At 61.8% G+C, this 114,675-nt stretch carries 104 protein-coding genes, 1 tRNA gene and 3 rRNA genes (2 of these 108 running past the window's edge); 51 read left to right on the top strand and 57 right to left on the bottom strand.

The genetic code is table 11. The features are described from left to right. Positions 1–239, top strand: partial view of a DMT family transporter gene (locus E5E96_RS08665; protein WP_171281948.1) — the 3' portion only. It extends 676 nt beyond the left edge of the window; 239 of the gene's 915 nt are visible here — the last part of the coding sequence; its start codon lies beyond the left edge, outside the window; it ends in the stop codon at positions 237–239. Between the two features lie 35 nt (positions 240–274). Here E5E96_RS08665 and envZ read toward each other — a convergent pair whose 3' ends face one another. Next, on the bottom strand, positions 275–1,585 hold the full coding sequence (gene envZ / locus E5E96_RS08660; RefSeq protein WP_017410611.1) for a two-component system sensor histidine kinase EnvZ: 1,311 nt from the start codon (positions 1,583–1,585) through the stop codon (positions 275–277). Further along, positions 1,582–2,301: a two-component system response regulator OmpR gene (gene ompR, locus E5E96_RS08655; protein ID WP_005307934.1), complete on the bottom strand. Its 720-nt coding sequence runs from the start codon at positions 2,299–2,301 to the stop codon at positions 1,582–1,584. Before ompR ends, envZ begins: the two co-directional genes overlap by 4 nt. Positions 2,302–2,537: 236 nt before the next feature. Between ompR and greB the strand changes: the two genes are divergently transcribed. Then, complete coding sequence (gene greB / locus E5E96_RS08650) at positions 2,538–3,011, top strand: transcription elongation factor GreB (RefSeq protein WP_011704309.1); 474 nt, start codon at positions 2,538–2,540, stop codon at positions 3,009–3,011. A 268-nt stretch (positions 3,012–3,279) separates the two neighbouring features. After that, positions 3,280–5,586 carry a Tex family protein gene (locus E5E96_RS08645; protein WP_171281947.1) on the top strand — a complete coding sequence of 769 codons (2,307 nt, stop codon included), beginning with the start codon at positions 3,280–3,282 and terminating at the stop codon, positions 5,584–5,586. Between the two features lie 55 nt (positions 5,587–5,641). On the opposite strand, the gene E5E96_RS08640 is transcribed toward E5E96_RS08645, so the two are convergent. From E5E96_RS08640 to bioH, 4 genes are all read right to left on the bottom strand, one after another. Beyond that, positions 5,642–5,920 (bottom strand): hypothetical protein, encoded by a 279-nt coding sequence (locus E5E96_RS08640; protein ID WP_011704307.1) that lies wholly within the window; start codon positions 5,918–5,920, stop codon positions 5,642–5,644. A gap of 94 nt (positions 5,921–6,014) precedes the next feature. Then, complete coding sequence (locus E5E96_RS08635; RefSeq protein WP_171281946.1) at positions 6,015–6,812, bottom strand: putative metalloprotease CJM1_0395 family protein; 798 nt, start codon at positions 6,810–6,812, stop codon at positions 6,015–6,017. 1 nt (position 6,813) lies between these two features. Next, complete coding sequence (locus E5E96_RS08630) at positions 6,814–7,047, bottom strand: flagellar basal body rod C-terminal domain-containing protein (RefSeq protein ID WP_011704305.1); 234 nt, start codon at positions 7,045–7,047, stop codon at positions 6,814–6,816. Between the two features lie 71 nt (positions 7,048–7,118). Beyond that, positions 7,119–7,883, bottom strand: a complete 765-nt coding sequence (gene bioH, locus E5E96_RS08625) for a pimeloyl-ACP methyl ester esterase BioH (protein WP_171281945.1) — start codon at positions 7,881–7,883, stop codon at positions 7,119–7,121. A 36-nt stretch (positions 7,884–7,919) separates the two neighbouring features. Here bioH and E5E96_RS08620 point away from each other — a divergent pair, with 36 nt between their 5' ends. Beyond that, entirely contained in the window at positions 7,920–8,648 is a 729-nt protein-coding gene (locus E5E96_RS08620) for a ComF family protein (protein WP_171281944.1), read from the top strand. An 80-nt stretch (positions 8,649–8,728) separates the two neighbouring features. After that, positions 8,729–9,307, top strand: a complete 579-nt coding sequence (gene nfuA / locus E5E96_RS08615) for a Fe-S biogenesis protein NfuA (RefSeq protein ID WP_011704302.1) — start codon at positions 8,729–8,731, stop codon at positions 9,305–9,307. A gap of 83 nt (positions 9,308–9,390) precedes the next feature. On the opposite strand, the gene gpsA is transcribed toward nfuA, so the two are convergent. Genes gpsA through E5E96_RS08600 form a run of 3 tightly spaced genes read right to left on the bottom strand, consistent with a single transcriptional unit; the run spans position 9,391 to position 11,347 of the window. Continuing rightward, positions 9,391–10,395 (bottom strand): NAD(P)H-dependent glycerol-3-phosphate dehydrogenase, encoded by a 1,005-nt coding sequence (gene gpsA / locus E5E96_RS08610; protein WP_039215255.1) that lies wholly within the window; start codon positions 10,393–10,395, stop codon positions 9,391–9,393. 2 nt (positions 10,396–10,397) lie between these two features. Next, positions 10,398–10,868 carry a protein-export chaperone SecB gene (gene secB, locus E5E96_RS08605; protein ID WP_011704300.1) on the bottom strand — a complete coding sequence of 157 codons (471 nt, stop codon included), beginning with the start codon at positions 10,866–10,868 and terminating at the stop codon, positions 10,398–10,400. 47 nt (positions 10,869–10,915) lie between these two features. After that, positions 10,916–11,347 carry a rhodanese-like domain-containing protein gene (locus tag E5E96_RS08600; RefSeq protein WP_005307875.1) on the bottom strand — a complete coding sequence of 144 codons (432 nt, stop codon included), beginning with the start codon at positions 11,345–11,347 and terminating at the stop codon, positions 10,916–10,918. Between the two features lie 324 nt (positions 11,348–11,671). Here E5E96_RS08600 and gpmM point away from each other — a divergent pair, with 324 nt between their 5' ends. Next, positions 11,672–13,201: a 2,3-bisphosphoglycerate-independent phosphoglycerate mutase gene (gene gpmM, locus E5E96_RS08595; RefSeq protein ID WP_171281943.1), complete on the top strand. Its 1,530-nt coding sequence runs from the start codon at positions 11,672–11,674 to the stop codon at positions 13,199–13,201. A gap of 9 nt (positions 13,202–13,210) precedes the next feature. Next, a complete protein-coding gene (gene envC, locus E5E96_RS08590) occupies positions 13,211–14,560 on the top strand; it encodes a murein hydrolase activator EnvC (protein ID WP_171281942.1) in 1,350 nt (449 codons plus the stop codon). A gap of 102 nt (positions 14,561–14,662) precedes the next feature. Here the strand turns inward: envC and E5E96_RS08585 are convergent, their stop codons facing one another. Then, complete coding sequence (locus tag E5E96_RS08585) at positions 14,663–15,313, bottom strand: Qnr family pentapeptide repeat protein (protein WP_171281941.1); 651 nt, start codon at positions 15,311–15,313, stop codon at positions 14,663–14,665. A gap of 90 nt (positions 15,314–15,403) precedes the next feature. Here E5E96_RS08585 and E5E96_RS08580 point away from each other — a divergent pair, with 90 nt between their 5' ends. Further along, the gene (locus tag E5E96_RS08580) at positions 15,404–16,411 is read left to right on the top strand and encodes a substrate-binding domain-containing protein (RefSeq protein WP_171283215.1); all 1,008 of its coding nucleotides are present in this window, start codon (positions 15,404–15,406) and stop codon (positions 16,409–16,411) included. Positions 16,412–16,508: 97 nt separating this feature from the next. Here E5E96_RS08580 and E5E96_RS08575 read toward each other — a convergent pair whose 3' ends face one another. The 3 genes from E5E96_RS08575 to E5E96_RS08565 are packed head-to-tail and all read right to left on the bottom strand — an operon-like array spanning position 16,509 to position 19,473. Then, entirely contained in the window at positions 16,509–17,150 is a 642-nt protein-coding gene (locus E5E96_RS08575; RefSeq protein WP_171281940.1) for a bifunctional 4-hydroxy-2-oxoglutarate aldolase/2-dehydro-3-deoxy-phosphogluconate aldolase, read from the bottom strand. Between the two features lie 20 nt (positions 17,151–17,170). Continuing rightward, entirely contained in the window at positions 17,171–18,967 is a 1,797-nt protein-coding gene (edd, locus tag E5E96_RS08570; protein ID WP_171281939.1) for a phosphogluconate dehydratase, read from the bottom strand. Further along, positions 18,964–19,473 carry a gluconokinase gene (locus E5E96_RS08565; RefSeq protein WP_005307862.1) on the bottom strand — a complete coding sequence of 170 codons (510 nt, stop codon included), beginning with the start codon at positions 19,471–19,473 and terminating at the stop codon, positions 18,964–18,966. The genes edd and E5E96_RS08565 overlap by 4 nt, the downstream gene beginning before the upstream one ends. Before the next feature lie 245 nt (positions 19,474–19,718). Here E5E96_RS08565 and gntU point away from each other — a divergent pair, with 245 nt between their 5' ends. From gntU to E5E96_RS08545, 4 genes are all read left to right on the top strand, one after another. Next, positions 19,719–21,059: a gluconate transporter gene (gene gntU, locus E5E96_RS08560; protein WP_017410600.1), complete on the top strand. Its 1,341-nt coding sequence runs from the start codon at positions 19,719–19,721 to the stop codon at positions 21,057–21,059. A 146-nt stretch (positions 21,060–21,205) separates the two neighbouring features. Beyond that, positions 21,206–22,555 (top strand): CDP-diacylglycerol--serine O-phosphatidyltransferase, encoded by a 1,350-nt coding sequence (gene pssA / locus E5E96_RS08555; RefSeq protein WP_171281938.1) that lies wholly within the window; start codon positions 21,206–21,208, stop codon positions 22,553–22,555. A gap of 178 nt (positions 22,556–22,733) precedes the next feature. Beyond that, complete coding sequence (gene recG, locus E5E96_RS08550) at positions 22,734–24,803, top strand: ATP-dependent DNA helicase RecG (RefSeq protein ID WP_171281937.1); 2,070 nt, start codon at positions 22,734–22,736, stop codon at positions 24,801–24,803. Between the two features lie 30 nt (positions 24,804–24,833). Then, entirely contained in the window at positions 24,834–26,900 is a 2,067-nt protein-coding gene (locus E5E96_RS08545; RefSeq protein ID WP_171281936.1) for an AsmA-like C-terminal region-containing protein, read from the top strand. A 62-nt stretch (positions 26,901–26,962) separates the two neighbouring features. On the opposite strand, the gene E5E96_RS08540 is transcribed toward E5E96_RS08545, so the two are convergent. Continuing rightward, on the bottom strand, positions 26,963–27,871 hold the full coding sequence (locus tag E5E96_RS08540) for a bifunctional GNAT family N-acetyltransferase/hotdog fold thioesterase (protein WP_171281935.1): 909 nt from the start codon (positions 27,869–27,871) through the stop codon (positions 26,963–26,965). A gap of 51 nt (positions 27,872–27,922) precedes the next feature. Between E5E96_RS08540 and E5E96_RS08535 the strand changes: the two genes are divergently transcribed. Then, positions 27,923–28,600: a spermidine synthase gene (locus E5E96_RS08535; RefSeq protein WP_171281934.1), complete on the top strand. Its 678-nt coding sequence runs from the start codon at positions 27,923–27,925 to the stop codon at positions 28,598–28,600. On the opposite strand, the gene dtd is transcribed toward E5E96_RS08535, so the two are convergent. The 3 genes from dtd to typA form a co-directional block, all read right to left on the bottom strand. Beyond that, positions 28,589–29,026 carry a D-aminoacyl-tRNA deacylase gene (dtd, locus tag E5E96_RS08530; RefSeq protein ID WP_171281933.1) on the bottom strand — a complete coding sequence of 146 codons (438 nt, stop codon included), beginning with the start codon at positions 29,024–29,026 and terminating at the stop codon, positions 28,589–28,591. The two genes, E5E96_RS08535 and dtd, sit on opposite strands and share 12 nt — an antisense overlap. Before the next feature lie 80 nt (positions 29,027–29,106). Further along, complete coding sequence (locus tag E5E96_RS08525; RefSeq protein ID WP_011704286.1) at positions 29,107–29,979, bottom strand: virulence factor BrkB family protein; 873 nt, start codon at positions 29,977–29,979, stop codon at positions 29,107–29,109. 173 nt (positions 29,980–30,152) lie between these two features. Continuing rightward, the gene (typA, locus tag E5E96_RS08520; protein ID WP_011704285.1) at positions 30,153–31,964 is read right to left on the bottom strand and encodes a translational GTPase TypA; all 1,812 of its coding nucleotides are present in this window, start codon (positions 31,962–31,964) and stop codon (positions 30,153–30,155) included. A gap of 351 nt (positions 31,965–32,315) precedes the next feature. Between typA and glnA the strand changes: the two genes are divergently transcribed. The 5 genes from glnA to add all read left to right on the top strand — a co-directional run bounded on the left by glnA (position 32,316) and on the right by add (position 38,105). Then, on the top strand, positions 32,316–33,725 hold the full coding sequence (glnA, locus tag E5E96_RS08515) for a glutamate--ammonia ligase (protein WP_011704284.1): 1,410 nt from the start codon (positions 32,316–32,318) through the stop codon (positions 33,723–33,725). Between the two features lie 91 nt (positions 33,726–33,816). Beyond that, entirely contained in the window at positions 33,817–34,398 is a 582-nt protein-coding gene (locus E5E96_RS08510) for a DUF4124 domain-containing protein (RefSeq protein WP_171281932.1), read from the top strand. Positions 34,399–34,478: 80 nt separating this feature from the next. Next, positions 34,479–35,534: a nitrogen regulation protein NR(II) gene (glnL, locus tag E5E96_RS08505; RefSeq protein WP_011704282.1), complete on the top strand. Its 1,056-nt coding sequence runs from the start codon at positions 34,479–34,481 to the stop codon at positions 35,532–35,534. A gap of 9 nt (positions 35,535–35,543) precedes the next feature. Continuing rightward, positions 35,544–36,962, top strand: coding sequence for a nitrogen regulation protein NR(I) (gene glnG / locus E5E96_RS08500; protein WP_010635441.1), 1,419 nt, complete (start codon positions 35,544–35,546; stop codon positions 36,960–36,962). Between the two features lie 141 nt (positions 36,963–37,103). Continuing rightward, complete coding sequence (add, locus tag E5E96_RS08495) at positions 37,104–38,105, top strand: adenosine deaminase (RefSeq protein ID WP_171281931.1); 1,002 nt, start codon at positions 37,104–37,106, stop codon at positions 38,103–38,105. Between the two features lie 67 nt (positions 38,106–38,172). Here the strand turns inward: add and hemN are convergent, their stop codons facing one another. The 4 genes from hemN to E5E96_RS08475 form a co-directional block, all read right to left on the bottom strand. After that, on the bottom strand, positions 38,173–39,546 hold the full coding sequence (gene hemN / locus E5E96_RS08490; protein WP_171281930.1) for an oxygen-independent coproporphyrinogen III oxidase: 1,374 nt from the start codon (positions 39,544–39,546) through the stop codon (positions 38,173–38,175). 27 nt (positions 39,547–39,573) lie between these two features. Next, on the bottom strand, positions 39,574–40,014 hold the full coding sequence (locus E5E96_RS08485) for a DUF2489 domain-containing protein (protein ID WP_171283214.1): 441 nt from the start codon (positions 40,012–40,014) through the stop codon (positions 39,574–39,576). A gap of 11 nt (positions 40,015–40,025) precedes the next feature. Then, positions 40,026–40,604, bottom strand: coding sequence for a Der GTPase-activating protein YihI (yihI, locus tag E5E96_RS08480; protein ID WP_171281929.1), 579 nt, complete (start codon positions 40,602–40,604; stop codon positions 40,026–40,028). Between the two features lie 827 nt (positions 40,605–41,431). After that, a complete protein-coding gene (locus E5E96_RS08475; RefSeq protein ID WP_016349084.1) occupies positions 41,432–42,049 on the bottom strand; it encodes a cytochrome c in 618 nt (205 codons plus the stop codon). Between the two features lie 142 nt (positions 42,050–42,191). On the opposite strand from E5E96_RS08475, the gene yihA reads away from it, so the two are divergent. Next, entirely contained in the window at positions 42,192–42,842 is a 651-nt protein-coding gene (yihA, locus tag E5E96_RS08470) for a ribosome biogenesis GTP-binding protein YihA/YsxC (protein WP_017410586.1), read from the top strand. Between the two features lie 792 nt (positions 42,843–43,634). Here the strand turns inward: yihA and E5E96_RS08465 are convergent. The 9 genes from E5E96_RS08465 to E5E96_RS08425 form a co-directional block, all read right to left on the bottom strand. Beyond that, entirely contained in the window at positions 43,635–43,895 is a 261-nt protein-coding gene (locus E5E96_RS08465) for a DUF1488 domain-containing protein (RefSeq protein ID WP_017410585.1), read from the bottom strand. Further along, positions 43,892–44,713: a shikimate dehydrogenase gene (aroE, locus tag E5E96_RS08460; RefSeq protein ID WP_171281928.1), complete on the bottom strand. Its 822-nt coding sequence runs from the start codon at positions 44,711–44,713 to the stop codon at positions 43,892–43,894. The genes E5E96_RS08465 and aroE overlap by 4 nt, the downstream gene beginning before the upstream one ends. A 103-nt stretch (positions 44,714–44,816) precedes the next feature. After that, on the bottom strand, positions 44,817–45,725 hold the full coding sequence (gene hemF, locus E5E96_RS08455) for an oxygen-dependent coproporphyrinogen oxidase (RefSeq protein ID WP_171281927.1): 909 nt from the start codon (positions 45,723–45,725) through the stop codon (positions 44,817–44,819). 94 nt (positions 45,726–45,819) lie between these two features. Further along, on the bottom strand, positions 45,820–46,380 hold the full coding sequence (locus tag E5E96_RS08450) for a Sua5/YciO/YrdC/YwlC family protein (protein WP_011704272.1): 561 nt from the start codon (positions 46,378–46,380) through the stop codon (positions 45,820–45,822). Between the two features lie 134 nt (positions 46,381–46,514). Continuing rightward, positions 46,515–47,018 (bottom strand): 5-(carboxyamino)imidazole ribonucleotide mutase, encoded by a 504-nt coding sequence (gene purE, locus E5E96_RS08445; protein WP_011704271.1) that lies wholly within the window; start codon positions 47,016–47,018, stop codon positions 46,515–46,517. A 74-nt stretch (positions 47,019–47,092) separates the two neighbouring features. After that, positions 47,093–47,650, bottom strand: a complete 558-nt coding sequence (locus E5E96_RS08440) for a type I DNA topoisomerase (RefSeq protein WP_017410581.1) — start codon at positions 47,648–47,650, stop codon at positions 47,093–47,095. Positions 47,651–47,705: 55 nt separating this feature from the next. Beyond that, positions 47,706–48,179, bottom strand: a complete 474-nt coding sequence (locus E5E96_RS08435; RefSeq protein WP_011704269.1) for a DUF494 family protein — start codon at positions 48,177–48,179, stop codon at positions 47,706–47,708. Next, a complete protein-coding gene (gene dprA, locus E5E96_RS08430; RefSeq protein WP_171281926.1) occupies positions 48,172–49,287 on the bottom strand; it encodes a DNA-processing protein DprA in 1,116 nt (371 codons plus the stop codon). The genes E5E96_RS08435 and dprA overlap by 8 nt, the downstream gene beginning before the upstream one ends. A 1-nt stretch (position 49,288) precedes the next feature. Further along, positions 49,289–50,377, bottom strand: coding sequence for a LysM peptidoglycan-binding domain-containing protein (locus E5E96_RS08425; protein ID WP_103828399.1), 1,089 nt, complete (start codon positions 50,375–50,377; stop codon positions 49,289–49,291). A gap of 108 nt (positions 50,378–50,485) precedes the next feature. Here E5E96_RS08425 and def point away from each other — a divergent pair, with 108 nt between their 5' ends. The 5 genes from def (at position 50,486) to E5E96_RS08400 (ending at position 56,367) form a co-directional block, all read left to right on the top strand. Further along, entirely contained in the window at positions 50,486–50,998 is a 513-nt protein-coding gene (def, locus tag E5E96_RS08420) for a peptide deformylase (RefSeq protein ID WP_011704266.1), read from the top strand. Between the two features lie 12 nt (positions 50,999–51,010). Beyond that, positions 51,011–51,955, top strand: a complete 945-nt coding sequence (fmt, locus tag E5E96_RS08415) for a methionyl-tRNA formyltransferase (protein WP_171281925.1) — start codon at positions 51,011–51,013, stop codon at positions 51,953–51,955. 56 nt (positions 51,956–52,011) lie between these two features. After that, complete coding sequence (rsmB, locus tag E5E96_RS08410) at positions 52,012–53,304, top strand: 16S rRNA (cytosine(967)-C(5))-methyltransferase RsmB (RefSeq protein WP_017410576.1); 1,293 nt, start codon at positions 52,012–52,014, stop codon at positions 53,302–53,304. Between the two features lie 147 nt (positions 53,305–53,451). Next, the gene (gene trkA, locus E5E96_RS08405) at positions 53,452–54,828 is read left to right on the top strand and encodes a Trk system potassium transporter TrkA (protein ID WP_011704263.1); all 1,377 of its coding nucleotides are present in this window, start codon (positions 53,452–53,454) and stop codon (positions 54,826–54,828) included. A 96-nt stretch (positions 54,829–54,924) separates the two neighbouring features. Then, a complete protein-coding gene (locus E5E96_RS08400; protein ID WP_024944658.1) occupies positions 54,925–56,367 on the top strand; it encodes a TrkH family potassium uptake protein in 1,443 nt (480 codons plus the stop codon). Between the two features lie 104 nt (positions 56,368–56,471). Here E5E96_RS08400 and rmuC read toward each other — a convergent pair whose 3' ends face one another. Further along, positions 56,472–57,812: a DNA recombination protein RmuC gene (gene rmuC / locus E5E96_RS08395; RefSeq protein ID WP_050490333.1), complete on the bottom strand. Its 1,341-nt coding sequence runs from the start codon at positions 57,810–57,812 to the stop codon at positions 56,472–56,474. Next, positions 57,809–58,024 carry a hypothetical protein gene (locus E5E96_RS08390; RefSeq protein ID WP_016349071.1) on the bottom strand — a complete coding sequence of 72 codons (216 nt, stop codon included), beginning with the start codon at positions 58,022–58,024 and terminating at the stop codon, positions 57,809–57,811. Before E5E96_RS08390 ends, rmuC begins: the two co-directional genes overlap by 4 nt. Before the next feature lie 138 nt (positions 58,025–58,162). Here E5E96_RS08390 and E5E96_RS08385 point away from each other — a divergent pair, with 138 nt between their 5' ends. After that, positions 58,163–58,675 (top strand): ferredoxin-type protein NapF, encoded by a 513-nt coding sequence (locus tag E5E96_RS08385; RefSeq protein ID WP_011704259.1) that lies wholly within the window; start codon positions 58,163–58,165, stop codon positions 58,673–58,675. 58 nt (positions 58,676–58,733) lie between these two features. On the opposite strand, the gene E5E96_RS08380 is transcribed toward E5E96_RS08385, so the two are convergent. The 6 genes from E5E96_RS08380 to E5E96_RS08355 form a co-directional block, all read right to left on the bottom strand. Further along, complete coding sequence (locus tag E5E96_RS08380; RefSeq protein WP_011704258.1) at positions 58,734–59,186, bottom strand: Rrf2 family transcriptional regulator; 453 nt, start codon at positions 59,184–59,186, stop codon at positions 58,734–58,736. Between the two features lie 299 nt (positions 59,187–59,485). Continuing rightward, entirely contained in the window at positions 59,486–60,325 is an 840-nt protein-coding gene (locus E5E96_RS08375) for a PfkB family carbohydrate kinase (protein WP_171281924.1), read from the bottom strand. Between the two features lie 119 nt (positions 60,326–60,444). Continuing rightward, positions 60,445–61,560: an alanine dehydrogenase gene (ald, locus tag E5E96_RS08370; protein ID WP_017410574.1), complete on the bottom strand. Its 1,116-nt coding sequence runs from the start codon at positions 61,558–61,560 to the stop codon at positions 60,445–60,447. After that, positions 61,557–62,312: a glutamine amidotransferase gene (locus E5E96_RS08365; RefSeq protein ID WP_171281923.1), complete on the bottom strand. Its 756-nt coding sequence runs from the start codon at positions 62,310–62,312 to the stop codon at positions 61,557–61,559. Before E5E96_RS08365 ends, ald begins: the two co-directional genes overlap by 4 nt. Positions 62,313–62,396: 84 nt before the next feature. Then, entirely contained in the window at positions 62,397–63,893 is a 1,497-nt protein-coding gene (locus E5E96_RS08360) for a CoA-acylating methylmalonate-semialdehyde dehydrogenase (RefSeq protein ID WP_171281922.1), read from the bottom strand. Between the two features lie 98 nt (positions 63,894–63,991). Then, positions 63,992–65,323: an aspartate aminotransferase family protein gene (locus E5E96_RS08355; protein WP_171281921.1), complete on the bottom strand. Its 1,332-nt coding sequence runs from the start codon at positions 65,321–65,323 to the stop codon at positions 63,992–63,994. Between the two features lie 185 nt (positions 65,324–65,508). On the opposite strand from E5E96_RS08355, the gene E5E96_RS08350 reads away from it, so the two are divergent. From E5E96_RS08350 to E5E96_RS08325, 6 genes are all read left to right on the top strand, one after another. Next, the gene (locus E5E96_RS08350; protein ID WP_011704252.1) at positions 65,509–66,051 is read left to right on the top strand and encodes a cupin domain-containing protein; all 543 of its coding nucleotides are present in this window, start codon (positions 65,509–65,511) and stop codon (positions 66,049–66,051) included. 261 nt (positions 66,052–66,312) lie between these two features. Next, entirely contained in the window at positions 66,313–67,809 is a 1,497-nt protein-coding gene (locus E5E96_RS08345) for an aldehyde dehydrogenase (RefSeq protein ID WP_171281920.1), read from the top strand. Positions 67,810–67,934: 125 nt separating this feature from the next. Then, complete coding sequence (locus tag E5E96_RS08340; RefSeq protein WP_016349064.1) at positions 67,935–68,108, top strand: hypothetical protein; 174 nt, start codon at positions 67,935–67,937, stop codon at positions 68,106–68,108. 125 nt (positions 68,109–68,233) lie between these two features. Then, positions 68,234–69,136, top strand: a complete 903-nt coding sequence (gene rarD / locus E5E96_RS08335) for an EamA family transporter RarD (RefSeq protein WP_011704249.1) — start codon at positions 68,234–68,236, stop codon at positions 69,134–69,136. 67 nt (positions 69,137–69,203) lie between these two features. Further along, positions 69,204–70,022: an AraC family transcriptional regulator gene (locus E5E96_RS08330; protein WP_024944652.1), complete on the top strand. Its 819-nt coding sequence runs from the start codon at positions 69,204–69,206 to the stop codon at positions 70,020–70,022. Positions 70,023–70,101: 79 nt separating this feature from the next. Beyond that, positions 70,102–70,749 carry a LysE family translocator gene (locus E5E96_RS08325; protein WP_171281919.1) on the top strand — a complete coding sequence of 216 codons (648 nt, stop codon included), beginning with the start codon at positions 70,102–70,104 and terminating at the stop codon, positions 70,747–70,749. A 100-nt stretch (positions 70,750–70,849) separates the two neighbouring features. Here E5E96_RS08325 and mgtA read toward each other — a convergent pair whose 3' ends face one another. After that, on the bottom strand, positions 70,850–73,612 hold the full coding sequence (gene mgtA / locus E5E96_RS08320) for a magnesium-translocating P-type ATPase (RefSeq protein ID WP_171281918.1): 2,763 nt from the start codon (positions 73,610–73,612) through the stop codon (positions 70,850–70,852). A 1,228-nt stretch (positions 73,613–74,840) separates the two neighbouring features. Here mgtA and E5E96_RS08315 point away from each other — a divergent pair. Both E5E96_RS08315 and E5E96_RS08310 read left to right on the top strand, forming a co-directional pair. Then, positions 74,841–76,463, top strand: coding sequence for a methyl-accepting chemotaxis protein (locus E5E96_RS08315; protein ID WP_171281917.1), 1,623 nt, complete (start codon positions 74,841–74,843; stop codon positions 76,461–76,463). A gap of 125 nt (positions 76,464–76,588) precedes the next feature. Further along, positions 76,589–77,698, top strand: a complete 1,110-nt coding sequence (locus tag E5E96_RS08310) for a YeeE/YedE thiosulfate transporter family protein (RefSeq protein WP_171281916.1) — start codon at positions 76,589–76,591, stop codon at positions 77,696–77,698. A gap of 99 nt (positions 77,699–77,797) precedes the next feature. Here the strand turns inward: E5E96_RS08310 and E5E96_RS08305 are convergent, their stop codons facing one another. Beyond that, complete coding sequence (locus E5E96_RS08305; protein WP_060390905.1) at positions 77,798–78,418, bottom strand: LysE family translocator; 621 nt, start codon at positions 78,416–78,418, stop codon at positions 77,798–77,800. Positions 78,419–78,519: 101 nt separating this feature from the next. On the opposite strand from E5E96_RS08305, the gene E5E96_RS08300 reads away from it, so the two are divergent. Then, the gene (locus tag E5E96_RS08300; RefSeq protein ID WP_171281915.1) at positions 78,520–79,404 is read left to right on the top strand and encodes a LysR family transcriptional regulator; all 885 of its coding nucleotides are present in this window, start codon (positions 78,520–78,522) and stop codon (positions 79,402–79,404) included. Positions 79,405–79,413: 9 nt separating this feature from the next. On the opposite strand, the gene E5E96_RS08295 is transcribed toward E5E96_RS08300, so the two are convergent. Further along, a complete protein-coding gene (locus E5E96_RS08295) occupies positions 79,414–80,088 on the bottom strand; it encodes a chromophore lyase CpcT/CpeT (RefSeq protein WP_171281914.1) in 675 nt (224 codons plus the stop codon). 271 nt (positions 80,089–80,359) lie between these two features. Between E5E96_RS08295 and E5E96_RS08290 the strand changes: the two genes are divergently transcribed. The 3 genes from E5E96_RS08290 (at position 80,360) to E5E96_RS08280 (ending at position 82,157) form a co-directional block, all read left to right on the top strand. Next, positions 80,360–81,016 carry a DUF3313 domain-containing protein gene (locus tag E5E96_RS08290; RefSeq protein ID WP_171281913.1) on the top strand — a complete coding sequence of 219 codons (657 nt, stop codon included), beginning with the start codon at positions 80,360–80,362 and terminating at the stop codon, positions 81,014–81,016. Between the two features lie 98 nt (positions 81,017–81,114). After that, positions 81,115–81,627: a cupin domain-containing protein gene (locus tag E5E96_RS08285; protein WP_171281912.1), complete on the top strand. Its 513-nt coding sequence runs from the start codon at positions 81,115–81,117 to the stop codon at positions 81,625–81,627. Positions 81,628–81,707: 80 nt separating this feature from the next. Beyond that, positions 81,708–82,157: an SRPBCC family protein gene (locus tag E5E96_RS08280; protein ID WP_011704236.1), complete on the top strand. Its 450-nt coding sequence runs from the start codon at positions 81,708–81,710 to the stop codon at positions 82,155–82,157. 89 nt (positions 82,158–82,246) lie between these two features. On the opposite strand, the gene E5E96_RS08275 is transcribed toward E5E96_RS08280, so the two are convergent. Beyond that, positions 82,247–82,747: a DUF1993 domain-containing protein gene (locus tag E5E96_RS08275; protein ID WP_171281911.1), complete on the bottom strand. Its 501-nt coding sequence runs from the start codon at positions 82,745–82,747 to the stop codon at positions 82,247–82,249. A 278-nt stretch (positions 82,748–83,025) separates the two neighbouring features. On the opposite strand from E5E96_RS08275, the gene ydfZ reads away from it, so the two are divergent. Next, positions 83,026–83,223: a putative selenium delivery protein YdfZ gene (gene ydfZ, locus E5E96_RS08270; RefSeq protein WP_011704234.1), complete on the top strand. Its 198-nt coding sequence runs from the start codon at positions 83,026–83,028 to the stop codon at positions 83,221–83,223. 104 nt (positions 83,224–83,327) lie between these two features. Here ydfZ and E5E96_RS08265 read toward each other — a convergent pair whose 3' ends face one another. After that, complete coding sequence (locus E5E96_RS08265; protein ID WP_171281910.1) at positions 83,328–83,669, bottom strand: SH3 domain-containing protein; 342 nt, start codon at positions 83,667–83,669, stop codon at positions 83,328–83,330. Between the two features lie 237 nt (positions 83,670–83,906). Between E5E96_RS08265 and E5E96_RS08260 the strand changes: the two genes are divergently transcribed. The 6 genes from E5E96_RS08260 to E5E96_RS08240 all read left to right on the top strand — a co-directional run bounded on the left by E5E96_RS08260 (position 83,907) and on the right by E5E96_RS08240 (position 89,091). Then, positions 83,907–84,692 carry a hypothetical protein gene (locus E5E96_RS08260; RefSeq protein ID WP_171281909.1) on the top strand — a complete coding sequence of 262 codons (786 nt, stop codon included), beginning with the start codon at positions 83,907–83,909 and terminating at the stop codon, positions 84,690–84,692. A 194-nt stretch (positions 84,693–84,886) separates the two neighbouring features. Continuing rightward, positions 84,887–85,261, top strand: a complete 375-nt coding sequence (locus tag E5E96_RS22490; protein ID WP_253264709.1) for a LysR family transcriptional regulator — start codon at positions 84,887–84,889, stop codon at positions 85,259–85,261. Further along, on the top strand, positions 85,258–85,779 hold the full coding sequence (locus E5E96_RS22485) for a substrate binding domain-containing protein (protein ID WP_253264708.1): 522 nt from the start codon (positions 85,258–85,260) through the stop codon (positions 85,777–85,779). Before E5E96_RS22490 ends, E5E96_RS22485 begins: the two co-directional genes overlap by 4 nt. A 186-nt stretch (positions 85,780–85,965) precedes the next feature. Further along, on the top strand, positions 85,966–86,496 hold the full coding sequence (locus E5E96_RS08250) for a transposase (protein ID WP_171281908.1): 531 nt from the start codon (positions 85,966–85,968) through the stop codon (positions 86,494–86,496). A gap of 444 nt (positions 86,497–86,940) precedes the next feature. After that, positions 86,941–88,458 (top strand): dGTPase, encoded by a 1,518-nt coding sequence (gene dgt / locus E5E96_RS08245; protein WP_171281907.1) that lies wholly within the window; start codon positions 86,941–86,943, stop codon positions 88,456–88,458. After that, complete coding sequence (locus tag E5E96_RS08240; RefSeq protein ID WP_171281906.1) at positions 88,459–89,091, top strand: hypothetical protein; 633 nt, start codon at positions 88,459–88,461, stop codon at positions 89,089–89,091. Between the two features lie 130 nt (positions 89,092–89,221). Here E5E96_RS08240 and uvrD read toward each other — a convergent pair whose 3' ends face one another. Continuing rightward, positions 89,222–91,393, bottom strand: a complete 2,172-nt coding sequence (gene uvrD, locus E5E96_RS08235) for a DNA helicase II (RefSeq protein WP_171281905.1) — start codon at positions 91,391–91,393, stop codon at positions 89,222–89,224. Between the two features lie 432 nt (positions 91,394–91,825). On the opposite strand from uvrD, the gene E5E96_RS08230 reads away from it, so the two are divergent. The 4 genes from E5E96_RS08230 to E5E96_RS08215 all read left to right on the top strand — a co-directional run bounded on the left by E5E96_RS08230 (position 91,826) and on the right by E5E96_RS08215 (position 96,654). Then, positions 91,826–92,824, top strand: coding sequence for a BMP family protein (locus E5E96_RS08230; protein ID WP_024944638.1), 999 nt, complete (start codon positions 91,826–91,828; stop codon positions 92,822–92,824). Between the two features lie 83 nt (positions 92,825–92,907). Continuing rightward, positions 92,908–94,488 carry an ABC transporter ATP-binding protein gene (locus tag E5E96_RS08225; protein WP_024944637.1) on the top strand — a complete coding sequence of 527 codons (1,581 nt, stop codon included), beginning with the start codon at positions 92,908–92,910 and terminating at the stop codon, positions 94,486–94,488. Positions 94,489–94,570: 82 nt separating this feature from the next. Then, a complete protein-coding gene (locus tag E5E96_RS08220; RefSeq protein WP_101617528.1) occupies positions 94,571–95,686 on the top strand; it encodes an ABC transporter permease in 1,116 nt (371 codons plus the stop codon). Positions 95,687–95,688: 2 nt separating this feature from the next. Then, on the top strand, positions 95,689–96,654 hold the full coding sequence (locus E5E96_RS08215; protein ID WP_016349044.1) for an ABC transporter permease: 966 nt from the start codon (positions 95,689–95,691) through the stop codon (positions 96,652–96,654). Positions 96,655–96,715: 61 nt separating this feature from the next. On the opposite strand, the gene E5E96_RS08210 is transcribed toward E5E96_RS08215, so the two are convergent. Then, entirely contained in the window at positions 96,716–97,621 is a 906-nt protein-coding gene (locus E5E96_RS08210) for a LysR substrate-binding domain-containing protein (RefSeq protein ID WP_010635489.1), read from the bottom strand. A 119-nt stretch (positions 97,622–97,740) separates the two neighbouring features. Here E5E96_RS08210 and E5E96_RS08205 point away from each other — a divergent pair, with 119 nt between their 5' ends. Next, positions 97,741–98,868 carry an S-(hydroxymethyl)glutathione dehydrogenase/class III alcohol dehydrogenase gene (locus tag E5E96_RS08205; protein WP_005307638.1) on the top strand — a complete coding sequence of 376 codons (1,128 nt, stop codon included), beginning with the start codon at positions 97,741–97,743 and terminating at the stop codon, positions 98,866–98,868. Positions 98,869–98,917: 49 nt separating this feature from the next. Further along, positions 98,918–99,754: an S-formylglutathione hydrolase gene (gene fghA / locus E5E96_RS08200; protein WP_044798865.1), complete on the top strand. Its 837-nt coding sequence runs from the start codon at positions 98,918–98,920 to the stop codon at positions 99,752–99,754. Positions 99,755–99,807: 53 nt separating this feature from the next. Here the strand turns inward: fghA and E5E96_RS08195 are convergent, their stop codons facing one another. Next, entirely contained in the window at positions 99,808–100,530 is a 723-nt protein-coding gene (locus E5E96_RS08195; protein WP_011704223.1) for a head GIN domain-containing protein, read from the bottom strand. A gap of 364 nt (positions 100,531–100,894) precedes the next feature. On the opposite strand from E5E96_RS08195, the gene ovoA reads away from it, so the two are divergent. After that, positions 100,895–103,045 (top strand): 5-histidylcysteine sulfoxide synthase, encoded by a 2,151-nt coding sequence (gene ovoA, locus E5E96_RS08190; protein WP_171281904.1) that lies wholly within the window; start codon positions 100,895–100,897, stop codon positions 103,043–103,045. A 57-nt stretch (positions 103,046–103,102) separates the two neighbouring features. Here the strand turns inward: ovoA and E5E96_RS08185 are convergent, their stop codons facing one another. From E5E96_RS08185 to E5E96_RS08135, 11 genes are all read right to left on the bottom strand, one after another. Then, positions 103,103–104,074, bottom strand: coding sequence for a bile acid:sodium symporter family protein (locus tag E5E96_RS08185; RefSeq protein WP_171281903.1), 972 nt, complete (start codon positions 104,072–104,074; stop codon positions 103,103–103,105). Positions 104,075–104,285: 211 nt separating this feature from the next. After that, entirely contained in the window at positions 104,286–105,722 is a 1,437-nt protein-coding gene (locus E5E96_RS08180) for an amino acid permease (RefSeq protein ID WP_168968467.1), read from the bottom strand. A gap of 167 nt (positions 105,723–105,889) precedes the next feature. After that, entirely contained in the window at positions 105,890–106,228 is a 339-nt protein-coding gene (locus tag E5E96_RS08175) for a tRNA-binding protein (RefSeq protein WP_171281902.1), read from the bottom strand. A gap of 76 nt (positions 106,229–106,304) precedes the next feature. Next, the gene (locus E5E96_RS08170; protein ID WP_171281901.1) at positions 106,305–107,750 is read right to left on the bottom strand and encodes an amino acid permease; all 1,446 of its coding nucleotides are present in this window, start codon (positions 107,748–107,750) and stop codon (positions 106,305–106,307) included. Positions 107,751–107,852: 102 nt separating this feature from the next. Further along, positions 107,853–108,308: a beta-galactosidase subunit beta gene (locus E5E96_RS08165; protein ID WP_171281900.1), complete on the bottom strand. Its 456-nt coding sequence runs from the start codon at positions 108,306–108,308 to the stop codon at positions 107,853–107,855. Further along, the gene (ebgA, locus tag E5E96_RS08160) at positions 108,305–111,379 is read right to left on the bottom strand and encodes a beta-galactosidase subunit alpha (protein ID WP_171281899.1); all 3,075 of its coding nucleotides are present in this window, start codon (positions 111,377–111,379) and stop codon (positions 108,305–108,307) included. Before ebgA ends, E5E96_RS08165 begins: the two co-directional genes overlap by 4 nt. Positions 111,380–111,700: 321 nt before the next feature. Further along, positions 111,701–112,666: a transcriptional regulator EbgR gene (gene ebgR, locus E5E96_RS08155; RefSeq protein WP_171281898.1), complete on the bottom strand. Its 966-nt coding sequence runs from the start codon at positions 112,664–112,666 to the stop codon at positions 111,701–111,703. Positions 112,667–112,820: 154 nt separating this feature from the next. Continuing rightward, positions 112,821–112,935: ribosomal RNA gene (gene rrf, locus E5E96_RS08150) — 5S ribosomal RNA — on the bottom strand. Positions 112,936–112,958: 23 nt separating this feature from the next. Continuing rightward, a tRNA-Thr gene (locus E5E96_RS08145) sits at positions 112,959–113,034 on the bottom strand. 106 nt (positions 113,035–113,140) lie between these two features. Beyond that, a 5S ribosomal RNA gene (gene rrf / locus E5E96_RS08140) occupies positions 113,141–113,255 on the bottom strand. 108 nt (positions 113,256–113,363) lie between these two features. Beyond that, positions 113,364–114,675, bottom strand: a 23S ribosomal RNA gene (locus E5E96_RS08135); it runs 1,577 nt beyond the window's last position.

Raw genomic sequence — 114,675 nt, 5'->3', positions numbered from 1 at the left:
AGATGGGCTTCGGCTTCGTGCTCTGGCTGATGGCGCTGCGCCACGCCACCAACACGGCCCCCATCAGCAACCTCATCTTCATCTCGCCGTTTGCCTCACTGGTACTGCTCAACCTGCTGATCGGCGAGACCATCCACCCGGCCACCCCCATCGGGCTGGCGCTCATCGTCGCCGCCCTGCTGATCCAGCAACTGAAATACGGCAGGCGCTACCGCAAGACCAGCGAGCCGCAAGCCTGACATGCAAAGGGCGTATCCACGGATACGCCCTTCGTTCAATCAATCCACTCCAGCGGCTGGTTCTTGGGCAGCCGGATCTCCACCAGCAAGCCCCCCAGCTCGGAGCGCCCCAACCTGATGGTGCCATGATGCTGGGACACTATCTTGGCGACGATGGCCAACCCCAGGCCGCTGCCGCTGCCGGTACGGGCCTCGTTGCCCTGGGTGAAGGGCTTGAGCACCCGGTAGTAATCCTGCTCCGGAATGCCGGGGCCGTCATCCGACAGACGCAACCGCACCCAGTGACCATCATCCTTGAGCTCGGCCTGCAGCCGGCTCGCACCGTAGCGCAGCGAATTGCCCGACAGGTTGTTGAGGATGCGGCGGATGCTGATGGGGTTGCAGGCCACTCGTACCGCCTCGGCCGGCAACTCGAGCTCCACCTCCAGTCCCTGATCGGTCTGCACCAGCAAGCTGTCGTGGATCAGCTGGGTCAGGTCGATCTGCTGGGTATCCAGCCCCTCGTCCGGCCGAATGTAGTCGATGAACTGATCGATGATGCCGTTGGACTCGTCAATGTCCGCGTTGATGCTCTCCTTGAGGTACTCATCGCCAGAGGACATCATCTCGGTCGCCAGCCGGATACGGGTCAGCGGGGTACGCAGATCGTGGGAGACGCCCGCCATCATCAGGTTGCGCTCCTCGATCAGGCCCTTGATGGAGCTCGACATGTGATTGAAGGTGCGAGTCAGCCGACGCACCTCCCGCGAGCCCTGCTCCCCCAACGCATCGGGGAAATTGCCGCGCGCCACCGCCACGGCCCCCGCCTCCAGATCCTCCAGCGGCCGCACCAGCTGGCGGGCAAAGCGCCAGGCGGCGAACAGGGTCACCACCAGCAGCACGCTCATGTAGAGGATCAGCGGCTCGATGTCGTCGTCTTCGATCTCGGTCAGCGGGATGCGCACCCACACCTTGTTGGCCTGGGGCGGCTGGATCCAGATGATGTAGTGATCCTGGATCTCGACCCTGACCTTGGTCTTGCCCCCCAGCTCGCGGCTGATGCTCTCTTCCAGATAGGTGTAGGGCTTGGACTCGTTGAGCCCGTGCTGCTCCGCCTCGGTCTGGGTATAGATGTCGCTGCCGGTCGCCACATAGACCAGCGCCTCGGCGTCTTCACTCAACGCCAGCTGGTTGCTCTCGACCGGGAAGATGAGCTTGACCTGGTTGGCCAGCAGGTGACTGATCTGCTTGACGGTCGGCGCCAGCAGATAGTTGTAGAAGGTGGCATAGGAGACAAACTGATAGACCACCAGCACGGCGGCCAAAAACCAGAGCATGCGGGAGAACATGCTGCTCACTTTCTTCATTCGCCATCACCGTCCGGCACGAACACATAGCCCAGACCCCAGACGGTCTGCAGATAACGGGGCTGCGCCGGGTCCTGCTCCAGCAGGCGACGCAGGCGCGAGACCTGCACGTCGATGCTGCGCTCGGTGGCGGTGTATTCACGACCGCGGGCCAGGTTCATCAGCTTGTCGCGGGAGAGAGGCTCGCGCGGATGGCTCACCAGCACCTTGAGCACGGCGAATTCGCCGCTGGTCAGCGCAACCGGGTCACCATCGCGGCTCAGCTCGCGGGTCGCCAGGTTGAGCTGATAGCTGCCAAAGCTCACTACCTTCTCGGCGGTGGAGGGGGCCCCCGGCAACTCGACGGTGTGCCGGCGCAGCACGGCGCGGATCCGGGCCAGCAGCTCACGGGGGTTGAACGGCTTGGGCAGGTAATCATCAGCACCCATCTCGAGCCCGACGATGCGATCCACCTCATCCCCCTTGGCGGTCAACATCAGCACCGGGATCTGGTTGCCAGCCTCGCGCAGGCGGCGGCAGATGGAGAGGCCATCTTCCCCCGGCAGCATCAAATCCAGCACCATCAGGCTGAAGTTCTCACGGGTCAGCAGGCGGTCGGCCTGTTCACCATTGGCGACGCCCCGAACCACGAACCCCTGTTCGGTCAGGTAGCGCTCCAGCAGGGAACGTAATTTCAAATCATCGTCGACGACCAGAACCTTGTATTGCTGACTCATTGCTTGCCTCTCCTCTCGATATGCTGCCAATACTAGAGCTCGGGCTCGTAACGGCCAAGCCTAAATATGTTACCGGTTATTGCCCATTCAGCCGATTTTGCGCCCCTACATCCCGTACCTCATCACTCAGGCACCCCCTCAGACGCCCCAGTTTTTGCTCGACAGCAAGGCGACAACGGATAAGATCTGCCGAGCCATAAGAGGCTCATCAGCCCCACTGACACAGGTAACGACCGATGAAGACCAAGCTGATCACCCGTGAAGGCTACAACAAGCTCAAACAGGAGCTCGATTTCCTCTGGCGCGAGGAGCGCCCCGAGACCACCCGCAAAGTGGCCTGGGCAGCCAGCCTCGGTGATCGCAGCGAGAATGCCGACTACCAATACAACAAGAAACGGCTGCGGGAGATCGACCGGCGGGTCCGTTACCTGCGCAAGTGCCTCGAGGAGCTGGGGATCGTCGACTACTCCCCCGCCCAGGAGGGCAAGGTCTTTTTCGGTGCCTGGGTCGAGGTGGAAAACGAGGAGGGGGAGACCAAGCGCTTTCGCATCGTCGGCTATGACGAGATCTTCGAGCGCAAGGATTACATCTCCATCGACTCCCCCATGGCCCGCGCCCTGCTCAAGAAAGAGGTGGGGGACGAGGCCATAGTGCGTACGCCAGTCGGTGACGCCTGCTGGTACATCAATGAGATCAGCTATCCCAAATAAGCCAGCGCCGGCTCAGGCTGCCAAATCGGCTGACGAGGCCAGGAGAGACCGAACATGTCCGCCCACCGGGTATGACAAGCGTCGTTTTTGCCGGGGTGGCATCCCGCTGCCCGACCCCATATAGTGCTCACACCCGGCGCCTTGCGGCGCCAACCGGCCCGTGCGGCAGTGGTCCGGCTGGTACCTTGAGTACCGCCAGGACAGACCCCTGCCCGGCGACATCGCCTCGCGCCTGCCCGTTGACCAGGACCCGACCAAGAGACCCTCGATGCAAAGCCACGTAATAGAACATCAGATTGCCGGTGAGCTGAATGCCCGCCCGGAGCAGGTGCAGGCCGCCGTTCGCCTGCTGGACGAAGGTGCCACCGTCCCCTTCATCGCCCGTTACCGCAAAGAGGTGACCGGCGGTCTGGACGATAGCCAGCTGCGTACCCTGGAGAGCCGCCTCGGCTACCTGCGTGAACTGGCAGATCGCCGTCAGGTGATCCTGCGCTCCATCGAAGAGCAGGGCAAACTGACCCCGGAGCTGGCCCGCGAGCTGAACGACGCCGACAGCAAGACCCGGCTGGAAGACCTCTACCTCCCCTACAAACCCAAGCGCCGCACCAAGGGGCAGATGGCCATCGAGGCGGGATTGGAGCCACTGGCCGACCTGCTGCTGAGCGACCCGCTGAAAGATCCCGAGCAGGAGGCGGTTCGCTTCCTCAATGCCGAGCAGGGGATCTCCGACGGCAAGGCCGCCCTCGACGGTGCCCGCTACATCCTGATGGAGCGCTTCGCCGAGCAGGCCGATCTGCTGGAGAAGCTGCGCGACTATCTGTGGCACAACGCCACCCTGCGCGCTCGCGTGGTGACCGGCAAGGAGCAGGAAGGGGCCAAGTTCAAGGACTACTTCGAGCATGACGAACCGCTGCACAAGACCCCCTCCCACCGGGTACTGGCCATGCTGCGCGGTCGCAACGAGGGGATCCTCAACCTGGCACTGGTTGCCGGTGACGATGAGGGCGCCAGCCCCTGCGAAGGGCTCATTGCCCATCACCTCAGACTCAACCTGCAAAACCGCCCGGCCGACAAGTGGCTGCAGGGGGTGGTGAGCTGGACCTGGAAGATCAAGCTCTCCTTGCAGATGGAGACCGAGCTGATCGGCCGCATCCGCGAATCGGCAGAAGACGAGGCGATCAAGGTATTCGCCATGAACCTCAAGGATCTGCTGATGGCGGCGCCGGCTGGCATGCGTTGCACCATGGGGCTGGATCCGGGCATCCGCACCGGGGTCAAGGTGGCGGTGGTCGATGCCACCGGCAAGCTGGTCGATCACACGACCATCTATCCGTTCGAACCCAAGCGCCAGGTTGACCAGAGTCTCAAGACCCTGAGCGAGCTGTGCCAGAAGCACAAGGTCGAACTCATCAGCATCGGCAACGGCACCGCCTCGCGGGAAACCGACCGCCTGGTGAGCGATCTGTTCGAGCGCTACCCGGCCGCCAAGGCGCAGAAAATCGTGGTGAGTGAAGCGGGAGCCTCCGTCTATTCCGCCTCCGAGCTCGCCTCTCAAGAGTTCCCGGATCTCGATGTCTCCATTCGCGGCGCTGTCTCCATCGCCCGCCGGCTGCAGGATCCGCTGGCCGAGCTGGTCAAGATCGATCCCAAGAGCATAGGTGTCGGCCAGTACCAGCACGACGTCGGCCAGAGCCAGCTGGCCCGCCGCCTCGATGCGGTGGTCGAGGATTGCGTGAACGCAGTCGGGGTGGATGTGAATACCGCCTCGGTCGCCCTGCTCAACCGGGTTTCCGGCCTCTCCCAGACCCTGGCCCAGAACATCGTCGCCTACCGGGATGAGAACGGCGCCTTCCAGCACCGCCAGCAGTTGCTGAAAGTGAGTCGGCTCGGGCCCAAGGCATTCGAGCAGTGCGCCGGCTTCCTGCGCATTCGCGGCGGCAGCAATCCGCTGGACGGTTCAGCGGTGCACCCGGAGTCCTATCCCGTGGTGGAGCGGATCCTCGCCAAGCTGGAGCAGACCGTGGACAGCCTGCTCGGCAACAGCAGCCTGCTGCGCACCCTCAAGCCCGCCGACTACACCGATGAGCAGTTCGGGGTGCCCACCGTCACCGACATCATCGGTGAGCTGGACAAGCCGGGCCGCGACCCGCGCCCCGAGTTCAAGACCGCCACCTTCAAGGACGGGGTGGAGAAAATCAGCGATCTGGTGCCCGAGATGGTGCTGGAGGGGGTGGTCACCAACGTCACCAACTTCGGCGCCTTCGTCGACATCGGCGTCCATCAGGACGGGCTGGTGCATATCAGCTCCCTTACAGATCGCTTCGTCAAGGATCCCCGCGAGGTGGTCAAGGCCGGTGACATCGTCCGGGTCAAGGTGCTGGAGGTCGACGTACCGCGCAAACGCATCAGTCTGACCATGCGTCTGGATGAAAAAACCGGCCAGCCGGCACGCAAACCGGCCGAGACGCGCCACACCGGCAATGCCAAGCCGAAGCAGGCACCGCGTCAGAGCCCCCCAGCCGATGGCGCCATGGGCAACGCCTTCGCGGCCGCCCTCTCGAAACTGAAGAAATAAGTCCCCAGAATGCAAAAAGCCCCGCGAGGGGCTTTTTTGTCGCTGTTGTGCCGCCTCATTGGGCCAGCGCAGCCAGAATGGCGTCAGCCTCCCGATGGGCTGCCAGTACCTCCCGCAGCCGGTTGAATGCCTTGCAGGCCTCTTGCGGATACTTGCCATAAGAGACCACTCCGGTATGGCTCCAGCCTGCCGCCAACATCACCTTCTTCTTGAAATGGGTGCCTTCGGTACCGCCCCCGCCGAGCTGCATCAAGAACTGCTCCATCTGGAGGTGCGGCGGCGGTACACGGGAGAAGGTGGCAAAATCTTCCGGTTTGACTTCATCAAAGTGCATGACGACTCCTGTGAGCGTGGATGGGATTACCCCTCAGATTAGTTGCAAATGCCTGCTCGCGAGGGAAAAACCGGGCGGAAATACAGTGGAAACCTCAGACACTCAGGCTCAGGTTCTGCTGGGCCGCAGGCTTGACGGCCTGCTGATAACGCTGGGCGATGACCTGATTGCGCTGCTCCATGTAGCCGTTCAGCACGCCCGTCTTGGCGCTGCCATCGGCAGCCAGGGCGGTATCAGGGTCGGATGAGAGCAGCGCCTTGCGGGCCTGTGCCTCCTTGGCCGCAGCACTTCTGGCTACGCTCAGATCCTGAGAAGAGGGCTCGGCAGGTGCCAGTGCGGCGGCCCGCACCTGTTGCATCTTGGCGATGGTGGCTCTGGGATCGCCGGGGATGGTTCCGATGTCGATGGAGACGCCACCGCCAGTCGCGTAACGCTTGCCATCCGGCCCCATGGCAAACTCATAGGTAGGGCTGCCGGCATACTGACCACCGGTGCTCTGGTGCGCCTGCTCATGAGTACGCACCTCCTGATCCCTGTCGGCCAGCTCCTTGACCTGCAACTCCTGCTTCTGCTGTTGCTCCTGCTGCTTGGGATCCTGCTGTTTGTTGCGCTGGCCGTCCTCACCGGTGGCCTCGACAAAGCGGTTGTCGACCGCCGTCTGCGGGTTGCCGGTCTGGGCACCGTCTCGCGCCTGCTGGGAAGTTTGATTGGGATTGGCCTGGCTGGCTCTGGATTTCTCTTTCTGGGAGCCGACTTCGGACTCGGCGTTGAAAGCCTCGCTCTGACGGCTCTGGGGGATGAGTGCCGCGCGACGATTGTCAGTGCGTGCCGATTCCGTCTGCGGTTGCAGCTGGTTGGGAATGATGGTCGGCAGACTGACATTGATGTTCATGTCACACCCGGATGTCGATCAGGGTTCCCATCATGTCGCTGGCGGTCTGGATCACCTTGGCAGAGGCGCCGGCCTGCACCTCGGCACTCTTGAGGTTCACCAGTTCTTCGGGCAACTGCACCTTGTCACCGCTCGGGGTATTGAGCCTGGCGATCTGGCTGGACGCCTTGTCGGCGATCTGCTCCGCACGCTGAAAGCCTTGCACACCGCTGTTCAATGCTGAATCTATACGCATGACAACTCTCCTCTGACACTGGATTAATTATCCGCCACGCCAGAGGATTAATGAAGCAAATTGGCTATTTTTCAACCTACAAAATATTCAATGATTTCAATGAACTGCTGTGGATGGGAAATAAAGGGCGCGTGTGAGGCCTTTTCCAGCACCACACTCCGGCTGCTTGGGTAACGCTCGTCCAGCAGAGGGATCGATGCCTTGGGCACCAGCGAATCCAGCCGACCGTAGACTCGCAGCCAAGGCAGGCTCAATGGTGTTAGCTCATCGCGCAGATCGACCTCGGCCAGCAAACCGAGTCCGGCCTCCAGCGCGGCCAGCTGTGGAGCGGGCCGCTCCGCCAGCCAGTGGCGCAACTGGCGGATGTCGTCCCTGGCGTGTTCGCTGCCCATGGCCTGGATCGCCAGGAAGCGTTCGATGGTCTGCTTGAAGTCCCCCGCCAACATCTGGTTGAAACCGGTCAGTACCTTGGGGGCAATCCCTGGCCAGTCGCCCTGGGCCATGAAACAGGGGGAGCTGGCCACCGTGATGAGGGAGTGCAGTCGCTCGGGATGGCTCAAGGCCAACTGGCTTGCCACCAGGCCACCGAGGGACCAACCCAGCAAATGGCACTGCTCCGGTAAGATGGCAGCCACCTGTTCAGCCAGCCAAGGCAGACTGTACTCCACCTCACCTACCAATGGAGTGTTGCCAAAGCCGGGCAGATCCACCAGGTGGACGCGATAGCGAGACGCCAGGGCCGGCACAATGCCGTGCCAGACCGCGCCATTCATTCCCCATCCGTGCAACAGCACCAGATCGGGCCCCTGACCAAACCGCTCAACCGACACGCTCATCTAGACTCAGATCCTGTTCACTCTGTTGGGGTCAGCATGTTAAAGCGGTTGCTCGCCAAAGCAAGTCCGATCCTCGGCCGCCACGCCGACTGGCAGGGCAACTGCCTGCTCTGCCAGCAGCCTTGCGATGTAGATCCCTTGCTGTGCAGCTGGTGCCGACAGGCCCTGCAGCAGGCTGAGCACACCTGCCGCTTGTGTGCCGCTCCCTTGCCGACATTGCATGAAGAACGCCTGCCGATCTGCGGCCGCTGCCAGCGCAGGCCGCCGCCATGGGAGCGGCTGCAGGTCATCGGTGACTACCGACCACCCTACCCCATGCTGATCCCCCGGCTGAAGTATTCCGGCCAGATCCTGCTGGCCCCGCTGCTTGCCCGGTTGCTTGCCGATCATCTGGATCTCAGCGAGCCGCCAGAGGCCATCATTCCGGTGCCTCTGCACTGGTGGCGCAAATGGTGGCGCGGCTTCAATCAGGCGGAAGAGATAGCCCTCACTCTCAGCGAGCTGACCGGCATTCCTTGTGACAAGCGCCTGCTGCGCCGGGTCAGGGCAACCCCGCAGCAGACCAGGCTCAGTGCCGGCCAGCGGCGGTGCAATCTGCGCGGCGCCTTCCAGATCAGACCACACGCCTATCAGCACGTGGCGCTGCTCGATGACGTGGTCACCACGGGCGCGACCGCTGGCCATCTCACCCGTTTGCTCCATGAGAGCGGGGTCACAAAGGTGGAAGTGTGGGCCGTCTGTCGCACCCTCAAGCATCTCAAGTAACCATCGGCATGCTACCCAAGCCTTGCCAAGAGAGTTATCATGAATACCCTAGTCGTACACTCAGGTTTATGAGGATAGTGATGATCAGCATTTCCGACACCGCCCAGGCCCATTTCCGTAAACTGCTGGAAAAACAGCCTGATGGCACCAATATCCGGGTGTTTGTGGTCAATCCGGGAACCCAGAATGCCGAGTGCGGCGTATCATATTGCCCACCCGACGCGGTCGATCCGGAAGATCAACACCTGCCCTTCAGCGGCTTCGACTGCCTGGTCGATCCCCTGAGCGCCCCCTTCCTGGTGGATGCCACCATCGATTTCGTCACCGATCAAATGGGCTCCCAGCTCACCCTGAAAGCCCCCAACGCCAAGATGCGCAAAGTGGCCGACGACGCTCCGCTGATCGACCGTATCGAGTACGTGTTGATGTCCGAGGTGAACCCCATGCTGGCCGGTCACGGCGGCAAGGTCACCCTGGTCGAACTGACCGAGGACAAGCTGGCCATCCTGCAGTTCGGCGGCGGTTGCAACGGTTGCTCCATGGTCGACTACACCCTGAAAGAGGGGATCGAGAAGCAGCTGCTGGAGAAATTCCCGGGCGAGCTCAACGGCGTCAAGGATGCCACCGAGCACCAGCGCGGCGATCACTCCTACTACTGATTTTCTGCCCTTGTGGCAAAGACATGCAGCAAAGAAAAGGCCCCGCCAGTTGGCGGGGCCTTTTGCATTCTGCAGCGGGTGGATCACTCGTCCTTCTTGTCTCGCGACAGCAGGGCGATGGCCGCCTCTTTCGGATTCTTGCCTTCGTACAGCACCTTGAAGATCTGCTCGCAGATGGGCATCTCGACGCCACAGCGGGCCGCCAGCAGATGCACCTCCTTGGTGTTGCGATAGCCTTCCACCACCTGACCGATCTCGGTCATGGCGGTGTTCACATCCTTGCCGGCCCCGAGGGCCAGCCCGAAGCGACGGTTGCGCGACTGGTTGTCGGTACAGGTCAGCACCAGATCCCCGAGCCCCGCCATCCCCATGAAGGTCTTGGCGTCGGCACCGAGCGCGGCGCCCAGGCGCTGCATCTCTACCAGGCCCCGGGTGATGAGTGCGGTCCTGGCGTTGGCGCCAAAACCCAACCCGTCGGAGAGACCGGCACCGATGGCGATGACGTTCTTGACCGCCCCACCCAGTTGCAGACCGATGAAGTCCGGATTGGTATAGACCCGGAACGAACGGCCACAGTGCAGCAGCAGGGAGAGATCGTCGGCGAAGTCGTCGTGGGTCGACGCCACCGAGATGGCGGTCGGCAGACCGGCGGCCAGCTCCTTGGCGAAGGTGGGGCCGGAGATGACCGCCAGCGGCATCTCGTCACCCAGCACCTCGCGCGCCACGTCTTGCAGCAGACGGCCGCTGTCCGGCTCCAGCCCCTTGGTGGCCCAGGCGATACGGGTATCCGGGCGCAGGAAGGGTTTGACCTGGGCCAGTACCTGGCCGAACACATGGCTCGGCACCACCAGCAACAGCACGGGGGCAGCTTGTACCGCCTGTTGCAGATCGGCGGTCAGCTGCAGATCGGCAGGAAAAGGGACATCCGGCAGAAAAGCCTTGTTGCAGCGGTCTTGTTCCAGCTCGGCGACATGGGCAGGGTCGTGACCCCACAGCAGGGTCGGATGACCGTTGCGCGCCAGAGAAATGGCAAGGGCGGAGCCATAAGACCCCGCCCCCAAGACCGAGATAGCGATCTGGTCGGCCATTATCAGGCTTCCGCAGTCGCCTGCTGGGCCTGTGCCTGCGCCATGTGCTGGGCAAACAGGGCATCGAAGTTGACCGGTGCCAGGTTCAGCTGCGGGAAGGAACCCTTGCTCACCAGATTGGACACCGCTTCGCGAGCATACGGGAACAGAATGTTCGGGCAGAAGGCAGCCAAGCAGTGAGCCAGTTGCGGCTCCGGCAGGTTGCCGATGGTGAAGATACCGGCTTGCTGAACTTCACACAGGAAGGCCGTTTCGGTTTCCAGCTTGCAGGTCACGGTCAGGGTCAGTACCACTTCATAGACGCTGTCGGCCAGGATGTTGGTCTTGGTGTCCATGTCCAGCTTGACGTCCGGCTGCCACTCTTTCTGGAAGATGTGCGGGGTATTCGGCGCTTCGAAGGAGACGTCCTTGGTGTAGACGCGCTGGATGTGGAATTCCGGTTGTACTTCCTGGTTGTTGATCTCTTCAGCCATTTTGTTTGATTCCTTTTTATGAAAATAGGTGGGCGCAGGCCCTTAAATCAGCGTTTTTTGGTCACCGGCAGATTCTCTGCACGCCACTGGGCCATGCCACCGCTGAGCACATACACCTGCTTGAAGCCGGCTTTGCTCAATTGGCGACCCGCGCCACCAGCGGTCATCCCCGACTCGCACACCACTATGATGGGGGCATCTTTATGCTTTTCAACCGGGCCCAGATTATTGCTCTGGATCTGGCTGAGCGGCAGGTGCTGGGCACCGGCCAGATGGCCCTTGGCAAACTCTTCCTGACTGCGAATATCCACCACGGTGGCGTTTTCACGGTTGATCAGCAGGGTTGCGGTGTGGTTGTTCACCGACTTCACCGGAGAAAAACGAGCACGCACAGTGGTGTAAACCAGGGTGCCTGCCAGGCCGAACCAGGCTGCGGTCAGCAGCGGGTTGCGGGCCGCAAAATCCAAATACTCTTGCATCTTCTACTATCCAGGGACCAAGACAAGTGCCCGAGTATACATGGGGACCCCGCCAAGATCAGCCATCTTGGCGGCAAAGCGGGAGCGGGCTCCCACCAGACGGGGACGGGGGAAAGCGGCGGCATAAAAAGTGGCATTCAGCCCGCTGCGGCGAGGATTCGTCGAGTGGTGCGACAAGCCGGCGACAAAACAGAAACAGCTCGGCAACAGCGTGCGGCCCCGCCGGACGGGGCTTGGCTATCAGGTGACTATTTCGGCAGATGTAGTAATATTACGCTAGTTTCACTTCCCGCAATTCATTCCTATCCGAGAGGACATAGCCTTATGTCAACAGCTAAGAAACCTTTGGTTCTGGTCATCATGGACGGTTGGGGCTACAGCACCAAGCAAGAGCACAATGCCGTCGCTGCTGCCAAGACTCCCAACCTCGACCGTCTCGCCCGTGACTACACCAGCACCCTGATCTCCGGCTCCGGCCTAGACGTGGGTCTGCCGGATGGTCAGATGGGGAACTCCGAAGTGGGCCACGTCAACATCGGCGCCGGTCGCATCGTCTATCAGGAACTGACCCGCATCTCCAAAGACATCCAGGACGGCGACTTCTTCCAGAACGTCGAGCTGGCCAAGGCGGTCGATGCTGCCGTGACCAAGGGCAAGGCCGTACACATCATGGGCCTGATGTCCCCGGGTGGCGTTCACAGCCACGAAGAGCACATCATGGGCATGATCGAAATGGCCGCCAAGCGTGGCGCCGAGCAGATCTACTTCCACGCCTTCTTGGATGGCCGTGACGTGCCGCCGCGCTCCGCCCAGTCCTCCATCGAGCAGTTCGATGCCCTGTTCGCCCGCTTGGGCAAGGGTCGCTTCGCCTCCATGATCGGCCGTTACTACGCCATGGACCGCGACAACCGCTGGGATCGCGTGCAGCAAGCCTATGACCTGATGACCCAGGGCAAGGGCGAGTTCACCGCCGACAGCGCCAGCGAAGCCCTGGCCGCCGCCTACGCCCGCGACGAGAACGACGAATTCGTCAAAGCCACCCGCATCGGTGCCGCCGCCCCCATGCAGGATGGCGATGCGCTGATCTTCATGAACTTCCGTGCCGACCGTGCCCGCGAGATCACCCGCGCCTTCGTCGACAGCGACTTCACCGGCTTCGCCCGCATCGCCACCCCGGCGCTGAACTTCGTGATGCTCACCGAGTACGCGGCCGACATCAAAACCGCCTGTGCCTACCCGCCGACCGCGCTGGTCAACACCCTGGGTGAATGGCTGGCCAAGCAAGGCAAGACCCAGCTGCGCATCTCCGAAACCGAGAAGTACGCCCACGTCACCTTCTTCTTCAACGGCGGCGAAGAGGCCTGCTTCACTGGCGAAGATCGCGAGATCGTCGCCAGCCCGAAAGTGGCCACCTACGACCTGCAGCCGGAGATGAGCTCCGAAGAGCTGACCGACAAGCTGGTCGGCGCCATCAAGAGCGGCAAGTACGACGTCATCATCTGCAACTACCCGAACGGCGACATGGTCGGCCACACCGGTGTGTTCGACGCCGCGGTCAAGGCCTGTGAAGCAGTCGACCACTGCATCGGTCGCGTCACTGACGCGCTGGCCGAAGTGGGTGGCGAGTGCCTGATCACCGCCGACCACGGCAACGCCGAGAAGATGATGGACGAAGAGACCGGTCAGGCCCACACCGCCCACACCAACCTGCCGGTTCCGCTCATCTATTTCGGTCGCAAGGCCGAGGTGGCTGAAGGCGGCAAATTGTCCGATCTGGCCCCCACCATGCTGACCCTGATGGGTCTGCCGGTACCGCCGGAAATGACTGGCAAGCCCCTGATGATTCTGAAATAATCCTTCCCCATGCGGGGATGCGAAGTTATTTCAACCAAAACCAGTCGCGTCGGCCTGTTGGCCGGCGCGCTGTTTTTTTGTCTGTCGTTCGGGCCGGCCACGGCCTGGGCTGCCAACCAGCAGCTCGGAGCCATGCAGTCCCAGATCAAGGAACAGCAGCAGACCATCAAGCTCAGCAAGCAGGAGCTTGCCAAGCTCAACAACCAGCTCAAGGCTGATGAGCAGGCTATCTCGGCCGCCGCCGCCAAGCTCGAACAGACCAAGCAGCAGCTCAGAGAGAACCAGCAGAAACTGGTGGGGCTGCAGCAGGACAAGCTGGATCTGGAACAGCAGGCCAGCCATCAGAAGCAGTTGCTGGCCAAGCAGGCCGAGAGCGCCTTCACCGCCGGCAACCACGATTACCTCAAACTGCTGCTCAATCAGCAGGATCCGGCCAAACTGAGCCGCTCCCTCGACTACTACGACTACCTCAACAAGGCCCGCATCGAAGCCATCGAGGCGCTGCGTGCCACCCGCACCAAGCTGGCCAAAAACCAGCAGGCCACCAAAGAGACCGAAAGCCGGCTGCAAAGCCTGCTGAGCGAACAGCAGCAACATCATCAGAGCCTGCTGGCCAGCCAGCAGAGCCGCGCCAAAGTGCGCAACCAGCTGCAGCAATCGGTACAGGATGACGAGCAGAAGCTGAGCAAACTGGTCAAGGCGGAAAAAACCTTGAAGGCCCGGCTGGAAGAGCTGCGCCGCCAGCGGGAAGAGCAGGAACGCCGCGAACGGGCCGAGCGGGAACGCCTCGCCAAGCTGAAGGCGGAGCAGGAGCGGCAGCGCAAGCTGGCAGAGCAGCGCCGTGCCGAACAACAGCGGCTCGCGGCCCAACAGAACAAGGCAGCCCAGCAACAGCAGCCGACCGAGGAAGTGGCCAGCAACAAACCCGAGCGGGGTTCTGGGATCAGCAGCGCCGGCTATTACAGCGGACTCAAGACCAACGGCAGCCTCCGCTGGCCGGTGCAGGGCCCCATCCTGATTGCCTACGGCTCGCCGCGCACCGCCGAATTGAAGTGGAAAGGCACCCTGATCGGCGCCAGTGAAGGTACCCAGGTCAAAGCGGTGGCACCAGGCCAGGTGGTCTACGCCGACTGGCTCGACGGCTTCGGCATGCTGCTGGTGATCGATCACGGCCGCGGCTACATGAGCCTCTACGGTCACAACCAGTCGCTGCTGCGCCAGGTGGGCCAGAATGTGGAACAGGGTGAACCGGTGGCGCTGGTCGGCGACAGTGGCGGCCAGGACAGACCCGGCCTCTACTTCGAGATCCGCTATCAGGGCGAGGCGATCAACCCCACCAAGTGGCTGGCCAAGCGCTGATCACCACCACACTGCCATCAAAAAAGCCTGCATGATGCAGGCTTTTTTGATGGCAGCAGGCATGACGGCAGATGACGAAAACTTACCTCTTTTCCTGCCGGCTCAGGGGAAGACGATCAGCCCGATCTGCTCCAGCAAGGCCTGCTGCTGATCTTCGTTGATCTGCACCCCGTCCAGATTGACCCGCCGCAGATCCAGCCCCGGCAGATCGCACTGGCGCAGGTCACAACCCTGCAGGTTGAAACTGGCCCAGTCTATTTGGCCAAACTCGGAACCGCTGAGATCGGAGCCCGCCAGCGAGGCGCCGAACAGGTTGGCCCCCTGCCAGCGATTGCCGCTCAATTCGCATTGCTCCAGCAGGCACCCTTCGAAATTGGCGTAACTGAAGTTGTTGCCGGTCAGATGAGCCTCGCAGAAGTAGCTCTTGACGGTGATCTGGTTGGCAAAGCTGGCGCGGGAGAAGTTGATCCCCAGCGCCTGACAGTCGCGCAGCTCCAGCCCCAGACATTGGCTTTGGCTGCAGTCGGCCATGGTGAGATCGCAGCGCAGAAAACTCGCTTCGCGCAGGTCGCAACCCTGCAGCAAACAGCTCTGCTCGCGCTCCCGGTCATAGAAGCTGCAGTCGACGAAGCGGCATTCGGCCAGATCGAGCCAGGAGAAGTTGCAACCGATGAAACGGCAACCCTGGAACTGCTCCCCCTCCAGGTCCTGCTGCTCGAAGCGCACGCCCTCGAAGCACTTGTCCTTGATCATCCCGCGACTCCCCCTGTTGATGGCGTCATATGCTGACTTTGTTAAACAAAAACGGTAATGTTACGTGTAACATTTCTGCCGGATCCCGAGATGAACGACACCCGCAAGCGCCGCCCCACCCTGCAGGACATAGCCGACCTGACCGGGGTCACCAAGATGACCGTCAGCCGCTACCTGCGCGACCCACAGGCCGTGGCCGAAGGCACCCGCGAGCGGATCGCCGCCGCGGTGGAGGAGCTCGGCTACATCCCCAACCGGGCGCCGGACATTCTCTCCAACGCCACCAGCAAGGCGATCGGCATCCTGATCCCCTCCCTCTCCAACCAGGTCTTCTCCGCCGTGGTGCACGGCATCGAGTCGGTGACCCGGCCCGCCGGCTACCAGACCCTGCTGGCCCACTACGGCTACAGCCCGGAGCGGGAAGAGGAGCAGGTCGCCTCCCTGCTCTCCTATCACGTCGATGGCCTGATCCTCTCCGACAGCCAGCACACCGAGCGCACCCGCAAGATGATTGCCACCGCCGGCATCCCGGTGGTGGAGACCATGGATCTGCCGCAGAGCCCCATCGACATGGTGGTCGGCATGGATCACCGGGCAGCCGCCCGGGCCATGGTAACAGAGATGCTGCGCCGGGGCCGACGCAAGCTGGTCTACCTCGGCGCGCGGCTCGACGTGCGCACCCAGCTGCGGATGGAAGGCTACTACCAGGCGATGCAGGATTTCGGCCTGAACGGCCAGCACCTGCTGACCGAGCAATCCTCCAGCTTCACCCTCGGCGGCCAGCTGCTGGAGCAGGCGCTGGTGCGCTATCCCGATCTGGACGGCCTGTTCTGCACCAACGATGACCTGGCGGTGGGCGCCCTGCTGCAGTGTCAGGCCAAGTGGATACCCGTGCCCCAGCAGATCGCCATCGCCGGCAGCAACGCCCTCGACATCGGCCACGCCATGACCCCCAAGCTGGCCAGTATCGTCACGCCCCGCAAGGAGATCGGCCGTGCGGCCGCCACCATGCTGCTGGCCCGCCTCAACGGCCAGCCACTGGCCGACACCCGGCTCGACATGGGCTTCTCCCTCTACGAGGGGGACAGTCTGAGCTGAGGGCCAGATCCCCACCATGCAGCCAAAACAGAGCAGGCCACCCGAGGGTGGCCTGCTTGCTTGGCAAACGGAAGGTCCGGCTCACGCCGGCGTCAAATCAGGATGCGACCAGGGCGACGGCTTCGCGGGAGAGGAGGGTCACCTCTTCCCAGTTACCGTTCTTGACGGCCTCGGCCGGCAGCATCCAGGAGCCGCCGACGGTGGCAACGCACTTGAGCGTCAGATAGTCGGCCACGTTTTTCGGGCCGATACCGCCGGTGGGGCAGAACTTCACCTGGGGGAGCGGCGCGGCGATGGCGGAGAGCGCCTTGGTGCCGCCGTTCGCCTCGGCCGGGAAGAATTTGAGGTGGTCGTAACCCGCTTCCAGCGCCTGCATCACCTCGGACGGGGTGGCTACGCCCGGGATCAGCGGCGCCGTGCTGTTGGCCGCGTGGGCCAGCAGGGCCGGCGTCATCCCTGGGGAGATGACGAAGCGGGCACCGGCGGCCACGGCAGCGTCAAACTGCGCGCAGTTGAGCACGGTACCGGCACCGACCATGGCATCCGGCATCGCCTTGGCGATGAGGGCGATGGCCTCCAGCGCGACCGGGGTGCGCAGGGTAATTTCGAACACCGAGATGCCGCCGTCCAGCAGCGCCTTGGCCATCGGCAGGGCCTGCTCCAGCTCATTGATGACCATCACGGGTACCAGCGGGGAGGCGGCAAACACCTCGGCCGGGGTCACTTTCCAGTTCTGCATAGCTCTTCCTTAGTCAGCTCTTAATCAAAGATGGTGGCGCCACACTCGGCGCTCGATACCGCGCGACGCATCACGCTGAACAGTTCACGGCCCCACCCCTCTTGTTCCGGAGTGAGGTCGATCTCGGCCTGGGTACGGCCACTCAAATCGGTCAGGCAGTCGAGGCTGCCGTTTACCGCGTCAACCCGTAGCAGGTCGCCATCGGCAAGCAGGCCGATGGCCCCGCCGTGCAGCGCTTCCGGAGTGACGTGGATGGCGGCCGGGATCTTGCCGGAGGCACCGGAGAGACGGCCATCGGTGACCAGCGCCACCTTGTAACCCGCTTTTTGCAGGTTGCCGAGCACCGGCATCAGCTTGTGCAGCTCCGGCATGCCGTTGGCAGCCGGGCCATTGTGGCGCACCACGATGACGGCGTCCTGATTGAGATCGCCCGCCTTGTAGGCCGCTTCCACCGCATGCTGGGAGGAGAAGACCCGCGCCGGCGCTTCAATCACCCGATACTCGGGAGCCACGGCGGAGACCTTGACCACGGCGCGGCCCAGATTGCCTGCCAGCAACTTGGTGCCGCCGGTAGCCTGGAACACGCTGCCAGAAGGCGACAGCACGCTCGCATCGCCGCTCTCACCCACCGGCTGCCATACCAGCTGGCCATCCACCAGTGCCGGACGGCTGAGGTAATCCTCCATCTCGCCAAACACCGGAGTGGCGTCCAGGTGGATCAGCCCTTCTTCAGCCAGCCGGCGCATCAGGCCGGGCACGCCACCCGCCTGCTCGAAGGCGTTGACATCGGCCGGGCCGTTCGGGTACATGCGCACCAACAGCGGCACCACGTCGGAGAGATCGCTGATGTCATCCCAGGTCAGGTGCAGGCCGGCGGCGCGGGCTAGCGCCACCATGTGGATGCTGTGGTTGGTGCTGCCGCCGGAGGCGAGCAGGGCCACCAGCCCGTTGACCAGCGAGCGCTCGTCGATCACCGCACTCAGAGGGCGATAGGCCGGGGAACCCGGGATCATGGCGCTGATGCGGCGGGCCGCCTCCTCGGTGAGGGCGCGACGCAGCTCGCTGTGCGGGTGCACGAAGGCGGAGCCAGGCAGCATCAGGCCCATGGCCTCGAATACCAGCTGGTTGGTGTTGGCGGTGCCGTAGAAGGTGCAGGTGCCCGCCGCGTGGTAGGCGCCGCACTCCATCTGCAGCAGGGCGTCACGGCCCACTTCGCCGGCGGCGTACTGCTGGCGCACCTTCACCTTCTCGTCGTTGCTGATACCGCTCGCCATCGGGCCGGCCGGCACGAAGGCGGTGGGCAGGTGGGCGTGGGAGAGCGCCCCCATGATCTGACCCGGGGCTATCTTGTCGCAGATGCCGAGCAGCAGGGTGGCGTCGAAGGTGTTGTGGGAGAGCGACAGCGCGGTCGCCTGGGCGATCAGATCGCGGGAGAACAGGGACATGTCCATCCCCGGCTGCCCCTGGGTCACGCCGTCGCACATGGCGGGCACGCCGCCGGCCACCTGGGCGCTGTGGCCCAGCTCGGCCAGCGCGGCCTTGATGATGTCCGGATAGCCCTGATAGGGCTGATGGGCGCTCAGCATGTCATTGTAGGCGGTGACGATGCCGACGTTGGCGCGGGTCATGTCGAGGATGCGCCCCTTCTCGTCACAGCTGGAGGCGGCCACGGCGTGGGCCAGGTTGCCGCAGGCCAGCGCGGCGCGGGTCTTGCCCTGATCGGCCTGACGCTGGATACGGGCCAGGAAGGCCTGGCGACGGGCGGCACTGCGCTCGCGAATGCGGGCGGTGACGCTGGAAATGACCTGATGGATCATTGGGCTTGCTCCAATGCTGTGACGGCGCGATCAACCACCTGTTCGAAGGTGCCGTCGATATCGATGTGGAATACACCGGCTTCGCCGTCCGGGCGCTCCAGGGTATCGAACTGACTTTGTACCATGCTTTCGCGCATGAAGTGGCCCTTGCGGGCCCGCATCCGCTCGAGGATCAGCGGCTGGCTGCCGTCGAGGAAGAGGAAGCTGACCGACTCGTTGCCTTCACGGATCTGGTCGCGGTACTGCTTCTTGAGGGCCGAGCAGACGATGACGCCCACCTCGTTCTTCTGCTCCAGGCTGTAGGCCGCGTCGCGGATCCGCTCCAGCCAGGGGGCGCGATCCTCGTCGTTGAGCGGGTTGCCGCCAGCCATCTTCTGGATGTTGGCCCTGGGGTGCAGATCATCACCGTCGATGAACTTGGCGCCCAGCACGCTAGCCACCTTGAGGCCCACGCTGGACTTGCCGCTACCACATACACCCATCACGATAATGCTCTTACCCGCCATTGTTTGACCTCTATCTCATTTTTCAAAAAACGTGCTGCCGATGGGTTCTAACTTAGCACGTTACCGGTAACATGTTACCGGTAACAACAAGAATTGTGAAGTCTGCCACAGACTGAGCGCACTCATAGTCACCTGGGCAATCGAGTTTGAGCCCTGGCCATAAATCTAAATAAATCATAAAGATATGGTCTGCCGACGGATCGGCAGGGTGTCGACACTGAACTTGGAACAAGGAATGCACAACAATGTCTGACCTCTCCCTGATCATGACGGCCGCCGGCTCCATCGTGCTGCTGCTCTTTCTGGTGATGAAGGCCCGCCTGCACGCGGTCGTCTCCCTCATCCTGGTCTCCATGGTGGCAGGGCTCGCCGCCGGCATGAACCCGGCCGACATCGCCGCCACCATCCAGAAAGGGATGGGCGGTACCCTAGGTTTCGTCGCCGTGGTGGTGGCACTGGGCGCCATGTTCGGCAAGGTGATGGAAGTCACCGGCGCCCTCGACCGGGTGGCCCACACCCTGCTCGGCAAGTTCGGCGTCAAGCGCGCCAACTGGGCCATGGCGCTGACCGGCTTCGTCTGCGCACTGCCGCTGTTCTTCGACGTGGCCGTGGTACTGCTGATCGGCGTCGCCTTCGCCATCGTCCGTCGTGGCGGCGGCAGCGTGGTTAAGATTGGTATCGCCCTGCTGGCCGGTATCGCCACCTGCCAAGCTTTCCTTATCCCGGCGCCGGGCCCCATCCTGGTGGCATCCCAGCTGGGCGCCGACTTCGGCTACATGATCCTGTTCGGCCTGATCGCCGCCGTTCCGGCCCTGATCCTGGCCGGCCCGCTGTTTGGCGAGCTGATCAGCAAGGTGGTCGACGTGCCGCTGCCGGCCGACGCCCAGAGCAGCGCCCACGACGACGGCCAGAACCTGCCCTCCTTCGGGCTGGCCATGGGCCTCATCGGCCTGCCGCTGCTGCTGATCGGTCTCAAGACCATCGTTGGCCGCTTCGTCGAGGCCGGCACGCCCCTGCACGGCTGGCTGGAGTTCATCGGCCACCCCTTCACCGCCATCATGGTCGCCTGCCTGGCCGCCTTCTACCTGCTGGGGATCCGTCGCGGCATGTCCCGTGACGAGGTGATGAACGTCTGCAACAGTGCCATCCAGCCGGCCGGCGTCATCATCCTGGTGACCGGTGCCGGTGGCGTGTTCAAGCAGATCCTGGTGGATTCCGGCGTGGGTGCCGCCCTTGGCAACATGCTGGCAGACTCCGGCCTGCCCATCGTCGCGCTGGCCTTCATCCTGGCGGCCGCGGTGCGGGTCATTCAGGGTTCCGCCACCGTCGCCATGCTGACTGCCTGCGGTCTGGTGCTGCCGATGCTGGAACCGCTCGGCCTGAACGGCGCCCAGCTGGCGGCGGTCACCATCGCCATCGGCGGCGGGGCCATCGTGCTCTCCCACGTCAATGACTCCGGCTTCTGGCTGGCCAACCGCTACCTCGGTCTCACCGAGAAGCAGACCCTGCAGACCTGGACCGTGATGGAGACCATCATCGGCACCACCGGCGGCGTGATGGCGATGATCATCTACAGCTTCCTCTGATCGCAACCGTGCAGAAAAAGGCCTCCAATGTGAGGCCTTTTTCATCTTTATGACGATTCTTTCTTTGGCTAACAGGGCGAGATTGCTAGAATCGCCTATCCATCGCTCCGAGTGGAACGCTTAACGCAGTGATTTCAGGTTTCTCTATGCATTCATCGGCACATTATCGACAGCTGCTGGCGCGCCTGCCCCAGATCGCCGTCGCCGCAGACCAGTTTGAAGTGCTCAACAGCGCCAAGGACTTCAAGAGCCGGATCCTCTCGCTCATCGCCAGCGCGCGTCAGCGCATCTATCTGGTGGCGCTCTATCTGCAGGATGACGAGGCGGGACGGGAGATCCTCTCCGCCCTCTACGCCGCCAAGCAGCGCAACCCGGCCCTAGACGTCAAGGTGTTCGTCGACTTCCACCGTGCCCAGCGCGGCCTGATCGGCAAGGGCAAGCAAGGCGGCAACCACCTGATGTATCAGGAGATGGCTGCTCGCCACGAGCACCAGATCGCCATCTACGGCGTGCCGGTGAAAGGGCGTGAACTGCTCGGGGTACTGCACCTCAAGGGCTTCATCTTCGATGACACCCTGCTCTACTCCGGTGCCAGCCTCAACGACATCTACCTGCACCAGCAGGATCGCTACCGTTTCGACCGCTATCACCAGATCACCAGCCCGGAGCTGACCCGCAGCATGGTCAACTACGTGGATGACCTGTTCCTGCGCAGCGAGGCGGTGCAACGACTCGATCGCACCGATATCCCCAGCGCCAAGCAGTTGAAGGGGCCGATCCGCCGCTTCAAGCACAATCTGCGCCTCGGCCAGTATCGCTTCGACACCATGCCGGTCAACAGCCAGGAGGTGGCCATCACCCCGATGAGCGGCCTGGGCAAGCGCGGCAATCAGCTCAACAAGATGATCCGTACCCTGGTGCGGGCCACCGAGCGGGAGATCTTCATCTGCACCCCCTACTTCAACCCGCCCAAGGAGTTGAACAAGGATATCGAGGCCCTGCTCAAGCGCGGCTGCAAGGTGACCATCGTGGTGGGCGACAAGACCGCCAACGACTTCTTCATTCCGCCGGAGGAGAAATTCTCCACCATCGGCGGTCTGCCCTATCTGTACGAGACCAACCTGCGCAAGTTCGCCGAGCGCAACCAGCATCACATCGATGCCGGCCGTCTCAACCTGATGCTCTGGTGCTGCGAGCGCAACTCCTACCACCTCAAGGGGATCTTCGTGGATGACGAGTGGGCCCTGCTCACCGGCAACAACCTCAATCCCCGCGCCTGGGCGCTGGATCTGGAGAACGGCCTGCTGGTCTACGATCGCCGTCACCTACTGCGGCCCCAGTTCAACGCCGAGAGCGAGAACATCCTGGCCAACACCAAGCGCATCAGCCACTTCGATCAGATCGAGCAGATCCAGGACTACCCGGATCAGGTGCGCAAGCTGCTGGCCCGGATCCACAGGGTCAAGGCCCACATCCTGCTCAAGCGCATCATCTGACCGGCGCGCATCACACCCTCAGGGATCCTCACAAGGGCCTGCCACACATCGGCAGGCCCTTGTCATTGGGGCCCAGCGCCCCACCAGCCGAGCCCCAACCGTACGACGCGGCTTGCGTCGAGGCAGCAATAAACCCTATCATCTGGACATATTTACAGTGTTTTCGGGCATCTAATTGATGAAATTGGATAAAATCTCCCTCGACAGCCTCAAGGGCGTCGGCAGCAAGATGCAGGAAAAGCTCGAGCGGCTGGGGCTGGCCACGGTGCAGGATCTGCTGTTCCACCTCCCCCTGCGCTACGAGGACCGCACCCAGGTGTGGCCCATCGGCGATCTGCCGCCCGGCCTGCACGGCGCCGTCGAGGGGGAGATCCAGGACACTCAGCTGGTGATGGGGCGTCGCCGCATGCTGGTCTGCCGCATCAGCGACGGCACCGGCACCCTCACCCTGCGCTTCTTCAACTTCACCGCCGCCCAGAAGAACAGCCTGAGCCCGGGCCGGCTGATGCGCTGCTTCGGCGAGGTGCGCCCCGGCAAATACGGGCTGGAGATGGCCCACCCCGAGTACAAGCTGCTCGGCGAGGAGCAGGCCGGCCAGACCGAAGAGGCGCTCACCCCCGTCTACCCGACCACCGAGGGGCTGCGCCAGCTCACCCTGCGCAGCCTCACCGATCAGGCGCTGGCCCAGCTCGACCTCTACGGGGTGGAGGAACTGTTGCCCGCCGGTCTCTACCCCCAGCAGATCGATCTGGCTGCGGCCCTGAAGCTGCTGCACCGTCCGCCCCCCTCGGTGGCGCTGGCCCTGCTCGAAAGCGGCCAGCACCTGGCCCAGCAGCGGCTGGTGCTGGAGGAGCTGCTGGCCCACAACCTCTCGGTCTTGAAGGTGCGGGCCCAGGCACAAACCCAGCTGGCTCGCGCCCTCAAACCGGCACCGGCGCTGGTAGAACAACTGCTCGGCGCCCTGCCGTTCACCCCCACCGGCGCCCAGAACCGGGTGGTGGCGGAGATCGGCCGGGATCTGCAACAGAGCCACCCCATGATGCGACTGGTACAGGGGGACGTGGGCTCCGGCAAGACGCTGGTCGCAGCGCTGGCCGCCCTGCAGGCCATCGGCAACGGTTGTCAGGTGGGCTTGATGGCGCCGACCGAGCTGCTGGCCGAACAGCACGCCATCAACTTCGCCAAGTGGCTGGAACCGCTCGGCATCGGAGTCGGCTGGCTGGCGGGCAAGCAGAAGGGCAAGGCACGAGAAGAAGCGCTGGCCGCCATCGCCGACGGCAGCGTCAAGATGGTGGTGGGTACCCACGCCATCTTCCAGGAGCAGGTGGTGTTCCAACGCCTCGCCCTGGTCATCATCGATGAACAACACAGATTCGGCGTGCATCAGCGGCTCGCCCTGCGGGAAAAAGGGGAGCGGGAAGGGGTGCATCCCCATCAGCTGATCATGACCGCCACCCCCATCCCCCGTACCCTGGCGATGACCGCCTATGCCGACCTCGATACCTCCATCATCGACGAGCTGCCGCCGGGCCGCACCCCCATCACCACGGTGGCGCTGCCGGACAGCCGCCGCCAGGACGTGATCGAACGGGTCAGACTGGCCTGCGAGGAGGGCAAACAGGCCTACTGGGTCTGCACCCTGATCGAGGAGTCGGAGGTACTGGAGTGCCAGGCTGCCGAGGACACCGCCGCCGAGCTGCAGAACCTGCTGCCCGGCCTGCACATCGGGCTGGTGCACGGCCGGATGCGGCCGGTCGAGAAACAGCGGGTGATGGAGGAGTTCAAGGCGGGAATACTGCAACTGCTGGTCGCCACCACCGTCATCGAAGTGGGGGTGGACGTGCCCAACGCCAGCCTGATGATCATCGAAAACCCGGAGCGACTTGGGCTGGCGCAGCTGCACCAGCTGCGCGGCCGGGTCGGGCGTGGCTCGGTGGCCTCCCACTGCGTGCTGCTCTATCATGCCCCCTTGTCCAAGACGGCCCAGAGCCGGCTCGGGGTGCTGCGGGAGACCAACGACGGCTTCCTCATCGCCCAGCGGGATCTGGAGCTGCGCGGCCCGGGCGAGTTGCTCGGCACCCGCCAGACCGGCCTGGCCGATCTCAAGATCGCCGATCTGGTACGCGACCAATCGCTCATCCCGCAGGTGCAGAAGATGGCGCGCTTCCTGATGGACCGCCACCCAAACCATGTCGAACCCTTGATACGGCGCTGGCTCGGCCTGCGGGATCACTACTCCAATGCCTGACCAAGCAACAGAAACAGGAGGAAAGCACTGATGAATTCCTGGCTGCGCGGCCTGCTCTACACCCTTGCCTTCCTGTTGCTCTTTGTCTGGGTCGGGCTCGGCCTGTTCGACGCCGAGCGGGCCAAGGGGCCCATCGCCGGCTGGCTCAGCCAGCAAACCGGCGTGCCTGTCACCATAGGCCGGCTGGTGTTCAACCCGCTCCACCCCTACACCCTGCTGGCAGAGCAGGTGAGTTACGGCAACGCCGTGACCCTCGACAAGATCTATCTCGAGATAGAGAGCATCGACTGGCTGAGCCGGGACGTGCGCATCGCCCATCTCGACCTCATCCGCCCGGCCATCAAGTTGCCGCTGCCCAACCAGCTGCCGAGCCTGCCGGTGCACTCCCTCACCATCGCCGACAGCACCATAGACCGGCTCAGCCTGGAGAGCGACGGGCTGACCCTGCGCGGCCTCAACGCCACCCTGAGCGACTGGCAGCTGCTCAATCCGGTGCGCCCGCCCCAGGCCAACCTGACCCTCAACATCAATGAGCTGGCAACCCCGGCCTGGGCCCTCTCCCGTCTCAACCTGGCCGGCCGGCTGGAGGGGCAGGTGCTGAGCACCGACAAGCTGACCACCAACCTGTTCGACGGTCTGCTCGAAACCGGCATGGTGCTCGACTGGCCTGCCCGCAGCCTGCGGCTGAACAACCTCAAGACCCAGGGCATGCGCATCGAGTGGGGCACCCTTGCCAAAGCCGAATCCCCCCTGCGCCAGGTCAGCCTGGATCTCGGTCAGATCCGGGATCTCAGCTTCAACGACATCGAGCAGGAGCTGGCCCTCAACAACCTCAACGGCCAGCTGACCGCCTTCAACTGGCAGGCCGGCAGCACGCCCAGCGGCTACTTCTCGGGAACCCTCGGCGATCTCGGCCGTGGCCTGTTCCAGCTGGAATCCATCCAGGGCAAGGTCGCCTTCTCGCCCCAGCAGCTGGATGCCGAGTTGCAGGGCAAGGCCTATGAGGGGGAGTTCAATCTGGAACTCTCTCTCGATCCCCTGCAGCAGAAGCTGACCCTCAAAGACATGGCGCTGAGCGGCATGGACATCAGTCTGCCGGAAGGGTGGTGGCAGGATTGGCAGCGCTGGCGCCCGCAGCAGATCGACATCCGCAAGCTGGCCTTCGACAAGCTCAAGGTGCTCTCCTTCGACGATACCCTGCCCCTGTCGCTGACCGGCTGGCAGTTCTATCTGACCGATCTCAGCCTGCGCGGCAACCAGCCGGGACCGCTGCTGGGCCGGGCCCGCCTCGAGAGCGCCTGGTTCGAACTGGTGTGGGACGGCCTCAGTGCCCGCAACGGCGAGCTGGATGGCGAGCTGACGGCCGGCTCCTGGCAGCTCAACAAGCTCACCAGCTCGCTGCCGGATGAGGGCAGCCTCAGCCTGAGCGGCCAGTGGGGACGCGAGCCGGGCCAGACCAGCCGGTTGCAGCTCAAGGGCGAGAAACTGGATCTGGTGCAGTGGGGCAAGATCCTCCACTCCCCCGTCTCCTTCGCCGGCAAGATGGACCTGAGCGCCGATCTGCAGGCGCTGCACGGTGGCACCCCGGGCGCTTGGCGCAGCTCCCTGCAGGGGAACATTGCGCTCGATGCCACCGAGCCGTTCTGGGACAAGGTGAAGATAGATCCGCTGCTGGATCAGTGGTTCAAGCAGGCGGCGGCACCAACCCTCAGCCCGGCCGAGCTCTGGCAGGCGATGCAGGAGGGTGACACCCCCTTCTATCGCATCAAGCTGCAGGGCAAGGTGGCGCAGGGCCAGCTGAAGATCGAACAGGCCGGCGCCTCCACCATCACCCACCTGCTGGGGGTGCAGGGCAGCGTCGATCTGGTCAATGAGCAGTGGCAGCTGGATCTGGGCGTCCTCAACGGCCAGCACTGCGCCGAGCTGCTCGGCCAGTGGCGCGGGCCGCTCGCCGAGCCGACCCTCAGCTGGGGCTTCCAGCAAAAACCGGACGGCTGTGGTTGGGAGACCGGCGTACGCTACCCACCCCAGGGCAACAGCAGCCCGCTCTGGCGACCGGCTCCGAAGGCCCCGGCCGCACAGGCGGCCGACGGCTAGCCGACAGAAAGCAACAAGGCCTCGTGATGAGGCCTTGTTGCTTGATGGGAACCAGCGCGGGACTACTGGCCCGGCCGCTTCACCGGCTGCACCACGTAGTGGCCGAGGAACTCGGCCGCCAGCTTGTCGCCGCTGAACAGCTTGATCTTGAGGCTGAACTTGGCAGATTCGCCGCCCTTGAGCGGCTCGAGCACGGCGGGCATGCCTTCGCGCGCCACCCGCGCCTCCGGCTCCTCCTTGACCGGCCGGTAGTACTTGATGTTGCCCTCCGCCAGCACCGTATCCCCCACCAGCCCCGCCTCCTTGAGCTGCAGCCAGATCAGGCCCCAGCCCGCCAGCACGCACTGGCTGTAGATGCTGCCGGCGAACATGGTGTCATGCACGTTGAGATTGGCCGCCAGATTGGCCTTGAGGTGGAAGGTCTGGCCGTCGTAGTGGGTGATGTGCACCCCCATCTTCTCGCTGATGGGAATGCCGCGTGACCAGCGGGTGGTGAGATCCTGGCACCACTCCGACCGGTACTGGATGGTCTGCAGCGGACTCAGGGACTTGATCATCTGGCGGTGCGGAATGCGGCCGAAGGAGACAGGGCCTTCCCCCACCTCCAGGAAGCCGCACTTGCGGTAGAACTCCACCGCCTCCTGGCGAGCATTCATCACCAGCCGCTTCACCTTCTCGCTGCGGGCCAGCTGTTCGAGATCTTCCACCATGCGGGCACCCAGCCCCTGACCGCGAAATTCGGGGCGCAGCGCCATGAAGCGGATCTGGGCCTCGTCACCGCCGACAAACAGCCGCCCCACCGCGATGGGCGTACCGTCGGGGGCCAGCATCAGCCGGTGAATGGCGACGGTATCGTATTCATCCCGCTCGGAACCGACGGGCAGATTGAAGGGTTTACGCAGTAGTTCCCAGCGTAACTGGTAGTAAGCGTCCAGCTCGGCTGCCGTCTGGGGGGTGACCACCCGGTACATAGTTCCATCCTTGAGTTACACTGGTCGAAAACCATCTTGCCGTGCAAATTCATGGACTTCAATCTGCAAGCGTACCAAGCCGACCACTTATTGCACCTCAGCGCCAAGCCCCAGCGCCGGCTCACCGTGCAGGAAAATGCCCATCATCGCTGGCTGGAGATCGATGGCGTGGTGCAGTCGGCCATGTCCCTGGCCGAACCCGCCACCCTCTGCCTGCCACATCAGCAGGTGATCGCCTGTCTGCTGCCCGAGCAGGCCGGCAGCATCCTCGAGCTGGGGCTGGGGGGCGGCGATCTCACCCGCCATCTGCACCAGCGCTGGCCCAATGCCCGTCACGAGTGCGTCGATCTCGATGAAGAGGTGATCACCCTCTATCAGCAGTTCTTTCAGCCCGACCACCACCCGCAGCGTACGCCAACCCTGCACCAGGCTGATGCCCTCGCCTTTCTGGAGCAGAGCGAGGCGCAGTACGACATCATCCTGCTCGACCTGTTCAGCCAGGACGGCAATCCGCCGCTGCTGTTCCAGGAGCGGATCTATCAGGCGCTGGCCCCCCGCCTGAACGGTGAGCTCATCATCAACCTGCTGCCGCGCACCCGCCTCGAGCTGACTCGGGTGCTGATGCTGCTGGAGCAGTGGGTCGGCCCCACCACCCCCTACCCGGTGCCGGGGCTGCGCAACGTCCTGCTGCACACGGCCCCCCGCTACGAGCTGACGTCAGATCTGTAGCCAGAAGGTGACCGGACCGTCGTTGACCAGCGCCACCTTCATGTCGGCGGCAAAGCGGCCGGTGGCGGTCGGTATGCCGCTGGCGGTTGCCTGCGCCACGAAGTAGTCGTACAGCCGCTCGGCCTCGACCGGATGGGCGCCGCCGGAGAAGCTGGGCCTCATCCCCTTGTTGGTATCCGCCGCCAGGGTGAACTGGGAGACCACCAGCAGGCTGCCGCCGGCCTGGCTTACGTTGAGGTTCATCTTGCCATTCTCATCGGAGAAGATGCGGTAACCGCTCACCTTGTGCAGCAGCTTGTCAGCCTTGGCCTCGTCATCCCCCTGCTCCACCCCGAGCAGCACCAGCAGCCCCTGGCCGATAGCCCCGGTCACCTCGCCCTCTACCGTTACGCTGGCCTCGCTGACCCGCTGAATCAGTGCAATCACATCCCTCTCCTCTCAAAACGAAACGACCGCCCCTATCTGCTGACGGGGGCGGTCGTCGATGCTAACAGCAAGGGGCCGGGTCAGGCCAACTCATCGGCACCCGGTCGCTCATATTCGCCGAGGCAGGCGGTGGTTTCCGCGCCAAGCAAGACCACCAACCAGCTCAGGTAGACCCATACAAACAGGATGGGGATGGTCGCCAGCGCGCCATAGATGGCCTGATAGGAGGGGAAGTTGGTGATGTAGATGGCAAAACCGCGCTTGGCCAGCTCGAACAGGGTGGCCGCCACCAGGGCCCCGATGAAGGCGTGCATCAGCCGCACCTTGCAGTTGGGCACCACGGTATAGACCAGCAGGAAAGTCAGTACCGAGAACAGGAACGGCAGGCCGCGCAGCAACAGATAGCCGATGCCGAACAGGCTCTCGGCCCCGAACAGCCGCAGCGAGAAAATGTAGGAGGAGATGGCGATGCTGGCCCCGATGAGCACCGGGCCCAGGGTCAGGATCATCCAGTACATGGCGAATGCCTGGGCCAGCGGCCGGCTCTGGGTGGAGCGCCAGATGTAGTTGAGGTTCTTGTCGATGGCCGAGATCAACATCAGCGCCACCACGATCAGGGCGCCGATGCCGACTGCCGTGGTGTTGGTGGCGTTGGCCACGAAGCCGTCGATGTACTCCTTGAGCATCTCGCCGGCGGTGGGCACGAAGTTGTGATAGACGAACTGCTCCATCGCCTGCTTCAGGCTCTGGAATACCGGAAAGGCCGACATCATGCCGAATACCACGGCGATCATGGGCACCAGAGAGAGCAGGGTCACATAGGCCAGATAGCCGGCGGTGACCGTCAGCCTGTCCTGCTGGAAACGGCCCCAGACGAACTGGGCAAAGTGGCCGCCATCGTGGCGTAAAAAAGAGAGGGCATGGCCAAGACGGCCGCCGAATTTCTGCTGCATTATCGCTCCCAACGTCTTCATAGTGCAGACATTGTGTCAGATAGCATGGTCATTTGACCACCCATGGGCCAGCCGGGTGCGACTCGCACCGGCACCTGCAGCCGCCTGCCCGCGGCGAGCAGGCATAAAAAAAGAGGCCCGAAGGCCTCTCTCTGTCTGTCGATGAACAGATATCAAGCACGACCGGCGCGCTTGCGATCCATCTCGGTCAGCAGTTTCTTGCGGATACGAATGCTCTTCGGAGTGACTTCAACCAGTTCGTCGTTGTCGATGAACTCCAGAGCCTGTTCCAGCGACATGCGGATCGGCGGAGTCAGCACCTGGGCTTCGTCGGTACCGGAGGCACGCATGTTGGTCAGCTGCTTGCCCTTCAGGCAGTTCACGGTAAGGTCGTTGGAACGGGAGTGAATACCGATCACCTGGCCTTCGTACACTTCGGTCGCGTGACCGATGAACAGACGACCGCGGTCTTGCAGACCGAACAGGGCATAGGTCAGCGCCTTGCCGGTAGCGTTGGAGATCAGCACGCCGTTCTGACGCTCGCCGATGCTGCCACCCTTGTGCGGACCGTAGTGGTCGAAGGTGTGGTACAGCAGACCGGTACCGGAGGTCAGGGTCATGAACTCGGTCTGGAAACCGATCAGGCCACGGCTCGGGATCATGAAGTCCAGGCGAACACGGCCTTTGCCATCCGGGGTCATGTTGGTCATCTCGCCCTTGCGCAGGCCGAGTTGCTCCATCACGGAACCCTGGTGTGCTTCTTCCACGTCCACAGTTACGGTTTCGAACGGTTCTTGCAGAACGCCGTCTACGGTGCGCAGGATAACTTCCGGACGGGATACCGCCAGCTCGTAACCTTCGCGACGCATGTTTTCGATCAGGATGGACAGGTGCAGTTCACCACGGCCGGAGACACGGAACTTGTCCGGATCATCGGTCTCTTCCACGCGCAGGGCCACGTTGTGGACCAGCTCCTGGTTCAGACGCTCCAGGATGTTGCGGGAGGTCACGAACTTGCCCTCTTTGCCGGCGAACGGTGAGGTGTTGACCTGGAAGGTCATGTTCACGGTCGGCTCGTCAACGGAGAGCGGCGGCAGCGCTTCAACGGCGCCGTTGTCACAGATGGTGTCGGAGATCTTCAGCTCGCCCAGACCGGTGATGGCAATGATGTCGCCAGCTTGCGCATCGGCCACTTCGGTACGGGACAGACCCAGATAACCCAGCACCTGACCGACCTTGCCGGTACGGGACTTGCCGTCGGCACCGACGATGGTGACCTGCTGGTTGGTCTTGACGCGACCACGGGTGATGCGGCCGATACCGATGACGCCAACATAGGAGTTGTAGTCCAGCTGGGAGATCTGCATCTGGAAACCACCGTCGGCATCAGCCTTGGGCGCTTCCACGTTGTCGACGATGGCCTGGAACAGGGGTTCCATGTTATCGGACTCAACGTCCTGATCCATGGTGGCCCAACCGTTCAGTGCAGAGGCGTAAACAACTTTGAAGTCCAGTTGTTCGTCGGTGGCACCCAGGTTGTCGAACAGATCGAATACCTGATCCATTACCCAGTCAGGACGAGCACCCGGACGGTCGATCTTGTTGATGACCACGATCGGCTTCAGACCCTGGGCGAATGCCTTCTGGGTCACGAAACGGGTTTGCGGCATCGGGCCGTCAACGGCGTCAACCAGCAGCAGCACGGAGTCAACCATGGACAGTACGCGCTCTACCTCACCACCGAAGTCGGCGTGACCCGGGGTATCAACGATGTTGATGCGGTAGTCGTTCCAGCGGATCGCAGTGTTCTTGGCGAGAATGGTGATGCCACGTTCCCGTTCCAGATCATTGGAGTCCATGATCCGTTCCTGGCCTTCCGTGGAGCGGTCCAGGGTGCCGGACTGCTGCAGCAGCTTATCAACCAGAGTCGTTTTGCCGTGGTCAACGTGCGCAATAATCGCAATATTGCGTAAATTCTCTAACATTCTCGCCTCAATCACCGGGTAAAATTGGGCGCTAATTGTACTCTCGCCTTTGTGATCTGCCTAGCAGAATTGCAGTACATTCGCGCACAACAGGGGATCAGGATCATAGACCTTCCGATCAAAGCCTGCTTAGATGGGGGCTGACCGTATAACGCGCACCATTTTAGTGCACCAAAACGATCCATGGATGCACTACTTTGAGGCGTAACGCGCTGAGATGGCGGATCTCAGGGCTGGCTGATAGCCCCAAATGCCCTGAAATCAAGCTGTCACAAACTTGGCACGATACTGGCTTATGTGAATGTGATGACGCATTCACCCTAAGAGTTTTAACACCGGAGGTTACTTAGCATGTCAGCCCAGAACGTTTTGGCCCTGATCCAGGAACACGAAGTCAAGTTTGTCGACCTGCGCTTTACCGACACCAAGGGTAAAGAGCAGCACGTATCCATCCCTTCCCATCAGGTTGACGAAGATTTCTTCGAAGACGGCAAGATGTTCGATGGTTCCTCCATCGGCGGCTGGAAGGGCATCAACGAGTCAGACATGGTGCTGATGCCGGATGCGGCCTCCGCCAAACTGGATCCGTTCACCGAAGAGACCACCCTGAACATCGTCTGTGACGTGCTGGAACCGGCCACCATGCAGGGCTACGACCGCGATCCGCGCTCCATCGCCAAGCGTGCCGAAGACTTCCTGAAGTCCAGCGGCATCGCCGACACCGTGCTGTTCGGGCCGGAGCCGGAATTCTTCATGTTCGACAACATCACCTTCTCGAACACCATGGGCCACAGCTTCGTGAAGATCGAATCCGAAGAAGCCGCCTGGAACTCCGGTACCGATTACGAGCACGGCAACAAGGGTCACCGTCCTTTCGTCAAGGGTGGCTACTTCCCGGTTGCACCGGTTGACTCCTCCCAGGACATCCGTGCCGCCATGTGTCTGGTGCTGGAAGAGATGGGCCAGGTCGTTGAAGCTCACCACCACGAAGTGGCGACTGCCGGTCAGAACGAGATCGCGACCCGTTTCAACACCCTCACCCTGAAAGCGGATGAAGTGCAGGTGCTGAAGTACGTGATCCACAACGTGGCCCACGCCTACAACAAGACCGTCACCTTCATGCCGAAACCCATGTTCGGTGACAACGGCTCCGGCATGCACTGCCACCAGTCCCTGGCCAAGAACGGCGTCAACCTGTTCGCCGGCGACCTGTACGGCGGTCTGTCCGAGATGGCGCTGCACTACATCGGCGGCATCATCAAGCACGCCAAGGCCATCAACGCCTTCGCCAACCCGACCACCAACTCCTACAAGCGTCTGGTACCGGGTTATGAAGCACCGGTCATGCTGGCCTACTCTGCCCGCAACCGCTCTGCCTCCATCCGTATCCCGGTCGTGCCGAGCCCGAAAGCTCGCCGCATCGAAGTCCGCTTCCCGGATCCGGCTGCCAACCCGTACCTGGCCTTCGCAGCTCAACTGATGGCCGGTCTGGACGGCATCATCAACAAGATCCACCCGGGCGATGCCATGGACAAGAACTTGTATGACCTGCCGCCGGAAGAAGCAGCCGAAGTGCCGACCGTGGCCGGCTCTCTGGACGAAGCCCTGGCCGCGCTGGATGCGGATCGCGAGTTCCTGACCCGCGGCGGCGTATTCAGCGACGACTTCATCAACTCCTACCTGGAGCTGAAGCAGCAGGACGTTGACCGCGTGCGCATGACCCCGCACCCGCTGGAGTTCGAACTGTACTACTCCGTTTAATCCGGAACCCAGCTCAGAACTTGACCAAACCCGCCGACAGGCGGGTTTTTTCTCTGATAGGATTAAGCAAAATCCCGTCAAGGAGAGATGGATGAAAAACACCAACCCAGTATGGATGCTGAGCCTGTTGCTGCTGGCCGCCACCGGCGCCCAGGCTGCCAAGGTATACTCCTGGACCGACAGCCAGGGGGTCGTTCACTACACGGATGCCCCTCCTCCCGGCCAGAAAGCCAAGGAGGTCGATCTGCGCGTCGCCCCCTTCATCGGCAGTTCACCCCGCTCGGTGCAAGTTGACAACTTCAACAGCCTGACCGGCGTCGACGCCAAGAAAGAGAAGGAAGCGGCCAAGCTGGTGATCGAACTGCTCTCCCCGGAACAGGGCAGCACCCTGCGCGACAACACCGGCAACGTGGTGTTTCAGGGTCAGATCAGCCCCCAACCGCCGACCCAGTACGATGTGCGCCTGACCCTGGACGGCAAGGCGGCCCCCATCGTTAAAAACTCGCTCGCCATTCGGGTCGAAAACCTCGATCGCGGTGCCCATGAGGCCCAGCTCGAGCTGCTCGCCAAAGACGGTACGATCCTTGCTAAATCCAAGCCAGTCACCTTCTACCTGCACCGGGCCAGCATCGATCCTGCACCCAAAGTGACCCCCCTCAACAACAAGGGGTGATCCTGTGCCTCGATACGGGTAGACTAAATGCACCACATTGGTGCATTGCTGGTGTATAGCACCGTTTTAGGGAGAAACCTGTGCCAACCCGCCCGGATCAAGCCAAGATACTGCTCGATAACTTGCTGACCGCCGTCATTCTGATGGATGAACGGCTCTGCATCCAGTTCGTCAACCCCGCCGCCGAGCAGCTGCTCTCCCTCAGTCAGCGCCGGCTGATCGGTATCGAACTGCCCCACCTGCTGGAGCATATCTCTCTCGATCTGCAGAGGCTAAAGCAGTGCCTCAGCTCGGGGCAGGGCTTCACCGATAGCGAAGTGACCCTGGTGGTGGAAGGAGAGCCCAGACTGGTGGAGATGAGCGTCAGCCCGCTGGCCGATCATGAGCAACGGCTGATGGTGGTGGAGCTGCGCAAGATCGACCAGCAGAAGAAGATCAGCCAGGAGCTGCAGCAGCATGCCCAACAGCAGGCGGCCAAGGAGCTGGTGCGCGGCCTGGCCCACGAGATCAAGAATCCCCTCGGCGGTCTGCGCGGCGCGGCCCAGCTGCTGCAAAAGGAGCTGCCCGACCCCGCCCTGCGCGAATATACCGGCATCATCATCGAACAGGCCGACCGGCTGCGGGTGCTGGTCGATCGGTTGCTCGGTCCCCAGCGCCCGGGTCGTCACCAGATGCACAACGTCCACTCGGTACTGGAGCAGGTGCGTCGGCTGGTAGAGCTGGAGCTGCCACCGACGGTGCGCATCGAGCGGGATTACGATCCCAGCATCCCGGAGTTCGAGATGGAGCCGGACCAGCTGCAGCAGGCCTTCCTCAATATGGTGCGCAACGCCGCCGAGGCCATCGGCGAGCAGACCGGCCTCATCCGCATCAAGACCCGCACCGCGTTCCAGATCACTATCCACGGCCAGCGCTACCGGCTGGCGGCCGAGATCAAGATCATCGACAACGGCCCCGGCATCCCGGACGCCATCCGCGACACCCTCTTCTATCCGATGATCACCGGCAAGGAGGGGGGCACCGGGCTCGGCCTCTCCATCGCCCAGAACCTGATCGATCAGCACAAGGGGCGGATCGACTGCATCAGCTGGCCCGGCCACACCGAATTCACCATCTTTCTACCGCTTCGCAAATAAGGGAACGTCATGACAGCAAAAGTGTGGATCGTCGATGACGACAGTTCTATCCGCTGGGTGCTGGAGCGCACCCTCGGCAGTGAAGGTTTCGAGTGCGAGAGCTTCGCCGATGGCGAGGCGCTGCTGAGCTCGCTGGAGATGCGCTCACCGGACGTGATCCTCTCCGACATCCGCATGCCCGGCATCGACGGCCTCAGCCTGCTTGAGCAGATCCATCGCCGCCAGGCCGACCTGCCCATCATCATCATGACCGCCCACTCGGATCTCGACAGCGCGGTCAATGCCTACCAGCGCGGTGCCTTCGAATACCTGCCCAAGCCATTCGACATCGACGAGGCGGTCACCCTGGTGCGCCGCGCCGAGAATCACCTCAAGGAGCAACGCACCAAACGCAAGGCACGCCAGCAGGATCCGGCCAGCAGCCCGGAGATCATTGGCGAGGCACCGGCGATGCAGGAGGTGTTCCGGGCCATCGGCCGGCTGTCGCGCTCCAGCATCTCGGTACTGATCAACGGCCAGAGCGGTACCGGCAAGGAGCTGGTCGCCCACGCCCTGCACAAGCACAGCCCGCGCGCCCACAAGAACTTCATCGCCCTCAACATGGCCGCCATCCCGAAAGATCTCATCGAATCGGAACTGTTCGGCCATGAGAAGGGAGCCTTCACCGGCGCCAACAACATTCGCCACGGCCGCTTCGAACAGGCCGACGGCGGCACCCTGTTTCTCGACGAGATCGGCGACATGCCGCTGGATGTGCAGACCCGGCTGCTGCGGGTACTGGCCGACGGCCAGTTCTACCGGGTCGGCGGCCATCAGCCGGTGCAGGTGGATGTGCGGATCATCGCTGCCACCCACCAGAATCTGGAGAAGCGGGTGGCCGACGGCGAATTTCGGGAAGACCTGTTCCACCGCCTCAATGTCATCCGGATCCACATTCCCGCCCTCAAGGAGCGGCGTGAGGACATTCCCCAGCTGGCCCAGCACTTCCTGCTGCGGGCAGCCAAGGAGCTGAACGTGGAGGCCAAGAGCCTGCATCCGGATACCCAAGCCTACATCAGCCGCCTGCCCTGGCCGGGCAACGTGCGCCAGCTGGAGAACGTCTGCCGCTGGCTCACCGTAATGGCCTCGGGCCAGGAGGTGCTGGTGAGCGATCTGCCCACCGAGCTGCTGACCCCCATCACCAGCACCGCCGAACCGGGTCAACCTGCCCTGTCCGGCGGCTGGCAGCAGCAGTTGCAGGATTGGGTCGCCGCCAAGCTGGCGCTGGGGGAGACCGACATCCTGGCCGATGCCCTGCCCCAGTTCGAGCGGATCATGCTGGAAACCGCGCTGGACCATACCCATGGTCACAAACAGGAGGCGGCACGGCTGCTGGGTTGGGGGCGCAACACCCTCACCCGCAAGCTGAAGGAGCTCGACCTCTCCTGAGTCCTTGGGAAAAACGATTCCCATCACGCCTTGGCAAATCACCGACCAATAAGACCCCGTTTGATTTCAAACGGGGTATCTTTTTTGAGATCCCTGCCTAGAATGGCAGGCTTTCACACCCGACTCGAAGAAGGCGCCATCATGATTGACAGATCTCTTCCCCTGACCGACCTGCACCGCCATCTGGACGGCAACATCCGCCCGCAGACCATCCTCGAGCTGGGCCGTCAGCACAACATTCAACTGCCCGCCTTCGAGCTGGAAGCGCTGCGCCCCCATGTGCAGATCGTCGAGAATGAACCGAGCCTGGTCGCCTTCCTCAAGAAGCTGGACTGGGGTGTGGCCGTGCTGGCCGATTACGACGCCTGCCGCCGGGTCGCCTACGAAAACGTGGAAGATCTGCTGCGCGCCGGTATCGACTATGCCGAACTGCGTTTCAGCCCGGCCTACATGGCGATGGCCCACAAGCTGCACCCGCAGGGCGTGGTCGAGGCCATCATCGACGGCGTGGCGGCTGGCAGCCGCGACTTCGGCATCAAGACCAATCTGATCGGCATCATGAGCCGCACCTTCGGCACCGAGCAGTGCCAGCAAGAACTGGATGCCTGCCTGGCCCATCGCGATCGGCTGGTTGCCATCGATCTGGCCGGCGATGAGCTGGGCTTCCCGGGTGAGCTGTTCACCGACCACTTCCGCCGGGTGCGTGATGCGGGCATGCGCGTCACCGTGCACGCCGGTGAAGCCGCCGGCCCCGAGAGCATGTGGCAGGCCATTCGCGAGCTGGGTGCCGAACGTATCGGCCACGGCGTCAAAGCCGTTCAGGATCCGGCCCTGATGGCCTATCTGGCCGAGCACCGCATCGGCATCGAGTCCTGCCTCACCTCCAACGTTCAGACCACCACGGTGGCGAGCCTGACCGAGCACCCGATCCGCCAGTTCCTGGCCGCCGGCGTGCTGGCTTGCCTCAACACTGACGACCCGGCGGTAGAAGGCATCGACCTGCCCCACGAATACGAGGTGGCGGCCCCGGCTGCCGGCATGACGGTGAGTGAGATCCGCGCCGCCCAGCAGAACGGCCTGACCCTGGCCTTCCTGAGCGAGACCGAAAAGGCCGAGCTGAGTACCCGCGCAGCCCAGCGTTGATACAGCCAAGCCCAATAAAAAAACCGCCTCTCGGCGGTTTTTTTATTTTCCAACAGCATCGACCGGCTTAGATCACCCGGGAGAACTGCTGCTGGCGCGCCTTGTTGCGCAGGTAGACATCGAAGCACATGCAGATGTTGCGGATCAGCAGCTGACCGGTGGAGACCACCTCCAGCCCCTCTTCGGTCATCCGCACCAGGCCGTCATCGATGAAGGTCTGCAGCAGTTTGAGATCCTCCGCGAAGTACTCCCTGAACACCAGACCATGGGCCTGCTCGACGGCCGCAAAGTTCAGGCGAAAATCGCAGATGAGGCGCTTGATCACCTCGCGGCGGATCAGGTCGTCCTGATTGAGAGAACACCCCTTCCACTGGGCATGCCCCAGCGTTTCCACCTGACCATAGTAGGCCTTGAGCTCTTTCTGGTTCTGGGAATAGGCATCGCCGATCATGCTTATGGAGGAGACCCCCAGCCCCAGCAGATCGCAATCCCCCTGGGTGGTATAGCCCTGGAAGTTGCGGTGCAGCTTGCCCTCACGCTGGGCCACTGCCAGCTCGTCGTCCGGCTTGGCGAAGTGATCCATGCCGATGAACTGATAACCACGGCCGATCAGGAAGGCGATGGTGTCCTGCAGCATGGCCAGTTTTTCCTGCGGCGCCGGCATATCCGCCTCTTTCAGCTTGTGCTGGGCGGCAAAACGGCTCGGCAGATGGGCATAGTTGAAGATGGAGAGGCGGGCCGGGTCGGTCTTAAGCACCTCTTCCAGGGTGTGATGGAAGCTCTCCCGGTTCTGGTGCGGCAAGCCGTAGATGAGATCCAGGTTGGTGGAACGAAAGCCCAGTTCGCGGGCCCGCTCCAGCATGGCGCGGATGAAGTCGTTGTCCTGCTCGCGGTTGACCGCGACCTGGACCTCCTTGTTGAAGTCCTGCACGCCGAGGCTGATGCGGTTGAAGCCGATCTCCCGCAGTACGTCCAGCATGGAGAGCTCGATCTCGCGCGGATCCACCTCGATGCTGATTTCGCCCTCTTCGGCGAAGTGGAAATGCTCCCGCAACATGGCCATCAGTCGGCGAGTCTGGGGTTCATCCAGATAGGTGGGCGTGCCGCCGCCCCAGTGCAGCTGGGTCACCAGCCGCTGCTTGAACAGCGGGGCCTGCGCCTTGATCTCCTGCTCGAGAAAATCGAGGTACTGATCGGCCTTGTGGCGGTGACGGGTGATCACCTTGTTGCAGCCGCAGTAGTAGCAGAGCTTGTGACAGAAGGGGATATGCACGTAGAGCGACAGGTTGCGCGCCGGATACTGGCTCGCTGCCTGGACGAAGTCCGGATAACCGAAACCCTCGTTGAACTCCAGCGCAGTGGGATAGGAGGTGTAACGCGGACCGCTGTAGTTATACTTCTCGATCAGGGCCTGATCCCACACAATCTGTTCTGCTTGCACGCTTGCTTCCTCTTTTTTGTTATCGGCTCACCGGCTTAACTGAAAATCCTTCAGTCTGGCCACATCCTCAAGGATCTGCGCCTCCAGCTCGGCCTCATAGCCACTGCGTTCGAGATCCATCTTCATGACTTCATTGCGTTTGAGGGCCCGTCTCGCCTCATGAGTCGGCATCTCCTTCACCTTCTCGTAGAGACCGTACAAACCCGGAAATTCGCCGGCAAAGGCGCGACCGCCCTTGATCTGCAACGCATCCAGCAGATTGGTCAGCCGGATGGCGCCCTCGGAGTAGTCACACTGACCATCCCGTACCGCATGGGCAATCATCCTGACACTCTCGAGGATCCGCTCATTGCGGGCCGCGATAGCCTGCTGCTGGCTGTCGTGCTGGCGCTTGAGACGCGCCAGCAGGGTACCGGCATACCAGGCCAGTCCCAACAAAATCAGGCCGCCCAACAAGGCGGCCAGCATCCATCCACTCATCACTTTTTCTTCGGCTCAGGCTTGGGCTCTGGCTGATAGTCGACCTGGGTGAAACGATCCCACAGCTCCTCTTCGGAGGCGGGCTGGCCCGGCTCGTCAAAGTCGGCCTCATCAAAGTCAGCTTCGTCTTCGTCATCATCGGTGTCGATGATGCCAAGCTCGTCCATCAGCTCCTGATAGCGGTCAACCCGCTGATCGACCCAGGCCTGCTCGGTTGCTTCCAGGGTCTCACCGGCATCGAGCCGATCCAGCAGGTCATTCAGGCGATCATCATTCTCGATGGAGGCCAGCTCCTGCTCCGGCGTCATCACCAGCTTCTTCTCTTTGAGCTGCTTGGGCGCGACCGGCTTGCTGCTCTTCTCTTCCACGATCAGGGCAACCGGCTTGCGGGAACCGATGCGCGGATCCTTGGCCTGTTTGCTTCCACTCTTCTTGCCGGCCTGCTCGACCTGCTGGCGGGATCCTGCCTTCAAGCCCTTGCGCTTGGCGGCGCGTTTGCGCTCACGGCCTTCCTGGGCACTGGCATCTGATTCTTTGCGCTTACCGGCAGGTTTGCGATTGGGTTGTTTAGCCGACATGAATGAATGACTCCGACAAATAACTGGATTGAAACCCGTTTCCGGTTCGAAAGGGTCCGGAAGAGGATGCTGACACGGGGGACGATGGATTAGAAACAGAGCGGGATCCCGCACCAATCCGGCCATAAATGGCCTTCGAATACCGCAGGATCGGCATCCTCTGGGCATGTTGCTGGTATTTTGACACAGAATGACCAAGCGGGTTAATGACCCAAAAGAAAAAAGGCAGCCGAAGCTGCCTTGATATGTTTATGCGAGTCCCATCCCTGGCTGCAAATCACCCTGTCCGTGGTGATACTTCTGCGCATCATATCTTGTGTATGGTCATCCTGACCTTAATTGGTCGATCCTGAATGTGCGTGTGCTTGCCTGACCCATGCAGACGACGTCCGGCCATCTTCTGGGGTGGTTGCTTCCCGCAGCCCCGCTCTTCCTGAACGGTCACCATCCTGGTCTTTCAATCCATTGCCTGCCACTCACGTGGCCCTTGGCATCCAGCCTCATCGACATCCTGTCTTCACGACATCCCGGTCGTGAACCGCCGCGTGGGTCATTCCATGCATCCACTGTATCAATTTAATAAAGTCACTCAATCCATCAGGAACGTTTTCAAACGGAGATAAACGACTTATTGTCATTTAACATATTGAAATTAATGAATTACTAAGCATTTTTCTAAAAATGTTTAAGCCCTGGCCAGGCTGATGAATGGGAGATCTCTTACAACAATGCGAGAAAAAATTGGCCAAATGGTGTTAAAGGCCGAAAAGAAACGAGGAGCCGGCGGCTCCTCGTCAATATCAATGAGATAATATCATCCAGCTTGATCAGTGCAGACCTGCCACATATTTGGACAGTACTTCGATATCCTGATCGGTCAGCTTCTTGGCAACGTCCCGCATCATGCTGTTCGGGTCGTTGTCACGGGCAGCGGCCCTAAAAGCCGTGAGCTGGGCCTTGATGTAGGCAGGATGCTGGCCGGACAGGCTCGGATACTTGGCCTGCTCGACGCCCGAGCCGCGCGGACCATGACAGGCAGTACAGGCAGCCAGACCACGGCTCATGTCCCCTCCCATGTACAGCGCCTTGCCTGCAGCGACGGCGTCATCGGGTACCGCGAGCGGCGTCACCTTCTGACTGGAGAAGTAAGCTGCCAGGTCTTCCATATCCTGTTCAGACAGAGGAAGCGCCATCGGCCCCATGATGGGAGCAACCCGGCCAGTTTGACCAGAAGCTGCAGCCTTCAGTTCAACTAACTGCTTTTTGATATATGATGCGTGCTGACCAGCAATCTTGGGGTACATATCGACTAGGCTGTTGCCGTCCGGTCCATGACAAGCCGCGCAAACGGCAGCCTTGGTTTGTCCCGCAGCGGCATCGCCCTTGGCTTGTGCCATCCCCGTTACGCCAACCATCAGAGCAAGAGTAATGACTAGGTTCTTCATGGCGTTCCAACTTCTCGTTATTAGGCTTCCAGATCCCATGCCGCTGAAGGCATGTTAAAATAAACGCGTTTAAGCGACGCCATTTTACACGATTTCACAAAAAAGTAACTCTATAACCCTCTATCTCTATGGGGAATTTACGTTGGATACACAAACTCTGAATTTCAATAAGGTGCATTTTGTGACCAGCGCACCCGACATCCGTCACCTGCCAAATGATGGGGGTGTCGAGATTGCGTTTGCCGGCCGTTCCAACGCCGGTAAGTCATCTGCATTGAATACCTTGACCAAGCACAAGAACCTGGCTCGTACCAGTAAGACGCCGGGACGCACCCAGCTGATCAATCTGTTTGAGCTGGAACCGGGCAAGCGTCTGGTCGACCTGCCGGGCTACGGTTATGCGCAGGTTCCGCTGGAAATGAAGCTCAAGTGGCAAAAGTCGCTGGCGGAATATCTGCAGCGTCGTGAGTCATTGAAAGGTCTGGTGATCCTGATGGACATCCGCCATCCGCTCAAAGATACCGATATGAATATGCTGGAGTGGAGCTCTCACCGTAAACTGCCGGTCATGCTGCTGCTGACCAAGGCCGACAAGCTGAGCCCAGGTCCGCGCAACAATCAGGTCATCAAGGTACGCCAGGCCGTAGCCGAGCTGGGTCCGCAGATCCAGGTGGAAGCCTTCTCCTCCCTGACCCAGATCGGGGTCGAAAAACTGGCACAGACACTGACTGGCTGGTATCTGGCGGGCGCCGATGAAATGGCTGACGGTGAGCAAGCACAGCTCGAGGAGTAAGCTACGTCCTGTATGCACCACAACCAAACCCTGCAATTGGCGGAGCAGCTCCTCCGCTGATTGAAAGGCTTTCAGTCTGCTTGCCATAACCCCCTCTCGCTAGTGACATCGCCCACTCCCTACGATGAGTTCTTGAAACACCATTTTTATCAATGGGATAAATAGTTAATTCTATATAACAATTAACTTTTCATCCCATTGGCAACGTTTTCAAAAATAGATGCTGGCGGGGGCGCTTCCTCACCAAATAAGTACCAAATTGAAATTTTATTACAAAACAGTCAATGGAAAGGATAAAAATGAGGCCGGTTCTGCAAGCGCAGTACCGGCCTTAAACAATCAGTTCAAAAATTGGGAAGAAGCTAAATCTTGAGAACAAAGACGACTGGCTTTCCTCAAGAAGCCCCTTCATTCTAACAAATATTCGCCAACATTAAAGCATTTACTCTAAATGCAACCCATAAAAAAACACCCCGATGATGACTCACCGGGGTCGCTATTCAGCCACATTCAATTACGTGAAATAAAAGGTCTGAAAGATAGAACATCTTACCTCTGTACCCTACGTTGCTAACTGTATAGCAAAGCAGCAGAAAGTGAAAGTAATTTATGTAATTAAGTTTCAAGAAAAATGAATTACATAAATCATGTTACTTTTCATATAGATAAAAAAATCCCCAGTACGAATACCGGGGAGTTATAAAGGTGACTAGCTAGCACTTCCTCAACTATCTAGTTAGTCAGCACAACTTGGAGCAAGTTCCGTCGCTTTGAGAAAAAACTTGAAAAAAATCAGAGATAGATGGCACCATCTTCTGCAAAGTCTTGTTCCTCAATGAGTTTTTCAGCAATTTCCTCGATGTCAAAACGCACGCTTTCGAAGGCTCGCAGGATGTCTTCCTCTCTCGCGAGGGAGAGCCCGGTCATTTTCTCCAGACGCCGGCGACTGATGTAGCAATCCACCAGCGCCCCCATCTGCTGGGCAGGAAAGTGGATCCGCTGTTCATGCGCTTGCCAGTCGGCCAGCTCGGGAAACAAGATGCCTTGGTTCATAAGGTCCCCAGATTTCGTTGCAGTTCTCTCAATACCTGTTTAGTCCCTGGCCGGATTCCGCGCCACACGGTAAAGGCCTCTGCTGCCTGTTCCACCAACATGCCGAGGCCGTCTACAGTCTGGCGAGCCCCTTTCCCCTTGGCCCAGGCGATAAAGGGGGTATCGGTCGCGCCATACATCATGTCGTAGATGGCGATATCGACATGGATCAGCGCCGGAGGGAGCGGCGGCAGCTCCCCCTGCAGGCTGGCGGAGGTGGAGTTGATGATCAGATCGAAATGGCCGCTCAGCTGTTCATAGGTCTGGGCACTGACCGCCCCCAGATCACGAAACTCGGCAGCCAGCTGCTCCGCCCTGGCGTGTGTACGGTTGGCGATAACCAATACCTCGGGTTGCTCGGCCAGCAGCGGTGCCAGCGCACCGCGCGCCGCGCCACCCGCACCCAGCAGCAGGATCCTGCTGCCGGCCAGTGCTACACCATGCGCCTTGAGATCGGCCACCAACCCGGCACCATCGGTGTTGTCACCCAGCAGTACGCCATCATCGGTCAGCTTGATGGTGTTGACTGCCCCCGCCCGCCGGGCCCGAGGGCTCAGTCGATCGACTAGGGCAAATGCCTGCTCCTTGAAGGGGACGGTGACATTGCATCCCTTGCCACCTTGGGCAAAGAAGGCTCTCAGGCTGGTGGCGAACTCTTCGACGGCAGGCTCGGCCAGACCATATTCCAGCTCCTGCTGGGTTTGTCTGGCAAACAGGGTATGAATAAAGGGAGATTTGCTGTGGCGCACCGGGTGGCCAAAAACCAGATAACGATCCATCAAAGAGTTCCTTCAGAGGGCAATCTCCCGATTTAACGGGTTTTCGCACTCAGGAACAAGCCGAATATCGGCCAATAAGAAGGGGCCATCATGGCCCCTCCGGTCACAACCACTCGCGCGGTTTGAGGTAGTCGCTGTAGAGCAATGCCTCCGGGCTGCCCGCTGGCGGCTGCCAGTCATATTCCCAGCGCGCCAGCGGCGGCATCGACATCAGGATCGACTCGGTACGCCCGCCAGTCTGCAAACCGAACAGGGTGCCACGGTCATACACCAGATTGAACTCCACATAGCGGCCACGACGATAGAGCTGGAATTCCCGCTCCCGTTCGCCATAAGCCAGCGCCTTGCGGCGCTCGACAATCGGCAGGTAGGCATCGAGATAGCCCTTGCCAACCGCCTGCATAAAGGCGAAACAGTCGGCAAACGGCCAGCGATTCAGATCGTCGAAGAAGAGGCCGCCGACACCGCGTGTCTCGTCCCGGTGCTTGAGGAAGAAGTAGCGATCACACCAGGATTTGAACTCGGGATAAATGTCGGAACCGAACGGCTGACAAAGATCGCGGGAGATCTGATGCCAATGCCGCACGTCCTCTTCGAACGGATAAAACGGGGTGAGATCGAAGCCGCCACCAAACCACCAGATCGGCTCCTCCCCCTCTTTCTCGGCGATGAAGAAGCGCACATTGGCGTGGCTGGTCGGCACATACGGATTGTGTGGGTGGATCACCAGCGACACCCCCATTGCCTCAAACCGGCGGCCCGCCAGTTCCGGCCGATGGGCCGTTGCCGAGGCAGGCATGGCATCGCCATGAACGTGGGAGAAGTTGACCCCTCCCTGCTCGATCACCGCACCGTGACGCAGCACGCGAGTGCGGCCACCGCCACCTCCTTCACGAAGCCAGGCATCTTCCACAAAGTGTCCGGTGCCGTCGGCCAGTTCCAGACCACGGCAGATCTCGTCCTGCAACTGCAGCAGGAAGGCCTTGATCTGGGCCACATCCGGTTTGCTCATCTTGTCTCCAGTCAGCCAGGATCGTCGCCTGACCCTATTATTGTGATGTCGCCGGATGGGCTAAGCCGATCCGCATTGCCGCTCTCCGAGCGGTTCAAGAGGGGCGGATGATGGCGCCGGTTCTGGCATCCTTGATCTCGGACGGATTGGCCTGCCCCCCCACTTCGCCGGGCAGGATATAGGCCAGCTGACTCGCCAGCAATTCGCCGATGTCCGCCACCCGGCGGGCAGGCTCCTCACCCGTCAGGTTGGCACTGGTAGAGACCAGCGGCTTGCCAAACGCGCGGCACAAGGCCTGTACCTGCGGATGGGCCGTCACACGCACAGCCAAGGTAGTGAACTGACCGGTCAGCCAGGCCGGGGTATTGCTGCGCGCCGGCATGATCCAGGTGAAGGGGCCAGGCCAGCTCGCTTCCACCCGGGCCAGTTGCTCGCTGGTGAGCTGATCCAGATCGATGTAATCCTGCAACTGAGCCAGATCGGCGGCGATCAGGATCAGCCCCTTCTCCACCGGGCGTTGCTTGATCGCCAGCAGACGGTGTACCGCCGACTCGGAGTCAGGATCACAACCCAGGCCAAATACCGCCTCGGTCGCATAGGCAATCACCCCATCGCGCTGGAGGGCGGCAACTGCAAGTTCAAATTCATTGGGCATAAAAAATGCGACAGCCGGGCTGTCGCCTCATCATTGATTAACATTGAGCCTACGAAACGGCGACCCTGGCCCCCCTCCCTCATCGACCAGCGAGGGGCTGATGGCGAACGGGGTGCTGGTTGCCGTCTCGGAGCTTACTTGAGCAGGGCCTGCAAGGCGGCGTCCTTGGCCAGTACCTCGTCGGCATTTTTCTGGCGTTCTGCCTGCACCTTGGCCGCCAGTTCATCATCCGCCACTGCCAGCATCTGAGCTGCCAGATAGCCTGCATTCTTGGCGCCGGCCTTGCCGATCGCCACGGTCGCCACCGGCACCCCGCCCGGCATCTGCACGGTGGAAAGCAGCGCATCCAGCCCCTTGAGCGGGCCGCCATCGATGGGCACACCGATCACGGGACGAGTCGTGATACCCGCCACGGCGCCTGCCAGGTGAGCGGCGAGACCGGCGGCACAGATAAAGACCTTGCAGCCACGGGCTTCGGCGTCGGTCACATACTGATGAGTCGCAGCCGGTGTACGGTGTGCGGAGGTCACTTTCACTTCTACCGCGATATCGAATGACTTGAGCACCTCGAGGGTGGTCTGCATCACCGGAAAATCAGAATCAGAGCCCATCAATACGGCAACAAAGGGTTTATTCATGGTGGGAATTTCCTTACTCCAAGTGGGGGGTTGAAGTTCGCCGAAAACGTTTCAATTCGCTTGTGGCGGCCGGATTATACCTGCTCGCTCTGGTGGCCGCATTTCTTTTGCGGACAGATCCAGCGCAGTGCTCCCCTCACCTTTTTCTCGACCATGATACCCCAGCCACATTGCGGGCAAGGCATGGGGACCGGCTTGTCATTCACCACATATTTGCAATGGGGGTAGCCGTCACAAGAGTAGAACTGCTTGCCATAGCGGGAGGTTCGGCTGATGAGGTGCCCCTTGCCACACTCCGGGCAGAGGATCTGGGTATCGTCGCTCTCCTGCAGGGATTCGATGTGCTGGCAGGCCGGGTACTGGGTGCAGCCGACAAACAGGCCATAACGCCCCTTCTTGATCGCCAGCGGTTGGCCGCAGTCCGGGCAGGCCGAGCCTTCGAGTACCTTCTCGATGTCACGACCAGACGGGGTCAGGGAGCGGATGTAATCACAGGCAGGATAGGCAGAACAACCGAGGAAGGGACCATGCTTGCCCTGGCGGATCACCAGCTCGGCCCCACACTGCGGGCACGGTTCGCGCTCGAAGGCATGTTCGTGGGCTGAAAAGAGGTGATGATCGATTTTTGACATGGGCCGCGCCTTGAAATCCAGATGACCTGAATTCTACCAGCGCGGCACCGGGCTGTCAGTGGATGACGCCGTCTGACTCGTCAAACACCAGCTCTTCCATCTGCTGGTAGGCATTTTCACTGCCCGGTACGTTGAACAGCACCATCATGACGACCCACTTCAGATCGTCCAGCTCGATATCCGGTTTATCAAGCTCGAGCAGGCGCTCGATGCAGATTTCGCGGGTTTCGGCATTGAGTACCTGGGCTTGTTCCAGAAACAGCAGGAAACCGCGGCACTCGGTACTGAGGCGTGCCAGTTCTTGTGGAGCATAGATACGCATGGAGCCTTGAGCGCTGGCGGCCACGTAGACCTCCCGCTCGCTGTCATGCAGGTTGGCCAGCCGCTCCAGCCAGTTGAGCGCCTTCTCGATCTCGTCTTTGTCGAAACCTGCCCGGCTCAGTTCGTCGGTGAGTTCATTCTGCTCGACCATCACATCTGCATCGCTGTGGATGTAGGTCTCGAAAAGGTACATCAATACATCAAACATGATTCGCCCTCCTCGCTCTGACGTATCCACCGGCTACCGCTATCACTGCACCGGCCAGCTCCAGCTCTACCAACCTGCCCAATACCACTTCGACAGGAAGCTGGGACCGTTCGGCAACGGTATCCACGCTCGTGGTCTCATAATCTACGTTATCCAACAAATCGGCATAAGGCAATTCGCTATTATTCGAATGCTCAGACAAGTCAGCCACTTGCTGCAGCAGACCGACAAATCCGGGCAGCTCTTCCACTATATCGGCCGCGCTCAATACAAGTTTGGCCCCCTGCTGGATTAATTTGTTGCAACCCAGTGCCTGCGCGTTTTGCGGGGCACCTGGGACGGCAAAGACCTCTCGCCCCTGTTCCAATGCATAACGGGCCGTGATGAGCGAACCACTCTGCTCGGCCGCCTCTACCACCAGAGTACCCAGCGACAAGCCACTGATGATGCGATTGCGCCGTGGAAAGTGTTCGGCCAGCGGTCCCTTGTCGGGCGCCAGCTCGGAGATAAGCAAGCCGCCCCGCGCCAGGATTTCCATAGCCAACCCCTGATGACGCTTCGGGTAGAGGCAGTCGAGCCCTGAGCCCAGCACGGCCAGCGTAGTCCCCCCTGCCGCCAGCGCCTGCTGATGACACACCCCATCGATGCCAAGCGCCAGTCCGGAGGTGATGGCCAGCCCGCAGGCGACCAGCTCACTGCAGAGGCGGGCAGCATTGTCCTTGCCGGCATAGGTGGGATGGCGTGTGCCGACCATCGCCAGCTGAGGAACAGACAGAGCAGCCAGGTTGCCACGGCAGTAGAGCAGCAGCGGGGCGGCGGGGATCTCTTTGAGCAAAGCGGGGTAGGCGGGGTCATCCGGACACAGGAGATGATTGCCGGGCTCGGCGGCCCAGCTCAGTGCCTGCTCGACAACCGGCTGGGGCCACCTCATCTGCTGGATTTGAGTGCTCTGCAGACCAAGAGCTCGCAAGGTGCCGTCGTCGGCGTCGAACAGGGTGACGATGTCACCGCCAAAATGGGCCAGCAGGCGAGCGGCGGTGACCGGACCAATGCCGGTGACGGCATCCAGCGTCAACCACAGCGCGAGTCGCCCGGATGGAAGAGGCACGTCAGAAGTTGCTGACCTGATAACCGGTGCTGACCATGTCCTGACTCTGCAGGATCAGGCCATAACTCAGCTTGTCGTACACCTTGAACAACATGACCCGGGCCACGGCCTCCGACGGCAGGGGTGGCTTGCCGGTCGAATAGAACGCCTTGTCATAGACCGAGGAGTACTCCCGATAGGCGACCTTGCCATTCTTGCTCACCAGCCGGGCGCCGGGCCGCAGTATCTCCAGCACATCACCGGGGGCAACCTGATCACGCATGCCCTTGTTGATGAGCACGACGTCGAACTTGCCGCCACCGCGGGCCTTGCTCGGCAAATCGACGATATAGCCGGGCGAGATGACGGGGGCAGCCTTGGGAGTGAACACGGCGGAGAGGCTCTCCTGCGGCGGGAACGGCATCAGCTTGTCGCCCTGATACACCTCGCGCTGGTTGTGGCTGAGGGTAACCCGGGTGCGGCCGTCCGGCAGCAGGGCTTCCGCCCTGGCCGTGCCAACGAAGACCGCCTCTTGCCCCAGCTGCTCACCACTCTTCTTGTCTTTGTAGATGGTCCCCGGATGATAGATGCCATAGTCCTGACCCGGGATCAGCGAGCCCTGTACGTAGAGGGTATCCCCCTCCAGCATGCCAATGTGTGCCTCATCATTGCCCAACACATAAGGCAGCTGCTTTGCCTGCTGGCTGTCAGCCAGAATATGGTCGGTTTGCAGGAAAGGGCCGATCTCGCTGAGCGGCAGGGTTGGAATGGGGTTGGCCTTGTTCTCGTAACGACTCTTGGGAGAGAGACGAACAACCTGCTTGCCGCCCTGCATCGCCTTGCCAAGCCGCGGCTCGCCGTTGACCCAACTCAGGTGCAGCACGTCGCCCGGGTAGATCCAGTGTGGATTGGCGATCTGCGGGTTGATGTTCCAGAGCCTTGGCCATAGCCAGGGCTCTGCCAGATACTGGCCGGAAATATCCCAGAGGGTATCGCCTTTTTGCACCACATAGGTCTCGGGATAACCCGCTTTCAGTTTCAGCTGGTCTGCCAGCACGCCCTGGCTCAGGGTGGCCAACAGACAGGCGAGGATGGTTTGCTTCAGATACATAACACTCCCTGTTACTTCTGCGCGCAAAGTGTTGCTGTTTTTTGTCGGCGTAAATGACTAGAATTACGCCAATATTGACTGCATTTATACGAAACTAAAGAAAAAACTATGGCCATTCTAGATGTATTGCGTTTCCCCGATGAACGTCTGCGTACCGTCGCAGCCCCTGTCGAGACCTTTACACCCGAGTTACAACACATTGTAGATGATATGTTCGAAACCATGTACGCGGAGGAAGGCATCGGCCTCGCCGCCACTCAGGTCGACATTCATCAGCGCATCATAGTGATCGATGTCTCTGAAAACCGTGAAGATCCTCTGGTATTGATCAACCCCGAGATCATCGAACAGGCCGGCAGCACCGGCATCGAGGAAGGGTGCCTCTCCGTGCCCGGCAGCCGTGCCCTGGTGCCCCGCGCCGAGTGGGTCAAGGTGCGCGCCCTGGATCGCCACGGCAAGGCATTCGAGCTGGAAGCAGACGATCTGCTCGCCATCTGCATCCAGCATGAGATGGACCATCTGGTCGGCAAGCTGTTTGTGGATTACCTGTCCCCGCTCAAGCGCCAGCGCATTCGCCAGAAGCTGGAAAAGATGGCCCGTGAAGATCGCAAAGTCCTCTGAGGATCTGCCCCATTGAATAAGCTGAAACTGATTTTTGCCGGTACTCCCGACTTCGCCGCCCGTCACCTGGCGGCGTTGTTGTCTTCCGACCACGAGGTCGTCGCCGTTTATACCCAGCCCGACAAGCCTGCCGGCCGCGGCCAGAAGCTCACCGCCAGCCCGGTCAAGGAGCTGGCGCTGGCCCACAATCTGCCGGTCTATCAACCCGCCTCCCTGCGCAAGGAAGAGGCCCAGGCCGAGCTGGCCGCCCTTGGCGCCGACCTGATGGTGGTGGTGGCCTACGGCCTGATCCTGCCCAAGGCCGTGCTCGATACCCCACGGCTGGGTTGCATCAACGTGCACGGCTCACTGCTACCGCGCTGGCGCGGTGCCGCCCCGATCCAGCGCTCCATCTGGGCGGGCGATGCCGAAACCGGCGTCACCATCATGCAGATGGATGTGGGGCTGGATACCGGCGCCATGATCCGCAAGGTGAGCTGCCCCATCGCCGCCGATGAAACCTCTGCCAGCCTCTATGACAAGCTGGCCGGACTGGGCCCGCAGGCGTTGGTCGACACCGTCAATGCCATGGCTGCCGGCAACACCGCCGCCGAAGCGCAGGACGATGCACTCGCCAACTACGCCGAGAAGCTCTCCAAGGAGGAGGCCCGCATCGACTGGTCGATGGAGGCCGTCGCCATCGAGCGCTGCATCCGCGCTTTCAACCCCTGGCCCATCAGCTGGTTTGAAGTCACCGGCCAGACCGTCAAGGTATGGCAGGCCGAGGTCGTCGCACAGGATCACGGCCAGGCGGCCGGTACCCTGCTCAAGGCTGACAAACAGGGGATCGACATCGCCACCGGCAAGGGTGTGCTGCGCCTGCTGACCCTGCAGCCGCCCGGCAAGAAGGCCATGTCTGTGACGGACCTGCTCAACTCTCGCCGCGACTGGTTTGAACCCGGCACGCAATTGAATTGAACTGAATTGACACAAGGCGGGGCCCAGGCCCCGACTTGCGCATCTAAGGTAACACTATGAAAACACGCGCACAGGCTGCTCTCGTCATTCAACAGGTGCTGGATCAGGGCCAGTCCCTCTCCGCCGTCCTGCCTGCTGCCCAGGAGAAGGTTGCGCCCCGCGATCGCGCCCTCCTGCAAGAACTCTGCTATGGCACCCTGCGCTGGCTGCCCCGCCTTGATGCGGCGGTCGGCGAGATGATGGACAAGCCGCTCAAGAACAAGAGCCGCATCTTCCACTACCTGATCCTGGTCGGTCTCTATCAGCTCATCTACACCCGCATTCCGGCTCACGCCGCGGTGGCCGAGACCGTCAACGCCGTCAAACTGCTCAAGGGCACTTCCTTGCGCGGCCTCATCAACGGTGTGCTGCGCAACTTCCAGCGCAGCGCCGAAGTCATTCTGCTGCGCATCGACCGTGTCCCCAGCATTCGTCTCGGCCACCCGGAGTGGCTCACCAAGCGGCTGCGCCAGGCCTATCCGGATGAGTGGGAATTCATCATGGAGGCCAACAACCAGCGCCCCCCCATGTGGATCCGCAACAACAGCCAGCGCCAGAGCCGCGAGCAGATGCTGGCCCGCATGGCCGAGGCCGGCATCAATGCGATGGCCGGTGAAGAGGGTGAGGATTGCATCCTGCTGGAACGTCCCTGCGACGTGACCAAGCTGCCCGGCTTCGAGGTCGGCGACTGCTCGGTACAGGATGGCGCAGCACAACAAGCTGCCGCGCTGCTCGACCCGCAGCCGGGCGAGTGGGTGCTGGATGCCTGCGCCGCCCCCGGAGGCAAGACCGCCCACCTGCTGGAGCGCCAGCCCGCACTGGCCGGCGTGGTGGCGGTCGATGCCGACGACAACCGCCTCAAGCGGGTGCAGGAGAACCTGGATCGCATCGGCCTCACCGCCAAGGTGATCCACGGCGATGCCAGCACACCGGATCTGTGGTGGCCAGAGGGTCAGTTCGACCGCATCCTGCTGGATGCCCCCTGCTCCGCCACCGGCGTCATCCGCCGTCACCCCGACATCAAGTGGCTGCGCCGGGATCAGGACATCCGCGAGCTGGCCGAGCTGCAACACCGCATTCTCGGCGCCCTCTGGTCGAAACTGAAAAGCGGCGGTACTCTGCTGTATGCCACCTGCTCCGTGCTGCCGGAAGAGAACCGCGACCAGATCCGCGCCTTCCTCGCGGCCACCCCGGACGCCACTCTGGTGCCGCTGCATGCGCAGGACACCCCGGAGTGTCCGGGTCGCCAGTTCCTGCCGGGCGAGGCCGAGATGGACGGCTTCTACTATGCCAAGCTGATCAAGCGGTAAGCAGGGCCATCATCACGACGGGTGTCGCTTGCGGCACCCATTACTGCCCAACATCGAGCGCGCTTTCCCTATGAGATTCATCCTGTTGATGACCGTCCCCACGCACCCTGGCCGCCGTTGCAACGGCGACTCTCATGAGGCCGTCCTATGAAGATCATCATTCTGGGCGCCGGTCAGGTCGGCGGCACCCTGGCCGAGAACCTGGCCGGCGAGAACAACGACATCACCATAGTCGACACCGACAGCGACCGGCTGCGCGAGCTGCAGGACAAGTTCGACCTGCGGGTGGTGAACGGCCATGGCGCCCATCCCAAGGTGCTGCGTGAAGCAGGTGCCCAGGATGCCGACATGCTGGTCGCGGTCACCAACAGCGACGAGACCAACATGGTCGCCTGCCAGGTGGCCTACTCCCTGTTCAACACCCCCAACAAGGTGGCGCGGATCCGCTCGCCGGCCTATCTGGTGGAGCGTGATCGACTGTTCCTGCCCGAATCCGTGCCGGTGGATCACCTGATCGCCCCCGAGCAGCTGGTGACCGACTATGTGCGTCGGCTGATCGAGTACCCGGGCGCCCTGCAGGTGGTGGACTTCGCTGGCGGCAAGGTGGGTCTGGTGGCGGTCAAGGCCTACTACGGCGGTCCGCTGGTGGGCAACGCCCTCTCCACCCTGCGGGATCACATGCCCAACATCGAGACCCGGGTGGCGGCAATCTTCCGTCAGGGCCGCTCCATCCGCCCACAGGGCACCACCATCATCGAGGCCGATGACGAGGTGTTCTTCGTGGCGGCGGCGGGCCATATCCGCGCCGTGATGTCGGAGCTGCAACGGCTCGAGAGCCCCTACCGGCGCATCATGATCGTCGGCGGCGGCAACATCGGTGCCGGCCTCGCCCGCCAGCTGGAGAAGCGCTACAGCGTCAAGCTGATCGAGCGCAACCAGAAGCGGGCGGAGCAGCTCTCCGAGGTACTGGAAAACACCATCGTCTTCTGCGGCGACGCGGCGGATCAGGAGTTGCTGGCGGAGGAGCACATCGACCAGATCGACGTCTTCATCGCGGTGACCAACGAGGACGAGGCCAACATCATGTCGGCCCTGCTCGCCAAGAAGATGGGTGCCAAGAAGACCATGGTGCTGATCCAGCGCAGCGCCTACGTGGATCTGGTACAGGGCGGTTCCATCGACATCGCCATCTCGCCCCAGCAGGCCACCATATCGGCCCTGCTGACCCACGTGCGCCGGGCCGACATCGCCAACGTCTACAGCCTGCGCCGCGGCGCGGCCGAAGCCATCGAGGCGATCGCCCACGGGGACGAGAACACCTCCAAGGTGGTCGGCAAGACGGTGGGCGAGCTCAAGCTGCCGCCCGGCACCACCATCGGCGCCATCGTGCGCGGTGACGAGGTGCTGATCGCCCACGACCGGACCCAGATCCAGCAGGATGACCATGTGGTGATGTTCCTGGTGGACAAGAAGTACATCCCGGAAGTGGAACGCCTGTTCCAGCCAAGTCCCTTCTTCCTGTAATCTGCCCATGCACCCAGGCAGCACAACCCAGACCCGGCACAGCCTCTACCAGGGATTGTCCGGGTCTTTTGTCAATCAACGACCAGGTTATCTTGCATGATCAAGCTGCGTCCCATCATCTTCACCCTCGGGCTGGTGCTCTCCAAGCTGGCCCTGTTCATGTGGCTGCCCACCCTGCTGGCCCTGCTGACCGGTTCCGAGGGGTTCGTCGAGTTCTTGAAATCCGTGCTGATCACCCACGGTGCCGCCCTGCTCTGCCTGCATTACGGCCGCAAGGCGGTGTTCCACCTCGGCGTGCGGGAGATGTTCCTGCTCACCACCTCGGTCTGGGTGGTGGCCTGCATCTTCGGCGCCCTGCCCTTCTTCTTCATCAACCACATCGACTTCACCGACGCCTACTTCGAGACCATGTCGGGGGTCACCACCACCGGCTCCACCGTGCTGTCGGGGCTCGACGGCATGGCCCACAGCATACTGCTGTGGCGCTCCATCCTGCAGTGGCTGGGCGGGGTGGGCTTCATCGTGATGGCGGTGGCGGTGCTGCCCTACCTCAACGTGGGCGGCATGAAGCTGTTCCAGACCGAGAGCTCGGATTGGTCCGACAAGAGTGCGCCGCGCGCCAAGACGGTGGCCAACAACATAGTGCTGGTCTATCTGGTGCTCTCCATGCTCTGCTTCCTGGCCTACTGGGTGAGCGGCATGACCCTGTTCGAGGCGGTCAACCACTCGATGACCACCCTCAGCACCGGCGGCTACTCCACCTCCGATCAATCCATGTCCCACTTCTCCAACTCGGCACACTGGATCGGTACCGTCTTCATGTTCCTCGGCGGCCTGCCCTTCCTGCTCTACGTGCAGAGCCTGAGCCGGCGCGACAACAGCCTGCTCAAGGATGCCCAGGTCCAGGGTTTCTTCTGGCTGGTGGTCTGGGTCACTGTGGTGGTCACTTTCTATCTGTGGCTAAGGGACATCTACGGCTTCATGGATGCCCTGCGCATCAGCTGCTTCAACATCGTCTCCGTGCTCACCACCACCGGCTTCGGGCTCGGTGACTTCGGCACCTGGGGCCCGCTCACCAGCATCATCTTCATCATCCTGCTGGCCCTCGGCGCCTGCTCCGGCTCCACCGCCGGCGGCCTCAAGATCTTCCGGGTACAGGTGGCGTTCGCCCTGTTCAAGAAGCAGATGCGCCAGCTGATGCACCCCTCCGGCGTCTTCCCGCAGAAGTACAACGGCCGCCCGGTCAACGACGCCATCATCCGCTCGATGATCTCGTTCGTGCTGGCCTACTTCGCCGTCATCCTGCTGATCGCCGCCCTGCTCGCCGCCATCGGGCTGGATCCCCTGACCGCCATCTCGGGCTCCATCACCGCCGTGGCCAACGTGGGTCCGGGCATGGGACCGGTCATCGGCCCCAGCACCAACTTCGCCACCCTGCCCGACTCGGCCAAGTGGATCCTGTCGTTCGGCATGCTGCTGGGACGGCTCGAGATCCTGACCGTGGCGGTGCTCTTCTTCCCCTCCTTCTGGAAGCAGTAACCAGCGAGTTCGCGAGATCGAATGGCGAAGGGTATCAAGACGAAGAAATGCAGAAGGGCAGCCACTGGCTGCCCTTCTTGTTGCATGAAGCATGAGGCCCCGCCTCACTCGGCCGGGTCTTCCCGCTCCAGCGCCCGGTTGACCAGCGGTTCGGGCAGGGTCTTGGTCACCTCCACCCCCAGCTCGCGAAAGCGCTCCACCTGGGCGATCAGGTTGCCGCGCCCGTTGACCAGCCGCCCCATCGCCTTGTCGTAGCTCTCCTGTGCCCGGTGCAGGCTGCCACCCAGCTGCTGCATCTCCTCCACGAACAGCCGCAGCTTCTCGTAGAGGCGGCCGGCCCGCTCGGCGATCTGGCGGGCATTCTGGTTCTGCCGCTCGTAACGCCACAGGTTCTCTATGGTGCGCAGCGCCACCATCAGGTTGGTGGGGCTCACCAGCAGGATGTTGTTGTCGAGCCCGAATCGCACCAGCGAGGGATCGGCCTCCACCGCGGTGAGGAAGGCGGGCTCCACCGCCACGAACATCAGCACGTAATCGAGGGTGCGCACCCCGGGCAGCTGCTGGTAATCCTTGCGGCCCAGCTCGCGGATGTGGTTGCGCACCGAGGCGACGTGCTCTTTCAGCGCCACCGCCTTCTCCAGCTCGTCATCGCTGTTGTACCAGCGCTCGTAGGCGGTCAGCGACACCTTGGCGTCGATGATGATGTCCTTGTCCTGCGGCAGGTGAACGATGACGTCAGGCTGATAGCGCTTGCCCTTGTCCACCTCGATGTTGACCTGGGTGTGGTACTCGTGGCCTTCGCGCAGGCCGCATTCGCTGAGGATCCGCGCCAGCACCACCTCGCCCCAGTTGCCCTGCTGCTTGCTGTCGCCCTTGAGGGCGCGGGTCAGCGCCGCCGCCTCCTCGGTCATGCGGGCGTTGAGCTCGGCCAGGCGCTCCAGCTCGAACTTGAGGCTGTGGCGCTGGGCCGTCTCCTGGGCGTGGGTTTCCCCCACCTGGCGGCGAAAGCCCTCGAGCTGCTCTTTCAGCGGCGTCAGCAGCAGATCCAGGCTGTTCTGGTTCAGTTCGCGGAAGTTGCCCGAGTTTTGCTCGAAGATCCGGTTGGCGAGGTTCTCGAACTGCTGGCTGAGGCGCTGCTCCGCCTCCTGTTGCAGTTGCAGCTTCTCGGCGGCGGCCAGCCGCTCGCTGCGCAGGGTGGCTTCGGCATCCTTGAGACGGGCGGTGAGCTTGATGAGCAGGGTCTGCTGCTGCTCCAGCTTCTGCTGGCCCTGCAGCTTTTCATCCTGCAGCTCGTCACAGCGATCCTGCAGCGCCTGCTGGCGCTCCTCGCTCAGCAGCACCTGTTGGGCCAGCTGGGCCGCACCACGCCGGCCCACCAGCCAGCCGAGACCGACCGCCAGCACGGCGCCAGCCAGCAGCAGGCTCCAGAGCCCGGGCTCGATCATTTGCGGCTCCGTTGACGCAGAAAGAGTTCGAGATAGCGGTTGAGCAGCAGCCAGAGCAGCACGTAGAGCAGATAGGCGGCCAGCACCACCCACTTGTGACTGTTAACTCCGGTGTCGAGCTCGACGAATTCGATCCCCTTGATGCGGCAGTAGCCCCACATCAGCAAGGGGAAGACATAGAGCAGAGAAGCACGCCACAGAAATAACCACATGAGTTCATTCAATCCTGCAAAAAGACCCGCCTAGCTTACACAAGGGCAACCCGGCTTGCGATCCTGGCCGGCGCTATTCTCTGGCTTGCGAAGGGAAACTTGGATAAAATTAACCCCTAATAGGTACTAGGGGTGAGCATGACTCATTTTTTCTGTCGCTGGCTGACGCAAGCATTGGGGGGCTCTCGCAAACCGGAGGTGGTTTGTCACGAAGCGCGTCCCCCCTGGGCCATCGAAGAGTCCCAGTTCCTCTCTCTCTGCTCCCGCTGCGGTGAATGCTTCAAGGCCTGTCCCAACGGCCTGCTCAAACCGGCCAACCAGCCCGAATATGACGACACCCCCATTGCCGGCACGCCCGTGCTGGATCTCGCCTGCGGCCAGTGCAGCTACTGCGGCAGCTGCGCCAGGGCCTGTCCGACCGGCGCCCTCGATCTGCAGCTGGGTCGTCAGGTGCAGACCCGGGTGCGGATCGAGGCCAGCTGCCAGGCCCGGCAGGGCTTCTACTGCCTGCTGTGTGAAGATGCCTGCCCCCAGCAGGCGATCAAGGCCACCGCCGACGGCGTCAGCATCAACATGGCGGCCTGCGACGGCTGCGGCGCCTGCGGTCTCGCCTGCCTGCACGGCGCCATCACCCTGATCCCCCAGCTCTGAGCCCAAACCCCGGACATGACAAAGGGGCCCGTGGGCCCCTTTGTCATGCTTGCCTGGCTTATGCCATGGCCAGAATCGAATCCTGTTCGATGCCGAGCAGGTGGCAGAGCCGAGTCGGATCGCGCACCGCATCGGCCAGGGTGTACTCCCCCAGCACCTCGAGGAAGGCGTTCATGGCGCGGCGCAGAATACCCTGGATGCGGCAGCCACCGGAGAGGCGGCAGTTCTCGCGCTTGCAGTCCACCGGGCAGAGCACGTGCTCCATGTCCATCACCACGTCACGCAGGTTGATGGAGACGGCGGAGCGGCCGAGGCGGATGCCGCCATGCTTGCCACGCACCGTCTCTATGTACCCCTTGATGCCGAGCTGATGCACTATCTTGACCACGTGGTTGCGGGAGATGGCAAAGGTATCGGCCACCTCGGTGATGGTCGACAGGCGATCTCCCGGCTGGACCGCCAGAAAAGTCAGGGTACGCAGGGCATAGTCGGTAAATCGTGTCAGTTGCATGGTCGCACTTGCCTCTTACTACAAGTCAGAAATCAGGACGACAACCTAAAGCTAAGAGGCGGGGAAGCGCTTGCGCCCGCGCAAGGTCCGCATCTTAATCTGAGTCGTGGAATGACAAGGTTAAGAGCAGCTCAGGCGGGTGTCGATGAAGATGCACATAAATCGACACTTTCTTTGATTGATCGCAAACTTGCAGGGTTAGTCCAAGGTTTTGGGGGGTTATGGCGGTTAAATTCGCCGGTTTTCCCCTCCGCCTCGGCCCGTACAAGGCGACCTCATCGGCAACAGTTCATGGCGGCTCAGTGCGGCTGCCTGAGCCAGTTTTTCAGGGCGCTGGAGGGGATGGAACTCTCGGAGGCGACCGCGAAGGCACCCCAGTCCACCGCGCACTGCAGCGCATCCCGGATCGCCATGCCCCGTGCCAGCCCGTGGATCAGGCCGCCGGCGAAGGCATCCCCCGCCCCCGTGGTGTCCACCACCGACACCGGCCGCGCCGCCACCCGGATCTGCTCCTCGCCGTGAATGGCCACCGCCCCCGCCTTGCCTTCGGTCAACACCAGCCAGGCCAGCTGCTCGCCGGCGATCTGGCGGGCATGCTGCCAGGGGTCGTCCACCTCGCCGAGGTCGGAGCGGGAGGCCACCAGCACGTGGCAGGGGCGACGCGCCTGGCCGCCCTTGGGATACTGGGCCACCACGAAGCTCTTGCCGAGCATCTGGCGCATGTAGCCGATGATGGCGGTACCCGGATAATTCACATAGAGGCAGTCCACCCCCTCGCTCGGCAGATCCCCCGGCAGATCCGGGCGCCGTGGCCGCCTGAGGATGGTGCGCTCGCCGGTGGAGTCCACCAGGATCAGCAGCTCGCCGGTCTCGCCGCCAAAGCGCTCAACATGGCTGCAGTCCAGGCCATAACCCGCCGCCTGCTCCAGCAGCCAGTCACCGGTTTCGTCCAGCCCGATGCGCGAGGCGATGGTCACCTCGTGGCCGGCCCACACCAGCCCGATGCCGGTGTTGGCGGCGCCACCGCCAAGCCGGCGGCCCTGATCCAGGTATTGCAGGCGGGCACCGGCCATCAGGGGTTCGGAGAGGGAGAGCACGTGATCACAGTTGAGATTGGCGAGCAGCAGAATGCGGGACATGAAGAGACCTCACTGACAGGGGAGCCCAGTATATGAGAAAGGGCCGTGGCGGCCCTCCCTGAAATCGCGGGGTTTGTGAGCCCGCTCGACGTTTGTCGAGCGGGCGCGCGACGGCTGCGTCAGCCCAGTACCGACTCGGCGCTGACGTACTCGTAGCCGAGCGCCTGCGCCACCGCCGCCTGGGTGATCTTGCCCTTGAACACGTTCAGACCGGCTCGCAGGTGGCGATCGTCCTGCAGCGCCCGGGCATAGCCCTTGTCGGCCAGCGCCAGCACGAACGGCAGGGTGGCGTTGGTCAGCGCGAAGGTGGAGGTGCGCGCCACCCCGCCCGGCATGTTGGCCACGCAGTAGTGGATGATGCCGTCCACCACGTAGGTGGGCTCCTCGTGGGTGGTCGGGTGGGAGGTCTCGAAACAGCCGCCCTGATCGATGGCCACGTCCACCAGCACCGAGCCCTTGCGCATCAGCTTGAGCATGTCGCGGGTCAGCAGCTTGGGCGCCGCCGCTCCCGGGATCAGCACGGCACCGATCACCAGGTCAGCCTGGGCGATGCACGCCTCTATATTGGTGCGGGTGGAGTAGAGGGTCTTGAGGGCCGGGCCGTACAGGCTGTCCAGCTCCCGCAGCCGCGGCAGGGAGCGATCCAGGATGGTGACGTCGGCCCCCAGTCCCAGCGCCATGCGCGCCGAGTTGACGCCGACCACCCCGCCGCCCAGCACCACCACCTTGGCGGGCGCCACCGCAGGCACCCCGCCCAGCAGGGTGCCGTTGCCTCCCTGCGCCTTCTCCAGGCTGTGGGCGCCGGCCTGGATCGCCATCCGCCCCGCCACCTCGGACATGGGCGCCAGCAGCGGCAGGCCGCCGCGCTCGTCGGTCACCGTCTCGTAGGCGATGGCCACCGCCCCCGAGTGCACCAGCAGCTGGGTCTGCACCGGGTCCGGCGCCAGGTGCAGGTAGGTGAACAGCAGCTGACCCGGCCTGAGCAGTTCGCACTCCTCCGGCTGGGGCTCCTTCACCTTCACTATCATCTCGGCCCGGGCGAAGATCTCCGCCGCGCTGGCCACCAGTTCGGCACCGGCTGCCTGGTACTCGGCGTCGGACAACCCGATCGCCTCGCCTCCCTGCTGCTGCACCAGCACCTTGTGTCCCCGGGCCGTCAGCTCCTGCACTCCGGCGGGAGTCATGCCGACCCGATATTCATGGTTTTTGATTTCCTTGGGTACGCCAATAATCATGCTCGCTCTCCTGCTGTGATCCCGCCGGCGGCCGTGTCGGTGCCGGGCAGGATGCCCAAAAATTGCAACAACCACTGCATCATGGTGGCCGAATCCACCTCTCCCTCCAGCGAGGAGAGGCTGCGCTGGTAACGATCGTCCGGCAGCAGATCACGCCGCCGCTCGATCAGCGCCCGGTTGTACGCCACCGAGAATTCCGGATGTCCCTGGATGGCCACTATGTGGTCACCCTGCAAAAACATGAAATTGGGACAAAAATCATTGCCCGCCAGCCGGATCGCGCCCGGCGGCAGCTGCTCGACCTGATCCTGGTGGCTGGCCAGGATCCGGATGGTCTCGAGCCCCGGCTCCATCCAGGGTTGCCGCGCCAGCATGGGATGAACCGACACCCCCAGCCCCCAACCCTTGGTGGACTTCATCACCTCGCCCCCCAGCGCCTGGGCGATCACCTGGTGGCCGAAGCAGACCCCGGCCAGCTTGACGTCGGCATCGTGGGCGCGCCGGATCCAGTCGCGCAGCGCCCGGATCCAGGGGATGTCGCTGTAGGCATCGTGGCGCGAGCCGGTGATGAGCCAGGCATCGCACTCGTGCAGATCGGCCGGCAGCTCGCCATCGAGCGCCGACCAGACCCGAAACTCCAGCCCGGGGGCCAGTGCCCGGAAGCCCTTGATAAACATCTCGGAGTAAACGGGGCCGAAATCCCCCACCAAGTCGGGGTCCAGCCGGTCACAATCGAGAATTCCCAGTCGCATCTGTTACTCCTTCACAGTGATAGCGGCGAACGAAGGTGGATTCCTGCCACCGGGCCATGTCCGGGCTAGCTGCTGCATGGTTGATTACTTCATGGTCGGCATGGAGAACTCCGCGCCCGCCCGCAGGCTCTGGGGCCAGCGGGCAGTCACCGTCTTCATCCGGGTATAGAAGCGCACCCCATCCGGCCCGTGCATGTTGAGCGGCCCGAAGATGGACCGCTTCCAGCCACCAAAGCTGTGAAACGCCATGGGCACCGGGATGGGAACGTTCACCCCTACCATACCGACCTGTACGCGGGCGGTGAAGTCCCGCGCGGTATCGCCGTCACAGGTGAAGATGGCGGTGCCGTTGCCGTACTCGTGTTCGTTGATGAGCTTGAGCGCCGTCTCGTAGTCCGGCGCCCGCACGATGGCCAGCACCGGGCCGAAGATCTCCTCCCGGTAGATGCGCATCTCGGGGCCGACCCGGTCGAACAGGCTGCCGCCGATGAAGTAACCCTCGCCGTGGCTCAGGCCCCGACCGTCCACCACCAGCTCGGCCCCCTCGGCCACCCCCTGATCCACATAGCCGCGCACCTTGGCCAGGTGCTCGCGGCTGATGAGCGGCCCCATCTCGTTCTCCGGGCTCTGGCCCAGCCCCGGGCCCACCCGCAGCGCCGCCACCAGCGGCGACAGCCTGGCCACCAGCGCATCAGCCGTCTCATCCCCCACCACCACGGCCACCGAAATGGCCATGCAGCGCTCGCCGGCCGCACCATAGGCCGCCCCCATCAGGGCGGAGACCGCCAGCTCGAGATCCGCATCCGGCATCACCAGCATGTGGTTCTTGGCACCGCCCAGCGCCTGCACCCGCTTGCCGTGGGCCGAGGCGGTGGCATAGATGTACTGGGCGATGGGAGTGGAGCCGACGAACGACACGGCACCGACCCGCGGGTCGGTCAGCAGCACGTCCACCACCTCCTTGTCGCCGTTGACCACGTTGAGCACCCCGTCCGGCAGACCCGCCTGCTTGAGCAGCTCGGCCATGCGCAGGGAGAGGGAGGGATCCTTCTCGGACGGCTTGAGAATGAAGGTGTTGCCGCAGGCGATGGCCACCGGGAACATCCACAGCGGCACCATGGCCGGGAAGTTGAACGGAGTGATGCCGGCGCAAACCCCCACCGGCTGCATCATGGAGTGGCTGTCGACCCCGCGGCCCACGTTGAGGGAGTGCTCCCCCTTGAGCAGATGGGGAATGCCGCAGGCAAACTCCACCACCTCGAGACCGCGGGTCAGCTCGCCCTGAGCGTCGGAGAACACCTTGCCGTGCTCGCGACTGATCAGCCTCGCCAGATCATCTCTGTGCTGCTCCATCAGCTCCTTGAAGCGAAACAGCACCCGGGCCCGTACCAGCGGCGGGGTCTGCGCCCAGTCGGCCAGGGCGCGCTCGGCGCTGGCGATGGCACCCTGGCACTCGGCGGCGGTGCTGAGCACCACCTGGCCCTGCTGCTGGCCGGTGGCCGGGTTGAAGATGGCCCCGAAGCGCTCGCTGCGGCTCTCGGTCGTCTCGCCGTCGATGAAGTTGCTGACCCTGTATGTCATAAATCCTCCGTGATGGGTTATGCGTGCCTGCCCGCGCCGCCCTGGGGAGCAGGCACGGGCAAGTGGCGCCGCGACGGGCGCCATCAACCGGTTAAAAGTCAGTCCTGGGCCTGCAGGGCGTCCTGCAGCAGGGTGAAGAGATCGTCGATCTGGCTGCGCTCGATGATGAGGGGCGGCGACAGGGCGATGATGTCGCCGGTGACCCGAATAAGCGCCCCCTTCTCGAAGCAGCGCACGAACACCTCGTAGGCGCGTTTGCCCGGCGCATCTGGCATGGATTCGAGCTCGATGCCCGCTACCAGCCCGTAGTTGCGCACATCCTTCACGTGCTTGCAGCCCTTGAGCGAATGGGCAGCCTCCTCCCAGTAGCCCGCCAGATCGGCGGCGCGGCTCAGCAGGTTCTCGTTGCGATAGATCTCGAGGGTCGCGAGGCCCGCAGCGGCGGCCACCGGATGGCCGGAGTAGGTGTAGCCGTGGAACAGCTCGATGGCCCCCTTGCCGGCCGCCATCATGTCGTTATAGATGGCGTTGCTCACCAGCACGGCCCCCATGGGGATGGCGCCGTTGGTCAGTCCCTTGGCGCAGGTGATCATGTCGGGGATGACGTCGAACTCCTGGGCGGCGAAGGGGGCGCCGAGGCGGCCGAAACCGGTGATCACTTCGTCGAAGATCAGCAGGATGCCGTGTTTGGTGCAGATCTCCCGCAGCCGCTTGAGGTAGCCTTTGGGGGGCATCAGCACGCCGGTACTGCCGGCGATGGGCTCGACAATCACCGCCGCTATGTTGCTGGCATCGTGCAGGAAGACGATCTTCTCCAGCTCGTCGGCCAGCGCCACATCCTCCTCGGGCAGCCCCTTGGTGAAGGCATTCTTGGCGATGTTGAGGGTATGGGGCAGGTGATCCACCCCGGTCAGCAGGGAGCCGAACCACTTGCGGTTGCCGGGAATGCCGCCTACCGAGATGCCGCCGAAGCCGACCCCGTGGTAACCGCGCTCACGGCCGATCAGCCGGGTACGGGTGCCCTGGCCGCGCGCCCGCTGCCAGGCCAGCGCAATCTTGAGCGCGGTATCCACCGATTCCGAACCGGAGTTGGTATAGAAGACGTGGCCGAGCCCCTTGGGGGCAATCTCCACCAGCCGGTTGGCCAGCTCGAACGGCAGGGGGTGCCCCATCTGGAACGTAGGGGCAAAATCGAGGTGGGAAATCTGCTGGGAAACCGCCTCGGCAATCTCGCGCCGACCATGACCCGCGTTGCAACACCAGAGCCCGGCAGTGCCATCCAGTATCTTGCGGCCATCCTCTGAGTGATAATACATCCCCTCTGCCGACTTCAGGATGCGCGGCGCCGCCTTGAACTGCTGGTTGGCGGTGAACGGCATCCAGAAAGCCGACATGTCGGAGGGGGTATTGATGTCGCTGATCGGTTTCATGGTCACCTCATCCTTAAGGTGTTTAGTAACTATCGGCCAATGCCTATTAAATTAAACACCTGAAATCTTAAAAAAGGGCTCAAACTTGCCCCACATGGTATCACCCGGCTAGCTGCTCTGAGCGGGGTGGTATAAGATATTTAACACAAATTTAATAATAGTAAACAGTCAAGGAGTGTCTATCGATGGATATCGGTCACCGCCTCAAGGCGGTTCGCACCAAGGCGGCCCTCTCCCAGCGCGAGCTGGCGAAACGCTCCGGTGTGACCAACGGCTTTATCTCCCAGATCGAGAAAAATCAGGTGAGCCCCTCGGTCGCTTCTCTGCGCAAGGTGCTGGAAGGAATTCCCATGTCGCTGGCCACCTTCTTCACCGATGAGACGGAGATGGACTCCGAGGTGATCTTCCGCGCCGCCGACATGCCGGATCTCGGTACCCACCCCATCAGCTACCGCCTGGTGGGCCACAGCCGCGCCAACCGTGCCATCGGCATGATGCAGGAGATACTGCCACCGGGCGCCGACACGGGTGACGACATGCTGAGCCACGAAGGCGAAGAGTGCGGCATCGTCATCCAGGGCCAGGTGGAGGTCACCGTCGGCGAGCAGGTCTACCTGCTGACGCCGGGAGACGGCTACTACTTCGACAGCCGCACCCCGCACCGTTTCCGCAATGTGGATGAGCACGAATGCGTGCTGATCTCGGCCAACACCCCCGCCAGTTTCTAAGCCATGAGAGGGGAGATCCCGCCCCTTGGCGGACCCGGCACAGCGACCAGCCCCTTCGCACCGGCCTCTGCTTCGGCAGGCGCCGACGGCCCGCGCTTGCGGTGCGGTTTGCCCCGCCGGATACCCTCGCCGGAACGGATTCCGGATGAGGCCAAATTGGCAAAGTGTTTAACGAATTGTTACAAGATGGATTTACAAGCGGCAGGATGTTTAGCATATTGATACGCGGAAACTGACTTTTTGCCGGTTCAAGGAGTGAACATGAGTGACCTGACCCTGGCCCAGTGGCAACACAAGGCCTCCCACCTGACCCTGCCCTCGCAAGCCTTCATCGACGGCAGCTACCGGGACGCCATCAACGGCGCCACCTTCGACTGCATCAACCCGGCCAACGGCAAGCTGCTGACCAAGGTCGCCGCCTGCGACGCCGCCGATGCCGAACTGGCGGTGCAGGCTGCCCGCGCCGCCTTCGACGACAAACGCTGGAGCGGTCTGCCGCCCAAGCAGCGCAAGCAGATCCTGCAGCGCTTCGCCGAGCTGATGCGGCTCAACAAGGTGGAGCTGGCGCTGCTGGAGTCGCTCGACATGGGCAAGCCCATCGGCGACGCCATGGGCTATGACGCCCCCGCCGCCGCCAACTGCATCGCCTGGAACGCCGAAGCCATCGACAAGATTTACGATCAGGTCGCGCCGGTCGAGGAGTCCGCCCTGGCGCTGGTGACCCGCGAGCCGCTCGGGGTGGTCGCCGCCATTGTGCCGTGGAACTTCCCGCTGGTGATGGCCTGCTGGAAGCTGGGACCGGCGCTCGCCACCGGCAACTCGGTGATCCTCAAACCCTCCGAGAAATCCCCGCTCACCGCCCTGCGCATCGCAGGTCTGGCCAAGGAGGCCGGCATCCCCGACGGCGTGTTCAACGTGCTGCCCGGCTTTGGCCATACCGTGGGCGAAGCGCTGGCCATGCACATGGACGTGGACTGCATTACCTTCACCGGCTCCACCAAGATCGGCAAGCATCTGGTGCAGTGCTCCGGCAAGTCGAACCTCAAGCGCGCCTTTATGGAGTGCGGCGGCAAGAGCCCCAACATCATACTGGCGGATGCGCCGGATCTGGACGCCGCCGCCAAAAGCGCGGCCGGCGCCATCTTCTACAACCAGGGCGAGGTGTGTACCGCCGCCTCCCGCCTGCTGGTGCAAAACAGCATCAAACCGCAGTTCATGGACCGGCTACTGGCCCATGCCCGCGAATGGATCTCGGCCAACCCGCTCGACCCTGCCACCCGCGTCGGCGCCATGGTGGACCATATCCAGATGGAGCAGGTGCTCAACTACATCGCCATCGGCCAGCAGGAGGGCGCCAAGCTGCTGCTGGGAGGCAAGCGCACCAATACCGAGAGCGGCGGCTTCTACATCGAGCCCACCATCTTCGACGAGGTGACCCCCGAGATGCGCATCTTCCGCGAGGAGATCTTCGGCCCCGTGCTGGCGGTGACCGGCTTCGACACGCTGGAAGAGGCCATCGCGCTCGGCAACGACACCGACTATGGCCTGGCCGCCGCGATCTGGACGGCGGATCTCAACAAGGCGGTGAAAGGCTCCCGCGCCCTGCGCGCCGGCACCGTGTTCGTCAACAACTGGGATGGCGGCGACATGACCATGCCGTTCGGCGGCTTCAAGCAGTCCGGCAACGGTCGCGACAAGTCACTGCATGCGCTGGAGAAGTACACCGAGCTGAAAAGCACCTGGATCCAGCTCGAATAGCATCAGAAATGACGCTTATCTGCGAATTGGGGGGAGAAATCCCCCTTTTTCATTTTTGCCCTTTCATCGCCGGCCTCAATCGATATAATCATCAAATAGACAAGCCCTTAAATATAAAGATAAAAATGTTATTTTTTCTGGGAAGTGTACTGTTTCTGGTGATAGGACTGCCGCTGCTGTTCTACATGCTGGGACACGGCGAGGCCTACGTGACCTGGGGTCCCTGGATCTCCGCCATCGCGCTCATGCTGTGGCTGCTGCTGGATGTGGACAAGATCCGCCGTGGAGGTGGCCGCTGAGCCGGGCACTACGCCGTTAAAATCCGCTGATCATCATTTATTAACTTCTTTCCCCGCAAAAGGATCGCTACACTGATTTTTTGCGATGTTTTCCCGCATCCAACTCTCCAGTGAAGGTTATCCGCATGCAGCAACACGTTCAGCGCCAGGGCGTCATCTACGCCTTGTGCGCCTATACCCTTTGGGGGTTGGCCCCCATCTACTTCAAGACCATTGCCGCCGTGCCGGCCGCCGAGATCCTGACCCACCGGATGATCTGGTCGTGCGCCCTGCTGATGGTGCTGACCCTGCTCGGCCGCCAGTGGCACAAGGTACAGGCGGTGCTGCGCCAGCCGAAAGTGCTGCTCACCCTGGCCTTCACCTCCATCACGGTCGGTGGCAACTGGCTGCTGTTCATCTGGGCCATCAACAACGGCCACATGCTGGATGCCAGCCTCGGCTACTACATCAACCCGCTGTTCAACGTGCTGCTCGGCATGCTGTTCCTGAGCGAGAAGCTGCGCCGGCTGCAGTGGTGGGCGGTCGGGCTGGCGGCGATCGGTGTCGCCATCCAGATCATCGCCTTCGGCTCCCTGCCCTGGATCGCGCTGGTGCTGGCCTCGAGCTTCGCCATCTATGGCCTGATCCGCAAGAAGCTGGCCCTTGATGCGCTGACCGGCCTCTTGATCGAGACCCTGATCATGCTGCCGCCGGCCGCCATCTATCTGTGGGGCTTTGCCGACAGCCCCACCAGCCACCTCACCCAGAATGACTGGCACCTCAACCTGCTGCTGATCGCCGCCGGTGCCGTCACCACGGCTCCCCTGCTCTGCTTCACCGCCGCCGCCACCCGGCTCAAGCTCTCCACCCTGGGCTTCTTCCAGTACATAGGGCCGAGCCTGATGTTCATCCTGGCGGTCACCCTCTATGGCGAGGCGCTGGCGCTGGACAAGATGATCACCTTCGCCTTCATCTGGAGCGCACTGGTGCTGTTCAGTCTGGACGGACTGCGCAGCGGCAAGCGCCGGCAGGCTGCGGAGCAGGCTTGACGGCAAGGGGGCGCCACGCTGCAATAATCTACAAGCCCGCGTTCGGGTTTCAGGTTATCAATAGTCGATGAGCGCACCCCAATCCCGCATCCACTACTGGCAATCCCGGCTGCTGCCGGGGGTTGAACTCTCCCACTCCCACCACAGGGAGTTCAGCTATGGCCGCCATGTGCACCTGGACTACCACATAGGTCTGGTGCAGCAGGGCGGCCAGAAATTCATCCACAAGGGCAGCAGCCACCACCTGGTGCGCGGCGAGCTTTCCACCGTCAACCCGGACGAGATGCACGACGGCCTCAGCCTGCTGCCGGAAGGGTACGAGGTGCGGGTGTTCGCCATCGCCCCCGAGCAGCTGGCCCGCTGGCTGCCAGACAGCCCGGAACCCTTCTTCGACCAGGGGCTGCAGCGCCGCCCCGACCTCTATCAGGGCTTTGCCCGGCTACACATGTACCTGGACAATCCCAGCCCCGACGGCCTGCTGGCGGAGAGCGAGCTGCTGGCCCTGCTCGGCGAGCTGCTGCACCTGGCGCCGGAGCGCCACGCCCTGGCCGATCCCCAGCTCAGGTACCTGCGCGACCATCTGCTGGCCCGGCTGGATGAACGCCACAGTCTGGAGGATCTGGCCGCCCTGTTCGGGCTGGATCGCTTCGCCTTTTTGCGCCAGTTCAAGAAGAAGACCGGCATGACCCCCTACGCCTGGCTCAAGCGACTGCGGCTCGAACAGAGCAAGCGCCTGCTCGGCAGCGGCCTGCCGGTGAGCGAGGTGGCGCTGGCGGTCGGTTTCTTCGATCAGAGCCACTTCCACCACGGCTTTCGCCAGGCGTTCGGCCTCACCCCTGCCGACTTTCGCCAGCAGATGCTGGCCGCCAGCGGGCGCGTCGACTAACCCCGCACTGCAATCTTTTACAATCCGGCGACCCCGCAATCCGCCATGCTGTGAACTCGATACTGTCCCAGAGGTTTCCATGTTCACCAGCCTGTTTCTGACCATAGGTCTCATCCATCTCATCGCCCTGGCGAGCCCGGGCCCGGACTTTGCGCTGATCCTGCGCACCAGCCTGCACAGGCCCACCGCCCTCGGGGCGGCGCTCGGCATCGCGCTCGCCATCCTGGTGCATGCCACCCTCAGCCTCACCGGCATCAGCCTGCTGATTGCCGAACACCCCTGGCTGTTCATGACGGTGAAGGTGGTCGGCGCCCTCTATCTGGGCTGGCTCGGCTGGGGAGCGCTCAAGGCCGCCTGGCACAGCTCGGCCGAGCTAGCCCTGCGCGCCGGCGGCGAGGCGCAGGGCTGGCGCAAGGGGGTGCAGCGCGGCATTGCCACCAACCTGCTCAACCCCAAGGCACTGCTGTTCTTCATGGGGCTACTGGCCGCCATGGTGACGCCCCAGGTGGACGGCCTGACCCGCGGCCTGCTGGTGCTGGAGCTGTTCCTGCTGTCCCTGATCTGGTTCGGCGTGCTGGCCTGGAGCCTCTCCACCGTGCGGGCCCAGCGCCTGCTCGGCCGCGTGCAGCGTCCGCTCAATCTGGTCACCGGCCTGCTGTTTGGCGCCGTCAGCCTCTCCATCCTCACCGGCATGGCCGGCGAGGCCTATGCCCTGGTCTTGCATTGATCCCTGTCTTGCCGCCATGAAAAAAGAGGGATGGCCCAGGCCATCCCTCTTTGCGTTCATTGTTCCTGGCCGGGTAACCGGCCCTCTCACTGGCCCTTCATCAGAACCACTGGCCGTGGTGCTTGATGTAGATGCTCTTGACGGTCTGGGTCAGCCCCATGTAAGCCAGCATGGTGATCACCAGCCACATGAAGTACTTGGGCCCATCCAGGGTGATGAAGCCGAAGTGCTCAGCCAGCGGCGAGAACGGCAGGTAACAGCCGATAGCGATGGCGATCGAGGTGGAGAGCAGCACCGGCAGGGTGGCGGTACTCTGCAGGAACGGGATCTTGCGGGTACGCAGCATGTGCACCACCAGGGTCTGCGACACCAGCCCCTCGATGAACCAGCCTGAGTTCATGATGGCCTGACCGTTGACCAGCGGATCCATGCTGCCGTTGGCGGTGGCATAGAGGGCGCCGGCACCGAACACGAACCACATCAGGCAGTAGGTGCTGATATCGAACACCGACGAGGTTGGGCCGAGCCACAGCATGAAGCGCTTGATGTTGCTCGCCTCCCACTTGCGCGGCCGCTTGAGGAACTCGGGGTCCATCTTGTCCCACGGCAGCAGCATCTGGGAGACGTCGTACACCAGGTTCTGGATCAGCATCTGCATCGCCAGCATGGGCGCCCAAGGCAGCCAGGCGGAGGCCACCAGCACCGAGAAGACGTTGCCGAAGTTGGAGCTGGCGGTCATGTTGAGGTACTTCAGGATGTTGCCAAAGGTCTCGCGCCCCTTGATCACCCCCTCCTCCAGCACCATCAGGCTCTTCTCCAGCAGGATGATGTCGGCGGTCTCCTTGGCGATGTCGGCACCGCTGTCCACCGAGATCCCCACGTCCGCATCCCGCAGCGCCGGCGCATCGTTGATGCCGTCGCCGAGGAAACCCACGGTATTGCCGTTGGCCTGCAGCGCCTTCACCACCCGCGACTTCTGCAGCGGGGTGAGCTTGGCGAAGATGGTGGTGTGCTTGACCACAGTGCACAGCGCCACGTCGTCCATCACCTCGATATCCTTGCCAAGCAGCGGCACGCCGGGCTCCAGCCCCACATCGCGGCACACCTTGCTGGTGATGATGGGGTTGTCGCCGGTCAGCACCTTGACCGCCACCCCGTAGTCGTTAAGGGCGCGAATGGCCGGCGCGGCCGAGTCCTTGGGCGGATCGAAGAAGGTGAGGAAGCCGCGCACCACCAGCTTGACCTCGTCGCTGGTGCGATAGCTCTGCTTGCACTCGCCTATCGGGATCTCGCGGGTCGCCACGATCAGCACCCGATAGCCTTCGGCGTTGAACTCCTCGCTCTGGCGCAACAGGGCGCGGCGATCGGCGTCGGTCAGCTCCCTAACCTCCTGGCCATCGGCGATCTGGCTGGAGACGGCCAGCATCTCTTCCACCGCCCCCTTGGAAACCATCAGCTGCTGGCCCAGATCATCCTGCACGATCACCGACAGGCGCCGGCGCACGAAGTCGAACGGCAGTTCGTCCACCTTGCTGTAATTGGCCGGCTTGCAGCTCTCCCCCAGCGCATCGGCGTGCTCGACCACCGCGATGTCCATCAGGTTCTTCATGCCGCTCTGGTGAAAGCTGTTGAGCCAGGCCAGCTGCAGGATCCGGTCGTCCCGCTGGCCACGCACGTCGTAGTGGTGCTCGAGGATGATCTTGTCCTGGGTCAGGGTGCCGGTCTTGTCGGTGCAGAGCACGTCCATGGCGCCGAAGTTCTGCACCGAGTTGAGCCGCTTCACCACCACCTTGCGTTTGGCCATCGCCACCGCACCGCGCGCCAGGTTGGCGGAGACGATCATCGGCAGCATCTCGGGGGTGAGCCCCACCGCCACCGCCAGCGCGAAGGTGAGCGCCGACATCCAGTCGCCGCTGCTGACCCCGCTCAGCATGAAGACGATGGGCACCATCACCAGCATGAAGCGGATAAGCAGCTTGGTGACGCTGTTCACGCCGCGATCGAAGCTGGTCTCGATGCGCTTGTGGCTCACCACGTTGCGGGCCAGCGAACCGAAATAGGTGTCGCTGCCGGTGGCCACCACCACGGCGCGGGCGGTACCGCTCACCACATTGGTGCCCATGAAGCAGATGTTGGGCAGATCGAGCAACCCAGCCTCCCCTGCACCGGTGCCGTCCGCCGACTTGCCGGCCACGGCACCCAGGGTGTCGTACTTCTCCACCGGCAGCGCTTCGCCGGTCAGCACCGCCTGGCTGATGAAGAGATCGCGGGATTCGATCAGCTTGATGTCAGCCGGGATCATGTCCCCCGCCTGCAGGTGCACTATGTCACCGGCCACCAGCTCGGTCATCGCCACCTCCTTGCGCTGGGGGGCAACCCCGGGCGAAGGGCGGCGCTGCACGGTGGCGGTGTTGCGTACCAGTGACTTGAGCGCCTCGGCCGCCTTGGCGGAGCGGTACTCCTGCCAGAACCGCAGCAGACCGCTCAGGCCCACCATGACGCCGAGGATGATCACCTTGACCCAGTCCTCGTCGCCCGGCTCGGCCATCAGCACGTCCATCACGTAGCTGACCAGCCCGAGCACGATCAGCACCATCACGAAGGGGTTCTTGAACGCCTGCAGCAGCTGGATCAGCGCATGGGGCGGCTTGTCGTGGGTCACCTCGTTGGGACCAAACTGGATCAGGCGGTTGGCGGCCTCGGTCGCGGTGAGGCCATCGATGTTGCCGCGCACGGCGGTGAGGGTGTACTCGAGGGACTTGTCGGCCTCATCGAGCACCCGGGAGGAGAGTTTCTCCCTGGCACTGGCCGGGGCAACGAACCCCTGCTGCTTGTGCCGGCTGGCGGTATGTTGTTGTTTCATGACTCGTTATCCTGATTTCTACGCGCAAGCGGGCCCTGTCGCGGGCCGGGCCTGGCGTCAGTACTGATGTGAAAAGGCAATGGACCTGGCAGCGAACAGGCAGCCGCCGCACACTGGGCGGCCCGCAGACAGCAGTCTGCGCGACCACACCGGCATGTTCGGGTCGGATCAGGGGTCAGGACACCGCATCCCGTCCCCGCAGGGGATCAGGAGTGGGTAGGCGTGGACCCCGAGGGTCTAGGTTTGGGCTCTTCGGTCATGACGGTTCCTCCGAGTTGAGCGGCAGCAAGCCGGCCCCGGCATATCGAGGGCACGGCAGGTCATCGCCGGCGGACAGATCCGCGCGGCGGCGTTATCGACAGGAGGCAAGGGCCGCAACGGGGCGACTGGACCGATAAAGGAGATCAGGATAACCACAGGCAACAATAACGGCATGATGGCCGAATAATAATGAGGAGGGTTCATGGTCCGGTCACATGAGCAATCAACCGCATCCCATGAATATATTGAGAAATAGCCAGCGCATATTTCCAAATATATAAGGAAGAGACCTTCATTATTTAAATTCGCAACACAGCCTATCGAAAACCACATAGTTTTCAATACGAGCTGTCCATCCTGTTATTTCACGCCGGCCTGTTTGTCCCTGTTCGCCAAAGATCCGGTGAACGGGCGCAACGGGCAGCCCCGGGCCCATGACAAAGGGCGTACGTGGCAAGGCGTGCAATTGCTGGGGCGCGAGGCGGCATGGCTCGCAGAGGGAGTGGAACAATCCGGGGAGCAACGCAGGTCCCGGCGGGACTGGGTTGCAAGAGTCGGGATGACTCGCTAGATGCCACACTCTGAGCGATCAGAGTGAGGGAGAAGAAGGAATATCAACCTCAGTTCTGATTAGCCCACATCGCGCTGTGCAATCGGCTACTACTGTCGCTTTCCATAATATCCTTCCATCTGTTGATAACACGCCAAGATTCTACCCAGAAATATTTGGCGGCGCAAAATATAAATTCATATTTTAATAAATCGCCAGCCATGAATTGCCATTCTCCTATTTTCTCGCGAACGCTTCTCAACGCCTATTTGAGAATGGCTCAACCGACCGGCCGGGATGTCGATCGTTCCGTCAGCCCCCACTGACAGCAGCGCCCGCCGCGATATGGCCCGCGCGGCAGGTCTTTATACGAGATGGGACTATGCTATCCATGTGCCGGATTCATATGGGGGTTACATGTTCAAGGCAATCCATGATCGTTCGCTGCTGTTCAGCCAGGCGCTGGGCATATTGATCTTCATCATCCTGATATCCATCAGCTTCTTTGGCCTCTACTCGGTGAAGAGCGCAGCGGACAAGATGGGCGAAGGCAAGGATGTCGTCGCGGACATACTGCCGCCCCCGCTCTACCTCATCGAGGCGCAACTGCAGGTCTATACCCTGCTGCATGCCGCGGCGAGCGAGCGGGAGGGGTTGCTGCAATCGCTCGCCCGCCTGGAGCAGGAGTTCAACGACCGCAATCGCTTCTGGCAGGAGAGCACACTCGACGACCAACTCAAGCAGAGCCTGCTGGGGGAACAGCGCACCCAGGCCGAACGTTTCTGGCAACTGCTCGACAGTCAGTTCATTCCGGCCGTGCAGGCCGGCCGGCTCGAGCAGGCAGCGGCCATCGCCGCCCAGCTGCGCACTCTGTACCTGGCCCACCGGCTTGGAGTCGATGCCACCGTCAGCCGTGGCAGCCAGTATGCCGCCGAGCAGCTGGCGCAGCTCAGCCTCACCGCCCGGATGTGCTACTGGCTTCTGCTCGTCGCCGCGCTGACCGGCTGCGCCCTGGTCTTCTGGCTGGGCCGACCGACTCAGCAACGGTTGCTGGCCGCCGGCAAGGCGACCGCAGCCATTGCGGAGGGAGCCCTCGACAGCCCCATGCCGCCTCCCGGCGACGATGCCATCGGCGATCTGATCCAGCGCATCGGCCGGATGCGGGATCAACTCTCCACCCTGGTCGCCGCCCTGCAGCAGAGTGCGGGAACGCTGCATCAGCAGGCCACCGGCTTGAGCAGCCTCTCTCGCCAGCATGTGGACGACAGCCTGGCCCAAGTGGACGCAGCCCGTCAGGTGGAAGAGGTGATCGAGCAACTGCAGGCCCTGATCCAACAAAGCGATGCCCAACTGCAGCAGGTCACCGGCATGACCTCGGGCTCCGAGGCCCACGCCAATGCCACCCGGCTGGTCATTCAGGAGGTGGAGCAGGTGATCCGCGCCCAGGCTGACGGAGTGAGGCGGGTCTCCGGCACCATCGGCGACCTGGCCGGCTTGTCCCAGCAGATCTCCGGTCTGGCGGGGGCCATTCATGGCATCGCCGAGCAGACCAATCTGCTGGCGCTCAACGCCGCCATCGAGGCCGCCCGGGCCGGTGAACAGGGGCGCGGCTTTGCAGTGGTGGCCGACGAGGTGCGCTCCCTTGCCAGCCGCACTGGCGAGGCCACGACGGAGATCACCAGCATCATCGGCCGGATCCAGGATACCAGCCAGCGGGCCGTCAACGAGATGGACACCGAACTGGCCAGGGTGGGCAAAACGGTGGAGCACGTGGCCGACGCCAAGCAGAGCATCACCCGCATTGAACAGGGCTGCGGCGAGATCTGCCAACGGATCGATCAGGTCGGAGCCCTGCTGGAGCAGGAGAAGAGCCTGATCCACGCCATCAACAGCAACGTCGGCGAGATGTCGCGACTGGCGGCCAAGGTCAACGACAGCGCCCGCCATGCGGCGAGCGAAGCCGATACGGTAGCGACTAACTCCCAGGCACTGACCCGCCAGACCCAGCACTTTCACCTCGCGCCACCACCCCGCCATTGATCCCCAGGGCAGGGTCTGTCCTGCCCCCATTCGCCCTCAGCAGGGTTAAATCGATAGCCTTGGACTCAATGAGGGAATAGGATCCGCACTCCCAATTCTTCATCCAGCTATAAGGATCAACAGGCATGAATCGAAAATGGTCGCTCCCCATCGTGGCAATCGCGGGGGGAGCGTTACTCTGGCTCGGCAACACCTTTGGTATGAAATGGGCTCTGATGGCCCTGATCGGATTCGGCTTCGGCTTCACCCTCTCCTTCAGCCGCTTCGGCATCGTGTTCGGTTGGCGCGAGATGCTGACCAAGCGCAACAGCTACTACGTGCGGGTTCACCTGCTCACCATCGCCATCGAAATTCTGCTGTTCACCTGCTTCCTCTCCTTTAGCCACGCCCTGTTTGGTGATGCCATGGTGGGCAACGTGATGGCCATCGGCATTCCCTTCATCGTCGGCGCCTTCCTGTTCGGCATCGGCATGCAGCTGGCGGGCGTCTGCGCCACCGGCACCCTTTACTGCTGCGGCGAGGGGCAACCCCGCTTCTGGCTGGTGCTGCTCTGCTACGGCATCGGCACCCTGATCAGCAACCAGTTCCGCCCCGAACTGGAGGCCACCTTCTCCAGCCATGTGGTACTGGCAAAAGACCTGACCGGCAATATCTGGAGCGGCATGCTGCTCAACCTGGCGCTGGTCGCCGCGCTGTTCCTGCTGTTTCGCAAGAGCGAACTCAAGCGCACCGGCGAACTCAAGCCCCTCTTCCACGGTGGCAACCTGTTCTGGCGCGACGGCCGCTTCACCGTGCTGACCGGCGGCATCATCATAGCTCTGCTCAACTCGTCCGTGGTCGCCCTGCACGGCTCGGCCTGGACCATCACTGGCGCCGTCTATGACATGGCGCTGCGCGGTGCCTCCCTGTTCGGTCTGTTCGAGGGACACCCCAAGCTGGCCCAACCGCTGTTCATCAACCCCATGGTCGGCATGTTCTGGCTGGGGATCCTGGGGGCCATGCTGGCGCGCTGCATCAGCGGTGGCGGCACCTTCGCCCCGATGCGGCTCGGCAACAGCCTGGCCTCCATCCTCGGCGGCCTGCTGATGGGGATGGGCGCCATGTACAGCGCCTGCAACCTCGGCGGCTTCTTCGACGGTACCGCCTCCGGCAGCCTGCACGGCTGGGTCTGGATGTTGATGGCCCTCGCCGGCAGCCTGATCGGCATCCGCCTGCGCCCACTGTTCAAGCTCTGATAAAACAACGGGATGGCGCGGTTAAACGCCATCCCGTCACGATTCCCCTTCCAAGCCGGTGCGCAGATCCCAAACAGCACCCCCAGCCCCCATTCTTCTCTACCTCAACCCCTTGAACAGCAGCAGCAGGGCGAAGCCGGTGAACATCACCGCCGACAGCCGGTTGATCCCCCTGGCGAAGCGTTCGCCATAGCCTTGCGCTCCTACCCAGTGGAACACCAGGCAGTAACCGCCATGCACCACCAGCACCACGGCGCTGAAGGTGACCGCCAGCAGCATGCACTGGCCCAGCGCCCCATGACGAAAGTCGATGAACTGGGGAAACAGGCTGGTGAAGAAGATGATCGCCTTGGGGTTGAGCAGGCTGATGAGCGCCCCCTTGATGAAGCTGCGACGGCAATCCCGATCCGGCCCGGCCCCCGGCACCGGGCTCACCGCCCGCTGGCGCCAGGAGTTGAGCCCCAGATAGAGCAGATAAAGCGCGCCGCCCAGGGTGAGGATCTGCTGGCCCGCGGCCAGCCAGCGGGTGAACCAGAGCATCGCCAGCGAGGCCAGGCTCGCCACCAGCAGGATGCCCACCGCCACCCCGCAAAAGCCGGCGATGGCGTGGCGGGTGCCCCGGGTCAGGGTGTTGCCTATGGTGTAGATCACGGCGGGCCCCGGGCTCAGCACAGTGCCGATGGCGAGCAGCAGATAGAGGGCGTAATAGTCGAGTGTCATCGGGCAAGATTCCAGCGTGGATTGGCTGCCGCCCAGTATATTGACAGCCGCGACGCCAGCCAGACATAGTGGCGCTCGGCTTTATAAACCAGGAGTTTAGAGTGGATCGCTTGACGGCCATCGAGATCTTCGTCGAGGTTGCCCGCGCGGGCAGTTTCGCTGCCGTGGCGGAGCGTTTCGCGATGACGCCGGCCATGATCGGCAAGTACATCAAGTGGCTGGAGGCCAGGGTCGGCTCCCGCCTGCTCAATCGCAACACCCGTTGCCAGAGCCTGACCGAGGCGGGCCAGGAGTACCTCGCCGGCTGCCAGAGCCTGTTGCAACACTACCGGGAGCTGGAGCAGAACACCCTGGCCAATACCGGCCAGGCAGCGGGCAGGATCCGCATCAATGCTCCCGTCACCTTCGGCAGCTACCGGCTGACGCCGCTGCTGTGCCGCTTCATGGAGCGCTACCCGCAGATCCGCATCGAGCTGGATCTGTCGGATCGCTTGGTGGACGTCATCGGCGACGGCTTCGATCTCATCTTCCGGGTCGGTCAGCCCAAGGATGCCGGCTACATAGCCCGACCGCTGGCCAGCTCCGATTCGGTGTTCTGCGCCTCCCCGCACTACCTGCAACGCTACGGTACTCCCCTCACGCTGGCGGATCTGGCCCGCCACCACTGCCTGGGATTCAGCCCCTGGCTCGGCCAGTCGAGCCTGGCCGAGGCCTTTCCGCTCGAACAGCTGCACCTGTGGGACAGCCCCTTCATCAGCAACCACGGCAGCGCCCTCAAGGTGGCCGCCCTCAACCACGCTGGCGTCCTGCTGCAGCCGCGCGCCCTGCTGAGCGAGGAGCTAGAACGCGGCACCCTGCAGGAGATCCTGGCGGATGCCCTGCCCGCCCCGCGCCCGGTCAACCTGCTCTACCCGGCCAGGGAGCCCCTGCCACTGCGCCTGCGGCTGCTCATCGACTACCTGAGCGAGCAGCGCCACCAGCTATAGGGCGCAGCCTTACTCGCCGCGCTGTTTCACCCGGCGCAGATAGACATAGCCCTCCCCCGGGCTGCCCCAGCGCTGATGGGCCTCGGTGTCGTAGGCCCGATCCAGCAATCTCACGCTGTGGGGACCGATCCAGAGGTACTGCACCAGGGTGCTGGCGCCGCCAAAATTGGTGGAGCAACTGCCCACCTTGCTGTGGCCGGCGTACTCCCCCGACGGCTGGCGGGTCAGCCAGATCTCGCAGCCCTGACGCAAAGAGAGCTGCTGGGGCGTGAGGGAATCGAGCAGCTCGGGCTGGCGCCAAGCACCGGCGAAGTCGATGGCCCGCGGCATGGTCAGCTCGGCCATCAGGATGCGGCCGTCAGGTACCAGCGAGAAGCGGTAGATGCGCTGGCGGAACGGGCGTACCGCCCGCTCGGTCAGGAACTGCTCGGCATAGACCCAGCGAAAACCCTTGTAGCCGGGCCAGATCTCCACCAGCCTCAGCTCGGCGCTGGTGAAGCGGTTGTCGTAGCTGGCCTGCTCGCGGCTGGAGAACTCGCCGGTAAACCAGGAGAGCAGCGGCTCCATGCTGGCAGAGGGTGCCATGATGGTGCTGTCAGGGGGCGTGGTGACGAAGGGGGTGGGTGCCGCCCAGGCCAGGCAGGAGAGCAGCAACCCGCACAGGGTCGCCATCAGGCTGGTCATCGAATCCTTCCGAATCAGTTTCATGGCGGCGATTATATGAGCGAACGGCGCCAATATCCGCAACCTTGATCAAATGATTGCCGATCCGAAGCAAAATCATTGTATTAGCGTCATGTCCCGGCCAGCGGGTGGCGGCCGCCTGCGGGCTGGATCCCGCCTGAACGCCGCTGCACTCTTCGCTTGTGGGCGCTCTTTGAATCGGTTATTTCTCTTGCAATGCCCTGCGCACCGGATGCCAGGGTCGGGCAAGCGCCGCAATCAGGAGCAAAAGATGAAAAGAGCCGTAATCGCGGGCATGGTGGCCATTCTGCTGGGTGGCTGCGCGGTGAAGAACCAGGTCTCCCACAGCCTGCAGGCGATTCCGCTGACCGCCTTCCAGCAGAATGAAAGCAACCCCAACCAGCGCATCTACAAGGAACCCGGCGTGGATCTGCGCCAGTACCATCAGGTGCTGCTCGATCCCTTGCAGTTCATCCGCCAGGAGAACGGCCAGTGGTACCTGCTGACCGCCAACGAACAGAACGAAATCGGCCGCTACTACCACGCCACTTTCCAGCGCGAGCTGATGAACCACGGCGTCAAGATTGCCAGCGCCCCCGGCCCCGGCGTGATGCGGGTGCAGGCCGCTATCACCAACTTCGACCTGACCCGGCCCGACCCCAAGCTGCGGGATCTGCTGCCCGCCAAGATCGCCATCAACGTCACCCGCGAGGTGATCGGCAAGGAGCCCTATCTGCTCAAGGTGGGCAGCATGGCCCAGCTGCTCGACTCCCAGAACGGCAAGCTGCTGGTGCGGGTGATGGATGCGCGCGAGAGCCCGGACACCACCCACAAGGACAGCCCCATCACCGCCAGCGAGATGGAGAAGATGATCGACCAGTGGGCCGCCGGCCGCGCCAAGCAGCTGGCCGACAACCTGGGCCGCTAGTCCGGCTCGTCGCCTCCCGGGTGCAAGACGCCCATTCCCGGCCCCGTGCACCCAGCACGGGGCCGCCTGTTTCCCCTTTCATTCGACAAGGAACCGTCATGAACCGTCACCCCAGCATCAAACACTGGCGCGAGCTGCAGGATCCCGAGCCCGGCCGCTACTCCGGCAGCGAGGAGCCGCTCTCCCTGGGCAGCGCCCTCGGCAGGCACTACGGCTTTGCCCGCCTCGGCATTCACCACGAGCTGCTGCCGCCGGGCCGGCGCACCAGCTGGCCCCATGCCGAGGAGACCGAGGACGAGTTCGTCCATGTGCTGGAGGGCACCCCGGACGTCTGGCTCGATGGCGTGCTGCATCGGCTGCAGCCCGGCGACTCGGTCGGCTTCAAGGCCGGCGACGGGCTGGCCCACACCTTCATCAACAACACAAATCAGCCGGTGCGGCTGCTCTGCGTGGGCGACACCGATCGGGCGGACAACCACATCCACTACGCCGTGCACCCCGAGCGCAACCGCTTCATCGGCGCGCGGCACTGGGATGCAGTGCCCGAGCGCGAGCTGGGGGATCACGACGGCCTGCCCGACCAGCTGCGCGAGCGCAATGGCCCCTTCTAGGGCGCCACTGTCGGCCAGCCGTCGGCAAACGGACGCAACCGACTATCCTTGATGGACCCAAGGCAACGAGGAACAGAGAGATGAGGACAGGAACAGTGCGGCTGCACCGGGTACTCAAGGCACCGCCGATGCGGATCTACCGAGCCTTTATCGAGGCCGATGCGCTGGCCAAGTGGCTGCCGCCCTATGGCTTCACCTGCCGGGTGGAGCAGCTGGAGGCCCAGGTCGGCGGCCACTTCCGGATGGCGTTTACCCATTTTGGCAATGGCAACAGCCACGCCTTTGGCGGCGAATACCTGGAGCTCGAACCGGGCAAGCGCATCCGCTACACCGACCGGTTCGACGATCCCAACCTGCCGGGAGTGATGCACGTGACCGTGATCCTGACCGGGGTGGTGTGCGGCACCGAGCTCGCCATCGTGCAGGAGGGGATCCCCGAGGTGATCCCGGTGGAGATGTGCTACCTCGGCTGGCAGGAGTCGCTGGCCCAGTTGGCCGCCCTGGTGGAGCCCGAAATCCCGGCGCAGTAACCGGCGCGCTGGTGACCCCGAAAACGACAGAGCCTGCCACAGTGGCAGGCTCTTTTTATGCTGGGCAAAGCCCGGACGACTGGATGAGCTTATTGCAGGTTGATGGCGCCCAGGTAATCTCCCTTGCCAAGCTCGACCCCAGCCTTGCGCAGCAGGGCATAGGTCATGGTGAGGTGGAAGTAGAAGTTGGGGATGCCGTACTCATGCACGCAGGTGTAGCCGTCCATCCCCTTGCCACCGGCCCAGTAGGGGTAGTAGTGGCCGCTCGCATACTGGCTGAAATCGGCATCCAGCTTGCTCTGCAGATAGGTGAGGGTCTTGGCCACGTGGGCGTGCAGATCCGCCATGGTCTTGGGGTCATCCCCCAGCACCGGCGGCTCGCTCAGGCTGGCGGTGGCCACCACGGCGCGGGCGCTGTCGCAGCAGATCAGCACCTGCTTGCTGAATGGCAGCATGTCGACGATCAGCCGATCGCCGAAGAAGTTCTCCACATTGAATTTCTTGGCGGCAGCGTGGGCCTCGGCCTTGGCCAGGCACTGGTCGAGGTTGGTCAGCATCTTGATAAACTGGGCGACGATATCACGATTCATAATGCGCTCTCGGTTGGTTGAAGGCAGTTATACGAGCGGCATCCACTATAGCGTATCCCCCCGTTTGTTCGAGCCCACCCCTGCAAAAAGCAGAATCCACCTACCTTCCCAGCGACAGGATTGGACGACCCCGCGCGGCAGGCCCGCTCGCCCTTGCCGACGCACCGAGTCCCTCTTTGGCTCTTTTTTGATCTGTGACATGCATCACGCTTTGGCAGGGGCGTAGGCTGATCCGCGCAGCCCGGGCATAGCGCCGGGCCCCACAAAAGGAGAGTGCCATGAAAATCTATGACCGAAACCGTAATGCGCTCACACCCGGTCAGCGCGTGATGATCGCCGCCACCGGCGCCGTCGACTTTCTAAAAGAGGCCCATACCGACAACCTGACCCCCTATCAGGCCGAGCATGAAAAGTGCGTGCTGCTGGCCAACTCCCGGGAGCAGTACGCCCCCATCGAGTTGATTAGACTAGGCTGATACCCCGCGTTTTCTGTCACCCTACTCTTTACAATTCACCCGGCCGCCGCGCCCCGTCAGTGGCCGGGTTTCTGCTCTCTACTCCTTCTCCGAGCCGCTGCACCTTATGAGGGCGAGGCGATGCAGCTTGCCGGTATCCAGCCTGATTGCCCCGCTTCGTTGTGAACCCAGAGCCAGCCTGCCAGCTCCCGCTCCACCCGTACCCGCTCGCCCACCGCCACGTCCAGCTCCCGGGCGGTATAGTCTTGGCGCGCCTGCGCCTCCCCGGCGCCGATCGGGGTAAGCAGGGACAGGGGCGCCCACCCCTCGTTGCCGTCTGCGGTAAAGGTGCGCACCCAGCCCGGAAACTCGTCGTCTTCGTGGCCGATGCGCACCCGCTCTCCGGCCCGAAAGGCGATGGGATTGGGGTAACAGGTGTGGTGCGCCGTGGTGATCAACGCCAGCATTGTCTCTTCCTCCGACAGGTTCTGTTTGGTGACGCCCCGAGTCATACCACAAGCCGGGCCCCGTTGCGTCAACCGGGCTCACACCCTCTGGCAGAGGGCGATCTCCCCCGGGGCGGGCCGACGACCCTGATCCCCACGATTCATTACTGTCAGTGAATTTTCATATCATTCGAGTGTCATTTCAGTGAACACATCACCGCCCTAGACTGCTTCTCGAACCTTAACGAGGAGTCTTGTATGAAACTCACCCCTATCCCGTTGCTGGCCGGCACCCTCGCCTCGGCCTTCTCTTTCAACACCTTCGCCGGTGACATCGTCTCGGTGCAGTTCAGCGATGGCCGCCCCGCCGTGACCGGCGTCGAAGCGGTCAACAACGCGCTCAACCCCATCGGCGTCAACGTGGTCACCGTCGACATTCCCGACGCCGCCAGGCCGCTGCTTGAAGCCTCCCACCGCCGCGCGTTGACCAAAGCGGAGCACGGCGCCCTGATTGCGGCCTTCAATCTGAGTCAGGGGGAGCTGCTGGAACAGGCCAGGCTCGCAGGCCGCGAGCCCGCAGTGCAAGGAGGCGGCGTCGCCACCGAGGAGACCGGCGTCGGCCCCTACCCCAAGGTCTATGACCTGATGGCGCTGGACGAGCGTACTCGCAGCGCCGTGCTCGGCAAATATGGCCGCATGCACGTCAACTCTGCAGAAGATGGCACCGACATCGACGAGGTGATGACGGTGGTCAGCGGCGGCCCGTTCCGCTGGGGCTTTACCCTCAAAGACGGCAGCATCGCCCGCTTCCAGATCGACAAGGTGGGCCTGGAGGACAAGGCCGTGCGGATCAGCTATCACGGGCTCGGCATGCACGCCGGGTTGATGGACGCAAAACAGGGGCTGCTGGTGGCCTTCGCCCACGGGCCCAGAGCGTTCACCATGCGCTACCAGGCCGACGTGCCTCACGCCCAGTTGCTCGGCACCAACCCCTGGGCCGATGTCGGCATCACCCTGCCCCCCGCCCCCGGCAAGGTGCAGTAAGCCGGTGCGTGCCATCTGGCGGCGGGGCCCGGGCCCGCCACGCCCCGGAGGGCCATGATCCGGGCCGCTCTACCACCGGCAACTCTCTGTCTGGCGGGGGATGGGGGGTGGACACCCCGGGGATCCGCACTATTGTGATAAAAGTGCGCAATGATGGCGCCATCATTTACCAGTAGTGAATTAACGGGGGCAGGATGAACAAGATCACGGCGCTGAACGTCTTTCGCCGGGTGGTGGAAATGGGCTCCTTCAGGGCGGCGGCGGACGACCTGCGCCTCTCCCAGGCGGCGGTCAGCAAGAACATCAACGAGCTGGAAGCCTTTCTCGGCATTGCGCTGATCAACCGCACCACCAGGCGGCTGAGCGTCACCGAAGCCGGCATGGCCTATTACGGCCAGATATGCGCCGTGCTGGACAGCCTGGAGGCCGCCGACCAGTCCATCATGGCCGCCTCCTTCACCCCCAGGGGCAGGCTGAGGATCGGCATGCCCATGTCCTACGGGTTGATCCGGCTCAACCCCTTGTCTGCGAGTTCCAGCGCCGCTATCCGGCGATCGGCATCGAGGTGATCCTGAGCGACACCTACATGGATCTGGTGGATCAGGGGCTGGACGTGGTGATCCGGGGGGCTGGCACCCTGGAGGACTCCACCCTGCGCGCCAAACCCCTGTGCCAGGTGCAGCGGGTGCTCTGCGCGACCCCCGATTACCTGAAGGAGGCGGGCCAGCCCGCCCACCCGGCGGATCTCAAGGCCCACAACTGTCTGCGCTACAGCCTCTCCTCCTCCCCCAACAAGTGGTTCTTCACCCGGGACGCGGAAAGTGTGGTGGTGGAGCTGCCCCCCGCCAACTTCTGCGCCAACAACGGCATCGCCCTGAAACAGGCGGCGGTGCAAGGGCTCGGGGTGATCCTGGTGCCAGAAGAGTTCGTAACGAGCGAACTAGCGGACGGCACCCTGGTGACCCTGCTCCCCGACTGGCAACCCGACCCCCACGCCCTGTTCGCCGTCTACCCCTTCCACAAGGAGCAGTCCCCCAACGTGCGGCTCTTGATCGAATTTATCGTCAAGGCGTTTCAGCCGAGGTAAGTCAGACAGGCGGGGACTTGGAGTTTCTGCCTCTCGGCCACGATACCTGTATGCAGCGTGTAGGTTCGATTAGCGAAGCGTAATCGGACGATCGCGTAATGGAACATCCGTGTCATCATGGCCTGCAAGCAGATCGAAGTGAGGCAAGGCTATGCTTGGCTTTTCGGCCGAGGCGAGAGGAAGGGTATGGCCAACTGGCGGCGGGCATGGTGGCCCGGAGGAACCTGGTTCTTTACCGTCAACCTGCTGGAGCGACGCAACAACCGGTTGCTGGTGGAGCAGATCGACCTGCTGCGCCATAGCGTTGCCAAGGTGCAGCAGGCTCACCCCTTCGCCATTCATGCATGGGTGGTGTTGCCCGACCATCTCCACTGCATTCTCTCTTTGCCGGAGGGGGACACCGATTTCCCCCTGCGTTGGCGGCTGATCAAAAGCCACTTTTCCCGCGCCTTGCCGGTAAACGAGCGGCGCAGCCAGACCCGGTTGCGCCACGGGGAGCGGGGTATCTGGCAACGCCATTATTGGGAACACCTGATCCGGGATGAGCAGGATTACCGCCACCATATGGATTACGTCCATATCAACCCCCTCAAACATGGTCATGTCACGCGGGTAGCTGATTGGCCATATTCCACCTTCCATCGTTATGTGGCGAGTGGCGTCTATCCGCAGGATTGGTGCGGGTCGGTGGATGGGGTGTTGGGGGGATTGGAGTAAACCTCTAAAAGGGTTGTTCAGTTGTAAGCTACCGATTACGCGAACGTCTTACGCGATCGTCCGATTACGCTTCGCTAATCGAACCTACGGCCCTGACCCTCAGCACCGAGGCTGGTAAAAACTACTACGTCTGGCAGGAGGTCAAGATGGGCCTGCTGATGGCCCGCTCCAAGCTGAGTCAGGTCAGTGAAGAGGAAGGCAAGCAAGGGGTGATGGAGAGCAAGCTGGTTAAGTGATCAGATTCCTGCATCCAAAAACACGGCGTAGCTTCATCAGCTACACCGTGTTTTTTAGTTGAGGGGGCCAGATAGTTGACCTCCAGAATTTTCCTCTTGGTGAATTACCGATTGCGCTTCACGAATTGAATCTGCGGTACTGGTTAGGCTTTCCTGTTAGTGGTTATAATGCAACATTCACGATTTGAAGTTGAGGTTTGTATTTAGTATGGCAACAATAAAACAGTCAAGTAATCCACAGCTTTTATCAATAAAGAGATTTCGGCCATCGAAAGCTACTCATGATGATCTGTTATCTGCAACATTGAGTGATCGTGCTAGATACATTTATTCACCAGCATTCAGAAGATTGCAGATGAAGGCTCAGGTATTTTCATTAGAGAATAACGCCGCAGTAAGAAGTCGATTAACTCATTCAATGGAGGTTGCTCATATAGGCATCTTCATCGTGCAAAAAATAACCGAGATCATCAAGGGTAAATTAGATGGTCATAGTAATGTTTCACCTCAAGAAAGCTATATATACGAAAATGCACAAGCAATTCGTAATGTAGTTGAAACTGCGTGTTTAATTCATGATGTGGGCAATCCACCATTTGGCCACTTTGGTGAGAGTGCTATATCATCTTGGTTTTCAGATAATAAGAAAGAATTGTCTAAGGCGCATGGGGTCGCTGAGGAAGAGCTTCATGATTATGAGGATTTTTTAAATTTCGATGGTAATCCACAAGGGCTTAGAATAGTAACGAAGCTACAAGGGCATGATGGTTTTGGGTTGAATTTAACTACGTCGCAGATCGCATCAATAATTAAATATACAGCATCAAATAAAGATATTGATGGAACTATTTTACATAAAAAGAAGATGGGGTATTTTTCTACAGAAGAAGCTCTTGTAAAGGATGTATGGTCTGAACTTGGTATTGATGAACGAGGTAAACGCCATCCACTTGTATATATAATGGAAGCGGCTGATGATATTTCTTACTGTATAAGTGATATTGAGGATGGTATTGAGAAAGGCATTGTCTCATATGAGAAATTCTTTGTCTTCCTAAAGAAGAAATTAGATTTTAATTTCATACAAAGAAACTCAGATCATGATATTCATTTAGATAAAGTTTTGACCGAAATAGAAAAATCTTATAAGTTATCTATGGAAGCATTAACTAGCTCTGAAGATAATAAAAGCCTAGCAGAGAATTTTATCTTACTTAAGACGTATATTACTAACCTTAGTGTTCAAGAAGTAGCAGAAATATTTTTGGAAGATCTAGACTCTATCATGACTGGTGATAGTGACAGTATCGTTGATAAAGCCATGAGCTCAGTTGGTAAAATTCAAAAAACTCTTAAAGATTTTACTTCAAAATATATATTCACTTCGGAAGAAGCAGAAAAAATAGAACTTAGTGGTTATTCCGTCATCTATGGATTAATGGATAACTTTGCTCCTCTGCTTAAGATGCCAAAAGATAAATTTCGACTTCTAATAAATAACAACAACAAGGAAATAAGAAAAAACAAGCTGTTTGTTCATTCTAGACTTTTTAACTTGCTGCCTTCAAAGCATATAAGTGAATATAAAAGAACAACCCCTGATGATGCAGGAAAAATAGTTGAATTTAACCACAGATGTCATTTGATTGTTGATTACATATCAGGTATGACTGATGGATTCTCTGTTGAGTTGTATCAGTTGCTGACTGGAATTAAGGTGAAGTAAATGGGTGTTAACCGTGTGAACTATAGAAGGCATCCTTGCCGAATATATATAGAACACTTACTTGAATTAAGACGAGTTAGGCTTTCTGAAAATACGATTGTTTCCTTTAAGAAATATATCTATACACCGTCGACAATTGTGGACGAAAACATTAAGTTTTCGGAAAGCATTGATGCAATAAATATGACGTGGCTAGATGATTATCTCGATAACCTAGATGTTGATGAAGAATTAGCTATCAACTCAATACTAAAAATTGACGGAAAGAAGTATTTTATCCCAATGATAGATTTGTCTACCAGTGATCTGACTATCGACAATATTAGAGTGCTGGATGAGTTTATGGATTACTGGGATATGGATTTCTTTGTTTTCGACAGTGGGCGTTCCTTTCATTTGTATGGGACAAAGCTTCTTGTAAGTAATATAACATGGACTAAGTTCATGGGGAGTTTATTACTTTTAAATAAAAGAGGTGGTAAAACTCTAATAGATACAAGATGGGTTGGTCATCGAATCCTTGCCGGAGAGTCTTCCCTTCGCTGGTCAAACAATAGCTTTCATTATAAACGTTATCCAATATTCCATTCAATGATGAGCGAGTTGCTAAATGACTATGCCACAAGGAGGTAAATATCACTCGTTGGCTAATATATTTATATCTTGAGCAATATTAAGCTGAATGTGTAATTCATGACTTCGCAACAATTGATACAATCAACCCGGCCTAAGCCGGGTTGGTTTTATCAAAAGGCAGAATAAATCAGAGCGCCTCCAATCTGGCGTAGGCCGTCACCAGCCACTTGGCGCCGACGTCGTCGAACTGGATCTGCACCCGGCTCTGCTGGCCGACCCCTTCGAAGTTGAGCACTATCCCTTCGCCGAATTTCGGATGGAGCACCCGCTGGCCGAGCTTGATGCCGCTGGCGTCGAAGCTCTGCTGCACCTCGTTCTGGCTAAAGCGGCCGTACTGGGTGGGGCGGCTGACCTGAGTGCGCAGCCGGATCTCTTCCAGACACTCGGCGGGCATCTCGCGGATAAAGCGGCTCGGCTTGTGGAACATCTCGCGGCCATAGATGCGGCGGCTCTCGGCATAACAGATGTAGAGCTTCTCCATGGCGCGGGTCATGCCGACGTAACAGAGGCGCCGCTCCTCTTCCAGCCGGCCCGACTCCTCGGTGGATTGCTGGCTGGGGAACATGCCCTCTTCCACGCCGACCAGCAACACCAGCGGGAACTCCAAGCCCTTGGCGCTGTGCAGGGTCATCAGCTGCACCGCGTCGGCATATTCGTCCGCCTGATTCTCGCCGGACTCCAGCGCCGCGTGGGCGAGGAAGGCGGAGAGATCGCTCATGTCTTCCAGCTCGTCCGGGCGCTGGTACTGGCGGCAGGCGGTGACCAGTTCGTCCAGGTTTTCTACCCGCGCCTGGGATTTCTCGCCTTTTTCCGCCAGATACATCGCCTTGAGGCCGGAGTGCTGGATGGCGATATCCGCCTGCTGGTGCAGGGGCAGCAGGGAGACCTGTTCCTCCAGCGCGTCGATGAGATCCACAAAGCCGCGCACCGCGTTGCCGGCGCGGCCGGTCAGCACCTTGTCATTGAGCAGCGCCTTGGCCGATTGCCACAGGTTCTGGCCCTGATCGCGGGCGTTGTTGCGCAGTATCTCGAGGGTGCGATCGCCGATGCCGCGGGTCGGGGTGTTGACCACCCGCTCGAAGCTGGCGTCGTCGCCACGGTTGTTGATAAGCCGCAGGTAGGCCATGGCGTCTTTGATTTCCTGGCGCTCGAAGAAGCGCAGACCGCCGTAGATGCGGTAGGGCATGGCGTCCTGCATCAGCGCCTCTTCCAGCACCCGGGACTGGGCGTTGGAGCGATAGAGGATGGCGCAGTCGGCCAGCAAACCGCCCTTCTCTTTCCAATCCTTGAGGCGGCCAACCACAAAGCGGGCTTCGTCCACCTCGTTGAAGGCGGCGTAGAGGGAAATCGGCTCCCCCTCGGCCCCTTCGGTCCACAGCTCCTTGCCGAGCCGCTCCGCATTGTTGGCGATGACGCAGTTGGCGGCTTTGAGGATATTGGCGGTGGAGCGGTAGTTCTGCTCGAGACGGATGGTCTCGGCGCCCTGATAGTCGGTCAGGAAGCGCTGGATGTTCTCGATCTTGGCACCGCGCCAGCCGTAGATGGACTGGTCATCGTCGCCGACGATCATCACCTTGCCGGTGTCGCCGGCCAGCATCCGCAGCCAGGCGTACTGGATGCCGTTGGTATCCTGGAACTCGTCCACCAGGATGTTCTGGAAGCGATCGCGGTAGTGCTCGAGGATGTGCGGCTTGTTGAGCCACAGCTCGTGGGCGCGCAGCAGCAGCTCGGCAAAATCCACCAGCCCGGAGCGATCGCAGGTCTCCTGATAGGTCTTGTAGATCTGCTGATAGGTGCGGGTGACGGGGTCGCCGTAGAGGTCGATGTCGCCGGGGCGCAGGCCCTCGTCCTTCTTGCCGTTGATGTAGCCCATCACGGCGCGCGGGGCCCAGTGCTTCTCGTCGAGGTTGAGCGCCTTGAGCACCCGGCGAATGAGGCGGTACTGGTCGTCGGAGTCGAGGATCTGGAAATCCTGCGGCAGCCCTGCATCCAGATGGTGGGCCCGCAGCAGGCGGTGGGCGATGCCGTGGAAGGTGCCGATCCACATGCCACGCACGCCGTCACCGATCACCTTCTCGACCCGGCCGCGCATCTCGGCCGCCGCCTTGTTGGTAAAGGTCACCGCGATGATGGAGAAGGGTGAACAGCGTTCCACCTGCATCAGCCAGGCGATACGGTGCACCAGCACCCGGGTCTTGCCCGAACCGGCACCGGCCAGCACCAGCAGGTTGCAACGGGGGGCCGCCACCGCGTCTCTTTGCTTGTCATTGAGCCCGTCGAGCAAGGTTGAAACGTCCATCACCACTCCTGTTTATTTATACAGGCGGGGATTATACGACCTGCGGCGCCACAGACCAAATCGGCTTGTCGGTGATCGCTGCAAGCCGGTTGCTTGCCACCGAGGATGACGCATTCCAACCGAGAAAAATCCATCAGCTGGCACCATTGGAAGCCACTTTTTGTACAATTTGAAGAAAACGCTTGCTTATAACCTTATGAATACAAACAGAAATGTCATTTGGAGCCAATTATTCACAGAATTTAAATCTGAAAACAGGCATCAAAACAACCACTTATAAAGCGATTTGCTTATATTTCAAACCGTTAACGCAAACGTTTTTCCTTTATGATCTCCTTGACCCACACCGTGGCTCACTTACAGTTAGCCAGCGTGCTTTATGGCCTGCCCCGGCAGGTTGTGGACCCTCACATAACAATCAAGGATACGATCGTGACTAAAGTGCTCAAGCTGGCCACCGTTGCCGCCCTCACTCTCGCTGCCCTTTCTGCCCAGGCAGCCTCCCAGCCCGCCGTCATCTACGACACCGCAGGCAAATTCGACAAATCGTTCAACGAAGCCGTGTTCCGCAATGGCGTCGAAGTCTACAACAAAGACAAAGGCGTCAAGGTCAAGGAGTTCGAACCCCAGAACGAAGCCCAGCGTGAGCAAGGTCTGCGTCGTCTGGCCAGCCGTGGCAACGGCCCGATCGTTGCCGTCGGCTTCAACATGGGTTCCGCGGTAGAGAAAGTAGCGACCGAGTTCCCGAAAACCCAGTTCACCATCATCGACATGGTGGTCGACAAGCCGAACGTCCAGTCCGTCATCTTCAAGGAGCATGAAGGTTCCTTCCTGGTGGGCGCGCTGGCTGCCATCGCCTCCAAGACCGGCAAGGTCGGCTTCGTGGGCGGCATGGACATCCCGCTGATCCGCAAGTTCGAGTGCGGCTACGAGCAGGGTGCCAAGTACGTCAATCCGAAGATCGAAGTGTTCCAGAACATGACCGGCTCCACCCCGGCGGCGTTTGCTGACCCGGCCAAGGGTGCCGAACTGGCCAAGTCCCAGTTCGCCAAGGGCGCCGACGTGGTCTATGCCGCCGCCGGCGGTACCGGCATCGGTGTTTACCAGGCCGCCAAGGACGAAGGCAAACTGGCCATCGGCGTGGATTCCAACCAGAACCACCTGCAACCGGGCACCATGCTGACCTCCATGGTCAAGTCGGTTGGCCTGGCCGCCTACCAGACCTGGGATGACGCCGCCAAGGGCACCTGGAAACCGGGTATCAAGAACCTGGGCCTGGCCGAGGGTGGTGTGGATTGGGCGCTCGACAAAGACAACGAGAAGCTGATCACCCCCGAGATGAAAGCCAAGGTGGACGCCATCAAGGCCGAAATCATCTCCGGCAAGGTCAAGGTGCACGACTACATGAGCGACAGCACCTGCAAATACTGAGTAACCGCTACTACTCTCAACCCAACGACCGGCCCGCACGGGCCGGTTTTTAGTCTCTTTTCATGACCCGCAAGGACTGCATCATGGACCAGACAGATCGCTATGCCATCGAATTAAGGGGTATCGATAAGCGGTTTGGCGAAGTGTACGCCAACAAGCAGATCGACCTTAAGGTTCGTAAAGGCAGCATTCACGGTATCGTCGGCGAAAATGGCGCCGGCAAGTCGACCCTGATGAGCATCATCTACGGTTTCTACCACGCCGACAAAGGCGAGATGTTCATCGACGGCAACCCGTTCAAACCCCATGGCTCACAAGATGCGATTGCCGCAGGCGTGGGCATGGTGCACCAGCACTTCATGCTGGTGAACAACTTCACGGTTTTGGAAAACGTCATTCTCGGCGCGGAAAACGGCTGGCACCTGGGCAAGAGCCTGGCGGCGGCCGAAAAGCTGCTGGGCGAGCTGGCACGGGACTATGGTCTCGAAGTGCCGCTGCACGAGAAGGTCGAGGATCTGCCGGTGGGCCTGCAACAACGGGTAGAGATCCTCAAGGCGCTCTATCGCGGCGCCCGCATCCTGATCCTGGACGAGCCGACCGGGGTACTGACCCCACAAGAGGCGGATCACCTGTTCGAGGTGCTCAAGAAGCTGCGCGATCAGGGCGCCACCATCATCCTCATCACCCACAAGCTGCGCGAGATCCTGGCCATCACGGATCAGGTCTCCATCATGCGCCGGGGTGAAATGGTGGCCCACGTCGCCACCAAGGATACCGACAAGGAGCAGCTGGCCGAACTGATGGTGGGCCGCAAGGTGCGCCTCAAGGTCGACAAGGGGCCGACCCAGCCGGGCGACGCCAAGCTCAAGGTCGATGGCCTCAGCTATGTGGACGACGCCAAGGTGGAGCGGGTCAAATCCGTCAGCTTCGAGGTGCGGGCCGGTGAAGTGGTCGGCATCGCCGGCGTCTCCGGCAACGGCCAGTCCGAGCTGCTCAGCCTGCTCGGCGGCATCCTCAAGCCCAGCAAGGGCAGCTTCACCATCACCGGTGGCGGTCAGGCCCACGAAGTGAGCGTGAGCCACCCGGCCGACCCGGAGCGGGTGCGCAACTTCGGTCTCGGCCACGTGCCGGAAGACAGACACAAGATGGGTCTCATCAACCGCTTCGAGGCGAAAGAGGCCTTTATCCTCGGCTATCACCGCCGTCCCCAGTACAACAAGGGCTGGCTGCAGAACAAGGAGGCGATCCTGCAGGATTGCCAGGCCAAGATGGACAAGTGGGACGTGCGCCCGCCCCATCCCGAGCACAAGACCGCCAACTTCTCCGGCGGCAACCAGCAGAAGTTGGTGATCGCCCGGGAAGTGGAGCAGGACCCGGACGTACTGTTGATCGGCCAGCCGACCCGCGGGGTCGACATCGGCGCCATCGAGTATATCCACCAGCAGATCATCGCCATGCGCGACAAGGGCAAGGCGGTGTTGCTGGTGTCGGTGGAGCTGGACGAGATCATGAGCCTCTCTGACCGCATTCTGGTCATCGCCGACGGTCGCATCGTCGGTGAGCTGGATGCCGCCAAGGCGGATGAACGCACCATCGGTCTGATGATGGCGAACATAGTTCCTGACGAGGTGGCGGCAAGCCAATCACAAGGAGCCACATCATGAAGCTCACAGCCACTTGTAACGGATTCGGCCTGCTGATGGTCAACCCCCCCGTCTCCGACCAGATTGCCAAGGAGGCTCGCCCATGAGCCAAGCACGTATCCCTGCCTGGATCTCCGTGGGCGTACTGCCCGCGGTCAACATCCTGCTGGCCTTCCTGGTGTCGGCCATCCTGTTCTACTACCTCGACATCAACCCGGTCGATGCCGCCGAGATCATGTGGTACGGCGCCTTCGGCACCGGTGAAGGGGTCGGTTTCACCCTCTACTACGCGACCGGCTTCATCTTTACCGGTCTCTCGGTGGCGGTGGCCTTCCACGCCGGCCTGTTCAACATCGGTGGCGAGGGGCAGGCCTATATCGGCGGCCTCGGCGTCGGTCTGGTCTGTCTGCTGCTGGGTGATTCCCTGCCGTTCGCCCTGCTGCTGCCGCTGGCCATCATCGCCGGCGGCCTGTTCGGCGCGGCCTGGGCCTTCATCCCCGCCTGGCTGCAAGCCAAGCGCGGCAGCCACATCGTCATCACCACCATCATGTTCAACTTCATCGCCGCCTCCCTGATGGCCTACCTGCTGGTCGAGGTGTTCAAGCCGGCGGGCTCCATGGCCACCGAGAGCAAGGTGTTTGCCGAGGCGAGCTGGCTGCCGAAGATGAGCGAACTGGCGGGAGCATTCGGCATGGAGATGTCGAACAGCCCGCTCAACATCAGCTTCTTCTGGGCACTGCTCTGCGCGGCCCTGGTGTGGATCTTCATCTGGCATACCCGCTGGGGCTACGAGATCCGCTCGGTCGGCGCCAGCCAGAGTGCGTCCGCCTATGCCGGCATCTCCTATCCCAAGGTGGTGATCCTGGCCATGGTGATCTCCGGCATGCTGTCGGGCTTCTTCGCCCTCAACGTGCTGCAGGGTGAACTGCACCAGATCAAGCTCAACTTCGTGGAAGGGTTCGGCTTCACCGGTATCGCGGTGGCGCTGATGGGGCGCAACCACCCGGTCGGCGTCATCATCGCCAGCCTGCTGTTTGGCTTCCTCTATCAGGGCGGCGCCGAGCTGAGCTTCGAGTTCGGGGTGGACCGCAACATAGTGGTGGTGTTGCAGGGTCTGGTGATCCTGTTCTGTGGCGCCCTTGAGCACATGATGCGTCCGCGCATCGAGCAGCTCTATCTGGCGTTTGCCAACCGCTCTGCGCAAGTCAAGGGGGCCTGATCATGTTCGAAATTCTGATCCTGATGCTGGATGCCACCATCCGCACCGCGCCACCGCTGATCCTGGCCGCCATGGCCGGCATGTTCTGCGAGCGCTCCGGGGTGGTCAACATCGCCCTGGAGGGCAAGCTGCTGGCGGCGGCGTTCGCCAGCGCGGCGGCGGCGGCCGTCTCCGGCTCTGCCTGGATTGGGCTGGGTGCCGGGGTGGGTGTCTCCATCCTGTTCGCCCTGATGCACGGCTTTGCCACCATCACCCACCGCGGTGATCAGGTGGTGAGCGGCATGGCCATCAACATCCTGGCGGCCGGCCTGACCGTCACCCTGGGCCGTTACTGGTTCGATCAGGGCGGCCAGACCCCGGCACTGTCCGGCGCGGCCCGCTTCGCCCCCATCGACCTGCCCTATGCCAAGGAGCTGTATGACGTGCCTGTCATCGGCCAGCTCTACAGCGAGCTGCTGAGCGGCCACTCCCTGCTGGAGTACGTAGCGTTCGCCGCCGTACCGCTGGCCTGGTGGGTGCTGTTCCGTACCCGCTTCGGCCTGCGCCTGCGGGCGGTGGGCGAGGCACCGGCTGCGGTCGACACCGCCGGTATCTCGGTGGTGCGCATGCGCTACACCGCGCTCATCATCGGCGGCCTGCTGGCCGGCATCGGCGGCACCTACCTGGCGGTGGCCCAGACTGCCCAGTTCATCCCCAACATGAGCGCGGGCAAGGGCTTCATGGCGCTGGCGGCGCTGGTGTTCGGCAAGTGGCGCCCCTGGAACGCCATGGCGGCCTGCCTACTGTTCGGCTTCCTCGATGCGGTCGCCATCCGGCTGCAAGGGGTCAGCATCGGCGGTTTCCCGATCCCGGTACAGGCCATCGAGGCGCTGCCCTACATCCTGACCGTGTTCCTGCTGGCCGGCTTCATCGGCAAGGCGGTGGCACCCAAGGCGCTCGGCACCCCCTACGTCAAGGAGCGGGAATAGTCCCGCCCTTCATGCCATGCAAAAGGCCCGCACATGCGGGCCTTTTTTTATTGAGCTGAGCTCAGCCGACGGGGCGCACCAGCGCGGGCTGATGGGGATCGCTCAGCCGCTCCGCCAGATAGTCCACCAGCAGTCGCACCTTGGGAGAGAGGTGGCGGTTGTGAGGATAGAGGGCCCAGATCCCCTCCGCTGGCGCCCGCAGCTCGGGCAGCAGCTCGATAAGCTCGCCCCGGGCCAGGTGGTCGCTCACGTAGTAGTCCGGCAGCTGGATGATGCCGATCCCCTTGAGCGCCGCATCCAGCAGGGCGTGGCCGCTGTTGCAGTGCAGCAGACCGTGCACCCGCACGCTGTGGGGACGGCCATCCAGGGTGAAGTGCCACTCGTCGCTGTTGCCCACCAGGCAGGTGTGGCGGGTGAGCTCGGAGAGGCTGTTGGGCATGCCGTGGCGGGCGGTGTAGGCGGGCGAGGCGCACACATAGGGCACCCGCTGCGCCAGCTTGCGCGCCACCAGGCTGGAGTCCTTGAGGTGGCCGAGCCGCAGCGCCAGATCGTAGCCCTCGTGCACCAGATCCAGCAGCTGGTTGGTGAGGTTGAGGGTCACCTCCAGCTGGGGAAAGCGCACCATGAAGTCGTTCACCAGCGGGGCGATGCGGCTCTCGCCGTAGGAGACCGGGGCCGTGATGCGCAGGGTACCCTGCGGCACCGCCTGATGACGCCCCACCGCCAGCTCCGCCTCGTAGAGGTTGTCCAGCAGCTGGCGACAGTGGCGATAGTAGATCTCGCCGAGCTCGGTGAGCCGCACCTGGCGGGTGGTGCGCAGCAGCAGCTTGGCCTGCAGCCGATCCTCCAGCTGTGCCACCTGCCGGCTGACTTGCGCCACCGACACCCCCAGCTTGCGCGCCGCCGGGGTAAAGCCCCCCTGCTCCGCCACGCTGACAAATTCACAGATCCCTTCCCAGCCGAACATTATTACCTGTCTGTAAAAGTGATTTCAGATTTCGCCTTATTATCACCAAATAAGCGGGAAACTACACTGGATGTCCGAACCCATTCACCTCACCCTGCTCAACAATAAGGACATCCGTCATGGCACAGGTTCAAAGCATCAAGTGTAAGGCCGCCATCGCCTGGGGCCCGGGCCAGCCCCTCTCCATCGAAGAAGTCGAGGTCATGCCGCCCCAGGCGGGCGAAGTGCGGGTGCGCATCGTCGCCACTGGCGTCTGTCACACCGATGCCTTCACCCTCTCCGGTGAAGATCCGGAAGGGGTCTTCCCCTGCATCCTCGGTCACGAGGGGGGCGGCATCGTCGAATCCGTCGGCGAGGGCGTCACCAGCGTCAAGGTGGGCGATCACGTGATCCCGCTCTACACCCCCGAGTGCGGCGAGTGCAAGTTCTGCAAATCCGGCAAGACCAACCTGTGCCAGAAGATCCGCGCCACCCAGGGCAAGGGGCTGATGCCGGATGGTACCACCCGCTTCTCCAAGGATGGCCAGCCCATCTATCACTACATGGGCACCTCCACCTTCAGCGAATACACGGTACTGCCCGAGATCTCCATCGCCAAGGTGGACCCGGCCGCCCCGCTGGAAGAGGTCTGCCTGCTCGGCTGCGGCGTCACCACCGGCATCGGCGCCGTGATGAACACCGCCAAGGTGAAAGAGGGTGAGAGCGTCGCCATCTTCGGGCTGGGTGGCATCGGCCTCTCCGCGGTGATCGGCGCTCGTCTGGCCAAGGCCGGCCGCATCATCGCCATCGACATCAACGAGAGCAAGTTCGAACTGGCCCGCAAGCTGGGCGCCACCGACTGCATCAACCCGAACGACTACGACAAGCCCATCCAGGAGGTGATCGTCGAGCTCACCGACGGCGGCGTCGACTTCTCGTTCGAGTGCATCGGCAACGTCAAGGTGATGCGCGCGGCGCTGGAGTGCTGCCACAAGGGCTGGGGCGAGTCGGTCATCATCGGTGTGGCCGGCGCTGGCCAGGAGATCAGCACCCGTCCGTTCCAGCTGGTCACCGGCCGGGTCTGGCGCGGCAGCGCCTTCGGCGGCGTGCGCGGTCGCAGCGAGCTGCCGAGCTACGTGCAGCGCTACATGCAGGGTGAATTCAAGCTGGACGACTTCATCACCCACACCATGGGGCTTGAGCAGATCAATGAGGCGTTCGATCTGATGCACGAAGGCAAGAGCATCCGCAGCGTCATCCACTACTGAGCATGATCACCCCGCCCACCACCGTGGGCGGGGTGCAGGAGTTCCCCCGATGAATCTGGACATAATCAGCAGCAACAAGAGCTTCGGCGGCTGGCACAAGCGCTACAGCCACGCCTCCGAGGTGCTGGGTTGCGAGATGCGCTTCGCCATCTATCTACCGCCCCAGGCCCTCACCGGCCAGAAGGTACCCGTGCTCTACTGGCTCTCCGGCCTCACCTGCACCGATGAAAACTTCATGCAGAAGGCGGGCGCCCAGCGCATCGCCGCCGAACTCGGCATCGCCCTGGTGGCGCCGGACACCAGCCCGCGCGGTGAAGAGGTCGCGGACGACCCCGGTTACGATCTTGGCATGGGCGCCGGCTTCTACGTCAACGCCACCCAGCATCCCTGGCGCGATCACTACCAGATGTACGACTACGTCACCCGCGAGCTGCCCGAGCTCATCGAGACCCACTTCCCGGTCTCGACGAAGCGCGCCATCAGCGGCCACTCCATGGGCGGCCACGGGGCGCTCATCGCCGCCCTGCGCGAACCCGGTCGCTACCGCTCGGTGTCGGCCTTCAGCCCCATCAGCCACCCGAGCCGCTGCCCCTGGGGCCAGAAGGCACTCGGCGCCTACCTCGGCAACAACCCCTTGCTGTGGCAGGAGTGGGACGCCTGCCAGCTGCTGCGCCACCACCCGGTGACGCCGCTGCCGACCCTGGTGGACGTGGGGCTGGACGATCCCTTCCTGGCCGAACAGCTGCACATCGACGCCCTGGCCGATGCGGCCGCCGGCAAGGAGTGGCCGCTGGAGCTCAACCGCCACGCCGGGTACGACCACAGCTACTACTTCGTGGCGAGCTTCATCGAGGCGCACCTGCGCTTTCACGCCCGCCACCTCTGATCAAAACAGGCCCGTGACGGGCCTGTTTTTTTCTGGTCGGTGGACAACACCATTCAACTGCCCTGCCGGCTTACCTCGCCGGAGCCGGCGATCTCGCTCTGCAGCACAGGGTCACCCCAGTAGCTGACCGAGCCCGAGCCGGCGATGCCCACCTTGAGTCGCTCCTGCGCCCGAACCTCCACGTCGCCGCTGCCGGCGATATTGACCTCCACCTCGCGCCCCTTCAGCTCGGCCCCCAGCACATCCCCCGAGCCGGCGATGTTGAGCTCGACCGCCCTGGCCGTGCTGTTCCCCAGATCCAGGCTGCCGGCTCCCGCGATGTTGCCCTCCAGCCGATCCAGCTCGAGCCCGTCAGCGACGATGTCACCGACCCCGGCCACCGACAGCACCAGCGCCTCCCCCTTGAAGCCGCGCAGCTCGCCGTTGGCAACCCCTGCCAGCGCCAGCTCATGGAGCGCGGGCAGGGTGATGGTGATCTCCAGCGGCTCGGTAGGATCGAGTCGGTAACCGTCCTTCACCTCGATCTCCAGCTTGTCGCCCCGCTCGCTCAGCACCAGGTAGGGCAGCAGGTTCTCCTGCCCACGGATGCGCAATCCGCGCGGCTCGCCGGCCACCAGATGGACGCTGGCAGGCACCCCGGCCAGCACCCGGGTCACCTGCCGGCCCACCCCGTGCTGCTGCTCGATCACGGCCCCTGCCCCGCTCACCCGGGTATCATCCAGCCAGCTGCACCCGCTGAGCCCGACCGCCAGCACCACGCCCATCATCCATTTCATCGCCACTCTCCTCATTGTGTATTGGCCAGTCGTGGCCCCTTGGTCAGCATCCATCGCAAAGCCTGTGCCAGTTAGTCAACTGCATGATTTGTAGGAAAATATCCATTTTTACGCTACATGAACACAGCAAACAGAGAGTCATTCAGACCATAATCTGGCGAATCTGACCATCCCCGAACGGGCAGGTGGACGACCGATTGGCGAGCCGTTCACGGGGTCGCTATGCTGACAAGCCGTGGAAGTTTTTGGTTGCCGAGCCGGTCTGTTGAGCCAATAGTGGTACCTTGTGCGTACAAAGCTCTCCATTGCGGTAATGCCATTACCACTATCTTGTCAGTCTTCACTGCCAACAAGGAGTCAGAGCGTGACCCAAGCCACTCTTCTCTATTCCACCGCCACCGGCCTGCCGGAACCGACCCGTACCCCGCTGCTGACTGGCAGCGATCCCGAACACAAGCGCCGCGAGCTGCTCGCCTACTTCTGCCAGACCTTCGATCTCTACGATTCGCTGTTCGACTGCCTGGCCGACGAGCGCGCCTGGTTTGACAAGGCGATCCCCCTGCGCCACCCGCTCATCTTCTACTACGGCCACACCGCCGCCTTCTTCATCAACAAGCTGCTGGCGGCCCGCCTTATCGAGGGCCGCCTCGACGCCCGCATCGAGGCCATGGTTGCCATCGGGGTGGACGAGATGAGCTGGGACGATCTGGACGAGACCCACTACGACTGGCCCTCCGTCAGCGAGCTGCGCGACTATCGCGGCCGGGTGCGCGCCCTGGTGTGTGATTTTATCGAGCGGATGCCGATCGAGCTGCCCATCGATTGGCAGAGCCCGGCCTGGGTCATCTTGATGGGGATAGAGCACGAGCGCATCCACCTCGAGACCTCCAGTGTGCTGATCCGCCAGCTGCCGCTGGCCTGGGTGCGCAGCCAGCCCCAGTGGCCGGTCTGCCCCGAGGCGCGCCATCGCCGTGACGAGGTGCCCGCCAACAGTCTGCTGCCGGTCGCCGGTGGCCGGGTGCGGCTCGGCAAACAGGACGCCACCTACGGCTGGGACAACGAATATGGCGAGCGCCACATCGAACTGGCCCCCTTCCAGGCCAGCCGCATGCTGGTGAGCAACGCAGAATTTTTCGACTTCGTGCAGGCAGGCGGCTACGAGGCCCGCGCCTGGTGGGATGACGAAGGCTGGGGCTGGCGCCAGTATGCCAGGGCCCGCATGCCCACCTTCTGGGTCGGCGACCCCCTCGAACCCGAGCAACTGCAACTACGGCTGATGACCGAGCAGGTCCCTATGCCCTGGGACTGGCCGGCGGAGGTGAACCAGCTGGAGGCCGCCGCCTTCTGTCGCTGGCAGGCGGCCCAGACCGGGCTGCCCATCCAATTGCCGAGCGAGGCGGAGTGGATGCTGCTGCGCGAACAGCTGGCCGGCGATCAGCCGGACTGGATCGAGGCGCCCGGCAACATCAACCTGGCCCGCTTCGCGTCGTCCTGTCCGGTGGATGCCTGCCCACAGGGCAGCTTCTTCGATCTGGTGGGCAACGTCTGGCAGTGGACCAGCACCGCCATCGACGGCTTCGAGGGGTTCAAGGTGCATCCCCTCTACGACGACTTCTCCACCCCCACCTTCGACGGCAAGCACACCCTGATCAAGGGCGGCAGCTGGATCAGTACCGGCAACGAGGCGCTCAAGTCCTCCCGCTACGCCTTCCGCCGTCACTTCTTCCAGCATGCAGGCTTTCGCTATCTGGTCTCCCGCTATCAGGAGCCGGTCGTCGTCAATCCCTATGAAACCGACACGCTCGTCGCTCAGTATCTCGACTTCCAGTACGGGCCGACCCACTTCGGGGTCGCCAACTACGCCCAGACCCTGGCCGGCCTGGCCAGCGAGCTGTGCAGTCGCCATGAGCGGGCGCTCGACATCGGCTGCGCCACCGGCCGCGCCAGCTTCGAACTGGCGCGCCACTTCGCCCACGTGGACGGAGTCGACTACTCGGCCCGCTTCATCGACGTGGCGCTGGCGCTCGCCAGCCAGGACAGCTTCCGCTATGCGGTGCCGGTGGAAGGGGATCTGGTGGAATATTGCGAGGCGCGGCTCTCCCGCCATGAGCTTGGCCGCCAGCAGAGCGAGCGGGTCCACTTCAGCCAGGGGGATGCCTGCAACCTCAAGCCCAAGTACGGCGACTACGACCTGGTGCTCGCTTCCAACCTGATCGACCGGCTGCGGGAACCTGCCCGCTTCCTGCGGGACATTGCTCCGCGCCTTCGCAGCGGCGGCCTGCTGGTGCTCACCAGCCCCTACACCTGGCTGACCGACTACACCCCCAAGGCCAACTGGCTCGGCGGTGTGCGCGAGAACGGCGAGGCCCTCGGCACCTATCAGGCGCTGCAGCGGCTGCTGGCGGCGGAATTCGAGGAGCAGATGCCCCCGAGGGACGTCCCCTTCGTCATCCGCGAGACCGCCCGCAAGTACCAGCACACGGTGGCCCAGCTCACCGTCTGGCGTAAACGCTGACGAGGCGACAAACGAAAGAGGGAGGCCCATGGCCTCCCTCTTTTTTATCCGGACCGCTTACCCCTGCTGAACCTGGGGCACGGCCTCCTGCTCGTGGTAGCGGCGAGCCAGCACGGCGCACACCATCAGCTGGATCTGGTGGAAGATCATCAGCGGCAGCACCATGACCCCGACGCTGGCGGCCGGGAACATGACGTTGGCCATCGGCACCCCGTTGGCCAGGCTCTTCTTGGAGCCGCAGAAGACGATGGTGATCTCGTCCGCCCTGTCGAAGCCGAGGCGACGGCTGATCCAGACGTTCCAGCCCAGCACCAGTGCCAGCAGCACGCAGCTCAGCAGCACGATACTGGCCAGATCGTACCAGCCTACTTGATGCCAGATCCCCTGCACCACCGCCTCGCTGAAGGCCACATAGACCACCAGCAGGATGGAGCTCTGGTCCAGCTTGCCGATGAGTGGCCGGTGGCTGTCGACCCAGCGGCCGATAAGCGGGCGCGACAGGTGGCCCACCACGAACGGCAGCATCAGCTGCACCATGATGGCCTGAATGGAGTGCCAGGTATCGACCCCCTCCCCCTGCACATTGATCATCAGCCCCACCAGCACCGGCGAGAGGAAGATACCGAGAATGCTGGAGGCCGAGGCGCTGCACACCGCCGCCGACACATTGCCCCCCGCCATCGAGGTAAAGGCGATGGCCGACTGCACCGTGGCCGGCAGGGCACAGAGGTAGAGGAAACCGAGGTAGATGGCCGGGCTCAGCCAGTGGGGCACCAGCGGCGTGAGCAGCAGCCCCAGCAGCGGGAACAGCACGAAGGTGCTGGCCATCACCACCAGGTGTAGCCGCCAGTGGCTGAGGCCCGCCAGCAGGTTCTGGCGCGACAGCTTGGCGCCATGCATGAAGAACAAGAGCGCCACCGCCAGCTTGGTCAGCAGACCGAACCAGACGGCCACCTGCCCCTCGCAGGGGAAGAAGGAGGCCAGCGCGACCACCACAATCAGTACAGAGGTAAAGGGATCCAGACGCACGAGCGGTCTCCGGTGAAAGCAGATCCCGTCCCCGCGCGGGGCCGGTGATCGGGGACGACAGGAAACACAACAGGAGCTGTGGCACAGCTCCTGTTGAAACGAATCCCCAGCTTACCCCGATAAGCGGGAGGCGCAAAGTTGAGCGACCCCCCTTTATCTGCCGGAAATTAAGCAAGCCCGGCTGGCCACCAGATCCGGCCAGCCTTGTGCTTCAACTCTGCTTGGCCAGCTTGCCGCCGGCTGTACCGGTGGCCTGCTTGCGGGCTTGGCGCTTCTCGAAGCGGGAGATCCACCAGTAGGCCAGCGCCGAGAAGACCGCGGTCATAAAGACGTTGATGAAGAAGGCGCGCACCAGATCCACCCCGGCCGGGAAGGCAGAGGCGCTCATGCTCACCACGAAGATGGCGATCAGCACAGACACCACGCCCATCCCGAACTTGCGCGATCCCATGCGGAACTCGCGCGGGGTGTCGTCATGTTTCCAGCGGAACACGAAGTAGGCCACCATGATGAAGATCGGCGGCAGCATGGCAGTCCCTGCGGTGAGGTTGATGGCGGTGTTCATCATCTGCTGCACCGATTCCGAGCCGAACCCGTTGACCACCAGCATCGCGAACACGAAGACAAACTGCCACCAGGCGGCGCGCACCGGCACGCCGTGCTCGTTGAGCTGGGTGGTCTTCTCGCCGTAAACCCCCTGCGGGATCTCGGAGAAGTGGATCTTCACCGGCGCCGAGGTCCACATCATCATGGAACCGAACATGGCGATGAACAGCACCACGCCGACGAAGCGGCCCACCAGCGCCTCGGAGAGCCCGAAGTACTGGGCCATGCCGGTGAAGATCTCCACCATGCCACCGGCATAGGTGAGGCTCTCGCGCGGCACGAACACGTTCACCAGCAGGGAACCGACCGCATACATGGCACCGATGACGATGCCGGCACTGATGATCACCTTGATGAAGGATTTCTGGCCGCCCTTCACATCATTGAGGTAGGCCGCCGCCGTCTCGGCACCGCCCGCCGCCTGGAAGATCCAGCACATGATGCCGAGCGTCGCCCAGTTGACGGTGGGGGTCATGGCTTCCAGGGTGATGGGCTGGGCCGGCACATGATCGCCACTTAGGGCCATCAGGGCGCCCAGCACATAGATGGCGAACAGGGCAAACACCCCGTAGGCCACGATCTCGGCAATCTTGCCCAGCCAGCTCGCCCCCTTGGTGGAGATATGGGTCGCCGCCGCAAACAGCACGATGGAGATGACTGAGGTGACCATGGGCGAGAAGCTGTACTCATAGCCCAGCATGGCGTAGGAGGCGTAGGCGATGACGTTGGGCAGCAGGGAGACGAACCAGAACAGGTTCACGAACCAGTAGAGAAACGAGCCCAGATAGGCCATCCGGGTGCCGAGCGGTTTTTTCAGCCAGTCGTACATCCCCGACTCGGAGTTTTTATTGGCCGAGACGAACTCGGCGATGATGAAGACGAACGGGATGAAGTAGACGATGGTCGCCAGCAGGAAGATGGGGGCGGAGCTGAGCCCCAGCTCGATGTTGTTGTTGACGATGTTGCGCACGTTGAACACGGCGGCAAAGGTCATCGACAACAGGGCAAACTTGCCTATGGTGCCGCGTACGGATTCAGACATGGTGTCCTCCAGTGGACTCGCGCTCCCTGCGGGGAGCGCTGTGACTCTGTGATGTGTTTGGCAAGGGTCTGTCGGCCCCGCGCTTTACTCTCTTGTTATGATCGGGCCGTTTGGACAGCCTCGTTGCTGAACCGGTGCAATCTCACCGCACCAGCTCGCAATACCAGTCAGACGATCGGGGTGCCCGGCGCCATCGGCACCCGCGGTTGCAACAGCACGCTCTGGCTCTCGTCCGGGGTCTCGGCGCAGAGCAACATGCACTCGGATCGCTCGCCGCGCATTTTGGTGGGCTTGAGGTTGGTCAGCACCACCACCTCGCTGCCCATCAGCTCCTCTTCGCTGTAGTAAGGCACCAGACTGGTGACGGTCTGCAGCGGCCGCTCGCCACCCACGTCGATCTGGACGATGTAGAGTTTGTCGGCCCTGGGGTGGCGCACCACCTCCAGTACCTTGCCCACCTTCATCTCGGCCCGCTTGAATTCGGCAAACTCGATCGTCTCGCTCATGCTCTTTTCCTTTTCTGGTTCAACGGTTTGCGGGTGGCCAACGGCCACCCGGTTTGATTGGAATTCAATGCAGTGGCTATGGCGTCTGCATGGCAACCTGCGCTGTCGGCTGGGCCTCTTTGGCACGCGCTTCGGCACTGAGGGAGGCCTCGTATCTGTTGTATTTCCACCAGGCGAAGCCGAGGAAAATCACGATCCCGCCAACGTTGTAGAAGATGATGGTCATGATGTCGGCGCCGGTCGGGAAGGTGGAGGCGAGGAAGCCCACCGAGAAGATGGCGATCAGCACCGACACCACGGCGATGCCGGTGGTGCGTGAGCCCATCTTGAACTCCCGCGGCAGATGGTCGAGCTTCAGGCGCAGATTGAGGTAGGCCAGCATGATGAACAGCGGCGGCAGCATGGAAGCGGCAGCGGTCATGTTGATGACGGTGTTCATCAGATCCTGCGCTGTGTTGGAGCCCAGGGTCGGGATCACCATCAGCGGCAGCACGATGAGGTACTGGATCCAGGCTGCCCGGGCGGGCACGCCGTTCTCGTTCAGCTCGACCGTCTTCTTGCCGAAGATGCCGGCCGGGATTTCGGAGAAGAAGATCTTCACCGGGGTCGCGGTCCACATCAGCAGGGAGCCGAACATGGCGGTGAAGGAGACCAGCCCCACGAAGCGGTTCATCAGGATCTCCGGCAGGCCGAAGTAGGCCGCCAGCCCTTCAAACACCTGCACCGAGCCGCCGGTGTATTTCAGGGTGTCGCTGTGAACGAAGACGTTGATCAGCAGAGACGCGATGGAGTAGAGCACCCCGATAAAGATCCCGGCGACGATGATCACCTTCACGAAGGACTTGGAGCCCCCTTTCACGTCATTGACGTAGACCGCCACCGACTCGGCGCCACCGGCCGCCATAAAGATCCAGGTGGTGATGCCCAAGAACGCCCAGCTGAAATCGGGGACCATGGCCTCGACCGTGATGGGGTCGGCCGGTTGAACGCCACCCACCAGAGCCGTGCCCGCCAGCAGGATGTAGGAGAGGGTCAGCAGAAGCATCAGGGACGAAGTCACCGAGGTGATGGGGCCCAGCATCTTGGCGCCGTTGGTGGAAACGTAGGTGGCAAAGGCAAACAGCACCATGCTCAAGGCCGTGGTCGCCACCGGAGTGAGAATGTACTCGTAGCCGAGGAAGGCATAGGAGGCGTAGGCGATGACCCGCGGCAGCAAGGAGGTGAAGAAGAAGAGGTTCACGAACCAGTAGGTGTAGGCGGAGATAAAGGCCCAGCGACCGCCGAGGGAGCTCTTCACCCAGGCATAGACGCCCGCTTCGGAGTTTTTGTTCAGTGACACAAATTCCGCAATGATCAGGCAAAACGGAATGAAGTAAAAAATGGTGGCCAGAAAGAACATCGGGGCCGAGGCCAGACCGATCTCGATGTTGTTGTTGATGACGTTGTTGAAGCTGAATACCGCCGCGAAGGTGAGCGACAGCAGACCAAACTTGCCTATCGTATTGCGTTTGGAATCAGACATGGTGCATCTCCAGACCTGTAGTTATTGCAGCGAAAAGGCGGGGCATGATTTGTAGGGTGAGCCCCGCCCTTCCGGCTTTGTCAGTGCAGAACCAGCGGCTTGTTATTTGTTTTTGAAGTAGCCGCCTTCGACGGTGACCTTGATGATCACCTTGCGCACCGGGCTGTCGCCTGTGAACCGGTACGCCTCGTCGTTCTCGAAGATCACCACCTGACCGTTGCCCACCTGCTGGCGCTCACGCACCTCACCTGCCAGCCACTCGCGGTCTGTGGTGTCGTCATAGGCCTGCTCGACCGCCAGCTCGCTCTTGGCTGCCCACTCCACCGTCTCTTCCCCTTCCAGGTAGTAATGAACGTCGAAGTAGCGGCGCTGCCCCTCGAACAGGGAGGTGGCCGGGCTGGCCCCCTCCTGCAAGCGGTAGGTGAGGGAGTCACCGATGGAGTGGCAAATGCCGGGTTTGAGGTTTGCCAGGTTGTCGATGGCCTCCACGCAGCGGCCCCACTTCTTGCCCTCCCGGTAGATGTTTTTGAACAGGGTCAGGTTGTCCAGGGTGATCATGCGAGGTTCCTCCCGCCGTTGATGGTGAGATCGAGCCCGGCCAGCGCAGCCGGATTGAGGTTGCCGCGAGCAATGGGCAGCAGGGTCAGGCCGAAGCTGAACGGCTCGAAGCGCACCCGCCAGGAGTCCAGCACCTCGGAGCCCCAGGAGTTGGAACCCAGCCCCAGCACCTTGTGATCCAGATTGAGGGTGAGATAACCGCTCGGTTCCAGCTCGTTGATGTGCTGCGCCGCGTGGATATGCTCCCAGCTGTAGGGCCAGACGCTCAGGTTGATGGGGGCATCGGGCCGCACGTAGAGACCGGCGCCGTGGCGGTTGGTCAGGGTCGCCCAGCGCACCTGCTGCCGGTTGCCGTTGTCCTGCGGGAAGGGGTAGTGCTCCCACATCTCGCTGACTGTGCTCTGGAAGCTGTCGATCCAGTTGCTCTGGCGGCTGTCCTGATAGTTCTCACCCGGCCCCATGCCGTAGTAGTGCACCCGGTCGAGATCCTGACGAATGCCCAGTTCGAAGCCGATCTTGGGGATGATGTCGTCATAGCCGCCGTAGGGCTGGCCGGAGAGCGCCACATGCAGCTGACCGTTCGGGCTCAGGGTGTAGACGTAGCGGCAGCGCATGCCGAAATCGAACACCGGCGGCGCAATCAGGCTCTCTACCGTCACCTCAACCGCCTCACCCAGCTGGCGCCAGCTCAGGGTGCGGAAGTGCTCCTGCATGATCTGCAGGTGGTTCGGGTGCCACAGGCTCTCGTACTCCTGCTTGTGGTTGTCGATCATCGGCTTGAAGAAGGTGAGGCGCGGCGAGCGCTCAATCAGCTCGATACCATCCTGCTGCCAGCTCACCAGCTTGCCGTCGAGGCGTGAGAAACGCAGGGCAAAGCCGCTGCCGCTCAAGGTCAGCGCGAGGCGCTCGTCGGCAATCTGCAGCGCAGTGGCATTGGGGTTGGCGAAGGGCTGCAGCTGACGAGTCGACTCTTTCAGCTGGAACTGATACTGGCCCAGCTCGTGCTCCGCCGCGCTGTAGCGGGTGGCACTGGCCTTGATGACCCGCAGCTGGACGAAGGTTTCCCGCCCATCAAGCGTGGGCAGCTCAAGCTGCAACTCTGTGGTGGCACCGGGAGCCACCCCTTCCAGCCGGATTTGCTGGCTGGCCAGCAGTTCGCCCTCGGCCTTCACCTCGACCAGCAGGCGGATGTCGTCGAGATTGGAGAACCAGTAGCGGTTTTCCACTTCCAGCTTGCCGCTCGCCAGATCCAGCGCGCGCACCTTGACCGGGCAGATCACCTGCTTGTATTCGCGCAGGCCTGGCCCCGGGGTCTGATCCGGATAGATGAGGCCATCCATGCAGAAGTTGTAGTTGTTGGGGTAGTCGCCGTAGTCGCCGCCGTACTTGTAGACCGGGCGGCCCTGCTCGTCCTGATCCAGAATGCCGTGATCGCACCACTCCCAGATGTAGTGGCCCTGAATGTGGGGATGACGGTCGAACACCTGCTGATATTCACTGAGGCCACCCGGGCCATTACCCATGGCGTGGGCGTATTCACAGAGGATGCGTGGCTTCTCCATCGGGAACTCGCCGAAGCAGTTCATCTGGGAGACGCGGGAATACATGGTGCTCACCACATCCACCACCTCGGCATCGCGATCCTCTTCGTAGTGCACCAGCCGGGTCGGGTCGATCGCCTTGCAGCGCTGGTACATGGCTCTGATGTTGCAGCCGTAGCCGGACTCGTTGCCGAGCGACCAGATGATGATGGAGGGGTGGTTCTTCTGGGCGTGCACGTGGCGCTCGATGCGATCCACGAACACCGACTCCCAGAAGGGGTCATCGGTGATGCGGCTGAGATCGCCGACGTTGGCAAAACCGTGGGTCTCCACATCGGTCTCCGCCATCACGAACAGACCATACTGGTCGCACAGCTCGTAGAAGCGCGGATCGTTCGGGTAGTGGGCGGTGCGCACCGAGTTGAGGTTGTACTGCTTCATCAGCACGATATCGCGTTCAACACGGTCCATACCGACCGCGCGGCTCTTGAGGTGGTCGTTGTCGTGGCGGTTCACCCCGTGCAGCTTGAGGTAGTGGCCGTTGACGTAGAAGAGGCCATCTTTGACCTTGATTTCACGCACCCCAACCCGCTGCGGGATCACTTCCAGCAGCTCGCCCTGACCGTTGTAGAGGGAGAGTTGCAACTGATAGAGGTAAGGATCTTCGGCGCTCCACAGATGGGGGTTGGCCAGATCCAGCGTGAAGCGGCAATCACACTTGCCGTCGATGGCGAGATGGTCGAGCGAGCCACTGGCGATCTCGCAGCCCTGATCCAGCAGCGACCAGACCAGACGGTGATCACGGGCAGCCGCACCCAGATTTTCCAGCTGAATGTCGCAGCTCAGGGTCGCGCTTTGATTGTCATCGGCCAGCACGGTGCGGATGAAGAAGTCCTGCACATGGGCGGCCGGTTTGCCCACCAGATAGACGTCGCGGAAGATCCCCGCCATCCACCACATATCCTGATCTTCGATATAGGTGGAGTCAGCCCACTGCATCACCCGCACCGACAGCAGGTTCTCGCCGATGTTGGCGTAGGCGCTGATATCAAACTCGGCGGTGAGGCGGCTGCCTTTGCTGAAACCGACGTAGTGGCCGTTCACATAGACCTCGAAGTAGGTCTCCACTCCGTCAAATTTGATGATCACCTGCTCGCCATCCCAGGCCGGGCTCAGCGTGAAGCTGCGCTGATAAGCGCCGGTGGGGTTGCTGGTCGGCACGAAGGGCACGTCGATGGGGAAGGGAAAACCTTCGTCGGTGTACTGCAGCTGACCATGTCCTTCCATCTGCCACATGTTAGGCACGGTGATCTGGCCCCATTCGTTCATGGGGCTGTGATAGAAGGCCTCCGGCACCTGCAGGGGGTGGTCGAAGTAGTGGAACTGCCACTGGCCGCTAAGGCCCAGAAAACGGCGGCTCAGCTCGCGCTGCATGGTGGTCGCCAGCGCGTGGTCGGCATAAGAGAAGAAGTAGGCGCGCGGAGCCAGCCTGTTTTCACCAACGAATTGGACGTTTTCCCAGTTATTCACATGTCCTCCCGGAACAAGGCAACGTTAACTGGGTAAACTCTAGATAAACATTTACTAAATATCAGCTTTGAATTGGTAAAGTTTTAACCTGATCACAATGAACAGATGGTTTTGTGAGCGAGATCAGAAGCGGGAGATAAAGGAAGGCAAGATATGGATGAATGGCATGGATGTTGATAGTAGCTGGCTGAGCTGCAATAAAATCAACTATAAAACAATATGATATGAAGTTGTTGGATGATATGGGAAAGAGGTTTACTTGGGAGGGGTGTCGCACCACCGCAAGATGGTGCGACTAAAAAGCGGATTGTTTTACTAAAATCAGCGCGTAGTACCACGCAGGGTCAACTTGCTCGGTACTAGCACCCGCAGCGGGATATCCCGCTCGTCCCGCAGCCGCTCAACCAGCAGATTGACCCCCTGGGAGCCCATCAACTCGGAGTGGATCCGCACCGTGGAGAGCGGCGGGAAGGTGAACTTGGCGGTCGGGATATCGTTGACGCTGATAAGCTCGATCTGCTGGGGAATCGCCAGTCCCTTCTCATGGATGGCACGCAGCACACCGATGGCGATGGAGTCGGAGGCAACGAACAGCGCCTTGGGCCAATCTCCCGCCAGCATCTCTTTGGCCAACTTGTAGCCGGAGGCGCTGGAGAAATCCCCGCGATAGAGGTCGCTCTCCTGCACCACACCGAGGCGCTGACCGTAGTCGAGGAAGGCCAGCTCGCGCAGATCCGGGCCATCATCCTGGCCGCCGATATAGCCGATGCGCTGATGTCCCTGGGCGATGAAGAAGTCCACTACCTGCTGGCTGATCAGCACCAGATCCACGTCAATCGAGTCAAAGTCCCCCTGAGAACGGCAATCCACGAACACCAGCTGGGCAGAGAGGGAGTGGAGCGCGGCGAGACGCTCTGCAGGCAGATGGCCGATGACCAGGATACCGTCGACGGCGGAGAGATCGCGCCCCTCGGCACCGTTGTAGAAGTGGGTCAGCTCGATGTTGAGACGGGCACACTGGGTCTCGATGCCGTAGCGGATGGCCAGATAATAGGGGTCGTTGACCTCGGTGCTCTGCGGGTAGGCATAGACAGCCAGGAAGTGCAGCTTGCTCTTGTGAACCCCCTTGCGGGCACCGCTGGTCTTGTACTCCAACCGCTCGGCGATCTCGAAGATCTTCTGCTTGGTCTCTTCCTTGACGCTCAGCGTCGGATCTTCATTGAGCACCCGCGACACGGTAGCCTGGGAAACCCCCGCCTCCAGTGCAATTTCCTTCAACGTGGCCATGCATACTCCTCTGGCGATGACTCCCGACAATACCAGACCAAGAGTAACGGGCAACGTGCTGACATCCCAGCATTTTTACTAAAAGAAACCCATCAGGACGGCAAAATTCCAATGCAAAAAGGCCTCCCGAATGGGAGGCCTCTTCTAAATAGGTGCCTGACAGTGTCCTACTCTCGCATGGCGAATGCCACACTACCATCGGCGCTACCGCGTTTCACTTCTGAGTTCGGCATGGGATCAGGTGGTTCCACGGCGCTATTGCCGTCAGGCAAAAGCTTTACTACTTCAATAATGGTGCTGATACCCAGAGTCGAACTGGGGACCTCATCCTTACCAAGGATGCGCTCTACCAACTGAGCCATATCAGCACACTAACCGGTAAAGACCGCACTGTGTGCGCTATCTAAATCATCTGTCCAATACGACCTGACGTCGTATCGCGACCAACCACATCGCTGTGATTGCTTAATTGATGCCTGGCAGTGTCCTACTCTCGCATGGCGAATGCCACACTACCATCGGCGCTACCGCGTTTCACTTCTGAGTTCGGCATGGGTTCAGGTGGTTCCACGGCGCTATGGCCGCCAGGCAAATTCTTCAATCTGAGAAAGCTGACGTGAATAACGACCTGGTCATTATCACTGAATAAGTAGTTCGTTCATTCGCTACAAGGCCCAGAACACTTCTTGGGTGTTGTATGGTTAAGCCTCACGGGTAATTAGTATGGGTTAGCTCAACACGTCGCCGCGCTTACACACCCCACCTATCAACGTTGTGGTCTCCAACGGCCCTTTAGGACCCTCAAGGGGTCAGGGATGACTCATCTCAGGGCTCGCTTCCCGCTTAGATGCTTTCAGCGGTTATCGATTCCGAACTTAGCTACCGGGCAGTGCCACTGGCGTGACAACCCGAACACCAGAGGTTCGTTCACTCCGGTCCTCTCGTACTAGGAGCAACTCCCTTCAATCATCCAACGCCCACGGCAGATAGGGACCGAACTGTCTCACGACGTTCTGAACCCAGCTCGCGTACCACTTTAAATGGCGAACAGCCATACCCTTGGGACCGACTTCAGCCCCAGGATGTGATGAGCCGACATCGAGGTGCCAAACACCGCCGTCGATATGAACTCTTGGGCGGTATCAGCCTGTTATCCCCGGAGTACCTTTTATCCGTTGAGCGATGGCCCTTCCATTCAGAACCACCGGATCACTATGACCTACTTTCGTACCTGCTCGACCTGTCCGTCTCGCAGTTAAGCTGGCTTATGCCATTGCACTAACCTCCTGATGTCCGACCAGGATTAGCCAACCTTCGTGCTCCTCCGTTACTCTTTGGGAGGAGACCGCCCCAGTCAAACTACCCACCAGGCACTGTCCGCGACCCGGATTCACGGGCCTGCGTTAGAACATCAAACATACAAGGGTGGTATTTCAAGGACGGCTCCAGCGCAACTGGCGTCACGCCTTCAAAGCCTCCCACCTATCCTACACATGTAGGTTCAATGTTCAGTGCCAAGCTGTAGTAAAGGTTCACGGGGTCTTTCCGTCTAGCCGCGGGTACACCGCATCTTCACGGCGAATTCGATTTCACTGAGTCTCGGGTGGAGACAGCATGGCCATGGTTACACCATTCGTGCAGGTCGGAACTTACCCGACAAGGAATTTCGCTACCTTAGGACCGTTATAGTTACGGCCGCCGTTTACCGGGGCTTCGATCAAGAGCTTCGCTTGCGCTAACCCCATCAATTAACCTTCCGGCACCGGGCAGGTGTCACACCCTATACGTCCACTTTCGTGTTTGCAGAGTGCTGTGTTTTTGATAAACAGTCCCAGCCATCTGGTCACTGCGACTCCCAACTGCTCCATCCGCAAGGGACTTCACTGTCAAGAGCGAACCTTCTCCCGAAGTTACGGTTCTATTTTGCCTAGTTCCTTCACCCGAGTTCTCTCAAGCGCCTTGGTATTCTCTACCCGACCACCTGTGTCGGTTTGGGGTACGATGACTTG

This window comes from Aeromonas sp. 1805, from assembly GCF_013085525.1.
Lineage (GTDB): Bacteria > Pseudomonadota > Gammaproteobacteria > Enterobacterales > Aeromonadaceae > Aeromonas > Aeromonas hydrophila.
The sequence above is the reverse complement of the archived record's forward strand: the minus strand, read 5'-3'. Positions and strand labels throughout refer to the sequence as shown.

Excerpts from the sequence above, each read along its gene's own strand:
- purE (WP_011704271.1), bottom strand. The coding sequence starts at position 47,018 with ATGAATAAACCCTTTGTTGCCGTATTGATGGGCTCTGATTCTGATTTT.
- E5E96_RS08205 (WP_005307638.1), top strand. The coding sequence starts at position 97,741 with ATGGCACAGGTTCAAAGCATCAAGTGTAAGGCCGCCATCGCCTGGGGC.
- E5E96_RS08425 (WP_103828399.1), bottom strand. The coding sequence starts at position 50,377 with ATGTATCTGAAGCAAACCATCCTCGCCTGTCTGTTGGCCACCCTGAGC.
- greB (WP_011704309.1), top strand. The coding sequence starts at position 2,538 with ATGAAGACCAAGCTGATCACCCGTGAAGGCTACAACAAGCTCAAACAG.
- E5E96_RS08630 (WP_011704305.1), bottom strand. The coding sequence starts at position 7,047 with ATGCGTATAGATTCAGCATTGAACAGCGGTGTGCAAGGCTTTCAGCGT.
- E5E96_RS08640 (WP_011704307.1), bottom strand. The coding sequence starts at position 5,920 with ATGCACTTTGATGAAGTCAAACCGGAAGATTTTGCCACCTTCTCCCGT.
- typA (WP_011704285.1), bottom strand. The coding sequence starts at position 31,964 with ATGTTAGAGAATTTACGCAATATTGCGATTATTGCGCACGTTGACCAC.
- ebgR (WP_171281898.1), bottom strand. The coding sequence starts at position 112,666 with ATGGCCACGTTGAAGGAAATTGCACTGGAGGCGGGGGTTTCCCAGGCT.
- rsmB (WP_017410576.1), top strand. The coding sequence starts at position 52,012 with ATGAAAACACGCGCACAGGCTGCTCTCGTCATTCAACAGGTGCTGGAT.
- rarD (WP_011704249.1), top strand. The coding sequence starts at position 68,234 with ATGCAGCAACACGTTCAGCGCCAGGGCGTCATCTACGCCTTGTGCGCC.
- envZ (WP_017410611.1), bottom strand. The coding sequence starts at position 1,585 with ATGAAGAAAGTGAGCAGCATGTTCTCCCGCATGCTCTGGTTTTTGGCC.
- E5E96_RS08380 (WP_011704258.1), bottom strand. The coding sequence starts at position 59,186 with ATGCAACTGACACGATTTACCGACTATGCCCTGCGTACCCTGACTTTT.
- def (WP_011704266.1), top strand. The coding sequence starts at position 50,486 with ATGGCCATTCTAGATGTATTGCGTTTCCCCGATGAACGTCTGCGTACC.
- E5E96_RS22490 (WP_253264709.1), top strand. The coding sequence starts at position 84,887 with ATGAACAAGATCACGGCGCTGAACGTCTTTCGCCGGGTGGTGGAAATG.
- E5E96_RS08350 (WP_011704252.1), top strand. The coding sequence starts at position 65,509 with ATGGATATCGGTCACCGCCTCAAGGCGGTTCGCACCAAGGCGGCCCTC.
- E5E96_RS08365 (WP_171281923.1), bottom strand. The coding sequence starts at position 62,312 with ATGCGACTGGGAATTCTCGATTGTGACCGGCTGGACCCCGACTTGGTG.
- gpmM (WP_171281943.1), top strand. The coding sequence starts at position 11,672 with ATGTCAACAGCTAAGAAACCTTTGGTTCTGGTCATCATGGACGGTTGG.
- E5E96_RS08195 (WP_011704223.1), bottom strand. The coding sequence starts at position 100,530 with ATGAAATGGATGATGGGCGTGGTGCTGGCGGTCGGGCTCAGCGGGTGC.
- E5E96_RS08620 (WP_171281944.1), top strand. The coding sequence starts at position 7,920 with ATGTTAAAGCGGTTGCTCGCCAAAGCAAGTCCGATCCTCGGCCGCCAC.
- E5E96_RS08435 (WP_011704269.1), bottom strand. The coding sequence starts at position 48,179 with ATGTTTGATGTATTGATGTACCTTTTCGAGACCTACATCCACAGCGAT.
- E5E96_RS08240 (WP_171281906.1), top strand. The coding sequence starts at position 88,459 with ATGGGTGTTAACCGTGTGAACTATAGAAGGCATCCTTGCCGAATATAT.
- E5E96_RS08375 (WP_171281924.1), bottom strand. The coding sequence starts at position 60,325 with ATGTCCCGCATTCTGCTGCTCGCCAATCTCAACTGTGATCACGTGCTC.
- E5E96_RS08390 (WP_016349071.1), bottom strand. The coding sequence starts at position 58,024 with ATGTGGTTATTTCTGTGGCGTGCTTCTCTGCTCTATGTCTTCCCCTTG.
- gpsA (WP_039215255.1), bottom strand. The coding sequence starts at position 10,395 with ATGGCCGACCAGATCGCTATCTCGGTCTTGGGGGCGGGGTCTTATGGC.
- E5E96_RS08265 (WP_171281910.1), bottom strand. The coding sequence starts at position 83,669 with ATGCTGGCGTTGATCACCACGGCGCACCACACCTGTTACCCCAATCCC.
- mgtA (WP_171281918.1), bottom strand. The coding sequence starts at position 73,612 with ATGAAACAACAACATACCGCCAGCCGGCACAAGCAGCAGGGGTTCGTT.
- E5E96_RS08330 (WP_024944652.1), top strand. The coding sequence starts at position 69,204 with ATGAGCGCACCCCAATCCCGCATCCACTACTGGCAATCCCGGCTGCTG.
- yihI (WP_171281929.1), bottom strand. The coding sequence starts at position 40,604 with ATGTCGGCTAAACAACCCAATCGCAAACCTGCCGGTAAGCGCAAAGAA.
- E5E96_RS08360 (WP_171281922.1), bottom strand. The coding sequence starts at position 63,893 with ATGACATACAGGGTCAGCAACTTCATCGACGGCGAGACGACCGAGAGC.
- rmuC (WP_050490333.1), bottom strand. The coding sequence starts at position 57,812 with ATGATCGAGCCCGGGCTCTGGAGCCTGCTGCTGGCTGGCGCCGTGCTG.
- E5E96_RS08325 (WP_171281919.1), top strand. The coding sequence starts at position 70,102 with ATGTTCACCAGCCTGTTTCTGACCATAGGTCTCATCCATCTCATCGCC.
- E5E96_RS08475 (WP_016349084.1), bottom strand. The coding sequence starts at position 42,049 with ATGAAGAACCTAGTCATTACTCTTGCTCTGATGGTTGGCGTAACGGGG.
- E5E96_RS08280 (WP_011704236.1), top strand. The coding sequence starts at position 81,708 with ATGAGGACAGGAACAGTGCGGCTGCACCGGGTACTCAAGGCACCGCCG.
- E5E96_RS08635 (WP_171281946.1), bottom strand. The coding sequence starts at position 6,812 with ATGAACATCAATGTCAGTCTGCCGACCATCATTCCCAACCAGCTGCAA.
- bioH (WP_171281945.1), bottom strand. The coding sequence starts at position 7,883 with ATGAGCGTGTCGGTTGAGCGGTTTGGTCAGGGGCCCGATCTGGTGCTG.
- E5E96_RS08450 (WP_011704272.1), bottom strand. The coding sequence starts at position 46,380 with ATGCCCAATGAATTTGAACTTGCAGTTGCCGCCCTCCAGCGCGATGGG.
- E5E96_RS08220 (WP_101617528.1), top strand. The coding sequence starts at position 94,571 with ATGAGCCAAGCACGTATCCCTGCCTGGATCTCCGTGGGCGTACTGCCC.
- pssA (WP_171281938.1), top strand. The coding sequence starts at position 21,206 with ATGCATTCATCGGCACATTATCGACAGCTGCTGGCGCGCCTGCCCCAG.
- E5E96_RS08275 (WP_171281911.1), bottom strand. The coding sequence starts at position 82,747 with ATGAATCGTGATATCGTCGCCCAGTTTATCAAGATGCTGACCAACCTC.
- glnG (WP_010635441.1), top strand. The coding sequence starts at position 35,544 with ATGACAGCAAAAGTGTGGATCGTCGATGACGACAGTTCTATCCGCTGG.
- envC (WP_171281942.1), top strand. The coding sequence starts at position 13,211 with ATGCGGGGATGCGAAGTTATTTCAACCAAAACCAGTCGCGTCGGCCTG.
- E5E96_RS08585 (WP_171281941.1), bottom strand. The coding sequence starts at position 15,313 with ATGATCAAGGACAAGTGCTTCGAGGGCGTGCGCTTCGAGCAGCAGGAC.
- ydfZ (WP_011704234.1), top strand. The coding sequence starts at position 83,026 with ATGAAAATCTATGACCGAAACCGTAATGCGCTCACACCCGGTCAGCGC.
- glnA (WP_011704284.1), top strand. The coding sequence starts at position 32,316 with ATGTCAGCCCAGAACGTTTTGGCCCTGATCCAGGAACACGAAGTCAAG.
- secB (WP_011704300.1), bottom strand. The coding sequence starts at position 10,868 with ATGGCTGAAGAGATCAACAACCAGGAAGTACAACCGGAATTCCACATC.
- E5E96_RS08545 (WP_171281936.1), top strand. The coding sequence starts at position 24,834 with ATGAATTCCTGGCTGCGCGGCCTGCTCTACACCCTTGCCTTCCTGTTG.
- E5E96_RS08485 (WP_171283214.1), bottom strand. The coding sequence starts at position 40,014 with ATGCTGGCCGCCTTGTTGGGCGGCCTGATTTTGTTGGGACTGGCCTGG.
- gntU (WP_017410600.1), top strand. The coding sequence starts at position 19,719 with ATGTCTGACCTCTCCCTGATCATGACGGCCGCCGGCTCCATCGTGCTG.
- E5E96_RS08355 (WP_171281921.1), bottom strand. The coding sequence starts at position 65,323 with ATGAAACCGATCAGCGACATCAATACCCCCTCCGACATGTCGGCTTTC.
- E5E96_RS08175 (WP_171281902.1), bottom strand. The coding sequence starts at position 106,228 with ATGAGCGAGACGATCGAGTTTGCCGAATTCAAGCGGGCCGAGATGAAG.
- fghA (WP_044798865.1), top strand. The coding sequence starts at position 98,918 with ATGAATCTGGACATAATCAGCAGCAACAAGAGCTTCGGCGGCTGGCAC.
- E5E96_RS08290 (WP_171281913.1), top strand. The coding sequence starts at position 80,360 with ATGAAAAGAGCCGTAATCGCGGGCATGGTGGCCATTCTGCTGGGTGGC.
- E5E96_RS08345 (WP_171281920.1), top strand. The coding sequence starts at position 66,313 with ATGAGTGACCTGACCCTGGCCCAGTGGCAACACAAGGCCTCCCACCTG.
- ompR (WP_005307934.1), bottom strand. The coding sequence starts at position 2,301 with ATGAGTCAGCAATACAAGGTTCTGGTCGTCGACGATGATTTGAAATTA.
- E5E96_RS08540 (WP_171281935.1), bottom strand. The coding sequence starts at position 27,871 with ATGTACCGGGTGGTCACCCCCCAGACGGCAGCCGAGCTGGACGCTTAC.
- nfuA (WP_011704302.1), top strand. The coding sequence starts at position 8,729 with ATGATCAGCATTTCCGACACCGCCCAGGCCCATTTCCGTAAACTGCTG.
- aroE (WP_171281928.1), bottom strand. The coding sequence starts at position 44,713 with ATGGATCGTTATCTGGTTTTTGGCCACCCGGTGCGCCACAGCAAATCT.
- E5E96_RS08565 (WP_005307862.1), bottom strand. The coding sequence starts at position 19,473 with ATGGCGGGTAAGAGCATTATCGTGATGGGTGTATGTGGTAGCGGCAAG.
- E5E96_RS08260 (WP_171281909.1), top strand. The coding sequence starts at position 83,907 with ATGAAACTCACCCCTATCCCGTTGCTGGCCGGCACCCTCGCCTCGGCC.
- uvrD (WP_171281905.1), bottom strand. The coding sequence starts at position 91,393 with ATGGACGTTTCAACCTTGCTCGACGGGCTCAATGACAAGCAAAGAGAC.
- E5E96_RS08645 (WP_171281947.1), top strand. The coding sequence starts at position 3,280 with ATGCAAAGCCACGTAATAGAACATCAGATTGCCGGTGAGCTGAATGCC.
- E5E96_RS08170 (WP_171281901.1), bottom strand. The coding sequence starts at position 107,750 with ATGTCTGATTCCAAACGCAATACGATAGGCAAGTTTGGTCTGCTGTCG.
- E5E96_RS08340 (WP_016349064.1), top strand. The coding sequence starts at position 67,935 with ATGTTATTTTTTCTGGGAAGTGTACTGTTTCTGGTGATAGGACTGCCG.
- recG (WP_171281937.1), top strand. The coding sequence starts at position 22,734 with ATGAAATTGGATAAAATCTCCCTCGACAGCCTCAAGGGCGTCGGCAGC.
- ald (WP_017410574.1), bottom strand. The coding sequence starts at position 61,560 with ATGATTATTGGCGTACCCAAGGAAATCAAAAACCATGAATATCGGGTC.
- add (WP_171281931.1), top strand. The coding sequence starts at position 37,104 with ATGATTGACAGATCTCTTCCCCTGACCGACCTGCACCGCCATCTGGAC.
- E5E96_RS08580 (WP_171283215.1), top strand. The coding sequence starts at position 15,404 with ATGAACGACACCCGCAAGCGCCGCCCCACCCTGCAGGACATAGCCGAC.
- E5E96_RS08225 (WP_024944637.1), top strand. The coding sequence starts at position 92,908 with ATGGACCAGACAGATCGCTATGCCATCGAATTAAGGGGTATCGATAAG.
- E5E96_RS08535 (WP_171281934.1), top strand. The coding sequence starts at position 27,923 with ATGGACTTCAATCTGCAAGCGTACCAAGCCGACCACTTATTGCACCTC.
- E5E96_RS08600 (WP_005307875.1), bottom strand. The coding sequence starts at position 11,347 with ATGCAAGAGTATTTGGATTTTGCGGCCCGCAACCCGCTGCTGACCGCA.
- hemF (WP_171281927.1), bottom strand. The coding sequence starts at position 45,725 with ATGAGCAAACCGGATGTGGCCCAGATCAAGGCCTTCCTGCTGCAGTTG.
- E5E96_RS08465 (WP_017410585.1), bottom strand. The coding sequence starts at position 43,895 with ATGAACCAAGGCATCTTGTTTCCCGAGCTGGCCGACTGGCAAGCGCAT.
- E5E96_RS08180 (WP_168968467.1), bottom strand. The coding sequence starts at position 105,722 with ATGTCTGAATCCGTACGCGGCACCATAGGCAAGTTTGCCCTGTTGTCG.
- E5E96_RS08575 (WP_171281940.1), bottom strand. The coding sequence starts at position 17,150 with ATGCAGAACTGGAAAGTGACCCCGGCCGAGGTGTTTGCCGCCTCCCCG.
- trkA (WP_011704263.1), top strand. The coding sequence starts at position 53,452 with ATGAAGATCATCATTCTGGGCGCCGGTCAGGTCGGCGGCACCCTGGCC.
- E5E96_RS08315 (WP_171281917.1), top strand. The coding sequence starts at position 74,841 with ATGTTCAAGGCAATCCATGATCGTTCGCTGCTGTTCAGCCAGGCGCTG.
- E5E96_RS08385 (WP_011704259.1), top strand. The coding sequence starts at position 58,163 with ATGACTCATTTTTTCTGTCGCTGGCTGACGCAAGCATTGGGGGGCTCT.
- edd (WP_171281939.1), bottom strand. The coding sequence starts at position 18,967 with ATGATCCATCAGGTCATTTCCAGCGTCACCGCCCGCATTCGCGAGCGC.
- E5E96_RS08510 (WP_171281932.1), top strand. The coding sequence starts at position 33,817 with ATGAAAAACACCAACCCAGTATGGATGCTGAGCCTGTTGCTGCTGGCC.
- E5E96_RS08250 (WP_171281908.1), top strand. The coding sequence starts at position 85,966 with ATGGCCAACTGGCGGCGGGCATGGTGGCCCGGAGGAACCTGGTTCTTT.
- E5E96_RS08400 (WP_024944658.1), top strand. The coding sequence starts at position 54,925 with ATGATCAAGCTGCGTCCCATCATCTTCACCCTCGGGCTGGTGCTCTCC.
- dgt (WP_171281907.1), top strand. The coding sequence starts at position 86,941 with ATGGCAACAATAAAACAGTCAAGTAATCCACAGCTTTTATCAATAAAG.
- E5E96_RS08285 (WP_171281912.1), top strand. The coding sequence starts at position 81,115 with ATGAACCGTCACCCCAGCATCAAACACTGGCGCGAGCTGCAGGATCCC.
- E5E96_RS08210 (WP_010635489.1), bottom strand. The coding sequence starts at position 97,621 with ATGTTCGGCTGGGAAGGGATCTGTGAATTTGTCAGCGTGGCGGAGCAG.
- E5E96_RS08440 (WP_017410581.1), bottom strand. The coding sequence starts at position 47,650 with ATGTCAAAAATCGATCATCACCTCTTTTCAGCCCACGAACATGCCTTC.
- E5E96_RS08215 (WP_016349044.1), top strand. The coding sequence starts at position 95,689 with ATGTTCGAAATTCTGATCCTGATGCTGGATGCCACCATCCGCACCGCG.
- E5E96_RS08525 (WP_011704286.1), bottom strand. The coding sequence starts at position 29,979 with ATGCAGCAGAAATTCGGCGGCCGTCTTGGCCATGCCCTCTCTTTTTTA.
- E5E96_RS08310 (WP_171281916.1), top strand. The coding sequence starts at position 76,589 with ATGAATCGAAAATGGTCGCTCCCCATCGTGGCAATCGCGGGGGGAGCG.
- E5E96_RS08295 (WP_171281914.1), bottom strand. The coding sequence starts at position 80,088 with ATGACCAGCCTGATGGCGACCCTGTGCGGGTTGCTGCTCTCCTGCCTG.
- E5E96_RS08305 (WP_060390905.1), bottom strand. The coding sequence starts at position 78,418 with ATGACACTCGACTATTACGCCCTCTATCTGCTGCTCGCCATCGGCACT.
- E5E96_RS08165 (WP_171281900.1), bottom strand. The coding sequence starts at position 108,308 with ATGATCACCCTGGACAACCTGACCCTGTTCAAAAACATCTACCGGGAG.